This is a genomic window from Gordonia sp. (in: high G+C Gram-positive bacteria), from assembly GCF_047602025.1.
Taxonomy (GTDB): Bacteria; Actinomycetota; Actinomycetes; order Mycobacteriales; family Mycobacteriaceae; genus Gordonia.
In genome coordinates this window covers 1471217-1584906 of record NZ_JASGII010000001.1, presented here as the reverse complement: position 1 = coordinate 1584906, position 113690 = coordinate 1471217, and the positions used below count along the sequence as shown (strand labels likewise).

General features: G+C 70.0%; 105 protein-coding genes, 2 pseudogenes and 1 riboswitch (2 of these 108 running past the window's edge). Of the genes and pseudogenes, 48 read left to right on the top strand and 59 right to left on the bottom strand.

What is annotated here, in order from left to right:
• A protein-coding gene (tkt, locus tag QM728_RS07860; RefSeq protein ID WP_415031471.1) for a transketolase crosses the window boundary here: on the bottom strand, window positions 1–1695 show its 5' portion. It extends 393 nt beyond the left edge of the window; only the first 1695 of its 2088 coding nucleotides appear in the window; it begins with the start codon at window positions 1693–1695; its stop codon lies beyond the left edge, outside the window.
• Between the two features lie 202 nt (window positions 1696–1897).
• On the opposite strand from tkt, the gene QM728_RS07855 reads away from it, so the two are divergent.
• Together QM728_RS07855 and QM728_RS07850 are read left to right on the top strand one after the other, a co-directional pair.
• The gene (locus tag QM728_RS07855) at window positions 1898–2839 is read left to right on the top strand and encodes a heme o synthase (protein WP_415032856.1); all 942 of its coding nucleotides are present in this window, start codon (window positions 1898–1900) and stop codon (window positions 2837–2839) included.
• Window positions 2840–2851: 12 nt separating this feature from the next.
• Window positions 2852–3403, top strand: a complete 552-nt coding sequence (locus QM728_RS07850) for a hypothetical protein (protein WP_415031470.1) — start codon at window positions 2852–2854, stop codon at window positions 3401–3403.
• A 41-nt stretch (window positions 3404–3444) separates the two neighbouring features.
• Here QM728_RS07850 and QM728_RS07845 read toward each other — a convergent pair whose 3' ends face one another.
• The gene (locus tag QM728_RS07845; RefSeq protein ID WP_415031469.1) at window positions 3445–4410 is read right to left on the bottom strand and encodes a quinone oxidoreductase family protein; all 966 of its coding nucleotides are present in this window, start codon (window positions 4408–4410) and stop codon (window positions 3445–3447) included.
• Window positions 4411–4453: 43 nt separating this feature from the next.
• On the opposite strand from QM728_RS07845, the gene QM728_RS07840 reads away from it, so the two are divergent.
• Window positions 4454–4828, top strand: coding sequence for a hypothetical protein (locus tag QM728_RS07840; protein WP_415031468.1), 375 nt, complete (start codon window positions 4454–4456; stop codon window positions 4826–4828).
• A gap of 73 nt (window positions 4829–4901) precedes the next feature.
• Window positions 4902–5873 carry a COX15/CtaA family protein gene (locus QM728_RS07835; protein ID WP_415031467.1) on the top strand — a complete coding sequence of 324 codons (972 nt, stop codon included), beginning with the start codon at window positions 4902–4904 and terminating at the stop codon, window positions 5871–5873.
• A 1-nt stretch (window position 5874) separates the two neighbouring features.
• Here the strand turns inward: QM728_RS07835 and QM728_RS07830 are convergent, their stop codons facing one another.
• From QM728_RS07830 to mptB, 3 genes are read right to left on the bottom strand one after another with little or no spacing between them, the layout of a single operon-like run.
• Window positions 5875–6675 carry an ABC transporter permease gene (locus tag QM728_RS07830; protein ID WP_415031466.1) on the bottom strand — a complete coding sequence of 267 codons (801 nt, stop codon included), beginning with the start codon at window positions 6673–6675 and terminating at the stop codon, window positions 5875–5877.
• Window positions 6672–7586 (bottom strand): ABC transporter ATP-binding protein, encoded by a 915-nt coding sequence (locus QM728_RS07825; RefSeq protein ID WP_415031465.1) that lies wholly within the window; start codon window positions 7584–7586, stop codon window positions 6672–6674. Before QM728_RS07825 ends, QM728_RS07830 begins: the two co-directional genes overlap by 4 nt.
• Before the next feature lie 10 nt (window positions 7587–7596).
• On the bottom strand, window positions 7597–9387 hold the full coding sequence (gene mptB / locus QM728_RS07820; protein WP_415031464.1) for a polyprenol phosphomannose-dependent alpha 1,6 mannosyltransferase MptB: 1791 nt from the start codon (window positions 9385–9387) through the stop codon (window positions 7597–7599).
• Window positions 9388–9486: 99 nt separating this feature from the next.
• Here mptB and QM728_RS07815 point away from each other — a divergent pair, with 99 nt between their 5' ends.
• From QM728_RS07815 to QM728_RS07775, 9 genes are read left to right on the top strand one after another with little or no spacing between them, the layout of a single operon-like run.
• The gene (locus tag QM728_RS07815; protein ID WP_415031463.1) at window positions 9487–10278 is read left to right on the top strand and encodes a helix-turn-helix transcriptional regulator; all 792 of its coding nucleotides are present in this window, start codon (window positions 9487–9489) and stop codon (window positions 10276–10278) included.
• Complete coding sequence (gene sufB, locus QM728_RS07810; RefSeq protein WP_415031462.1) at window positions 10275–11717, top strand: Fe-S cluster assembly protein SufB; 1443 nt, start codon at window positions 10275–10277, stop codon at window positions 11715–11717. Before QM728_RS07815 ends, sufB begins: the two co-directional genes overlap by 4 nt.
• On the top strand, window positions 11717–12883 hold the full coding sequence (sufD, locus tag QM728_RS07805; RefSeq protein WP_415031461.1) for a Fe-S cluster assembly protein SufD: 1167 nt from the start codon (window positions 11717–11719) through the stop codon (window positions 12881–12883). The genes sufB and sufD overlap by 1 nt, the downstream gene beginning before the upstream one ends.
• A gap of 34 nt (window positions 12884–12917) precedes the next feature.
• Window positions 12918–13691 carry a Fe-S cluster assembly ATPase SufC gene (sufC, locus tag QM728_RS07800; RefSeq protein WP_415031460.1) on the top strand — a complete coding sequence of 258 codons (774 nt, stop codon included), beginning with the start codon at window positions 12918–12920 and terminating at the stop codon, window positions 13689–13691.
• Window positions 13692–13698: 7 nt separating this feature from the next.
• Entirely contained in the window at window positions 13699–14985 is a 1287-nt protein-coding gene (locus tag QM728_RS07795; protein ID WP_415031459.1) for a cysteine desulfurase, read from the top strand.
• A 1-nt stretch (window position 14986) separates the two neighbouring features.
• Entirely contained in the window at window positions 14987–15466 is a 480-nt protein-coding gene (sufU, locus tag QM728_RS07790; RefSeq protein WP_415031458.1) for a Fe-S cluster assembly sulfur transfer protein SufU, read from the top strand.
• Entirely contained in the window at window positions 15463–15819 is a 357-nt protein-coding gene (locus QM728_RS07785) for a metal-sulfur cluster assembly factor (protein ID WP_415031457.1), read from the top strand. Before sufU ends, QM728_RS07785 begins: the two co-directional genes overlap by 4 nt.
• Window positions 15820–15829: 10 nt before the next feature.
• On the top strand, window positions 15830–16267 hold the full coding sequence (locus QM728_RS07780) for a lipoprotein LpqH (RefSeq protein ID WP_415031456.1): 438 nt from the start codon (window positions 15830–15832) through the stop codon (window positions 16265–16267).
• Between the two features lie 16 nt (window positions 16268–16283).
• Window positions 16284–16925 carry a DUF4126 domain-containing protein gene (locus tag QM728_RS07775; RefSeq protein WP_415031455.1) on the top strand — a complete coding sequence of 214 codons (642 nt, stop codon included), beginning with the start codon at window positions 16284–16286 and terminating at the stop codon, window positions 16923–16925.
• A gap of 10 nt (window positions 16926–16935) precedes the next feature.
• Here QM728_RS07775 and QM728_RS07770 read toward each other — a convergent pair whose 3' ends face one another.
• Window positions 16936–18195, bottom strand: a complete 1260-nt coding sequence (locus tag QM728_RS07770) for a polysaccharide pyruvyl transferase family protein (RefSeq protein ID WP_415031454.1) — start codon at window positions 18193–18195, stop codon at window positions 16936–16938.
• An 81-nt stretch (window positions 18196–18276) separates the two neighbouring features.
• Here QM728_RS07770 and QM728_RS07765 point away from each other — a divergent pair, with 81 nt between their 5' ends.
• Entirely contained in the window at window positions 18277–19197 is a 921-nt protein-coding gene (locus QM728_RS07765; protein WP_415031453.1) for an AIM24 family protein, read from the top strand.
• Between the two features lie 16 nt (window positions 19198–19213).
• Here QM728_RS07765 and QM728_RS07760 read toward each other — a convergent pair whose 3' ends face one another.
• The gene (locus QM728_RS07760) at window positions 19214–19645 is read right to left on the bottom strand and encodes an META domain-containing protein (RefSeq protein WP_415031452.1); all 432 of its coding nucleotides are present in this window, start codon (window positions 19643–19645) and stop codon (window positions 19214–19216) included.
• Window positions 19646–19744: 99 nt separating this feature from the next.
• Here QM728_RS07760 and secA2 point away from each other — a divergent pair.
• The 8 genes and pseudogenes from secA2 to gcvP all read left to right on the top strand — a co-directional run bounded on the left by secA2 (window position 19745) and on the right by gcvP (window position 28944).
• Window positions 19745–22112, top strand: a pseudogene (gene secA2 / locus QM728_RS07755) (accessory Sec system translocase SecA2).
• A 9-nt stretch (window positions 22113–22121) separates the two neighbouring features.
• A complete protein-coding gene (locus QM728_RS07750) occupies window positions 22122–22775 on the top strand; it encodes a CDP-alcohol phosphatidyltransferase family protein (protein WP_415031451.1) in 654 nt (217 codons plus the stop codon).
• Window positions 22768–23169 carry a glycine cleavage system protein GcvH gene (gene gcvH / locus QM728_RS07745; protein ID WP_415031450.1) on the top strand — a complete coding sequence of 134 codons (402 nt, stop codon included), beginning with the start codon at window positions 22768–22770 and terminating at the stop codon, window positions 23167–23169. Before QM728_RS07750 ends, gcvH begins: the two co-directional genes overlap by 8 nt.
• A gap of 216 nt (window positions 23170–23385) precedes the next feature.
• Window positions 23386–23838, top strand: coding sequence for a glycogen accumulation regulator GarA (gene garA, locus QM728_RS07740; RefSeq protein WP_415031449.1), 453 nt, complete (start codon window positions 23386–23388; stop codon window positions 23836–23838).
• Between the two features lie 38 nt (window positions 23839–23876).
• On the top strand, window positions 23877–24551 hold the full coding sequence (locus QM728_RS07735; RefSeq protein WP_415032855.1) for a MerR family transcriptional regulator: 675 nt from the start codon (window positions 23877–23879) through the stop codon (window positions 24549–24551).
• Window positions 24552–24577: 26 nt separating this feature from the next.
• Entirely contained in the window at window positions 24578–25075 is a 498-nt protein-coding gene (locus QM728_RS07730; protein ID WP_415031448.1) for a bifunctional nuclease family protein, read from the top strand.
• A gap of 187 nt (window positions 25076–25262) precedes the next feature.
• On the top strand, window positions 25263–25841 hold the full coding sequence (locus QM728_RS07725) for a MerR family transcriptional regulator (protein ID WP_415032854.1): 579 nt from the start codon (window positions 25263–25265) through the stop codon (window positions 25839–25841).
• Between the two features lie 26 nt (window positions 25842–25867).
• Window positions 25868–25963: riboswitch (glycine riboswitch) on the top strand.
• A gap of 122 nt (window positions 25964–26085) precedes the next feature.
• Entirely contained in the window at window positions 26086–28944 is a 2859-nt protein-coding gene (gene gcvP / locus QM728_RS07720; RefSeq protein WP_415031447.1) for an aminomethyl-transferring glycine dehydrogenase, read from the top strand.
• A 60-nt stretch (window positions 28945–29004) separates the two neighbouring features.
• Here gcvP and QM728_RS07715 read toward each other — a convergent pair whose 3' ends face one another.
• The 9 genes from QM728_RS07715 to QM728_RS07675 form a co-directional block, all read right to left on the bottom strand.
• Window positions 29005–30192, bottom strand: a complete 1188-nt coding sequence (locus QM728_RS07715) for a hypothetical protein (RefSeq protein WP_415031446.1) — start codon at window positions 30190–30192, stop codon at window positions 29005–29007.
• Complete coding sequence (locus tag QM728_RS07710; RefSeq protein ID WP_415031445.1) at window positions 30176–32365, bottom strand: malate synthase G; 2190 nt, start codon at window positions 32363–32365, stop codon at window positions 30176–30178. Before QM728_RS07710 ends, QM728_RS07715 begins: the two co-directional genes overlap by 17 nt.
• 90 nt (window positions 32366–32455) lie before the next feature.
• Window positions 32456–33361 carry a 3-methyladenine DNA glycosylase gene (locus QM728_RS07705; protein ID WP_415031444.1) on the bottom strand — a complete coding sequence of 302 codons (906 nt, stop codon included), beginning with the start codon at window positions 33359–33361 and terminating at the stop codon, window positions 32456–32458.
• Window positions 33342–34406 (bottom strand): hemolysin family protein, encoded by a 1065-nt coding sequence (locus QM728_RS07700; protein WP_415031443.1) that lies wholly within the window; start codon window positions 34404–34406, stop codon window positions 33342–33344. The genes QM728_RS07705 and QM728_RS07700 overlap by 20 nt, the downstream gene beginning before the upstream one ends.
• Window positions 34403–35818 carry a hemolysin family protein gene (locus QM728_RS07695; RefSeq protein WP_415032853.1) on the bottom strand — a complete coding sequence of 472 codons (1416 nt, stop codon included), beginning with the start codon at window positions 35816–35818 and terminating at the stop codon, window positions 34403–34405. The genes QM728_RS07700 and QM728_RS07695 overlap by 4 nt, the downstream gene beginning before the upstream one ends.
• 14 nt (window positions 35819–35832) lie before the next feature.
• Window positions 35833–37269: a GuaB1 family IMP dehydrogenase-related protein gene (locus QM728_RS07690; protein ID WP_415031442.1), complete on the bottom strand. Its 1437-nt coding sequence runs from the start codon at window positions 37267–37269 to the stop codon at window positions 35833–35835.
• A gap of 3 nt (window positions 37270–37272) precedes the next feature.
• Window positions 37273–38715, bottom strand: a complete 1443-nt coding sequence (gndA, locus tag QM728_RS07685; protein ID WP_415031441.1) for an NADP-dependent phosphogluconate dehydrogenase — start codon at window positions 38713–38715, stop codon at window positions 37273–37275.
• Between the two features lie 10 nt (window positions 38716–38725).
• The gene (locus QM728_RS07680) at window positions 38726–39676 is read right to left on the bottom strand and encodes a M48 family metalloprotease (protein ID WP_415031440.1); all 951 of its coding nucleotides are present in this window, start codon (window positions 39674–39676) and stop codon (window positions 38726–38728) included.
• Window positions 39673–40083, bottom strand: a complete 411-nt coding sequence (locus tag QM728_RS07675) for a BlaI/MecI/CopY family transcriptional regulator (RefSeq protein WP_415032852.1) — start codon at window positions 40081–40083, stop codon at window positions 39673–39675. Before QM728_RS07675 ends, QM728_RS07680 begins: the two co-directional genes overlap by 4 nt.
• Window positions 40084–40382: 299 nt before the next feature.
• Here QM728_RS07675 and QM728_RS07670 point away from each other — a divergent pair, with 299 nt between their 5' ends.
• On the top strand, window positions 40383–40802 hold the full coding sequence (locus tag QM728_RS07670; protein ID WP_415031439.1) for a PaaI family thioesterase: 420 nt from the start codon (window positions 40383–40385) through the stop codon (window positions 40800–40802).
• Between the two features lie 4 nt (window positions 40803–40806).
• On the opposite strand, the gene QM728_RS07665 is transcribed toward QM728_RS07670, so the two are convergent.
• The 3 genes from QM728_RS07665 to QM728_RS07655 are packed head-to-tail and all read right to left on the bottom strand — an operon-like array spanning window position 40807 to window position 43277.
• The gene (locus QM728_RS07665; RefSeq protein ID WP_415031438.1) at window positions 40807–42243 is read right to left on the bottom strand and encodes an NAD(P)/FAD-dependent oxidoreductase; all 1437 of its coding nucleotides are present in this window, start codon (window positions 42241–42243) and stop codon (window positions 40807–40809) included.
• 17 nt (window positions 42244–42260) lie between these two features.
• Window positions 42261–42809 (bottom strand): GNAT family N-acetyltransferase, encoded by a 549-nt coding sequence (locus QM728_RS07660; RefSeq protein ID WP_415031437.1) that lies wholly within the window; start codon window positions 42807–42809, stop codon window positions 42261–42263.
• Between the two features lie 27 nt (window positions 42810–42836).
• Window positions 42837–43277, bottom strand: a complete 441-nt coding sequence (locus QM728_RS07655) for an acyl-CoA thioesterase (RefSeq protein ID WP_415031436.1) — start codon at window positions 43275–43277, stop codon at window positions 42837–42839.
• A gap of 46 nt (window positions 43278–43323) precedes the next feature.
• Here QM728_RS07655 and recC point away from each other — a divergent pair, with 46 nt between their 5' ends.
• Genes recC through QM728_RS07630 form a run of 5 tightly spaced genes read left to right on the top strand, consistent with a single transcriptional unit; the run spans window position 43324 to window position 53631 of the window.
• On the top strand, window positions 43324–46647 hold the full coding sequence (recC, locus tag QM728_RS07650; protein WP_415031435.1) for an exodeoxyribonuclease V subunit gamma: 3324 nt from the start codon (window positions 43324–43326) through the stop codon (window positions 46645–46647).
• Window positions 46644–50015, top strand: a complete 3372-nt coding sequence (locus tag QM728_RS07645) for a UvrD-helicase domain-containing protein (protein ID WP_415031434.1) — start codon at window positions 46644–46646, stop codon at window positions 50013–50015. Before recC ends, QM728_RS07645 begins: the two co-directional genes overlap by 4 nt.
• Window positions 50012–51865, top strand: coding sequence for an exodeoxyribonuclease V subunit alpha (recD, locus tag QM728_RS07640; protein ID WP_415031433.1), 1854 nt, complete (start codon window positions 50012–50014; stop codon window positions 51863–51865). Before QM728_RS07645 ends, recD begins: the two co-directional genes overlap by 4 nt.
• Before the next feature lie 43 nt (window positions 51866–51908).
• A complete protein-coding gene (locus QM728_RS07635) occupies window positions 51909–52595 on the top strand; it encodes a hypothetical protein (RefSeq protein WP_415031432.1) in 687 nt (228 codons plus the stop codon).
• A gap of 16 nt (window positions 52596–52611) precedes the next feature.
• Window positions 52612–53631: a hypothetical protein gene (locus QM728_RS07630; protein WP_415031431.1), complete on the top strand. Its 1020-nt coding sequence runs from the start codon at window positions 52612–52614 to the stop codon at window positions 53629–53631.
• Between the two features lie 7 nt (window positions 53632–53638).
• Here the strand turns inward: QM728_RS07630 and QM728_RS07625 are convergent, their stop codons facing one another.
• Genes QM728_RS07625 through QM728_RS07615 form a run of 3 tightly spaced genes read right to left on the bottom strand, consistent with a single transcriptional unit; the run spans window position 53639 to window position 55861 of the window.
• Window positions 53639–54292, bottom strand: a complete 654-nt coding sequence (locus QM728_RS07625; protein WP_415031430.1) for a hypothetical protein — start codon at window positions 54290–54292, stop codon at window positions 53639–53641.
• Window positions 54289–55422: a M24 family metallopeptidase gene (locus QM728_RS07620; protein ID WP_415031429.1), complete on the bottom strand. Its 1134-nt coding sequence runs from the start codon at window positions 55420–55422 to the stop codon at window positions 54289–54291. The genes QM728_RS07625 and QM728_RS07620 overlap by 4 nt, the downstream gene beginning before the upstream one ends.
• A 10-nt stretch (window positions 55423–55432) precedes the next feature.
• Window positions 55433–55861, bottom strand: a complete 429-nt coding sequence (locus QM728_RS07615) for a pyridoxamine 5'-phosphate oxidase family protein (protein ID WP_415031428.1) — start codon at window positions 55859–55861, stop codon at window positions 55433–55435.
• Between the two features lie 28 nt (window positions 55862–55889).
• Between QM728_RS07615 and QM728_RS07610 the strand changes: the two genes are divergently transcribed.
• Window positions 55890–56651: a decaprenylphospho-beta-D-erythro-pentofuranosid-2-ulose 2-reductase gene (locus QM728_RS07610; protein WP_415031427.1), complete on the top strand. Its 762-nt coding sequence runs from the start codon at window positions 55890–55892 to the stop codon at window positions 56649–56651.
• Here the strand turns inward: QM728_RS07610 and QM728_RS07605 are convergent.
• Entirely contained in the window at window positions 56648–57475 is an 828-nt protein-coding gene (locus tag QM728_RS07605) for an alpha/beta fold hydrolase (protein ID WP_415031426.1), read from the bottom strand. The genes QM728_RS07610 and QM728_RS07605 overlap by 4 nt on opposite strands.
• Window positions 57476–57551: 76 nt before the next feature.
• Here QM728_RS07605 and QM728_RS07600 point away from each other — a divergent pair, with 76 nt between their 5' ends.
• From QM728_RS07600 to QM728_RS07585, 4 genes are read left to right on the top strand one after another with little or no spacing between them, the layout of a single operon-like run.
• Window positions 57552–58031 carry an FxsA family protein gene (locus QM728_RS07600; protein WP_415031425.1) on the top strand — a complete coding sequence of 160 codons (480 nt, stop codon included), beginning with the start codon at window positions 57552–57554 and terminating at the stop codon, window positions 58029–58031.
• 31 nt (window positions 58032–58062) lie between these two features.
• Window positions 58063–59703, top strand: a complete 1641-nt coding sequence (locus QM728_RS07595; protein ID WP_415031424.1) for an amidohydrolase — start codon at window positions 58063–58065, stop codon at window positions 59701–59703.
• Window positions 59700–61322, top strand: a complete 1623-nt coding sequence (gene lnt / locus QM728_RS07590) for an apolipoprotein N-acyltransferase (RefSeq protein ID WP_415031423.1) — start codon at window positions 59700–59702, stop codon at window positions 61320–61322. Before QM728_RS07595 ends, lnt begins: the two co-directional genes overlap by 4 nt.
• Window positions 61315–62091, top strand: a complete 777-nt coding sequence (locus QM728_RS07585; RefSeq protein ID WP_415031422.1) for a polyprenol monophosphomannose synthase — start codon at window positions 61315–61317, stop codon at window positions 62089–62091. Before lnt ends, QM728_RS07585 begins: the two co-directional genes overlap by 8 nt.
• Window positions 62092–62096: 5 nt before the next feature.
• On the opposite strand, the gene QM728_RS07580 is transcribed toward QM728_RS07585, so the two are convergent.
• Window positions 62097–62432, bottom strand: coding sequence for an RNA polymerase-binding protein RbpA (locus QM728_RS07580; RefSeq protein ID WP_415031421.1), 336 nt, complete (start codon window positions 62430–62432; stop codon window positions 62097–62099).
• Window positions 62433–62588: 156 nt separating this feature from the next.
• Here QM728_RS07580 and QM728_RS07575 point away from each other — a divergent pair, with 156 nt between their 5' ends.
• The 3 genes from QM728_RS07575 to QM728_RS07565 are packed head-to-tail and all read left to right on the top strand — an operon-like array spanning window position 62589 to window position 65199.
• Window positions 62589–62933 (top strand): hypothetical protein, encoded by a 345-nt coding sequence (locus QM728_RS07575; protein WP_415031420.1) that lies wholly within the window; start codon window positions 62589–62591, stop codon window positions 62931–62933.
• Window positions 62930–63760, top strand: coding sequence for an adenylate/guanylate cyclase domain-containing protein (locus tag QM728_RS07570; RefSeq protein ID WP_415031419.1), 831 nt, complete (start codon window positions 62930–62932; stop codon window positions 63758–63760). Before QM728_RS07575 ends, QM728_RS07570 begins: the two co-directional genes overlap by 4 nt.
• The gene (locus tag QM728_RS07565; RefSeq protein WP_415031418.1) at window positions 63757–65199 is read left to right on the top strand and encodes a peptide MFS transporter; all 1443 of its coding nucleotides are present in this window, start codon (window positions 63757–63759) and stop codon (window positions 65197–65199) included. Before QM728_RS07570 ends, QM728_RS07565 begins: the two co-directional genes overlap by 4 nt.
• On the opposite strand, the gene QM728_RS07560 is transcribed toward QM728_RS07565, so the two are convergent.
• From QM728_RS07560 to QM728_RS07550, 3 genes are read right to left on the bottom strand one after another with little or no spacing between them, the layout of a single operon-like run.
• The gene (locus tag QM728_RS07560) at window positions 65189–65359 is read right to left on the bottom strand and encodes a hypothetical protein (RefSeq protein WP_415031417.1); all 171 of its coding nucleotides are present in this window, start codon (window positions 65357–65359) and stop codon (window positions 65189–65191) included. The two genes, QM728_RS07565 and QM728_RS07560, sit on opposite strands and share 11 nt — an antisense overlap.
• Window positions 65356–66246 carry an esterase/lipase family protein gene (locus QM728_RS07555; protein ID WP_415031416.1) on the bottom strand — a complete coding sequence of 297 codons (891 nt, stop codon included), beginning with the start codon at window positions 66244–66246 and terminating at the stop codon, window positions 65356–65358. Before QM728_RS07555 ends, QM728_RS07560 begins: the two co-directional genes overlap by 4 nt.
• A complete protein-coding gene (locus QM728_RS07550) occupies window positions 66239–67408 on the bottom strand; it encodes a lipase family protein (protein ID WP_415031415.1) in 1170 nt (389 codons plus the stop codon). The genes QM728_RS07555 and QM728_RS07550 overlap by 8 nt, the downstream gene beginning before the upstream one ends.
• A 145-nt stretch (window positions 67409–67553) precedes the next feature.
• On the opposite strand from QM728_RS07550, the gene QM728_RS07545 reads away from it, so the two are divergent.
• A complete protein-coding gene (locus QM728_RS07545) occupies window positions 67554–68798 on the top strand; it encodes a PucR family transcriptional regulator (protein WP_415031414.1) in 1245 nt (414 codons plus the stop codon).
• Window positions 68799–68811: 13 nt separating this feature from the next.
• Here the strand turns inward: QM728_RS07545 and QM728_RS07540 are convergent, their stop codons facing one another.
• Both QM728_RS07540 and QM728_RS07535 read right to left on the bottom strand, forming a co-directional pair.
• Window positions 68812–69444 carry a hypothetical protein gene (locus tag QM728_RS07540; protein ID WP_415031413.1) on the bottom strand — a complete coding sequence of 211 codons (633 nt, stop codon included), beginning with the start codon at window positions 69442–69444 and terminating at the stop codon, window positions 68812–68814.
• A gap of 61 nt (window positions 69445–69505) precedes the next feature.
• Window positions 69506–70222 (bottom strand): lysostaphin resistance A-like protein, encoded by a 717-nt coding sequence (locus tag QM728_RS07535; RefSeq protein WP_415031412.1) that lies wholly within the window; start codon window positions 70220–70222, stop codon window positions 69506–69508.
• A 49-nt stretch (window positions 70223–70271) separates the two neighbouring features.
• Between QM728_RS07535 and QM728_RS07530 the strand changes: the two genes are divergently transcribed.
• Both QM728_RS07530 and QM728_RS07525 read left to right on the top strand, forming a co-directional pair.
• Complete coding sequence (locus QM728_RS07530; protein WP_415031411.1) at window positions 70272–70550, top strand: hypothetical protein; 279 nt, start codon at window positions 70272–70274, stop codon at window positions 70548–70550.
• An 18-nt stretch (window positions 70551–70568) separates the two neighbouring features.
• Window positions 70569–72047, top strand: coding sequence for a WS/DGAT/MGAT family O-acyltransferase (locus tag QM728_RS07525; RefSeq protein ID WP_415031410.1), 1479 nt, complete (start codon window positions 70569–70571; stop codon window positions 72045–72047).
• On the opposite strand, the gene QM728_RS07520 is transcribed toward QM728_RS07525, so the two are convergent.
• The gene (locus QM728_RS07520; RefSeq protein ID WP_415031409.1) at window positions 72044–73084 is read right to left on the bottom strand and encodes an LLM class F420-dependent oxidoreductase; all 1041 of its coding nucleotides are present in this window, start codon (window positions 73082–73084) and stop codon (window positions 72044–72046) included. The two genes, QM728_RS07525 and QM728_RS07520, sit on opposite strands and share 4 nt — an antisense overlap.
• Window positions 73081–73743 (bottom strand): TetR/AcrR family transcriptional regulator, encoded by a 663-nt coding sequence (locus QM728_RS07515; RefSeq protein ID WP_415031408.1) that lies wholly within the window; start codon window positions 73741–73743, stop codon window positions 73081–73083. Before QM728_RS07515 ends, QM728_RS07520 begins: the two co-directional genes overlap by 4 nt.
• A gap of 58 nt (window positions 73744–73801) precedes the next feature.
• Between QM728_RS07515 and QM728_RS07510 the strand changes: the two genes are divergently transcribed.
• From QM728_RS07510 to QM728_RS07500, 3 genes are read left to right on the top strand one after another with little or no spacing between them, the layout of a single operon-like run.
• The gene (locus QM728_RS07510; protein WP_415031407.1) at window positions 73802–74866 is read left to right on the top strand and encodes a Rieske 2Fe-2S domain-containing protein; all 1065 of its coding nucleotides are present in this window, start codon (window positions 73802–73804) and stop codon (window positions 74864–74866) included.
• A complete protein-coding gene (locus QM728_RS07505; protein ID WP_415031406.1) occupies window positions 74863–75948 on the top strand; it encodes a dihydrodipicolinate reductase in 1086 nt (361 codons plus the stop codon). The genes QM728_RS07510 and QM728_RS07505 overlap by 4 nt, the downstream gene beginning before the upstream one ends.
• Window positions 75948–76952 carry a TIGR03617 family F420-dependent LLM class oxidoreductase gene (locus QM728_RS07500; protein WP_415031405.1) on the top strand — a complete coding sequence of 335 codons (1005 nt, stop codon included), beginning with the start codon at window positions 75948–75950 and terminating at the stop codon, window positions 76950–76952. Before QM728_RS07505 ends, QM728_RS07500 begins: the two co-directional genes overlap by 1 nt.
• A 1-nt stretch (window position 76953) precedes the next feature.
• Here the strand turns inward: QM728_RS07500 and QM728_RS07495 are convergent, their stop codons facing one another.
• Window positions 76954–77439 carry a nuclear transport factor 2 family protein gene (locus QM728_RS07495; RefSeq protein ID WP_415031404.1) on the bottom strand — a complete coding sequence of 162 codons (486 nt, stop codon included), beginning with the start codon at window positions 77437–77439 and terminating at the stop codon, window positions 76954–76956.
• A gap of 8 nt (window positions 77440–77447) precedes the next feature.
• Window positions 77448–78236, bottom strand: coding sequence for an SDR family oxidoreductase (locus QM728_RS07490; protein ID WP_415031403.1), 789 nt, complete (start codon window positions 78234–78236; stop codon window positions 77448–77450).
• Window positions 78237–78333: 97 nt separating this feature from the next.
• Between QM728_RS07490 and QM728_RS07485 the strand changes: the two genes are divergently transcribed.
• Window positions 78334–78873 (top strand): hypothetical protein, encoded by a 540-nt coding sequence (locus tag QM728_RS07485; protein ID WP_415031402.1) that lies wholly within the window; start codon window positions 78334–78336, stop codon window positions 78871–78873.
• On the opposite strand, the gene QM728_RS07480 is transcribed toward QM728_RS07485, so the two are convergent.
• The 4 genes from QM728_RS07480 to QM728_RS07465 form a co-directional block, all read right to left on the bottom strand.
• Complete coding sequence (locus QM728_RS07480) at window positions 78870–79871, bottom strand: NAD-dependent epimerase/dehydratase family protein (RefSeq protein ID WP_415031401.1); 1002 nt, start codon at window positions 79869–79871, stop codon at window positions 78870–78872. The genes QM728_RS07485 and QM728_RS07480 overlap by 4 nt on opposite strands.
• Complete coding sequence (locus QM728_RS07475; protein ID WP_415031400.1) at window positions 79868–80950, bottom strand: zinc-binding dehydrogenase; 1083 nt, start codon at window positions 80948–80950, stop codon at window positions 79868–79870. The genes QM728_RS07480 and QM728_RS07475 overlap by 4 nt, the downstream gene beginning before the upstream one ends.
• Entirely contained in the window at window positions 80943–81458 is a 516-nt protein-coding gene (locus tag QM728_RS07470) for a nuclear transport factor 2 family protein (RefSeq protein ID WP_415031399.1), read from the bottom strand. Before QM728_RS07470 ends, QM728_RS07475 begins: the two co-directional genes overlap by 8 nt.
• 90 nt (window positions 81459–81548) lie before the next feature.
• Window positions 81549–82397 carry an LLM class flavin-dependent oxidoreductase gene (locus tag QM728_RS07465; protein WP_415031398.1) on the bottom strand — a complete coding sequence of 283 codons (849 nt, stop codon included), beginning with the start codon at window positions 82395–82397 and terminating at the stop codon, window positions 81549–81551.
• Window positions 82398–82491: 94 nt separating this feature from the next.
• Between QM728_RS07465 and QM728_RS07460 the strand changes: the two genes are divergently transcribed.
• Complete coding sequence (locus QM728_RS07460) at window positions 82492–83118, top strand: LGFP repeat-containing protein (RefSeq protein ID WP_415031397.1); 627 nt, start codon at window positions 82492–82494, stop codon at window positions 83116–83118.
• 4 nt (window positions 83119–83122) lie between these two features.
• Here QM728_RS07460 and QM728_RS07455 read toward each other — a convergent pair whose 3' ends face one another.
• Window positions 83123–84478: a flavin monoamine oxidase family protein gene (locus QM728_RS07455; protein WP_415031396.1), complete on the bottom strand. Its 1356-nt coding sequence runs from the start codon at window positions 84476–84478 to the stop codon at window positions 83123–83125.
• Window positions 84479–84514: 36 nt separating this feature from the next.
• On the opposite strand from QM728_RS07455, the gene QM728_RS07450 reads away from it, so the two are divergent.
• Window positions 84515–85990 carry an NAD-dependent succinate-semialdehyde dehydrogenase gene (locus QM728_RS07450; RefSeq protein ID WP_415031395.1) on the top strand — a complete coding sequence of 492 codons (1476 nt, stop codon included), beginning with the start codon at window positions 84515–84517 and terminating at the stop codon, window positions 85988–85990.
• 356 nt (window positions 85991–86346) lie between these two features.
• Here the strand turns inward: QM728_RS07450 and QM728_RS07445 are convergent, their stop codons facing one another.
• The 3 genes from QM728_RS07445 to QM728_RS07435 all read right to left on the bottom strand — a co-directional run bounded on the left by QM728_RS07445 (window position 86347) and on the right by QM728_RS07435 (window position 89109).
• Window positions 86347–87966, bottom strand: coding sequence for a cation:proton antiporter (locus QM728_RS07445; RefSeq protein ID WP_415031394.1), 1620 nt, complete (start codon window positions 87964–87966; stop codon window positions 86347–86349).
• Window positions 87967–88091: 125 nt separating this feature from the next.
• The gene (locus QM728_RS07440) at window positions 88092–88223 is read right to left on the bottom strand and encodes an antitoxin MazE-like protein (RefSeq protein WP_415031393.1); all 132 of its coding nucleotides are present in this window, start codon (window positions 88221–88223) and stop codon (window positions 88092–88094) included.
• 13 nt (window positions 88224–88236) lie between these two features.
• Window positions 88237–89109, bottom strand: a complete 873-nt coding sequence (locus QM728_RS07435; RefSeq protein ID WP_415031392.1) for a universal stress protein — start codon at window positions 89107–89109, stop codon at window positions 88237–88239.
• A 190-nt stretch (window positions 89110–89299) separates the two neighbouring features.
• Between QM728_RS07435 and QM728_RS07430 the strand changes: the two genes are divergently transcribed.
• Complete coding sequence (locus QM728_RS07430) at window positions 89300–89620, top strand: GlsB/YeaQ/YmgE family stress response membrane protein (RefSeq protein ID WP_415031391.1); 321 nt, start codon at window positions 89300–89302, stop codon at window positions 89618–89620.
• Window positions 89621–89684: 64 nt separating this feature from the next.
• Here QM728_RS07430 and QM728_RS07425 read toward each other — a convergent pair whose 3' ends face one another.
• A complete protein-coding gene (locus QM728_RS07425; protein ID WP_415031390.1) occupies window positions 89685–91133 on the bottom strand; it encodes an RNB domain-containing ribonuclease in 1449 nt (482 codons plus the stop codon).
• A gap of 129 nt (window positions 91134–91262) precedes the next feature.
• Here QM728_RS07425 and QM728_RS07420 point away from each other — a divergent pair, with 129 nt between their 5' ends.
• Both QM728_RS07420 and QM728_RS07415 read left to right on the top strand, forming a co-directional pair.
• Complete coding sequence (locus tag QM728_RS07420; RefSeq protein ID WP_415031389.1) at window positions 91263–92012, top strand: TetR/AcrR family transcriptional regulator; 750 nt, start codon at window positions 91263–91265, stop codon at window positions 92010–92012.
• Window positions 92012–94366 carry an ATP-binding cassette domain-containing protein gene (locus tag QM728_RS07415; protein WP_415031388.1) on the top strand — a complete coding sequence of 785 codons (2355 nt, stop codon included), beginning with the start codon at window positions 92012–92014 and terminating at the stop codon, window positions 94364–94366. The genes QM728_RS07420 and QM728_RS07415 overlap by 1 nt, the downstream gene beginning before the upstream one ends.
• Before the next feature lie 5 nt (window positions 94367–94371).
• On the opposite strand, the gene QM728_RS07410 is transcribed toward QM728_RS07415, so the two are convergent.
• From QM728_RS07410 to QM728_RS07330, 17 genes and pseudogenes are all read right to left on the bottom strand, one after another.
• Window positions 94372–95865 (bottom strand): flavin-containing monooxygenase, encoded by a 1494-nt coding sequence (locus QM728_RS07410; protein WP_415031387.1) that lies wholly within the window; start codon window positions 95863–95865, stop codon window positions 94372–94374.
• Window positions 95862–96785, bottom strand: a complete 924-nt coding sequence (locus QM728_RS07405) for a ferritin-like domain-containing protein (protein ID WP_415031386.1) — start codon at window positions 96783–96785, stop codon at window positions 95862–95864. Before QM728_RS07405 ends, QM728_RS07410 begins: the two co-directional genes overlap by 4 nt.
• 21 nt (window positions 96786–96806) lie before the next feature.
• Window positions 96807–97655, bottom strand: a complete 849-nt coding sequence (locus QM728_RS07400; RefSeq protein WP_415031385.1) for an SDR family NAD(P)-dependent oxidoreductase — start codon at window positions 97653–97655, stop codon at window positions 96807–96809.
• 63 nt (window positions 97656–97718) lie between these two features.
• Window positions 97719–98526 (bottom strand): annotated as a pseudogene (locus QM728_RS07395) (SDR family oxidoreductase).
• Between the two features lie 10 nt (window positions 98527–98536).
• On the bottom strand, window positions 98537–100795 hold the full coding sequence (locus QM728_RS07390) for a SulP family inorganic anion transporter (protein WP_415031384.1): 2259 nt from the start codon (window positions 100793–100795) through the stop codon (window positions 98537–98539).
• A gap of 193 nt (window positions 100796–100988) precedes the next feature.
• Window positions 100989–103844, bottom strand: coding sequence for a phosphoenolpyruvate carboxylase (ppc, locus tag QM728_RS07385; protein WP_415031383.1), 2856 nt, complete (start codon window positions 103842–103844; stop codon window positions 100989–100991).
• A gap of 66 nt (window positions 103845–103910) precedes the next feature.
• A complete protein-coding gene (secG, locus tag QM728_RS07380; protein WP_415031382.1) occupies window positions 103911–104150 on the bottom strand; it encodes a preprotein translocase subunit SecG in 240 nt (79 codons plus the stop codon).
• A gap of 77 nt (window positions 104151–104227) precedes the next feature.
• Window positions 104228–105019: a triose-phosphate isomerase gene (gene tpiA, locus QM728_RS07375; protein ID WP_415031381.1), complete on the bottom strand. Its 792-nt coding sequence runs from the start codon at window positions 105017–105019 to the stop codon at window positions 104228–104230.
• Complete coding sequence (locus tag QM728_RS07370; RefSeq protein WP_415031380.1) at window positions 105012–106238, bottom strand: phosphoglycerate kinase; 1227 nt, start codon at window positions 106236–106238, stop codon at window positions 105012–105014. The genes tpiA and QM728_RS07370 overlap by 8 nt, the downstream gene beginning before the upstream one ends.
• A 33-nt stretch (window positions 106239–106271) precedes the next feature.
• Window positions 106272–107297, bottom strand: coding sequence for a type I glyceraldehyde-3-phosphate dehydrogenase (gene gap, locus QM728_RS07365; protein WP_415031379.1), 1026 nt, complete (start codon window positions 107295–107297; stop codon window positions 106272–106274).
• Window positions 107298–107436: 139 nt separating this feature from the next.
• Window positions 107437–108420 carry a DNA-binding protein WhiA gene (whiA, locus tag QM728_RS07360; protein ID WP_415031378.1) on the bottom strand — a complete coding sequence of 328 codons (984 nt, stop codon included), beginning with the start codon at window positions 108418–108420 and terminating at the stop codon, window positions 107437–107439.
• Between the two features lie 41 nt (window positions 108421–108461).
• Entirely contained in the window at window positions 108462–109499 is a 1038-nt protein-coding gene (locus tag QM728_RS07355; RefSeq protein WP_415031377.1) for a gluconeogenesis factor YvcK family protein, read from the bottom strand.
• The gene (rapZ, locus tag QM728_RS07350; protein ID WP_415031376.1) at window positions 109496–110383 is read right to left on the bottom strand and encodes an RNase adapter RapZ; all 888 of its coding nucleotides are present in this window, start codon (window positions 110381–110383) and stop codon (window positions 109496–109498) included. Before rapZ ends, QM728_RS07355 begins: the two co-directional genes overlap by 4 nt.
• Window positions 110376–112328, bottom strand: coding sequence for an excinuclease ABC subunit UvrC (uvrC, locus tag QM728_RS07345; protein ID WP_415031375.1), 1953 nt, complete (start codon window positions 112326–112328; stop codon window positions 110376–110378). Before uvrC ends, rapZ begins: the two co-directional genes overlap by 8 nt.
• Before the next feature lie 128 nt (window positions 112329–112456).
• Complete coding sequence (locus QM728_RS07340) at window positions 112457–112663, bottom strand: hypothetical protein (protein ID WP_415031374.1); 207 nt, start codon at window positions 112661–112663, stop codon at window positions 112457–112459.
• A 10-nt stretch (window positions 112664–112673) separates the two neighbouring features.
• Complete coding sequence (locus QM728_RS07335; protein ID WP_415031373.1) at window positions 112674–113234, bottom strand: potassium channel family protein; 561 nt, start codon at window positions 113232–113234, stop codon at window positions 112674–112676.
• Window positions 113231–113690: the 3' portion of a PH domain-containing protein gene (locus QM728_RS07330; RefSeq protein ID WP_415031372.1), read on the bottom strand. 35 nt of this gene lie beyond the right edge of the window; only the last 460 of its 495 coding nucleotides appear in the window; its start codon lies off the right edge, out of view — the gene reads right to left on this strand; its stop codon occupies window positions 113231–113233. The genes QM728_RS07335 and QM728_RS07330 overlap by 4 nt, the downstream gene beginning before the upstream one ends.

Genomic DNA, 113690 nt, shown 5'->3' with positions numbered 1-113690 from the left:
GGCGGCGACGCCCTCGGCGGACGTGCCCTCGAGGACGGGGACGTTCTGGCGGGTCAGCGCCAGGCCCGCGGGGTTCTTGCGGCGGCCGAGGACGGTCGCCCACGCGTGCGCGGTCTCATTGGCGTCGGCGGGGCGGATTACGTCCAGGTGCGGGATCGCGCGCAGCGCGGCGAGGTGTTCGATCGGCTGGTGCGTCGGGCCGTCCTCGCCGAGGCCGATCGAGTCGTGGGTCCACACGTAGACCGGGTCGATCTCCATCAGGGCCGCGAGGCGGACCGCGCCGCGCATGTAGTCGGCGAACTGCAGAAAGGTACCGCCGTAGGCGCGGGTCGGCCCGTGCAGCACGATGCCGGACAGGATCGCGCCCATCGCGTGCTCGCGGATGCCGAAGTGCAGGGTGCGCCCGTACGGCTCGGCGCTCCACGTCGACGTCGAGATGGACGTCGGGCCGAAGGACTTCGCCCCGGCGATGGTCGTGTTGTTGGAACCGGCGAGGTCGGCCGAACCTCCCCACAGCTCGGGCAGGATCGGGCCGAGGGCGCCGAGGACCTTCCCGGAGGCGCTGCGGGTGGCGACGGACTCGCCGGATTTCCACGTCGGCAGGGCGTCGCGCCAGCCGTCGGGCAGCTCGTGGGCGTGCAGGCGGTCGAACAGCGCCTTGTTGTCCGGGTTGGCCTTCGCCCACTTGTCGAAGGCGGCGTCCCACTCCCGGTGCGCCTTCGCGCCGCGCTCGGTGAGTTTGCGCGTGTGGGCGATGACGTCGTCGGCGACGTTGAAGCTGACGTCGGGGTCGAAGCCGAGGATCTTCTTCGTAGCGGCGATCTCGTCGGCGCCGAGCGCGGCACCGTGCGCGGCACCGGTGTTCATCTTGGTCGGTGCGGGGTAGCCGATCACGGTGCGCACGCAGATGAGCGACGGCCGGTCGGTCACGGCCTGGGCCGCGTCGATGGCGGCCTCGATGCCGATGACGTTCTCGCCGCCGTCGACGGTCTGCACGTGCCAGCCGTACGCGCGGTAGCGCGCCGCGACGTCTTCGGTCAGCGCGATGTCGGTGTCGTCCTCGATGGAGATCTGGTTCTCGTCGTAGAAGACGATGAGGTTGCCGAGCTGCTGGGTGCCGGCGAGCGAGCTGGCCTCGCTGGTGACGCCCTCCTCGATGTCGCCGTCGGAGGCGATCACGTAGATGAAGTGGTCGAAGGGGCTGGCGCCCGGCTTGGCGTCGGGGTCGAAGAGGCCGCGCTCGTAGCGCGACGCCATGCTCATGCCGACGGCCGACGCCAGGCCCTGGCCGAGCGGTCCGGTGGTGATCTCGACGCCCTTGGTGTGGCGGTACTCGGGGTGGCCGGGGGTGAGCGAGCCCCAGGTGCGCAGCGCCTCGAGGTCGCCGAGCTCGAGGCCGAAGCCGCCGAGGTACAGCTGCACGTACTGGGTGAGGCTGCTGTGGCCGCAGGAGAGGATGAAGCGGTCGCGGCCGACCCATTCGGTGTCATTCGGGTCGTGCCGCAGAACCCGCTGGTAGAGCGTGTAGGCCAGGGGAGCCAGGCTCATCGCGGTGCCCGGGTGGCCGCTGCCGCACTTCTGCACGGCGTCGGCGGCGAGCAGGCGGGCCGTGTCGACCGCCTTGGAGTCCACCTCGGTCCAGTCGGAGGGGTGGGCGGGCTTGGTGAGCTGGGCGATCTCGTCGGCGTGGACCACGGTGGCGGCTTCTCCTGAACGGGGCGGGGCGGGGGTGACCCCCAGCCTAGTCATGGGCGATTCCGGTCGGGTGGTCTGCCGGGTCTACACTTCGTAGTAGCGCAGCCCCGAGCGTCTGTTCGCCCGGAGATGAAGTCGATAGCGTCGTCGAATAAGCGGAGTGAGCAAGTTGAGTAGTGAGCGCGCGGGCACCGGCAGCCCGGTGGCCGAACACTCGACCGACGCATCACCCGTATCGGTTCCCCGGCGCGTCCGGAACGTCGTGGGCGCCTACATCGCACTGACCAAGCCGCGCGTCATCGAGCTGCTCCTGGTCGCGACGATCCCGGTCATGCTCCAGGCCGACCGCGGCACCGTGAACATCGGCCTGATCGCCGCGACGCTGATCGGCGGCTGGCTGGGCGCGGCCAGCGCCAACACCCTCAACATGGTGGCCGACGCCGACATCGACCAGAAGATGAAGCGCACCCAGCGCCGTCCGCTGGCCCGGCACGCCGTGACGCCGCGCGCCGCACTCGTGTTCGGCATCCTGCTGGGCGCCGCGTCGTTCGTCGTGCTGTGGCGGTTCGCGAACCTGCTGGCCGCCGTCCTGGTGATGATCACCATCGCGTTCTACGTCGGCGTCTACACCCTGATCCTCAAGCGCCGCACCTCGCAGAATGTCGTCTGGGGCGGCGCGGCCGGCTGTATGCCGACCCTCGTCGGCTGGGCCGCGGTCACCGGGTCGCTGAGCTGGCAGCCGGTCGTCCTATTCCTGGTGATCTTCTTCTGGACTCCGCCGCACACCTGGGCGCTCGCCATGCGCTACAAGGAAGACTACGAGGCGGCCGGCGTGCCGATGCTGCCGGTGGTCGCCACCGAGCAGCAGGTCACGCGGCAGATGGTGTTCTACACCGTCGCCACGGTGCTCACCTCGTTCGTCCTGATCCCGGCCGCGGGACTCGTCTATGCGGCCGTCGCTGTGCTGGTCGGCGCGTGGTTCGCCCAGCGCGTCTGGAAGCTCTACCGCGAAACCCTGGCGGGCAAGGAAGTCGTGCCGCTCAAGGTCTTCCTGCAGTCCAACGAGTACCTCGCCGCCCTGTTCTGCGGCCTCGCGATCGACGCGGTGTTCCACCTGCCGACGATCGCCTCATACGTCGCCTGATCGGTTGTCGGCGTGAGCGACTCGCAGATCGTCGTGGTCGACCTCGATGTGTCCGCCGCCGACGCACCAGCGGTGGCCGAGCGGGTGCGCCAGTGGTTGCTCGATGAGCAAATCATCGTCGACGAGGCGGAATCCGATTGGCGGGACGTCGACCGCGCGGGCCCCGGATGGCGAGCGACGACGGAACCGGGAGTCGGCGGCGCAAGCCCGGACGGAATCGGTGCCACCGTCGGTCCGCATGTGCACCTCCCGGCTGAGAACATCGGGTCGTCGGCCCGGTGCCCGGTGTGTGGTGCGCTCGTCGACTCGGGCGCCTGGGTCGAACTCGCGAGCCCCGTGTTCACCGAGTGGATCGAGGGCAGCGGTGTGGATCGCGTTCCCTGTCCCTCGTGCGGCGCGGGCCATCGGACCCACGGGTGGCTCTGGGACGACGGTGAACCCTGGGCGTTGGGCTTCCTGGGACTGACCTTCTGGAATTGGCCCGAACTGAGTGACGACTTCCTCGCCCGGCTGCGCCACAATCTCGACGGCCATGAGACCTGCGTGATCAACGTGCATCTGTGAGCACTTCCTCCCGCAGGGGGAAATACGAATCCGTGCGGGAATCAGACGATCAGCGCGACCGAGCCGGTGGTCGCGCGCGACTCCAGATCCCGGTGTGCCTGCTCGGCTGCGCGCAACGGGTAGGTCGCGCCGACGCGGATGCGCACGGCTCCGTCGGCGACGGCGGAGACGAACCGGCTGGTGCGCAGCGCGAACTCGGCCGGATCGCTGATGAAGTGGGCGAGCGTCGGGCGGGTCACGCTGAGCGAGCCGGCCGGGTTGAGGCGCTGCAGGTCGAACGGTGGGACCGGACCGCTCGCGGCGCCGAACAGCGCGATCGAGCCGCGGACCCGGGTGGCCGCCAGGCTCGCCTCAAAGGTGTCCTTGCCGACGCCGTCATACGCGACCGCGACACCCTCGCCGTCGGTCAGTGCGCGGACCTGATCGGCCAGATCGGGGCCGTAGCGCAGCACGTGTGCGGCACCGGCCTCCCGCGACAGCGCCGCCTTCTCGTCACTGGAGACGGTGGTGATCACCGTCAGGCCCGCCGCGACGGCCAGTTGCGTCAGGATCAGCCCGACGCCGCCGGCACCCGCGTGGACCAGGACGGTGTCGCCGGGCCGCGGGTGGGCGGCGCCGTCGAGGAGGTAGTCGGCGGTCAGGCCCTGCAGCAGCATCGTCGCGGCGACGTCGTCGGGAATCGAGTCGGGCACCCGAACCGCGCGTGCGGCCTCGACGACGACCCGCTCGGCGTAGGAGGCGGGGGAGTCGCACCAAGCCACGCGGTCGCCCACCGCGAGGCCGTCGACGCCGTCGCCCAGCGCCGTGACCACGCCGGCGCCCTCGGAGCCCGGTATGTACGGCGGTCGACTGGGGTACATGCCGCGGCGCAGGTACGTGTCGATGAAGTTCACCCCGGCCGCGCGCACCTCGACCAACACCTGGCCGGGGCCCGGCTCGGGATCCGGCTCGCCGCGCCACGCCAAGACGTCGGGGCCGCCGTGCGCGGTGACGACGATCGCATGCATGTCCCCGTTCTACACCGCCCGCGGCGGCGGTATCATCGACCCCATGAGCGAAGCCGCTGAGACGACTGTCGAGAACGCCGCCCCGCAAGCGCCGGGTGAAGTGGTGAGTTCGATCCGCCGCTACGTGCAGCGCGAGGGCGGCAGCGCCACCGCGATCCTGCAGCCCATCGGCGATGCCGGTGTGCGCATCACGCTCGTCGGCGGTGACGGCGGGCTGCTCGGCGACCGCGTCGTGCGCGACGAGGCGACGGCCAAGGCGGTCGTCGACTCGGTGGAGGGACTGACGGTCTCCGACGAGTGGACCCGCGAGCTGGTCTCGACGGCTACGGTGCAGCCGTCGCACTGGCGCAAGATGGCCGGTTGGGTCGCCCACCAGCGCCGCTTCCCGAAGGCGCGCAACTCCAAGATCCTCGACTGAGTTGATCCTCGACTGAGTTCGAGCGAGGCCCGTCCGACGACGCGCTACGACGTGCCGTAGTACGAGTCGTAGGATGAGTTCCGTGGCCAATCCGATCGCGCGCACCTGGTACCGGCTCGTCGACCTGCTCCCGTTGCCGACGCTCCGCACCCAGCGCCGGCTCGCCCTCGCCGCGCTGCTCGCGCAGGCGCTGATCGCCGTCACCGGCTCGGTCGTGCGGGTGACCGCGTCCGGCCTGGGATGTCCCACCTGGCCCAAGTGCCACGACGACTCGTTGCTGCCGATCCCGTCGGCCGAGGTGCCGTGGTGGCACCAGGCGATCGAATTCGGCAACCGGCAGATCGCGGTGTGGATCGTCGTGACCACCGCGGCCGCGATCGTGTTGGCGGTGACCCGTGCCCGACGCCGGCGCGAGGTGTTGGTCTATGCGTGGATCCTCCCTGCGTCGACCCTGTTCCAGGGCATCCTGGGCGGTATCACCGTGCTCACGGACCTGCGCTGGTGGATTGTCGGCGCCCACCTGTTGGTGTCGACGGCGATGGTGTGGCTCGCCGCCACCCTGTACGTCAAGGTCGGACAACCCGACGACGGCATCCGCGTCGATGCGGCGCCGCCGCAGGCCCGTCGACTCGCCGCCGCATCGGTCGTGGCGTTGGCGCTGGCCCTTGCGGCCGGTGTGACGGTGACCGGTGCGGGCCCGCACGCCGGTGATCGCACCAACCCGGAGGCGATGGACCGCCTGCACGCGAGCATCCCGGTGCTCACGATCGTCCACGCGTCGTTCGTGCTGCTCTACGTCGCGCTGCTGATCGGGGCGGTGCTGGTGATCCGGCGCGGCGTGGTCGACGTGACGGTGGCCGGGCGGCTGCGGATCGTCCTGATCGTCGCACTGGCGCAATCGCTGATCGGGCTCGTGCAATACCTGACGAACGTGCCGGCGCTGCTGGTCGTCCTGCACGTCGCCGGTGCCTGCTCGGTCGTGGCCGAGACGGCAATCCTGTACCAGGTCATGCGGCCGCGCGTCGCGCGCGCCGTCAGCGCCTGAGTCAGTCGAACTTGAACCACTTCACGGCGGCCGCGGTGCCGACGATCGCCCACAGCGCGAGCACGCCCAGGGAGCCGAGTGCCAATGCGCCGTGACCGGCTTGTGCCAGCGCGTCGGCGAGAGCGCCCGACGGCGTCGCCTTGGCGGCCGTGCGCGCCGCGCCGGGCACCTTCGACTCGAGCACGACGAGGCTCGCGATCGCGGCGAGCACGAACCAGATGAGGTTGGCCAGGGCGAGCACGACCTCCGCCTTGCCGGTACCGCCCAGCGCGAGGCCGAGCGCGGCGAACGCCACCGTGCCGAGTACGACTGCGATGGCGGCGAACCCGAGACCCGAAACGGTCGGCCGCCAACCGATCAGCGCGGCGATGCCGCACAGGATGAGCATTTGCAGCGCGACCACCGCGAGGACGGCGATCGACTTGCCGGCGATGATGCCCCAGCGCGGGATGGGCGTCGCGCCCAGGCGCTTGAGCGCGCCGTACCGGCGGTCGAAGCCGACGGCGATCGCCTGCCCGGTGAACGCGGTGGACATGATCGCGACGGCGAGGATCACCGGCAGGAAGGTCTGGGCGCGGGCCGCCGGGGTCTCGCCGCCGGCGCCCACCGGGAAGAGGCACAGCACGATCAGCAGGGTGATCGGGATGAACATGGTGAGCAGGAGTTGCTCGCCGTTGCGCAGCAGCAGGCGCAGTTCGAGCCCGGATTGGGCGGCGAGCATCGAGCGCAGCGGTGCGGGCTCCGGGTTGGGGGTGAAGGTGCCCGGCGCAAACGTGTGGCCGCTGGTGGTGTCGGCGCTCATTGGCGCACCTCCCGTCCGGTGAGGCTGAGGAACACGTCCTGCAGGCTGACGGTGTCCACCCGCAGTTCGGTGATCAGGGTGTTCCGCTCGGCGCACCAGGCGGTCAGCTCGGCGATGTCGGCGGGGGTGGCCGGGCCGGGCAGCGCATAGTCGCCCGGGGTCGACTCGCTGCCACCGAGCTCCGCCACTGGCAGGCCCGGCGCCGCCCGGAATCGGATGCCGCCGGTGTCGCGGGTGGTCAGCTCGGCCGGCGTGCCCGCGGCGACGACCCGCCCGGCGTCGAGGATCACGATGTCGTCGGCGAGTTGCTCGGCCTCGTCGAGCATGTGGGTGGTCAGCAGGACGCTGACGCCGTCGGCCCGCAGCGCGGTGATGAGGTCCCAGACGAGGATCCGCGCGTGGGCGTCGAGCCCGGCGGTCGGCTCGTCGAGGAAGACGAGCTCGGGGCGTCCGACGATGGCACAGGCCAGTGCCAGGCGCTGCTGCTGACCGCCGGACAGCCGGCGGTACGACGTGCCGGCGACGGGGGTCAGACCGAGGACGTCGAGCAGCCAGTCGGGGTGGAGCGGGTGGGCGCTGTAGCTCGCGCACAACCGCAGCATCTCGGCGGCGCGGGCGCCCGGGTAGGACCCGCCGCCCTGCAGCATGACGCCGATGCGGGCGCGCAGGGCGTCGTTGTCGGTGCGCGGGTCGAGGCCCAGCACCCGGACCTCGCCGGCGTCGGGGGCGGTGAACCCCTCGCAGATCTCGACGGTGGTCGTCTTGCCCGCGCCGTTGGGTCCGAGCAGGGCCAACACGGTGCCGCGGCGCAGCGTCAGGTCGATGCCGTCGACGGCGGTCAGCGACCCGAAGGTCTTCTGCAGACCGCTGATCGAGACGGCGGCGTCGGCGTCGGTGGCGGCGGGGGGCACGGCATCCACCCTAGGGGGAGCGGTGGCGCCGCAATCCCGCGGGCAGCCAGCGGGGCCGGTCCTCGAAGAACAGCGCGGTGAGAACCGCCGCGGTCACGATCGCCGCGAGCAGTCCCTGGGCGACCACGATCCCGGTCGTGTTGGAGCTGGTTGGCATGACGACCGTCGCGATGAACGCGGACGAGGCGATGGCGCCGAGGCGGAACCAGCGGTCCGAGGCCCAGGCGGCCAACGGGATGACGGCCCACAGGAGGTACCAGGCCTGGGTGAAGGGGGAGAACAGCACGATCGTTGCCATGGAGATGCCGAGCGCGCCGATCGGGTGGATGCGGCCGGCCAGCGTCGCCAGCAGCCACCGGACGATGAACACGGCGGCGATGAGCTGGGCCAGCGGTCGCACGATGTTCAGGATTGCCTGGGTGTGATCGCCCAGGCCGAGCCAGATCCCGCCGAAGCCGGCGCCCACCGACAGCGCGGTCGGCATCGACATCCACGACCGAACGATGTCGCCGGTCGACAGCGTGCCGGTCCAGCCGAAGCCGAGCCCGGTGCCGACACAGATCCCGACGATGACGACTCCGGCCACCGCGCCGAGCAGTGCCGCGGAGCGCAACAGCGTGAAGAACGACTCCCGCGAGCGCCCCCACCACTCGCGGAGCGGGGCGTGCCGCAGAGCGGGGAGCGTCGCACCCCATCGACGGGCCAGGGCGACGCCGAGGAAGCCCAGCGCGATGATCGACGTCGCCTTGATCATGGCCGACATCGCGATGATCGCCGCACCGGTCAGCAGCAGCCAGCCCGTCTCCGACGGCAGCCAGCGCGAGCGCGGACTGCTCAACCGGGCGGTCGAGTCGACCGCGGCGAGGCCGAGCTCGAGGCCGACGAGCATCATTCCGAGCATCAGCGACTCGTTGTGGATGCCGCCCACCAGGTGCAGGATCACCAGCGGGTTCATCGCGCCCAACCACAGGGCGGCGATGGGGGAGACGCCGCAGCGCCGGGCCAGCCGGGGCAGGGCCCACACGATCATCGCCACGCCGGACAACGCCAGCAGTCGGTGCAGGAACGTCGCGACGGTGATGTTGTCCCCGGTGATGGCGGTGATGTGCTCGCCCAGCCACAGGAACAACGGCCCGTACGGCGCCGGCGTGTCCTTCCAAATGTTGGGCACCGAACCCGCGAGCTCGTAGAGCGGCGTGTCCGGCGGCAGCCCGCGCAGCGGACTCACCGTGTAGGGATCCATGCCGAGATAGGCGATCGCGCTCTGCGCGAGGTACGAGTACACGTCCTTGCTGAGCAGCGGGGGCGCGAAGATGATCGGCGTGATCCACAGCAGCAGCGTGTGATCGGCCTGGCGGCGCGTCATGCGCCGCGCGGGCGGCTTGCCGTGGAACACCTCCACCGACAACCGCCCGACGGCGAAGCGGCCGATCAGCAGCCACGCCACCACGAGGATCAGCGTTCCGGCGATGGACAGGGTGAGTGCGGTGGCGTACATCCGCGACGGCAACGACAGGACGCGCACGCCGGCGACGGGATTCTGGCTCACCGGCAGCTTGTCCCCGGTGCCCAGGGAGCCGATCAGCAACAGGATCGAGCCCATCGCCCCGAAGATCTTGATCCGGTTCAGCCGCTTGTTCTCGGCCGGGCGCAGCGGTCCGACTTCAGGCTCGTCGGCGTGCAGCGCCGCGACCGCGACACCGTAGTCGCCGGGTTCGTCGGCCGACTGATTCGGCGGCTCGGGCTCGGCGGCGGCACGGTGCGGCGTCAGTCCGAGGTAGTCGAGCAAGCGGGAGGACACGGCACAACTCTAGTCGGCGCGATCGGCGAGCCCGGCCGGTAAGGCGACCCTTGCTTGTGAGCCGGAAAGAAATTACGTCACACTGGTGTTGTGAAAAGCATGACCACGCCACGACGCGCCGGTGCCGCCGGCGCCGCAGTTGACGGCGGGCAGGCCCATACCGGCCCCGCCGTCGACGGTCAGACGCGTCAGCTGGTGGTCGAACTGCTGGGCGAGGACGGTCCGCTGACCGCGGGCGATATCGCCGAGCGACTCGGCATCAGTCCGGCCGGCGTCCGGCGCCACCTCGATGCGCTGCTCGACGGCGGCGAGGTCGAGACCGCCCAGACCGACCAGGGCTTCGGCGGCGGCCAGCGCGGCCGCGGCCGTCCGGCCCGGTGGTTCCAGCTCACGGCCGTCGGCCGGGGCAAGCTCCGCCACGCCTACGACGACCTGGCCAGCGCGGCGCTGCGCGCCCTGCGCGCGGCCGGCGGCGAGGAGGCCGTCACCGCCTTCGCCCACGACCGCATCGCCCGGGTCACCGCAGACGTCGCGCCCGCGGCGTCGGTCGACGACGTGCCCGCCACGATCGACGCGATCGCCCAGGCGCTCACTGGCGCCGGATACGCGGCGAACACCCGCGAGGTCGGCGCCGGCATGCAGATCTGCCAGCACCACTGCCCGGTCGCGCACGTCGCGGCCGAGTTCCCCGAGCTCTGCGAGGCCGAGACGCAGCGCTTCACCGAACTGCTCGGCACCCACGTCCAGCGCCTGGCGACCATCGCCAACGGCGACTGCGCCTGCACGACCCACATCCCGCTGCCGTTGCCCGTCCCGACGGTGCAGACAGCCCAGGCAGCATCCACCGAAGGCGCCCAGCCCGCGCCGCAGCAGAAGGAAGGCTCCCGATGACGCTCACCGAGCCGACACCGCCCGCCGCCCCGTTGACCCAGGACGAGACCATTGCGTCGCTGGGCACCTACGGGTACGGCTGGGCCGACTCCGACGAGGCCGGTGCCTCGGCCAAGCGCGGTCTGTCCGACGCCGTCGTCGCCGACATCTCGGCGAAGAAGAACGAGCCGGAGTGGATGCTCGAGCAGCGCCTGAAGGCCCTGCGCATCTTCGACCGCAAGCCGATGCCGCATTGGGGCGCCGACCTCGACGAGATCGACTTCGACAACATCAAGTACTTCGTCCGGTCCACCGAGAAGCAGGCCGAGTCCTGGGAGGACCTGCCCGAGGACATCAAGAACACCTACGACAAGCTCGGCATCCCGGAGGCGGAGAAGCAGCGCCTCGTCGCCGGCGTCGCCGCCCAGTACGAGTCCGAGGTCGTCTACCACCAGATCCGCGAGGACCTGGAGGAGAAGGGTGTCATCTTCCTGGACACCGACTCGGGCCTGCGCGAGCACCCGGAGCTCTTCCAGGAGTACTTCGGCTCGGTCATCCCGGCCGGCGACAACAAGTTCTCCGCGCTGAACACCGCCGTGTGGTCGGGCGGATCGTTCATCTACGTCCCCAAGGGCGTGCACGTCGACATCCCGCTGCAGGCGTACTTCCGCATCAACACCGAGAACATGGGCCAGTTCGAGCGGACGCTGATCATCGTCGACGAGGACGCCTACGTCCACTACGTCGAGGGCTGCACCGCGCCGATCTACAAGTCGGACTCGCTGCACTCGGCGGTCGTCGAGATCATCGTCAAGAAGGGCGGCCGCTGCCGCTACACGACCATCCAGAACTGGTCGAACAACGTCTACAACCTGGTCACCAAGCGGGCCAAGGCCGAGGCCGGCGCCACCATGGAGTGGGTCGACGGCAACATCGGCTCCAAGGTCACCATGAAGTACCCGGCCGTCTGGCTCACCGGTGAGCACGCCAAGGGCGAGGTCCTCTCGGTCGCCTTCGCCGGGGCCGGCCAGCACCAGGACACCGGATCGAAGATGGTCCACCTGGCGCCCAACACGTCGAGCAACATCGTCTCCAAGTCGGTGGCGCGCGGCGGCGGGCGCTCGTCCTACCGCGGCCTGATCAAGATCAACCCGGGTGCCCACGGCAGCCGGTCGACGGTGAAGTGTGACGCCCTGCTGGTCGACCAGATCAGCCGCAGCGACACCTACCCGTACGTCGACATCCGCGAGGACGACGTGACGATGGGCCACGAGGCCACCGTCTCCAAGGTCTCCGACGACCAGCTGTTCTACCTGATGTGCCGCGGTCTGACCGAGGACGAGGCGATGGCGATGGTCGTGCGCGGCTTCGTCGAGCCGATCGCCAAGGAGCTCCCGATGGAGTACGCCCTGGAGCTGAACCGGCTGATCGAGCTGCAGATGGAAGGGGCCGTCGGCTGATGGCGGACACGACTGCGGCACCCGGCATCGTCACCAACAAGGGCGAGCTGTTCACCTCCTACGACGTCGACGCCTTCGAGGTCCCCAACCAGCGCGAGGAGGCGTGGCGGTTCACCCCGTTCCGCCGCCTGCGCGGATTGCCCGACGGCACCGCGCAGCGCACGGCAGCGGCCGGTTTCGCGGCCACCCAGGCCGACGGCGTCACCGTCGAGACCGTGGGCCGCGACGACGCGCGCCTCGGCAAGGGCGGCGCGCCCTTCGACCGGATCGCGGCGCAGGCCTGGTCTTCGTTCGCCGACGCCCACATCGTCACGATCGCGAAGGAAGCGCAGGTCGCCGAGCCCATCGTGCTGACCGTCGACGGTCCCGGCACGGGCGAGACCGCCTTCGAGCACCTGCAGATCCACGCCGAGCCGTTCAGCAAGGCGACGGTCGTGCTCGACCAGCGCGGCAGCGGCACGATCGCGGAGAACGTCGAGTTCGTCGTCGACGACAGCGCCCACCTGACCGTCGTGAACATCCATGACTGGGCAGACGACGCCGTGCACGTCACCGCCCACCACGTCGCCACCGGGCGGGACGCCGTGCTGCGGCACTTCGCCGTCACCCTCGGCGGCGAGACCGTGCGCCTGTCGCCGCGCGTCCAGTACTCCGCACCCGGCGGCGACGTCGAGATGTGGGGCCTGTACTTCGCCGACGCCGGCCAGCACCTCGAGCAGCGCCTGCTCGTCGACCACGCCCAGCCCAACTGCCGCTCCCGGGTCACCTACAAGGGCGCGCTGCAGGGCGACGCCGCCAAGGGCCACGGCCACGAGGCCCACACGGTGTGGATCGGCGACGTGCTGATCCGCCCGGAGGCCGAGGGCACCGACACCTACGAGCTCAATCGCAACCTGGTCCTCACCGACGGCGCCCGCGCCGACTCGGTGCCGAACCTGGAAATCGAGACCGGCGAGATCGTCGGCGCCGGCCACGCCAGCGCCACCGGCCGCTTCGACGACGAGCAATTGTTCTACCTGATGGCCCGCGGCATCCCCGAGGACGCGGCGCGGCGCCTGGTCGTGCGCGGCTTCTTCGGCGAGGTCATCGCCAAGATCCCGGTGCCCGCCATCCGCGAGCGGCTCGAAGCCGCCATCGAAGCCGAACTCGAAACCGCCGGCGTCTGACGCCCGCGCTCCCAGCCCGAGAAAGAAGAAGCGAATGACCACCCTGGAAATCCGCGACCTGCACGCACGCGTCGCCACCACCGATCCCGACGCCGAGCCGATCGAGATCCTCAAGGGCGTCAACCTGACCGTGAAGTCGGGCGAGACGCACGCCATCATGGGCCCCAACGGCTCGGGCAAGTCGACGCTGTCCTACGCGATCGCCGGCCACCCCAAGTACGAGGTCACCAGCGGCACCGTCACCCTCGACGGCGAGGACGTCCTGGCGATGAGCGTCGACGAGCGCGCCCGCGCGGGCATCTTCCTGGCGATGCAGTACCCGGTCGAGGTCCCCGGCGTCTCCATGTCGAACTTCCTGCGCACCGCGGCCACCGCCGTGCGCGGCGAGGCCCCCAAGCTGCGCCACTGGGTCAAGGAGACCAAGGAGGCCATGAAGGACCTGGAGATCGATCCGGCCTTCGCCGAGCGCAGCGTCAACGAGGGCTTCTCCGGCGGTGAGAAGAAGCGCCACGAGATCCTGCAGCTCGACCTGCTCAAGCCGAAGATCGCCGTCCTCGACGAGACCGACTCGGGCCTGGACGTCGACGCCCTGCGCATCGTCTCCGAGGGCGTCAACCGCTACAAGGAGCGCGAGCACGGCGGCGTTCTGCTGATCACGCACTACACGCGGATCCTGAACTACATCAAGCCTGACTTCGTGCACGTCTTCGTCGACGGCCGCATCGTCGAGTCCGGCGGCCCCGAGCTGGCCGACCAGCTGGAGAAGGGCGGCTACGCCGGGTTCACCGGCGCCGCCGCGGGCAAGTAGGGGCGCGGTGAGCATCGCCGAGGGCCGCACCACGACGCCGAGTGGACTCGACGTCGTGACGGTTCGCGCGGATTTCCCGATCCTCGCCCGCCGGGTGCGCGACGGCAAGCCGCTCGCGTACCTGGACTCCGGTGCCACCTCCCAGCGCCCGCTGCAGGTGCTCGACGCCGAGCGCGACTTCCTGCTGAACCACAACGCGGCGGTCCACCGCGGGGCGCACCAGCTGGCCGAGGAGGCCACCGACGCCTACGAGCACGCGCGCGAGACCATCGCCGCCTTCGTCGGCGCCCGCACCGACGAGGTGGTGTTCACCAAGAACGCCACCGAGGCGCTCAACCTCGTCGCGTACACGCTGTCGGACGACCGGTCCGGCGACATGCTCGGCGGCAAGCCGCTCGGTCCCGGCGACACCGTCGTGGTCACCGAACTCGAGCACCACGCGAACCTCGTGCCGTGGCAGGAGGCGTGCCGGCGCACCGGCGCCACACTGCGCTGGTACGGCGTCACCGACGACGGCCGCATCGACCTGGACTCGCTGACCCTGGACGAGACGGTCAAGATCGTCGCCTTCACCCACCAGTCGAACGTCACCGGCGCCGTCGCCGACGTCGAGGAACTCGTCCGCCGGGCCCACGAGGTCGGCGCGCTGGTCGTGCTCGACGCCTGCCAGTCCGTGCCGCACATGGCCGTCGACTTCCACGCACTCGACGTCGACTTCGCGGCGTTCTCCGGCCACAAGATGTTCGGCCCGTCCGGCGTCGGCGTGCTCTACGGCAAGGCGAAGCTGCTCGAGCAGCTGCCGCCGTTCCTCACCGGCGGCTCGATGATCGAGACCGTCACGATGGAGGTCTCGACGTACGCGCCGCCGCCGCAGCGTTTCGAGGCGGGCGTGCCGATGACGTCGCAGGCCGTCGGCCTGGGCGCCGCGGTCGACTACCTGAACCGCCTCGGCATGGACAACGTCGCCGCCCACGAGCACGAGCTGACCGGTGCCGCGCTCGAGCAGCTCGGCGCGATCGACGGACTGCGCATCATCGGTCCCGCCGAGAACGTGAACCGCGGCGGCGCGGTGTCCTTCGTCGTCGACGGGGTGCACGCCCACGACCTGGGGCAGATCCTCGACGACGAGGGCGTCGCCATCCGCGTCGGCCACCACTGCGCGTGGCCGCTGCACCGTCGCCTGGGCATCGCCGCCTCGGCGCGCGCCTCCTTCGCCGCGTACAACACCGTCGACGAGGTGAACCGCCTCGCCGGCGCCATCGTCAAGGCGCAAGAGTTCTTCGGGGGCCGCTGACATGCGGATGGAGCAGATGTACCAGGACGTCATCCTGGACCACTACAAGCACCCGCACGGGCGCGGCCTGCGCGACCCGTACGACGCCGAGGTGCACCACGTGAACCCCACGTGCGGCGACGAGGTCACCCTGCGCGTCGAGCTGTCGGCCGACGGCGACGAGGTCGCCGACATCTCCTACGACGGCCAGGGCTGCTCGATCTCGCAGGCGTCGACGTCGGTCCTTTACGACCAGGTCGTGGGCCAGCCGGTCGACGAGGCACTGAAGATCCTCGACTCGTTCAACGCGATGATGACGTCGCGCGGCACCGACGAGGGCGACGACGAGATCATCGGCGACGGCATCGCCTTCGCCGGCGTGAGCAAGTACCCGGCGCGCGTGAAGTGCGCGTTGCTCGGGTGGATGGCGTTCAAGGACGCACTGAGCCGGGCTGTCGACGACGCGCCCGAGCAGAAGGTTCGAGAAGGGGAGCTGACATGACCGACGCGACGCCGAAGCAGGAGGAGCCGACGACTTCGCTCCCGCAGCTCGACGATGTCGAAGAGGCGATGCGCGACGTCGTCGACCCCGAACTCGGGATCAACGTCGTCGACCTGGGCCTGGTCTACGGCCTGGACGTCACCGACGAGGCCGTCGCCAAGCTCGACATGACCCTGACCTCGGCCGCCTGTCCGCTGCAGGACGTCATCGAAGACCAGACGAAGGCGGCGCTCGTCGCCAGCGGTCTGTGCACCGATGTCGAGATCAACTGGGTGTGGCTGCCGCCGTGGGGCCCGGAGAAGATCACCGACGATGGTCGGGAGCAACTTCGAGCCCTCGGGTTCACCGTCTAGTCTGGCGGCCATGCGCAGAGTTCAGATCACCGCCCTCCTGCTGGGGGCGCTCGCCCTCGTGGCCGCGTGCGGCTCGGGGGAGAAGAAGCCGGTCATCGGCGGCGAGGGGACCGTTATCGTCGACGGCAAGCCGCTCGACCTGCCCAAGGACCGCGTCAGCTGCGAGACCAGTGACGGCCAGGTGTCCATCTCGATCGGCGCCGAGAAGGACACGGCCGGTGCGGGTGTGGTCGTGACCGACGGTCCCAAGCCGGAGCTGCTGACCGTCGGCTTCAGCGGCGTGGGCGGCATGACCATCGGGTACGCCAAGGACGTCGGGAACGGCAGCGGCACCGTGGTGAAGACCGGGAATCGCTACACGATCACCGGCGAGGCCACCGCGATCAACATGGCCCATCCGGAGCAGGCGGGTCGCAAGCGCTTCGAGATCACCGCTCGGTGCCCGTAGGGAACGGGGCACGACGATGATCGAACTGCTCACCGGCTCCGGCCTGGCGATGTCCGCGGGGCTGAACGCCTACATCCCGCTGCTGATCCTCGGCCTCGCCGGCCGCTTCCTCGACTTCGTCCACCTGCCGCACGCCGCGCAGTGGCTCACCAACGGGTGGGTGTTGCTCATCCTCGGCGGACTGCTTTTGGTGGAGGTTGTGGCCGACAAGGTGCCCGTCGTCGACACGGTCAACGACGCCATCCAGACCTTCGTGCGCCCGGCGTCCGGCGGCATCGCCTTCGGCACCGGCGCCGCGTCGCAGACCGCTGTCGTCAGCGATCCCGGCCAGTTCTTCACCAAGGAGGGCTGGGTCACCGTCATCCTGGGCATCCTCACCGCGCTGACCGTGCACGGCGGCAAGGCCGCTATCCGGCCCGCCGCCGACGCGAGTAGTGCGGGATTCGCCGCGCCCGTGCTCAGCACGGTTGAGGACATCGGCAGTGTGGCCATGTCGATCGCCGCACTGCTCGCGCCGATCCTCATCGTGATCGCGCTGCTGATCCTCGTCCTCGGCATGTACTACGGGTGGCGCGGCTATCGCGGCATCAAGGACCGGCGCGACCGCCTCCGACAACGGTGGGGCAGCAAGCCCGCCGACGATCCGCCGCCGCCCTAGCGGTCAGCCCTCAGTCGTAGATGCGCTCGGCCAATGAGCGTTTTGCCGCGACATTCGCCTCTTTCGCGGTCTCCGGGAAACCGCCAGCGGTCGGTCGGTCGGGCACCTGCGCGTCGGCCACGACCGTCCACCGCGACCCGGCGTCGACGAGGGACTGGTGCTTGGTCGCGTAGTAGTCGGGTTTGGCGACGATCGCAGCGCCGCTGTCGCCGGCGGCCGCCGCGATCAGGTGCGGGTGGAACCGCGTGGTGAGCCACGTCTGACCGCGCCCGATCGGCAGGCCGTCGCGCCACGCCGACAGGAACGGGATCACCCGGGCGCCGGCGAGTCGGTCGCCGAGCTTCTCGACGACCGTGTAGTCGCGGCCGGGCATCGCCTCGACGACCGTCACCTTCGCGGCGGGCACCTTCCAATGCTCCAGAGTCGTCGCGGCGAAGTCGGCGAGGGCGTCGATCCCCGTGGCGCCCTCGAAGGCGAAGTCGTCGACGAGGTCGGACTGGATGCAGAGCACGACGCCGTCGTCGGGCAGCGACGGCCCGCCGCGGCGCTTGCGCACCTGATCGACGACGCGGTCGCCGAAGCTGCGCCCCGGCAGGTCGAGCCAGACGTCGTCGCCGGTCTGGGTCACGCCGGGAAGGTCGTCGGCGATCGCGGCGCGCGACGCCGAGTCGCGCACGTCGAAGACGCTGAATCCGCGGGCGGCCTCGATCAGGGCGCCGCGCTCGTCGTCGGCCAGCAACGGCAGCAGGCCCTGACCGGTGGCGAAGACGCCGGCGCTGCTCTTCCCGCCGGCCGCGGACATCGCGGCGACGATCCCGACGTGGTGCGGCCACTGGCGGTTCACGTAGCCGCCGCCGAGCAGGTGCAGCGAGGACGCCTTCAGCAACAGATCGACACCCTCGCCGAGCGCGGGCGCGACACCCAGGTTCGACGCGGCCTCGGCGACCCACTCCCACGGGCGCCGCGGATCGACGGCGGCGTCCTCGCCCTCGCCGGCCGCGACCGATCGGGCATGTTCGGCCAGGCGCCACAGGGTGTCGGTGAAGACCGCACGGGGATGGACGCCGCGCAGGAGCAGTGCGGCCTGACCGGGTGTGTGGCAGTCGAGGACGACCGTGGCCCGCGGCCGCACCCGGCGCAGGTGGGCGAGCCAGATCCGCGCGATCAGCTCGTCGCCGTAGTTCGGGTAGCCCGACGGCGCGACGAGGTAGACGATCTCCTCGCGGCGGACGGCGCGGGCGATGCGGGTGGTAACGCGCGGAGCGGTCATAGGTGTGCATGCTACCGACGCGCCGGCGCGGCTAGGCTGGCCGCAACGGCCGCAGGACACGACACGATCGAGGAGCACCCGATGACGACACCCGCCGGATGGCAGCCGGACCCGACCGGACAGTACGAGGTGCGCTGGTGGGACGGCGCCCAGTGGACCGACCAGGTCGGCAGCGGCGGCCAGGTGTTCTCCGCCCCGATTGGTGCCGCCCCGGCCGGGCAACCGGCCCAGGCGCAGCCGGTTCAGCCGCAACCGGTCCCGCAGCAGGCACCCGCACCGCAGGCCCCGGTGGCCCCGGTGGCCCCGGTGGCCCCGCAGGTGCCGAGCGACCCGTTCGCCGGCATCAGCGGCGAACTCGTCGACGGCCGGTTCAGCGAGAACGAGGATGAGGCCATCGCCAAGCAGAACCAGAAGATGCTGCGCGTGCGTGTCGGCGAGCCCTTTCTGGCGCGGCAGGGCTCGATGGTCGCGTACCAGGGCAACGTCGACTTCGCCTTCGAGGGCGGCGGTGCCGCGCGCTTCCTGAAGAAGGCGCTCACCGGTGAGGGACTGCCGCTGATGCGGGTTGCCGGACAGGGCGACGTGTTCCTGGCCGACCTCGCCAAGGACGTCCACCTGCTCAAACTGGAGAACACGGCGCTGTCGATCAGCGGCAAGCACGTGCTGGCGTTCTCCGCGGGGCTGCAGTGGAACATCGAGCGGGTCAAGGGCGCCGGAATGATCACCGGCGGACTCTTCAACACGCTGCTGCAGGGCACCGGCTGGGTGGCCGTGACGACCGACGGCCCGCCGGTCGTGCTCAACGCCGCCGAGGCGCCGACCTACGCCGACACCGACGCCGTCATCGCGTGGTCCGCCCACCTGCAGACCCAGCTCGTGTCGAGCATGAAGGCCGGTGCGCTCATCGGCCGGGGCTCCGGGGAGGCCGTCCAGGTCGCGTTCAGCGGTCCCGGGTTCGTCATCGTCCAGCCGTCCGAGGGGTTGCAGATCCCCGTCGCGTGACGCCGGAGGAACGCGGCTATCCGGTGTAGCGCGTCTCGCGCAGCACCGCGGTCGTGTTGCGGGTGCGCAGCGTCAGGGTGTTGCCGCGCAGCCGGTAGCGCGGCGCCTGGCGGGTGAAACCATCGGCCCAGCCGTCGGCCATGTTGCGCGGCGGCGGGCACGCCATCATCGTCGAGGCCAGCCGGCTGAAGTGCAGGCGGTCGCCGAGCGCCTTGACCGTGCCGCTCATCTGGTTGCACCCCGCGGTCAACCCGACCCGGCCGTTGGGTAGGAAGGTCATCTTCAGCGGACCGCCGCCGGGGATGCCCGGCGTCACCGACGTCGACGTGAACGACTTGCCGAACAGGCGCGGCGCGGCGTCGGACTGGGCGGCCGGAACCGTGATCACGGCGGCGGCAGCGGCAACGGCGGCGGCGGGGACGAGGAGCTTGGCAGTCACAGAAGTCATGCGTCCAGGCTACCCGCGCCCGCTACTCGGCTACTGGCAGCGACCTGTGCGCTACCGTTGGGGTCGCTGACGCAATCGACTCAGGAGACGGATTACCCGGTGGGCAAGATTTCCAACCAGATGTGGCGGCTCCTCGGAGCCCAAAGCGGTCGCAACCAGTCGAAGTCGGTGGCGCTGATCGAGAAGGCCGCCGACCACGAGAAGTGGGCCGCCGGTCTCGACGACGACGAGTTCGCCGCCGCGGCCCGGGAACTGGAGATCGCCTCCGACCTCGTCGACCGCGCCAAGTTCCTGGCCCTGGTGCGCGAGGCAGCCGACCGGTCGCTGTCGCTGCGCCCCTACGACGTCCAGCTGCAGGGCTCGCTGCGGATGCTCGAGGGCGACGTCGTGGAGATGGCCACCGGTGAGGGCAAGACGCTGTCGGGCGCGATCGCCGCGATCGGCTACGTCCTCATCGGCCACAAGGTGCACGTCATCTCGGTCAACGACTACCTGGCCAACCGCGACGCGGAGTGGATGAAGCCGCTGTTCGACATGTTCGGCATCACCGTCGGCGCCGTCGACGAGTCGTCGACGCCGGCCCATCGCCGCGAGGTCTACGCCGGCGACGTCACCTACGGCTCGGTCAACGAGATCGGCTTCGACGTGCTGCGCGACCAGCTCGCAACCCGCGAAGAGGACCTGATCGCGCCCACCCCGGACGTGGCGATCATCGACGAGGCCGACTCGGTCCTGGTCGACGAGGCGCTCGTGCCGCTGATCCTGGCCGGCAAGGCGACCGGTGAGGCCGCCGACGCGGCCATCGCCGACGTCGTGTCGCGGATGAAGACCAAGCACTACGAGATCGACACCGAGGGGCGCAACGTCAGCCTGACCGACGAGGGCGCCGCCTTCGTCGAGGACGAATTGGGCGTCGACCTCTACAGCGAGGCGCACGTCGGCACCACGCTGGTGCACACCAACATCGCGCTGTACGCCTACTACCTGCTCGAGCGCGACGTCCACTACATCGTCCGCGACGGCCAGGTGAAGCTCATCAACGCCTCCCGCGGCCGCGTCGCCCAGCTGCAGCGCTGGCCCGACGGCGTCCAGGAGGCCGTCGAGCTGAAGGAGAAGCTGGACCGCACCGACTCCGGCGAGGTCATCGACACGATCACCGTGCAGGCGTTGATCGGCCGCTACCCGAAGGTCTGCGGCATGACCGGCACCGCGCTCGCCGCGGGCGAGCAGTTCCGCCAGTTCTACAACCTGTACGTCTCGCAGATCCCGCCGAACACCGAGAACATCCGCAAGGACGAGCCGGACCGCGTCTACGACTCCAAGGCCAACAAGGTCGAGGCGATCGTCGACTACGTCAAGGAGGTCCACGAGACCGGCCAACCGGTCCTCATCGGCACGCACGACGTCGCCGAGTCCGAGGAGCTCGCGTACTTCCTGGAGAAGGCCGGCGTCGACTGTGTCGTGCTCAACGCGAAGAACGACGCCGAGGAGGCGTCGATCATCGCCGAGGCGGGCAAACTCGACGCGGTCACGGTGTCCACGCAGATGGCCGGTCGCGGCACCGACATCCGCCTCGGCGGGGCGAAGGGGAAGGCCAAGGCGCACGACAAGGTCGCCGACCTCGGCGGCCTGTGCGTCATCGGCACCGGCCGGTACGACACCGAGCGCCTCGACAACCAGCTGCGCGGCCGTGCCGGCCGCCAGGGCGACCCCGGCAGCTCGGTCTTCTTCTCCTCCCTGGAGGACCCGCTGGTCACCCGCAACCTGTCGTTCAAGCGCGACCCGGAGTCCAACGAGCCCGACGGCTCGATGGGGCAGCGCGGCATCGAGCTCATCGAGCAGGCGCAGCGCGTCGCCGAGGGCGTCATGCTGGAGCTGCACTCGAACACCTGGCGCTACAACAAGCTCGTCAACCAGCAGCGCGACATCATCGTCGGCCGCCGGATGACGCTGCTCACCACCGACGAGGCGCTCACCAGCCTCAAGGAGCTCGAAGCCCGAGCGGTATCAGAGCCTCGTCGACGGTCGGCTGCCGAAGGTCGACGACGATGACGACGACGCCGACGACTTCAGCGACTTCGGCCCGGTGACCGAGAAGGTCAAGCCCGAGGTCCTCGAGCAGGCGGCGCGCGAGATCATGCTGTACCACCTCGACCGCGCCTGGAGCGATCACCTCGCGTACGTCTCCGACGTCCGGTCGAGCATCCATCTGCGGGCCATCGGCCGCGAGTCGCCGCTCGACGAATTCCACCGGCTGATCCTTGACGAGTTCACCAAGCTCCCGAACGAAGCCGTCGACGAGGCGCGCAAGACGTTCCGCGAGGCGACCATCACCAACGCCGGCGTCGACCTCGACAGCGCCGGCCGGCACCGCTCGACGTCGACGTGGACGTACATGGTGCACGACAACCTCTTCTCCTCCGGCGGCGCCAAGATGCTGCAGGGCATCCTGGGCGTCTTCCGCTAGGCGGCAGCGGTGGCCGAGGCGAGCAGTGACCGCGTGGTCACGGTGCCCAACGCGCTGAGCGTGTTGCGGCTCGCGCTCATCCCGGTCTTCCTCTACGTCCTGCTCGTCGCCAAGGCCGACGGCTGGGCGTTCACGATCCTGGTGCTCTCGGGCGCGTCGGATTGGCTCGACGGCAAGCTGGCGCGCTGGCTCGACCAGTCGTCGTCGCTGGGCGCGTTGCTCGACCCGCTGGCGGATCGGATCTACCTGATCGTGATCCCGGTGGCCTTCGGCATCCGCGGCATCGTCCCGTGGTGGATCATCGGCGTGCTGGTCGCCCGGGACCTGCTGCTCGCGCTGCAGATCCCGCTGTTGCGGTCGCGCGGGCTGGTGGCACTGCCGGTGCTCTACATCGGGAAGGCGGCCACGTTCGCGCTGATGAGCTCGTTCCCGTGGCTCCTGCTCGGCCAGCTCGACAACGCGGTCGGTCGCGCGGTGCTCCCGTTCGGGTGGGCGCTGCTCATCTGGGGGATTGCGCTGTACCTCTGGACGCTGGTCCTGTACTGGTACCAGCTGGTGCTCGTGCTCCGTCGCATGCCGCGGGTCGGGGCGGGCACCCTCGATGTGAACAGCGGGGGCGCACCCGCTAGCGTTGTCGCCGACGAAGGGAAGACAAGTGGCTGATTCGAAGATTCCCGCTGAGCTCCGCTACACGGTGGAGCACGAGTGGTTGCTCAAGGTCGACGAGTCGACCGTGCGACTCGGCATCACCGACTACGCGCAGGACCAACTCGGCAGTGTCGTTTTCGTGCAGCTGCCGGGTGCCGGTGACTCGGTCGCCAGCGGCGACTCGTTCGCCGAGGTCGAGTCGACCAAGAGCGTCTCGGACATCTACAGTCCGCTCGACGGCGAGGTCGTCGCGGTCAACGATGCGCTGGAGGGCTCGCCGGAGCTGGTCAACAGCGATCCCTACGGCGCGGGCTGGCTCGCGGAGCTGCGGGTGGCCGACGGCACCGCCGACGACCTGCTCGCCGGTCTGCTCGACGAGGCCGGCTACCGGGAGCAGATCGGCGAATAGTCCGCTGCCCGCGGAGTTGGTAACGACTTGGGTTCGGCCCGTCACACCGGCCCCAACTCGCGGCGTGGGATGACCGGGGCACCGGTATGATCGGCAGTGCTTGTCACAGCGATCGGTGACGAAGATTTGTGTGCATGGATGTGTTTCGCGGTGCGAGGCCGCTGGCGGTGAACCGCCGCGCCCGAGCCGCCGATGGGGAAGACGACAGGAGAAGTGGTGAGCGACAAAGACAACGGGTTTGAGGCACCGGTCGAAACGACCTCGGTGTTCCGCGAGGAGATCATCAAGGAGCTGGACGCGGCGAGCGCATCGGGCGGCGAGCCCGGCGATCTCGGGGTGGAGCGGCTCGCGCCGGGTACGGCGCTGCTGGTGGTCAAGCGCGGCCCGAATGCCGGCTCGCGCTTCCTGCTGGACCAGGCCGCAACCTCGGCCGGTCGCCACCCGGACAGCGACATCTTCCTCGACGACGTGACGGTCAGCCGTCGGCACGCGGAGTTCCGCGTGGGCGACGGCGACTTCCAGGTCGTCGACGTGGGCAGCCTCAACGGCACGTACGTCAACCGCGAGCCGGTCGACGTCGCAACCCTGGGCAACGGCGACGAGGTGCAGATCGGCAAGTTCCGACTCGTCTTCCTCGCCGGTCCCAAAGACGGCTCCGCCGCGTCGTGACCTCGCCCGCTGCGAAGCCGGGTGACGCCGAGCCGACGATGTCGATCGGCGCGGTGGTCCAGCGGCTGCGCGACGGCTTCCCGGACGTCACCATCTCCAAGGTCCGCTACTTCGAGGACCAGGGACTCGTGTCGCCCGAGCGCACCCCGTCGGGGTACCGCCGCTTCACCGAGGCCGACTACCAGCGGCTCCGGTTCGTGCTCACCGCGCAGCGCGACAAGTATCTGCCGCTGCGGGTGATCCGCGAACAGCTCGACGACATGGACCGCGAGGAGCACGGCGGCGTCACGATGCTGTCGTCGGTGCGCACCGCCGTGGCACCGGCGACCGACTTCGGCGCCCGCGGCGGCCGGATCTCCCGCGAGGAACTGATGGAGCGCACCGGCGCCGACACCGGGTTCATCACCGACCTCATGCGCAACGGCTTGCTCAGCGCCGGTGCCGGCGGCTTCTTCGACGAAGACGCCGTCCGGCTGGTGGAGGCCGCCGCGGCGTTGTCCACCTTCGGTCTCCAGACGCGCCACCTGCGCGCCTTCAAGGTCTCCGCGGACCGGGAGGCCGGCCTGGTCGGTCAGATCGCCAACCCGATCGCCAAGGGCAACGGGCCCGGCGCACGCGACCGCGCCGAGGAGCTCGTCCGGGAGATCGCCGCGCTGTCGGTGACCCTGCACACCCAGCTCGTCAAGGCCGCGGTCCGCGACATCCTCGACTGACCCCGCAGAAGTGTAGATTTGGCCCCATGGGTCAGATGGAGGTCGTCGGCATCCGCGTCGAATCACCGGCCAGTCAGCCGGTCCTGCTCCTGCGCGAGACCGGCGGCGAGCGCTACCTCGCGATTTGGATCGGGCAGAACGAGGCCGCCTCGATCGCGCTGCACCAAAAGGGGATCGAACCGCCGCGCCCGTTGACCCACGACCTGATCGTCGACCTCGTCGAGACCTTCGGCCAGAAGCTGGAACAGGTCCGCATCGTCGACATGCGGGAGGGCACCTTCTACGCCGAGATGGTCTTCGCCGACTCCGTCGTCGTCTCCGCCCGCCCCTCCGACGCGGTCGCCGTGGCGATGCGCACCGGCGCCGAGATCCATGCCGACGAGGAAGTCCTCCTCGAGGCCGGGCTGACCATCCCCGACGAGGACGAGGTCGAGGGGCCGGGGCTCAAGGAGGACGAGGTCGAGCGCTTCAAGGAGTTCCTCGACCAGGTCTCGCCGGACGACTTCAACCTCGGCGAGGAATGACCCGCGCCGAGCGGCCCGAAGGTCACGGTTCGGTCTCTACTTGAACTTTAGGGTTTCGGGCGGGCGAGTCGCGTTGCCCGCGGCGCCGCCGGATGCCTACCGTAATCGCAGACTGCCGGGCGTGACCCGGAACATCGGGCGTATTCTGATGACCAGCGATGGCGAGGAGACAACAGTGGGCGACGACATGACCCCCGGCGACGAGCGGATGGGTGCGCAGGGCTCGCTGGCCGATGTCGCCCCCGGGCTGTTCCCGGGCGACGAGGTGCCCGACGATCTCGTCGGCTACCGGGTGCCCAGCGCCTGCCAGATCGCCGGCATCACCTACCGCCAGCTCGACTACTGGGCCCGCACCGGTCTGGTCGTCCCGTCGATCCGCGGTGCCGCGGGGTCGGGTAGCCAGCGCCTGTACTCGTTCAAGGACATCCTGGTCCTCAAGATCGTCAAGCGACTGCTCGACACCGGCATCTCGCTGCAGAACATCCGCGTCGCCGTCGACCACCTGCGCAAGCGGGGCGTCGAGGATCTGGCCCGCGTGACCCTGTTCTCCGACGGCACCACCGTGTACGAGTGCACGTCCGCCGAGGAGGTCATCGACCTCCTGCAGGGCGGACAGGGCGTGTTCGGCATCGCCGTCTCCGGCGCCATGCGCGAATTGTCCGGCACGATCGCCGACTTCCCGGGCGAGCGCGCCGATGGCGGCGAGTCCGAGGCAGCGCCCGAGGACGAGCTGGCGGCCCGCCGCCGCGCGCGCAAAACCGGCTAGCCGCTCCGGTACACTGCAACTCGCGCCGCTACCCGGTGGGAGAGCGTCACCGAACCCTGGTGACCGCCGAAGGAGCAACACCTCTCCGTCAATCTCTCAGGCACCCGGACCGCAGGGCTGACGGCGTCTCTGGAAAGTGATGGGCCCGGCCCATCCGCCCACGGGGAAAGACCGGCCGCGCCGGTTCAAACTCTCAGGCACCATGACAGAGGGAGAGGACACCCCGCGCAGAGAGCCGCCGCACATGTCCTCCCACACTCCCGCCAGCCCCGTGTTCGCCGACCGCCACATCGGACCGGACGCCGACGAACTGGCGACGATCCTCGACGTCATCGGCGTCGCCTCCCTCGATGAACTGGCCCAGCGGGCCGTGCCGTCGAACATCGCCGACAGCGTCGCGGGCACCGTGCCCGACGGGCTCGCGGTCCTGCCGGAGCCGCTGAGCGAGGAGCAGGCCCTGGCCCGCCTGCGCGAGCTCGCCGACCGCAACACGGTGCGCCGCTCGATGATCGGCCTCGGCTACTACGGCACCCACACGCCGGCCGTGATCCGCCGCAACATCCTGGAGAACCCGGCGTGGTACACCGCCTACACGCCCTACCAGCCGGAGATCAGCCAGGGCCGCCTCGAGGCGCTGCTGAACTTCCAGACGATGGTCGCCGACCTCACCGGCATGGAGGTCGCCAACGCGTCCATGCTCGACGAGGCGACCGCCGCCGCCGAGGCCATGACCCTGATGCTGCGCGCCACCAAGAACAAGTCCCGCCGGCTCATCGTCGACGCCGACCTGTTCCCGCAGACGCGCGCGGTCGTCGAGACGCGCGCCGAGCCCCTCGGCATCGAGATCGTCGAGGCCCGGCTGGACCCCGCGATCGACGGCGTCGGGCTGCCGCCGGGCGACTTCTACGGCGTCATCACCCAGAACCCTGGCGCGTCCGGCCGACTGGTCGACGTCGCCCCGATCGTCGCCGCCGCCCATGAGCGCGACGCGATGGTCGCCGTCGGCGTCGACCTGCTGGCCGCGACACTCATCACCCCGCCCGGCGAGGTCGGTGCCGACGCCTGCTTCGGCACCACGCAGCGCTTCGGCGTCCCGATGGGCTTCGGCGGTCCGCACGCCGGCTATCTGTCGGTGAAGACGGCGCTGACCCGGCAGCTGCCCGGCCGCCTCGTCGGCGTCTCCAAGGACGACGACGGCAACACCGCCTACCGGTTGTCGCTGCAGACCCGCGAGCAGCACATCCGCCGCGAGCGGGCGACCAGCAACATCTGCACCGCGCAGGTCCTGCTCGCCATCATCGCCGCCATGTACGCCAGCTACCACGGCCCCGACGGTCTGCGGGCCATCGCGCGGCGGACCCACGAGCGCGCTGCCGCGATCGCCGCCGGGCTGGGCAGCGCGGTCGTCCACGACTCCTTCTTCGACACCGTCTTGGCGCAGGTCCCCGGCAAGGCGGAGAAGATCGTCGCCGCCGCGCGCGACGCGGGCATCGATCTGCGCCTCGTCGACGACGACCACGTCGCCATCGCGTGTGACGAGACCACGACCGACGACGATGTCGCCGCCGTGCTCAAGGCCTTCGGCGCGTCGGCGAAGAAGGGCGCGGCCGCCGACGTTGAAACGCGTACCTCCGAGTACCTGACGCACCCCGCCTTCCACCGCTACCGCACGGAGACGGCGATGCTGCGCTACCTGCGGTCGCTGTCGGACAAGGACATCGCGCTCGACCGCAGCATGATCCCGCTCGGCTCGTGCACCATGAAGCTCAACGCGACCACCGAGATGGAGCCGATCACCTGGCCCGAGTTCGCGAACCTGCACCCGTTCGCGCCGACCGCCGACACCGCCGGCATCCGTGAGCTGATCGACGACCTGTCCGGCTGGCTCGCCGCCATCACCGGATACGACCGGGTCAGCCTGCAGCCGAACGCGGGTTCGCAGGGCGAGTACGCCGGACTGCTCGCCATCCGCCGCTACCACCTCGCCAAGGGCGACTCCCAGCGCGACATCTGCCTCATCCCGGCCAGCGCGCACGGCACCAACGCGGCGTCGGCGGTGATGGCCGGCATGCGCGTCGTCGTCGTGGCCTGCCGTGAGAACGGCGACGTCGACGTCGACGACCTGCACGCCAAGATCGCCGAGCACGGCCCGCAGCTGGCCGCGACGATGATCACCTATCCGTCGACGCACGGCGTTTTCGAGCACGCCATCGACGACATCTGCGCCGCCGTCCACGACGCCGGCGGTCAGGTCTACATCGACGGCGCCAACCTCAACGCGCTGGTCGGCGTCGCCCGCCCGGGGCGCTTCGGCGGCGACGTCAGCCACCTGAACCTGCACAAGACGTTCTGCATCCCGCACGGCGGCGGCGGCCCCGGCGTCGGTCCGATCGGCGTCCGCGAACACCTCGCGCCCTATCTGCCCGGCCATCCGCTGGCGCCCGAGCTGGGTTCTGACCTCACGATCAGTGCGGCGCCGTACGGCTCGGCGTCGATCCTGCCGATCACCTACGCCTACATCGTGATGATGGGTGCGGCGGGCCTGCGCCGCGCGACGCTCAGCGCGATCGCCTCGGCCAACTACATCGCCCGCCGCCTCGGCGAGCACTACCCGGTGCTCTACACCGGCGACGGCGGCTGGGTCGCCCACGAGTGCATCCTCGACCTGCGCGAGTTGACCAAGGAGACGGGCGTGACGGTCGACGACGTCGCCAAGCGCCTCGCCGACTACGGCTTCCACGCGCCGACGATGAGCTTCCCGGTCGCGGGCACCCTGATGGTCGAGCCGACGGAGAGCGAGAACCTCGCCGAACTGGACGCCTTCTGCGACGCGATGATCGCCATCCGCCGCGAGATCGACCGCGTCGGCGCGGGGGAGTGGCCGGTTGAGGACAACCCGCTGCGCGGTGCGCCGCACACCACCGAGTGCCTCGTCGGCGAGTGGGACCACCCGTACACGCGCGAAGAGGCGGTCTACCCGAGTGGACTGCCGTCGGCCGGTGCGCGCCCCAAGGCGTGGCCCGCGGTGCGCCGCATCGACGGCGCCTTCGGCGACCGCAACCTCGTGTGCAGCTGCCCCCCGATCGACGCCTTCGCCGAGTAGGCGACGATCAACCCGGCCTTGTCACCGGATTCCGATGACAACGCCGGGTTGATCAATGGGTCAGCTGGGGTAGACCAGCTTGTTGATCGACACCGCCGCCGCTGGCTGCGTCTTGAGGACGCGGCGCACCGGCCGGTACACGACGGATGCGTTGCCCTTCGGCAGCGGCCGGCGGGCGGCACGGTAGCCCAGGGCGGTCAGCACCGCGATCTGGGCCGGCTGCTTGGCGAACTCGAGGAAGCTCGCCACCCCGTCGGACTGGGCGGTGCTGACCTGCTCGCCCGACAGCCGCACCACGGGATAGTCGGCGACCGGGGTCGCCCCGCCCGGGCGCGCGGCACGGATCTTGGCGGCCATCTCCGGCGTGGACTTGGTGACCTGGAAGAGCTGCTGCTCGGTGATCGGCACCGCGTGCAGGCCCTTGCGCTGATCGCCCTTGCTCATGGCCGACACCGTCGCGGCGGCCGTGCCGTCGGGAGCCTTGGGCGCCGATGACAGCACGGCGTTGACGCCGCTGGTGACGGCGGTGGTCTTCACCTTGGCGGCGGTGAGCTGACCGGGCGTGCGGGCGATGCCCGCGGCAATCGCCTGCGCCGCCAGCGCAGTGGCGTCGGACGAGGCCCCCGTGGGCATGGCGAGGCGTAGCGAGCCCCACGCGGGCAGCCCGTACTCGGCCAGTGCGTCACTCTGCTGGGTCAGTGCGGGGAGCTTGCCCCACGCGAGCTTTCCGCGCACCTTCGCGGCCAGTGTTCCGGGCAGCGCCAGCACCACCGGTGAGGTGACCAGCGAGTCCGGTGCGCCCTGGGCGTCCTGGGGCTTGCCGACGGCGAGCTCGGCCGCCCAGATGGAGGACTGCGGAATCCAAGCGGCGGGGTAGGCGCCCATCGCCTCGGTGTCCCACTTGCCGCGCAGCGCGCCGACGGTGATCCGTGAATCGCCGGCCCGGACCTGGACGTTCACGCAGTGGTCGCGGACCACCGGGTGGGTGTCGTTGTAGCGCTTGGCGATCTCGCCGAGTGCCTCGGCGATGTCGGGGCTGGCGATGATCGGCACGTCGGCCTTGCCCTCGACGCATTTGCCGGCGGCCTGGTCGGCCTGGTCGCCGATGCGGTCGCGGGCCTCGAACCAGCCGACGCCGAGCCCGAGCACCAGCAGGGTGCTCAAAATGATCGCCAGCAGGGTGCGCGTGCGGCGCCGCGACTTCGGTCGCTGCCCGGTGATGTCCGGGACGTTAGGCAGACGCGCCATTGGCTGCCTTGTACTCGCGACGGCGACGGTGCAGGATCGGCTCGGTGTAGCCGCTGGGCTGCGCCGCACCCTCCAGGATCAGCTCCTTGGCCGCCTGGAACGCGATGCTGGAGTCGAAATCGGGGGCCATCGGCGTGTAGTCCGGGTCGTCGGCGTTCTGCCGGTCGACGACCGGGGCCATCCGCTCCAGCGCCGCGACGATGTCGTCGGCGGAGACGATGCCGTGGCGCATCCAGTTCGCCAGCAGCTGGCTGGAGATGCGCAGCGTGGCGCGGTCCTCCATGAGTGCGACGTCGTGGATGTCGGGCACCTTGGAGCAGCCGACGCCGTGGTCGATCCACCGGACGACGTAGCCCAGGATCGACTGGCAGTTGTTGTCGAGCTCCTCGCGCTTCTCCGCATCCGACCAGTCGGCCTTCGGCGCGAGCGGAATCGTCAGGATGTCGTCGACCGAGGCCGGCTTGCGCTTGGCGAGCTCGTCCTGGACCGCGAACACGTCGACGTCGTGGTAGTGCATCGCGTGCAGCGTCGCCGCCGTCGGCGAGGGCACCCACGCGGTGGTGGCGCCGGCCTTGGGCTGGCCGATCTTCGTCGCGACCATGTCGGCCATCAGATCGGTCATCGCCCACATGCCCTTGCCGATCTGGGCCTTGTGCTGCAAACCGGCGGCCAGGCCGACGTCGACGTTGTTGTCTTCGTAGGACTTGATCCACTGCTGCGACTTCATCTCGCCCTTGCGGATCATCGGGCCGGCCTCCATCGAGGTGTGGATCTCGTCGCCGGTGCGGTCCAGGAAGCCGGTGTTGATGAACACCACACGGTCCTGTGCGGCCTTGATCGCGGCCTTGAGGTTGACCGTCGTGCGGCGCTCCTCGTCCATGATGCCGACCTTGAGGGTGTTGCGGGGCAGGCCGATGACGTCCTCGACGGCGCCGAACAGGTCGCTGGTGAAGGCGACCTCGTCGGGGCCGTGCATCTTCGGCTTCACGATGTAGATCGAGCCGCTGCGCGAGTTCTGCAGGCCCTCGGCGGAGAGGCCGTGCTTGCCGATGAGGGAGGTGACCAGCGCGTCGAGGATGCCCTCGGGGACCTCGTTGCCGTCGGCGTCGAGCACCGCCGGGTTGGTCATCAGGTGGCCGACGTTGCGGACGAACAGCAGCGAACGCCCGTGCAGCTCCAGGTCGGAGCCGTCGGGGGCGGTGTAGACGCGGTTAGGGTTGAGCGTGCGGGTGAAGGTTTTGCCGCCCTTGGCCACTTCCTCGGCGAGGTCGCCGCGGTTCAGGCCCAGCCAGTTGCGGTAGCCGACGACCTTGTCCTCGGCGTCGACGGCGGCGACCGAGTCCTCGAAGTCCATGATCGTGGTGATCGCGGACTCGAGCTCGACGTCGGAGATGCCGGCCTTGTCGGTGGAGCCGACCGGGGACTTCGGGTCGAAGAGGATGTCGACGTGCAGGCCGTTGTGGCGCAGCAGGATCGACTCGGGCGCCAGGGCGTCGCCGCGGTAGCCGACGAAGGCGGTCGGGTCGGCGAAGGTGGTCACCTCGGTGTCGCCACCCAGGACGACGTTCACCTTGTCGCCGTCGATCACGTAGCGGGTGGCGTCGGCGTGGCTGCCCTGCTCGAGCGGCACTGCGGTGTCGAGGAACTTCTTGGCGTAGGCGATCACCTTGTCGCCGCGCACCTTGTTGTACGACTTGCCCTTCTCGGCCCCGCCGTCGGAGGGGATGACGTCGGTGCCGTAGAGCGCGTCGTAGAGCGACCCCCAGCGGGCGTTCGCGGCGTTGAGCGCGAAGCGGGCGTTGAGGATGGGGACGACCAACTGCGGGCCGGCGGTCTCGGAGATCTCCGCATCGACGTTCGCGGTCCCGATCTCGAAGTCCTCGGGCGGGGTGACCAGGTAGCCGATGTCGGTGAGGAACTTCTTGTAGGCGTCGAAGTCGACCTTGCCGTTCTCGGCGGGGTGGTCGCGGTGCCACTGGTCGATCTGGCCCTGCAGGTCGTCGCGGACGGCGAGCAGCTCCCGGTTGCGGGGCGCGAAATCGCCGACGACCTTCGCCGCACCCGCCCAGAACGCGTCTTGGTCTACGCCGGTGCCGGGCAGCGCCTCGGTGTTGATGAAGTCGTAGAGCACCGGGGAGACCTGGAGTCCGTGGACGGTGACGCGGTCAGACATGTCAGCCTTTCGGGAGAGCGATCCGGACAGATAAGCGCAGATAGACAGCGCGACGAGCCGGGATACATGCTACTCCCTCGCCTCCCCGGGCTACTCGGCGGTAGCCGGACGTTCGAGCGGATCGAGCACACCCGTCAACGACTCGACGGCGCCGAGCAACCGCTCGCGCACGAGCCCGCCGGCGGCGGCGAGGTCCCGCTGGTGGGCGACATACTCCGCCCGCCCGTCGGCCGTCTCCACGCGGATCGGTTCGTACCCGAGGCCGGTCAGGTCGTAGGGGCTGGCGCGCATGTCGATCTCGCGCGCCCGGTAGGCGAGTTCGAAGGCGTCGGCGACCAGGTCCGAGGCGACCAGCGGGCTCAGCTTGGCGCCGATCCGGTAGAGGTCCATCGTGGCGTGCAGGCACCCCGGCTGCTCGTGGCGGAGCTGGTCGGCGCGGGTCAGCACGGTCGCGTTGCGGTCGTGGGCCGCGTCGGTGAAGAAGCGGAAGGCGTCGAAATGGGTGCAGACGAGCTGGTTGGCCTCGACGACCGCGTCGGTTCCCGCCGGGCCGAGCCGCAGTGGCAGCCGGTGCCGAGGCGCGTCGGAGCGGTAGACCATCGCCCACTCGTGCAAGCCGTAGCAGCCGTAGCGGGGCGCTCGCGCGGCCGTGGCCGCCAGGAGCGCCCGCGTGGCCAACAGGGTGCGACGGCGCTTGCCGAGGTAGTCGCGGCCGACGGTCGCGCCGCCGCTCACCGTCGTGTAGCCCCGGGTCGACGCATAGGGGTGCTCGCCGTCGGGCGGGTCGGCCAGTACGACGCCGAATCCCGGGTGCCAGCGGCGCAGCTGCGCGGGCCGATACGGGTAGTACGTGAACAGGAAGTCGACGACGGGGTGCGCCGCGCCGCGACGACGGCCGGAGAGATAGCCGCCGATCAGCGCGTCGACCCGGGCCCGGTGGCACTGCGCGGCCAGGGTCCACTGTGCGGCGGTGAGTTCAGAGCCGGTTGGTGTCATCGGCGACGGTGCCCAACAGGTCCTCGACGAGGTCGGCCAGCGCGGCCAGTCCGATGGTCGCCCCGGCGGCGTCGACGACGGCGGCCAGGTGTGAGCTCGTGCGGCGCATGTCGGTCATGGCGTCGTCGAGCTCGGTGGCGGCGGCGATCGTCGGCAGCGGGCGGATCTGGTCGGTACCGATGATCGTCCCGGGCCCCCGGTCGTCGTCGACGATCGCGCCGAGGACGTCCTTGAGGTGGAGGTAGCCGGAGAAGGAGCAGTCGGCGGCGCGCACGGGGAAGCGCGAGTAGCCGGTCGCGGCGACCGCTTCTTCGACCGCGGCGAGGGTCGGGCCGTCGCGACCGGGAGCGGCGTCGACCCAGCGCACCTCGGTCATCGGGATCATCACGTCGCCGACGGTGCGCCCGACGCTGGCCAGCGCCCGCGTCAACCGCTCGTGCTCCTCGTCGTCGAGCAGGCCCTCGTCGCGGGACTCGCTGATCATCACGGCCAACTCGGTCTGCGACACCGTCGAGTCGAGTTCGTCGCGCGGGGTCACCCGGAGCAACCGGAGCGAGAGGTTGGCGAGCAGGTTGTAGAAGCCGAGGATCGGGCGGGTCAGGCGGACGAACAGCAGGTGTGCCGGGACGAGCAGCATCGCGGCGCGCTCCGGTCCCGCCAGGGCGATGTTCTTCGGCACCATCTCGCCGAGCAGGATGTGCAGGACCACCACGAGCATCAGGGCGACGGTGAAGCTGATTGGGTGCAGCAGGCTGTGCGGGATCGAGGCCCAGTCCAGGGGGCGCTCGAGCAGGTGCGCGATCGCCGGTTCGCCGACGCGGCCGAGCAGGATCGAGCAGATCGTGATGCCCAGCTGGGCGCCGGCGAGCATCACGGTGAGCCGTTCGGACGCGCGCATCACGGTGCGGGCACGCGAATAGCCGTCTTCGGCCAGGGCCTCGAGCCGGTCGCGGCGCGCCGAGATGAGGGAGAACTCCGCGGCCACGAAGAACGCGTTCGCGGCAAGGAGGAGGATCGTCAGTCCGACGGCGGCCCAGTCGTTCACGAGGCCACCTCTTCGGTCGCGTCGCCGGCGGCCAGCGGCTGCAGCGACACCAGGTCGATCCGCCGGCCGTCCATCGCGGTGACGCGGGCGCGCCAGTGCTGCAGCGGCGGCGAGTACCGGGTCGTCGGGCGGTCGCCGGAGCCGTCCTCGTCCTCGTCCTCGCCGGACCGGGGCCGCGACACGAGTTCGACCTCGTCGCCGACGGCGGGGATGCGGCCGAGGTGGAACATGACCAGGCCGCCGAGGGTGTCGTAGGCGCCTTCCTCGGCGCGCAGGCCCGTGGCGTCGTCCAACTCGTCGAGCCGGAGCAGGCCCGAGCACACGAAGCCGTCACCGTCGGCGGTGACCTCCTCGTTCTCGTCGTCGTGCTCATCGGTGACCGAGCCGACGATCTCCTCGATGACGTCTTCGGTGGTGACGATGCCGGCGGTCCCGCCGTACTCGTCGATGACGACGCACACCTCGAGCCCGCCGGCGGCGAGCTGCTCGACGACCGCGTCGCCGTCGAGGCTGGCCGGAACCGTGGCGACCGGCCAGACGATGGTGTCCAGGCGGGTGGTGCGCAGCTCGTCGTGCGGCACCGAGAAGGCCTGCTTGATGTGGACGATGCCGACGAGGTTGTCCAAGTCCCCCTCGTGACAGACCGGGAAACGGCTGTGGCCGGTGTCGGCGGCGACGCGGACCAGGTCGTCGACGGTGTCCTCGGGGCCGAGGGTCGTGACGCGCACGCGCGGGGTCATCAGGTCCTCGGCGGTGAGTTCGCCGAAGCGCAGCGACCGGTCGACTAGGACCGCGGTATCGGCGTCGATCGCACCGTGCCGCGCCGAGTTCCGCACCAGCGAGGCGAGTTCCTGGGGCGAGCGCGCCGACGCGAGTTCCTCGGCCGGCTCGATGCCCAGCCGGCGGACCATCCAGTTGGCGGCACCATTGAGCCCGTTGATCGCCAAGCGGAACACCGCGGAGAACGCGACCATCGGCGGCGCGGTGAGTCGCGCGGTGGCCAGCGGGCGCGCTATCGCCAGGTTCTTGGGGATGAGCTCGCCGAGCACCATCGACAGCGATGTGGCCAGGACCAGCGCCAGGCCGGCCGAGAGCCACCCGTCCCAGCTGTCGGGCACGTGCAGCCGGCGCAGGACCGGGTCGATGAACCGCGCCAGGACGGGCTCGGCGAGGTAACCGGTGATCAGCGTGGTGATCGTGATGCCCAGCTGGGCGCCGGAGAGCTGGAACGACAGGCTTCGATGGGCGCGCTCGACCTGGCGCGAGCGCAGGTCGCCGTGCGTCGCAACGTCCTCGGCGATGGTCGAGCGCTCCAGCGCCGTCAAGGAGAATTCCGCGGCGACGAAGACGGCCGTGCCGACGGTGAGGGCGATGAAGCCGATGACGGCGGCCGTCGTCGCGGCGATGCCCAACCAGTCCACCGCGGTCACCATCCGCCCGGCAACGGGCGGCCCTCGGCGAAACCGGCCGCCGACTGCACGCCCAGGACGACCTTGTCGTGCAGCTGCGGCAGGCTGCGCGCCCCGGTGTAGGTCGCGGTCGAGCGGACGCCCGAGCAGATCTGGTCGATGAGGTCCTCGACGCCGGGACGCGCCGGGTCGACCCGGATGCGCGAGGAGGAGATGCCCTCCTCGAAGAGCGACTTGCGGGCGCGGTCATAGGCGCCGTCGTCGGCGGAGCGGGCGGCGACGGCGCGTTTGGACGCCATGCCGAAGCCCTCCTTGAACATGCCGTCGGCGTCGACCAGGAGCTCGCCGGGCGCCTCGTACGTCCCGGCGAACCAGGAGCCGATCATCACGTTCGACGCACCCGCGGCAATGGCGAGTGCCACGTCGCGCGGGTGACGGACACCGCCGTCGGCCCAGACGTGAGCGCCGAGCTCGCGGGCCGCGGCGGCGCACTCGACGACGGCCGAGAACTGTGGTCGGCCCACGCCGGTGACCATCCGCGTCGTGCACATGGCGCCCGGGCCGACGCCGACCTTGACGATGTCGGCGCCCGCCTCGACGAGGTCGCGGGTGGCGCCGGCGGCCACGACGTTGCCGGCGACGAGGGGCAGGCCCAGCTCGGCACGGGCGACGGCGCGCAGGGCGGTGATCATCTTCTCCTGGTGGCCGTGCGCGGTGTCGACCACGAGGACGTCTGCGCCCGCCTCGGCGAGCTGCTCGGCGCGCCCGACGACGTCGCCGTTGATCCCGACCGCCGCGGCCACCCGCAGGCGGCCCGCATCGTCGACGGCGGGGGAGTAGAGCCCGGCGCGCAGCGCGCCCACGCGGGTGAGGACGCCGATGAGACGGCCGTCGGGGCCGGTGAGCACGGCCAGCTCGGCGTGCTGCTCGACGAGGGCGTCGAAGACGTCGCGGGGCGCGGTGCCGGCGGCGAGCCGCAGGAAGCCCGGATCGAGCACCGTCGCCACCCGGCTGAAGCGGTCGACGCCTGTGAAGGAGTCCTCGGTGACGACGCCCAGCGGTACACCGTCGTCGTCGACCACGACGGCCGCCCCGTGTGCGCGCTTGGTGAGCAGTGCCTGGGCTTCGGCGACCGACTTGTCCGGCGCGAGGAGCACCGGCGTCTCGGCGACCAGGTCGCGCGACTTCACGTAGGCGATCTGCTCGGCGGCGGCGGGAATCGGCAGGTCCTGGGGCAAGACGGCGATGCCGCCGCGCCGCGCGACCGTTTCCGCCATGCGGCGGCCCGCGACGGCGGTCATGTTCGCCACGACGATGGGGATGGTCGTGCCGGAGCCGTCGACGGTGGTCATGTCGACGTCGAACCGGGAGGCGACGTCAGACCGGTTCGGGATGATGAAGACGTCGTCGTAGGTGAGGTCGTACTCCGGCCGGTTCCCGCTGTGAAAGCGCATCGATCAAGCGGTGACTTCGGAGCGGTCTCCGCTCCAGAGGGTGTGGAAGCTGCCCTCGGCGTCGACGCGGCGGTAGGTGTGCGCGCCGAAGTAGTCCCGCAGCCCCTGCGTCAGGGCGGCCGGCAGGCGGTCGGCGCGCAGCGCGTCGTAGTACGACAGCGACGAGCCGAAGGCCGGCACCGGGATGCCCATGCTGGCGGCCGTGGCGACGACCCGACGCCACGAGTCGATGCCCGACTCGACGGCGTCGCGGAAGTAGGGGGCCAGCAGCAGCGACGGCAATTCCGGGTTCTCCGCGTACGCCTCGCGGATGCGGTTGAGGAATTGCGCGCGGATGATGCAGCCGCCGCGCCAGATGGTGGCGAGGGCGCCGGGGTCGACGTTCCAGTCGTACTCCTTGCTGCCCGCGGCGATCTGGTCGAAGCCCTGTGCGTAGGCGACGACCTTGGAGGCGTACAGCGCGTTCTTGATGTCGTCGACGAAGGTGGCGGCGTCGGTGGGGGCGGCCGCGACCTGGCCGGCGGCCAGGCCGTGGGCGGCGTCGCGCTGCGCGCGCGAGCTGGACAGCGCGCGGGCGAAGACGGCCTCGGCGATACCCGTGACCGGGATGCCCAGGTCGAGGGCGGACTTGACGGTCCAGCGGCCGGTGCCCTTCTGCCCGGCCTCGTCGACGATGACGTCGACCAGCGGCTTGCCGGTTTTGGCGTCGACCTGGTCGAGAACCTCGGCGGTGATCTCGATCAGGTAGCTGGCAAGCTCGGTGGAGTTCCACTCCTTGAACACCTTGGCGATGTCGGCGACCGGCATGTCGAGGGCCTTGCGCAGGAGGTCGTAGGCCTCGCCGATGAGCTGCATGTCGGCGTACTCGATGCCGTTGTGGACCATCTTCACGAAGTGCCCGCTGCCGTCGGGCCCGATGTGGGTGCAGCAGGGCTCGCCGTCGACCTGCGCCGCGACCTTCTCCAGCATGGGGCCGACGGCCCGGTACGACTCCGCGGGTCCGCCGGGCATGATCGCCGGGCCGAGCAGCGCGCCCTCCTCGCCGCCGGAGATCCCGGCGCCGATGAACAGCAGGCCGCGCTCGGCCAGGCTCTTCTCGCGCCGGATGGTGTCGGTGTAGAGCGCGTTGCCGCCGTCGATGATGATGTCGCCCGGTTCGAAGACCGTCGCGAGCTCCTCGATGACGGCGTCGGTCGCATCGCCCGCCTGGACCATGATCAAGGCGCGGCGCGGGCGCTCGAGGGCGGCGGCGAACTCGGCCATCGTCTCGGTCCGCACGAAGTCGCCGTCGCCGCCGTGGTCCGCGAGCAAGGCGTCGGTCTTGGCGATCGAGCGGTTGTGCACGGCGACGGTGTAACCGTTGCGGGCGAAGTTGCGGGCGATGTTGGAGCCCATCACGGCGAGGCCGGTGACTCCGATCTGGGCGGTGGCGGAAGGCGCAGTCATACCGGTCAGCTTAGCCGCCGAAGAATCGGGACAGCTCGACGAGCCACGGGATGGCTACGGCGAGTGTCGGAATCACCAGGATCGCCGCGGCCGCGGCATACGCGGCGGCAGCGGCGCGGCGCGAGTTCGGCACCGCGAGGCGGTGGATCCGCGCGACGGTCGTGGCACCGCCGGCGGCCATGGCACCGGTCGGAGCAGTCGCATCGGAGACGGCGACGAGGGCGCGCGCCAGGGTGGTCGGGCTGGTGGTGCGCACCGCCTGGTCGTCGGCGAGCGCTTCGGCGAGCAGCTCGACCGAGCCGAGGGCCGACGAGCTGCGCACGAAGCGCGGGAACGCCGCCTGCAGGGCGATGAAGGCCTCGATGACGAGGTCGTGCCGGGCGCGCAGGTGCGCCCGTTCATGGGCGAGCACGGCGCGCAGCTCGTCGTCGGAGAGGCGCTGGACCGCACCGTCGGTCACGACGACGCGTCGGCGACGGCCCGGCAGGCAATACGCGAGCGGCTGGTCGACGGCGAGGCGGCGGACGTAGCGGGCGCGCAGCGGATGCCGTTGCGCGACGACCGGCTCGTCGAGGGTGGCGATCAGGTCGACGAGTTGCCGGTGCGCGGCGCGGCGTTCCCGGGTGCGGAACGCGACGCGCAGCGCGGTGACGACCAGCCGAGCGCCGACGAGCAGGGTGGCGGCCAGCGCGAGCACGCTGAACAGCCAGAGCGGCCACCCGAGTCGGGCGATCTGTTCGTGGACGCTCGCAGTCGGGCTGCCGGCCGGTCCGGGGCGCAGCAGGTTGGCGGCGATCGCAAGGCCGGCGCTGAAGGCCGACAGCACGGCGGCGAGGGCGATGGCCTGCCACAGCGTCATCGCGGCCCGGGGTGCGCGCATCGGCCACTGTGCTCGTGCGAGCCACTCGGGCACGGGGCCGATGAGCAGCAGGCACAGGAGGCCGAACGCGACGGCGGTCACGCCGGATCGTCGGGTTTCTCGGCGGATGCCTGGGCGGCGGCCAGATCGTCGAGCGCGGCGCGCAGCGCGGCAGCTTCGTCGGCGCCCACCTGGCCGACGAAGGAGACAAGTGCGGCCTCGCGCGAACCGGGAGCGTCGGCGGAGTCGAGGACGTCGACCATCAGACTCGCGACGAGGTCCTCACGGTGGTGTGCGGCCTGGTACTTGTGGGCCCGGTCGTCGCGGATCTGGGTGACCAGGCCCTTCTTGGCGAGGCGCTGCAGCACGGTCATCACGGTGGTGTAGGCGAGGTTGCGCGAGCGGTTGAGCGACTCGTGCACCTGTCGAACCGTCTGCGGGGCAGGGGAATCCCAGAGCGTGTCCATGACCGCCCGTTCGAGATCGCCCAATCCATTCACCTTCTTCATCTTACCGATTCGCGATTGGGTGGCGCGGGCCGGCGAGGCCGGGTTGCCGCGGACGGGGGAGATGCGTGCGTCGAGGGTGGTGGTCACGTGGCGCTCCTGGGGTCGTGAGAACTTGATTCGCACTCGGTGTTTGACAACAAGGTAAGGCTAGCCTACATTAATCGGTACGCGGATCGAGCGAGTGTCCTGAGGGCTGCAGAGACCCCCGATCCACGGCAGGGCGGGCCCCACGTTGTAGGAGAACGTGGGGCCCGCCGCTGTTTGTGGGGATGGATCCACCGGGGGTCTAACCTGGCCCTATGAGCGACGACGCGACTACGCCGGACCTGTCCAGCCCGAAGGGGCTCGACGCGAATCTGGGCATGACGATTTCCGAGGCCACGGCCGACGGGGTGGTCGCCCAGATCGAGATCGGGCCGACCCACCACCAGCCCTTCGGCATCGTCCACGGCGGCGTCTATTGCGCGATGGCCGAGAGCGTTGCCAGCATCTCCGGGTTTCTGTGGCTCACCGAGACGGGCATCGGCGGCACCGCCGTGGGCGTGAACAACAGCACCGACTTCATCAAGTCCGTGAGCAGCGGCACGATCGTCGCCCGGTCCACCCCGGTCCACCGGGGCAAGCGCCAACAACTGTGGCAGGTGGACATGACGCTGCCCGACGGGACGCTGCTCGCCCAGGGGCGGGTGCGACTCCAGAACGTGCCGCTGCCGTCGTAGCGGCTCAGGCGCCCTTCTTGGCGGCGGCTTTGCGGCGGCGGTCGCGCGCCTTCTTCTCCTGGGCTTCCTCGGCTTCGCGGCGCTCGAGCGCGGACAGGGCGCCCATTGCGGTGCGGGCGTAGACCTGCTGCTCGGTGACCGCCAGCTGGGTGCGGCCGCGCGTGGTGAACGCGAAGAACCAGTTGATGAAGGTGTTCAACCGGTTGCGGAAGCCGACGAGGTACACCAGGTGCAGGGCCAGCCAGCCCAGCCAGGCGAAGTAGCCCTCGGTCTCGAACTTCTTCTTGGTGAAGGGGAGCGGCACCTGCATCACGGCGGCGTACCGCGAGATGGTGGCCATCGAACCCTTGTCGAAGTACGAGAACGGCTTACGCTGGTCGGGGGTCTGGCCGCGCAGGCCCGCCTTGATGGCATCAGCGGCGTAGCGACCGCCCTGGATGGCTCCCTGGGCGACACCGGGCACGCCCTCGACGGCCATCATGTCGCCGACGACGAACACGTTCGGGTTGTCCGGGACGGTGAGGTCGGCACCGACCTTCACCCGGCCGGCGCGGTCGAGCTCGACCCCGGTCTGGTCGGCGAGGATCTTGCCCAGCGAGCTGGCCTGCACGCCGGCCGACCACACCTTGCACTGCGCCTCGATCCGTCGGACGTTGCCGTCGGAGTCCTTGACCTCGAGGCCGTCGTAGTCGAGGTCGGTGACCATCGAGTTGAGCTGGACCTCGACGCCCAACTTTTCGAGCCGTTTCTGCGCCTTCGCCGACAGGTTCGGCCCGTAGGGGGCGAGAACGGCGGGCGCGGCGTCGAGCAGGATGACGCGCGCCTGCGTCGGGTCGATGTGCCGGAACGAGCCCTTGAGCGTGCGGTCGGCCATCTCCGCGATCTGACCGGCCATCTCGACGCCGGTGGCGCCGGCACCGATGACGACGAAGGTGAGCAGCTTCTCGCGCTCGGCGGGATCGTCGGACAACTCGGCCTGCTCGAAGGCGCCGAGGATGCGGCCGCGCAGCTCGAGGGCGTGGTCGATGGTCTTCATGCCGGGCGCGTACTCGGCGAACTGGTCGTTGCCGAAGTAGGACTGGTCGGCGCCGGCCGCGATGATCAGGCTGTCGTACGGGGTCACCGTGACGCGCTCGAGCAGCCGCGACGTCACCGTCTGGGCCTTGACGTCGATCTCGAAGACGTCGCCCAGCAGCACGGTCGCGTTCTGCTGATCGCGCAGGATGATGCGCGTCGCGGGGGCGATCTCGCCCTCGGACACGATGCCCGTCGCCACCTGGTACAGCATCGGCTGGAACAGGTGGTGGGTCGTCCGCGCGACGACGGTCACGTCGACGTCGGAGCGCTTGAGCCGCTGGGCGGCGAACAGCCCGCCGAATCCGGAGCCGATGATGACGACGCGGTGGCGAGCGGGGGTGGCTGGTGTCTCACTCGTGGTCACAGGCCAACCCTATCGTCTCAGGCTCCGGGGAGCGCGGCGGGAGACCCATGCCGTCGGCCGGTGCCCGCGCGCAGGATCTCGTACTCCACGACGTCAGGCGACGACGATTCGGCGGCCGGGCGCATCCCGATCTTGGTCAGGACGCGGCGCGACGCGATGTTGGCCGGTGCGACGCCGGCGAACACGCGCTCGGCGCGGTGGGTGGTGAGGGCCAAGTCGACGATCGCCGCGGCGGCCTCGGTGGCCATTCCGCGGCCCCACATCCGGCGCTGCAGCCGGTACGACAGCTCCACCTCGGTCCGCGGGCTGTGCCGGGGCCGCCGCAGCGACACCCAGCCGACGAATTCGCCGGTCGACTTGTCGATCAGCGTCCACACGCCGGTGCCGTGCGCGGCGTGCTCGGCGCGCGCCCGCGGGATGGTCCAGTCCGCGACGCGGGACCGCGGCGTGGGCGCCCCGCCGTTCACGAAGCGCATCACCTCGGGATCGGAGTCCAGGTGGACCAGCGAGTCGACGTCCTCGGGGAGCACGGGCCGCAGCCACAGCCTCGCGGTGTCGACGATCATGCATCCCAGTTTAGGGGCGCGACGGGCCTACTTCCCGGTGCCACTCCGGCGGCGGAAGGGCACCGGCTCGCCCTTGTGCTCGTCGAGGATCGGGCGGACGTCGTCGGGGATGGGCGTGGGCCGGCCCTCACGGGTCATGATGACGACGGTCGTCTCGGCGATCGCGCACACGGCGCCGGCCGCGTCGAGGAGTTGGTACCCGAATTCGAACGACGACCGGCCGATGTCGCTGATCGAACATGCGATCCGCACCGGGTCGGTCGAATAGTGCAGGATCGCGCGGTATTCGATCTCCTGGCGAGCGACGAGCAGGTGGATTCCCTTGCGGGCGTCGCCGAACCAACTGTTGAAGCACTCGACGCGCGCCTGCTCGAACAGTCGCGCGATTTGCACGTTGTTGATGTGCCCCAGGGCATCCATGTCGCCCCAGCGGAGCGCGATCTCGAAGACGTCGTCGGTAGCGGTCACGCAACGCAGCCTATCGGTGTCGGGCGCCGCGGTTAGTATCGCCGTGATGCTGACAGTCCACCGCGCCGAACGAGCCGACACCCTGGCCGAGGTGCTCGCCGCGACGCTGGGCACATCGCTGCGCGATCCGATGGAGACCGAGGTGGTCGCCGTTGCCGCGCACGGCGTCGAGCGGTGGTTGGCGCAGCAACTGGCCACGAGCCTGGGCGCCGGGCCGGGCGGCGACGGGATCGCCGCGAACATCGACTTCCTCGACGCCGAGCAGCTCCTCGCGCGGGTGGTCGAGCCGCTGAGCGTCCCGCGCGGCGTCGACGCCGCCGCGTGGCGGGCGGACAACCTGCTCTGGCCGGTCCTGGCGGCGCTCGACGCCTGCGCCGACGACCCGGCCCTGACGATGCTGGCCCGGCACATGGACGCGGCCGGCGACGACGCGTGGCGCGGCCGCAAACTCGCGACCGCCACGACGATCGCCCGGATGTTCGCGTCCTACGGACGCCAGCGCCCGCAGATGGTCGCGGCGTGGGCCCGCGGCGACGACGTCAGCGGTGCCGTCGTCGACGGTGAGCCGGGGCCGCTCGACCGCGACCAGCTGTGGCAACCGCTGCTGTGGCGCCAGGTGCGCGAACAGATCGCGGGCCCCCACCCCGCGGAGATCCTCGACGAGATCGTCGCGGACATCGGCGGCGACCCCGCCGCAGTCGCGCTTCCCGAGCGGGTCAGCATCTTCGGGCCGACGCGCATCCCGCAGATGCTGCGCGAGTTGCTCGACGCCGTGGCCCGCCACCGCGACGTCGCGCTGTACCTGGCCCACCCGAGCCCACGGCTGTGGGCTTCGGGAGCGGGCACCGCTGCGGCCCCGACACCGCGACGCCTGCGCACGCCGCGGCCGATCGCGATGCCACTGCTGGCCAGCCTGTCCCGCGACGTGCAGGAGCTGCAGGAGACCCTTGGCGCGACCATCGGCCGCGACGAATACCACCCCGATACCGCGGAAGCGCCGTCGACGCTGTTGGGTGCGCTGCAGCGCGCGCTGCGCGATGACGCCGCGGCGCGCGTCGCGGGACTCGTCGCCGATTCGTCGCTCGAACTGCACGCCTGCCACGGTCGGGAACGGCAGGTGGAGGTCCTGCGTGAACGCCTCCTGCACCTGTTCGCCGACGACCCCACGCTCGAGCCGCGGGACGTGCTCATCATGTGCCCGGACATCGAGGAGTTCGCGCCGCTGATCACCGGCGCGTTCGGCCACGAGGGCGCGCAGCACCCGGCGTCGGTCCTGCGGGTCCGGTTGGCCGATCGCGGCCTGCTGGCCACCAATGACGTCCTCGACGTCGTCCTGCGAGTCATCGCCCTCGGCGTCGGCCGGGTGACGGCCAGCGAGCTGCTCGATCTCGCGGCACTCGAACCGGTTCGTCGCCGGTTCGGCTTCACCGACGACGATCTGGACAACCTCGGCAGTTGGGTGGTCCGCGCGAACATCCGGTGGGGCATCGACGCCGCCCAGCGCAGCCGATTCGAGATGTCGGGTTTTCCGCAGGGCACCGCCGACGCGGGGCTGGACCGTCTGTTGCTGTCGGTGGCCGCCGACGAGGCGGATGGGCGGTGGCTGGGCACGGCGCTGCCGGTGGGCGGCATCGACTCCAGCGACACGGAGGTCCTCGGCCGGTTCGCCGAACTCGTCGAGCGCCTGCGGCTGCTCGTCCGGGAGTTCGGCGGACCACAGTCGGCGCGGGCCTGGGCCGGCGTGCTCACCGACGTTGTGGACCGGCTCACCGACGTCGACCGGGATTCGGAATGGCAGCGGGGCCAGGCGCTGCGGTTGGTGCGCGAGTCGTTGGCCGGCGATCACGAGCTGAGCCCGTCCGACGTGCGCGACCTGGTGGAGAACCTAGTCGCGGCGACCCCGACGCGGTCGAACTTCTGCACCGGCGAGCTGACCGTCTGCTCGATGGTGCCGATGCGGTCGGTGCCGCACCGGGTGATCGTCCTGCTCGGGATGGATGCCGAGGCCTTCCCGCGAACCCAGTCGGTCGACGGCGACGACATCCTCGCCGTCGAACCGCTGGTGGGCGAGCGTTCGCCGCGCGACGAGGACCGCCAGGCCTTCCTCGACGCCATCACGGCGGCGCGGGAGAACCTGATCGTCTGCTACACCGGCGCGGATCCGATCACCGGTGCGTCGGTTCCCCCGTCGGTCGTGGTGAGTGAGCTGCAGGACGCCATCGTCGACCTCGCCGGGCCGGCGACCGCGGCCGCGACGGTGCGGTCGCACCCGCTGCACGCGTTCGACGCGGCGAACTTCCTCACCCCCGAGCCGTTCTCCTTCGACCGCTCGCTGGTGCCGGGGGCGGTCGCGCTGGCCGAGCTGACCGCCGCACGGCGCGAAGGAGCCGCATGGCCGACGATGGCCGGCGCCCTGCCGCCGACGACCGGCACCGGGGATATCGACCTCGCCGATCTGACCGCGTTCATCGTGAACCCCGCCGACGGCTTCCTGCGCCAACGTCTGGGGGTGGCGTTGCCGCGCACCGACGACGGCGCTCCGGACCAGCTGTCGGTGGCGCTGGATCCGCTGGAGAAGTGGGGCGTCGGCGACCGAATGCTCACCGCGCTGTTGGCGGGGGCCGATCCCGCCGACGCCCGCGCGGCCGAGTTCCGGCGCGGAACGCTCCCGCCCTTCCAACTCGGGATGGCCGCGCTGACCCCGATCTCGACCAAGGCGCACAACCTCGCCGAGCGGGCGCGGGCCGAACGCGTCGGGGCGGCGCGGACCGTCGACATCCGGGTCGAACTGCCCGACGGCCGCCGGCTCTACGGGACGGTGCCGAACGTGTACGACAACGGACTGGTGTCCGTCACCAACTCGACGCTGAAGGGCAAGCAGCGCCTGGAGACCTGGATCGCACTGCTGGCCCTGACCGCCGGCACGGCCGACGGCGCACCGGGAGCCTGCGTGATCGGCGCGTGGGGGCAGGGCACCACGCTGCGGCGCTATGCGCCCGTCGCCGACGCCGCATCGCTGCTGGGCGCGCTGGTGGCGCTGCGCGACGCCGGGCTGTCGCAGCCGTTCGCTCTGCCGTTGGACGCGGCCGAACACGCCGTCGAGGTCTACGGCCGCACCGGCAACCCCGACCAGGCGATGAACCGTGCCCGCGGCCGGTACGAGCACGACAGGTTCGTGCAGAACAAGGCGGTGTCGCTGCTGCTCACCGGCGATCCGGCGGCCGCCGTCACCTTCGACGACTGCGCCCGCTCCGCGCCCGCCACCGTGCCGACCGACGCGCCGTGGGCCCACGAGCCCGGCTTGCCGGCCTTCCTGCGGGCGGCACTGATCGTCTTCGGCCCCATGCTCGGGCAAGAGGCGCAGCGATGACCGCCCCCGCCTTCCGGCTCGGCGACCCGCTGCCCACGGGCACGCTCGTCTTGGAAGCGAGCGCCGGCACCGGCAAGACCTACGCGATCGCCGCGCTCGCGGTCCGGTTCATCGCCGAGGGCACCCCGATCTCCCGGTTGCTGATGGCCACCTTCTCCAACGCCGCATCCACCGAGTTGCGGGACCGGACACGGTCGCGGCTGCGGGAGTGCGCCGACGCGCTCGCCGATGCCGCCGCGGCATCGACGTCGCCGGATCCCCTCGTCGCACTCCTCGCGTCGGGGACCGCCGCCGAGGTGGAGCTGCGGCGCACGCGCCTGCTGGCGGCCCTGTCGGACTTCGACGCGGCGACCATGGCCACGACGCACACGTTCTGCAACCGGATGCTGACCGTGCTCGGCTTCCTCGGCGAGCGCGACCAGCACTACACGCTGGTCGAGGACGTCGACGACCTCGCCCGCGAGGTCGGCCGCGACCTGTACCTCGCCCGGTTCGCCGGCAGCCCCGACGGGGATTACACGTTCGCCGACGCCGAGGAAATCGCCCGGGCCGTGCTGCGCAACCCGACGACCGCGCTGTCGCCGGTGGGCCAGTCGTCGGGGCCCGGTGCGACGTGGGTCGGATTCGCCAACGCCGTCCGCAAACGGGTCGAGACCCGCAAGCGCTGGTCGCGCCTGCGCACCTACGACGACCTGCAGGTCCGCCTGTACGAGATCATCAAGGACGAGGAGGCGGGCGCGGCGGCCTGCGCTCGGATCCGCGGCCGCTACGACGTCGTCCTGGTCGACGAGTTCCAGGACACCGACCCCGAGCAGTGGCACATCCTGCAGCGGTGTTTCCACGGCCACCGACCGATGGTGCTGGTCGGGGACCCGAAGCAGTCCATCTACGCCTTCCGCGGCGCGGAGGTGCTCAGCTACCTCGAAGCCGCCGCCGATGCGGACGAGGAGCGCAACCTCACCGTCAACTGGCGCTCGGACGGCCCCCTCGTCGATGCGCTGGGAGCAGTCCACGTCGGCGCCGAACTGGGCAACGACCAGATCGTGGTGCACCCCGTCGAGGCGCACCACGCCGAGTCGCGGATCGGCGCACCGCCGCTGCGGATCCGCTGCTTCGACCGGCGCGACTTCACGAAGCACACGCAGGACGGCACCACGCCGCTCGTGCCGGGCGTGCGCGAACGGGTCATCGCCGACGTCGCCGACGACATCGCGGCCACCTTGGCGTCGGGGGCGCAGATCGTCGTCGACGGTTCCGATGGCCCGGTCCGACGACCCGTCGAGCCGGGCGACTTCGCCGTGCTGCTGCGGACCAACAGCACGATCGAACCGCTGCAGCGCGCGCTAGGCGCCTACGGCATCGCCACCGTCGTCACCGGGGGGCAGAGCGTCTTCGCCACCGATGCGGCGCGGTACTGGTGGTATCTGCTCCAGGCGCTCGACCGGCCGTCGGACGCGCGTCGGGTGCGACTGGCCGCGGTGACACCGCTGGTCGGCGTCACACCGCTCGAACTCGACGCGGCGGGCGAGGCCGGCGTCGGCAGTCTCGCCGCCGACCTGGCCCGCTGGGCGCGGATCTTCGACACCGGCGGGGCGGCGGCCATGACGTCGCAGATCCTGGCTGACCGCGACGTCGCCGGCCGCGTGTTGGGCCTGGCCGACGGGGAGCGGCTGCTCACCGATCTCGTGCAGGTCGCGTCGCTGATGGGCGAGGAGGCGGCGCTGACCGGCAGCGGACTGAGCGGCCTGGCGACTTGGCTGGGTGAGTATGTCGCCGACGCGAAGCGCGCCCAGCGCCGCGCCAACCAGACGCGCCGCCTCGACCGCGACACGGCCGCGGTCCAGTTGATGACGGTGCACGCCAGCAAGGGGCTCGAGTTCCCGATCGTGTACGTGCCCTTCGGCTGGGACGGTGCGCGCAAGGTCAAACCCGAGACGTTCAGCTTCCACGACGAGGCGGGCCGGAGGTATCTCGACGTCGGCGGACCCGGCGCCGACGGTCACGGTGCGCGCAAGGCGTTGGCCGACGCCGAGGAGGACGGCGAGGACCTGCGGCTGCTCTACGTGGCCCTGACGCGGGCCCGCTCCCAGGTCGTCGTGTGGTGGGCACCGAGCACGACGACCGCCGGCGGCGCCCTCCACCGCGTCCTCTTCAGTGCGGCGGCGCGGACGAAGGCGACGGACTCCGGGCAGCGCAGCCCCATACCCAATCGGATCCCGTTGACCGACGACGAGACCGAGGAAGGGGTGCTGCGCGAGGTCGCGGGGCTGCACGACGGCATCGTCGTCGAGCATGCCGGTCGCCACGGCGACGTGCCGCATTGGCACGCGCCGGCGCCGGGCCCGGCCGGTGGGGAACTGGCGGCCGCGCGGTTCGACCGGCAGATCGACGACACCTACCGCCGCACGTCGTACTCGGCTATCGTCCGGGCCGCACACGACGCGGCGCACGCAGGCGCCCAGGGTGAACAGCCCGCCGTGTCGAGCGAACCCGACGATGCCGTGGTGCGCGACGGCGAGCTGCAAGACGAACCGGTGACGGCCGACGAGCCCGACACCGTCCCGGTCGAGGGCGAGGCGGCGGGCATGCCGTCGCTGATGAACGGGCTCCCGTTCGGCGCGCGCTTCGGCACGCTGGTCCACGAGGTGCTGGAGAACGTCGACACCGACGCGCAGGACCGGCACGCACACATCCGGCAGCTGTGCGCCGAAGGCGCGGCGCGCAGTGCCTTCGACATCGACGTCGACCAGTTGGCCGATGCGCTGGAGGGGGTGCTCACCACGCCGCTCGGCTTCGGCGACCTGTGGGGCGTGCGGCCGGGCGATCGACTCAGCGAGATGGACTTCGAGTTGCCGCTCGCCGACGTCGACGGCGGGTTCACCCTGGCCGCCGTGGCCGACCTGATGCGCCGGCACCTGCCCGCCGACGATCCGCTGCTGCCCTATGCCGACGAGGTCGCCGAGGTCTCCGGCGATCGGTTCCACGGCTACCTCACCGGCAGCATCGACTCGGTGCTGCGGATCGACGGCGGTGCGGACGCCCGGTACGTCGTCGTCGACTACAAGACCAACCGCATCCGCCCCGGCGACCTGGTCGCCGAGGTGTTCTCGACCGAGGCCATGGCCGGGGAGATGATGTCGTCGCACTATCCGCTGCAGGCGCTGCTGTACTCGGTGGCGCTGCACCGGTACCTGCGATGGCGCCAACCCGACTACGACCCGGCGCGACACCTCGGACCGGTCCAGTACCACTTCGTGCGCGGGATGGTCGGGCCGGCCACGCCCGACGGCTGCGGCGTCTTCACCTGGGACGTGCCGGCCGGTCTCGTCGTCGACATGTCCGACCTGTTGGCGGGGGGCGCTCGATGACCGAACCCGTCGCCGCCCCGGCCCTCGACCCGTCCGCGGCCGACGCCGCCGTGGGCGAGGACGGCTTCCTACGGCCGTTCAACGAGGCCGGGGTGCTGACGTCGGCGGATATCCGCGTCGCCCAGCGGTTGGTGAAGCTGTCCGGGGAGACCGCCGCGGACGAGGTGCTGCTGGCCGCGGCGCTCGCGGTGCGCGCGGTGCGCACCGGATCGATCTGCGTCGCACTCGACGACGTCACCGAGTTGGACCCCGATCCGGAACAGCCGCTGCCGTGGCCGTCGAGCGCTGCCGTGGTCGCGGCCCTGCGCGCGAGCGGCCTGGTGGTCGGCGGCGGCCAGGGGCCGCTGCGTCCGCTGGCACTCGTGGATTCCGACGACGGGCCGCTGGTCTACCTGCGCAAGTACTTCGAGCAGGAACAGCTGATCCGCGGCGTCCTCGACCACCGCGCGTCGTCGCGGCCGACGGTGGACCTCACGGCGGCGCGGGCGGCGATCGACGGGGTGTTCGAGGCCGTGCCCGCGGCCGACGGCGAAGTCCACTACGACCGGCAGCGCGCGGCGGCGGCGATGGCGCTGACGTCGTGGACGACCATTCTCGTCGGCGGGCCGGGCACCGGGAAGACGCACACCGTCGCCCGGATCCTGGGTGCGCTCGAACGGGTCGTCGACGGGGATCTGCGGATCGGACTGTGCGCCCCGACGGGCCGTGCCGCCGCCCAGCTGCAGGCCTCGATCAACCGCTACGACGGGTTGTCGTCGACGCCGGTCGCCCACACCGTCCACGCACTGCTCGGGATCTGGCGCGACGGCACCGTGCGGCACGGCCCCAACAACCGGCTGCCGTACGACGTGGTCGTCGTCGACGAGACGTCGATGTTGTCGGTGACCGCGATGAGCCAGCTGCTGCGGGCGGTGCGCGACGACACGCGCCTCGTGCTCGTCGGCGACCCGCACCAGCTGGTGTCGGTCGAGGCGGGCGCGGTCCTGACGGACCTGACCGACCGTGCGCTGCGCTCGACGGCGCAGCGGCCGGTCGGTTTCGACGAGTTGGCGGACTTCGCCTCGTCGGACTTCGTCGACGAGGAAAAGGCGCAGCTCGGCGACGGAGTCATCACCTTGCGGCGGGGCTACCGATATGGGACGGCGATTGGCGATGTGGCCGCCGCGGTCAACGCCGGAGACGCCGACCGGGTGCTCGAGCTTATCGAGGCCGACGGCGGCAAGCACGTCGAGCTGGTGGATCCCGAAGACGTCGACGAGGTCCGGCGCGACACCGTGTCGTGGCTGGCGAAGCTGCGGACGGCGGGGCTGGCCGGCGATGCGGCGACCGCGGTGCACGAACTGGAGTCCTACCGGTTGCTCTGCGCGCACCGCGACGGCCGGTTCGGTGTCGGCTGGTGGTCCCGGACGATCGACGGATGGCGCGATGTGGGGCGCCGGGGCCAGTGGACGATCGGCGAGCCGCTGCTGGTGACGTCCACGGACAAGCGGATCGGCATCTACAACGGCGACACGGGCGTCGTTATCAGCGACGGCGACGGCGGCGTCGCGGTCGCCTTCGACAAGTACGGGGACATCGTCACGCTGCACCCGTCACAGCTGGCCGACGCGATGCCCGCGACTGCGATGACCATCCACCGCAGCCAGGGCAGCCAGTTCGACGTGGTCACCGTCGTGCTGCCGAACGCCGAGTCGGCGCTGCTCACGCGCGAGTTGCTCTACACGGCGATCACGCGTGCCCGCCGGCGCGTCCGGATCATCGGTACGCCCGAGTGGTTGCGCGCTGCCGTCGATCGTCGGGTCGCACGCGCGAGTGGCCTGCGCGGCGAGGTTGAGGAGTACCGACCATAGGCGGTGCTAGCGTCGTGGGGACCCGTTCTCTGAAGGGGAGGCGATGACGTACTACGGCGGCGGGACGCCCGGACCGGAAGGTCACGGGCGGCATCGGAATCCGTACACCGGTTCCGAGGATCCGCAAACGACCGCTTACGGCCCGTCCACCCAGGCCTATTCGGCGGGGCAGCAGTACCCCGGGGCGCAGGAGGACTACGGGTACGGCTACGAGGAGCCCGACGTCGAACCGGAGCCCGAGGGCAAGCCGCCGCGCCACCCGGCGATTCTGGCGTCGCTCGTCGGCGTCACGGTGTTCCTCGCGACGTCGTTGATCGCGATCACGCTCTGGGCGTTGAACGACAGCAAGTCCAAGCGCGAGCAGAACTACGCCGAAGGCCCGTCGACCACGACCGTCACCGTGACCGAATCGGTGACCGAGACGACCACGACCACCGTCCGACCGTCGCGCACCCGGCCGTCGACGGCCTACGAGTCCGAGGACCCCGACGATCCCGATACCGATTCGGTCGAGTCGGCGACGACCGGCTGGTACGCCCAGTACGGCTCGTTCACCAGCCTGGAGAGCGCCAAAGCGCTGGCGCAGGAGGTCAACGCCTCGGTGTATCGCGGCGAGGAGTTCGGCCAGCCCGGCCAGTACATCGTCGCGCAGCGGGAGTACTCCAAGAGCGGTGCGCGCGAGGCGTGTGACATGTCCGAGAAGGCATGCGTCGTCAAAGAAGTCGAGTGACCGTAGGCTGAGGCCCATGGCGAGAGCGGACAAGGCAACACGGACCGCGGCGAAGTTGCTCGACGCCCACGTCGCGTTCGAGGTGCGCCGGATCCTCGATGCCGATGATTTCGAACGCACCGTCACCGACGAGGTCGACCATTTCCTCGCTCTTGCCGACCGGCTGACGCTCGGCGAGGCGATCTCCGCCGAACCCGTCAAAGCGGTGGCACAGAAGTACGCGGTGCAGATTCCCGTCGAGGGCGCCATTCCCGAGCTCGTCGGCGAGATCGCCCGATCGTTGTACCGGAACAGCGTCGGCGGCGAGTACCGCCTGGTGGACATCGTCGACGACCGTCACTTCGACGAACTGGCCACCGGGGTCAGCGAGCTCGGCGTCACCGGGCGGGTGTTGCGCCGAGTGTTGGAGGGGCCGGCGGCAGTCGACACCGCGGTCGAGGTCGTCTCGCGTGCCGTCGACTCGGTCCTCGACGATCCGGCCGCCGCCGACGAGGCCACCGACGTCCTCGGCTGGTTGCGCGACCGCGGCGCGTGGGGTTTGCGGACCGCGGCGAAGCCGATCCGGCCGGTCATCGACACCGCCGTCGAGCAGGCCACCCGAGCCGGAGCGTCCTTCGTGCTGCACAGCACCGAGGATGACGCGGACGAGATGCTCCTGGACTCGGTGCGCGAGGTATGGCGAACGCACAAGGATGAGTCGCTCGCCGCGTACCGCGACCTGGTGACCGAGGACGACGTCGACGACATCGTCGTGCTGGTCTTCGAGTTCTGGCGCGAATTCCGGAACACCGAGTTCCTGCGCACCCTCATCGACGAGTCGATCGACTACGTCTTCGCCAAGTACGGGGACACCCCGCTCAGCGAGTTGCTCGCCGAGGTCGGCGTGCATCGCGAGGACCTCCTCGAGGAGGCGATGCGCTTCGGACCGCCCGTTCTCGAGCGCCTGCACGAGACGGGATTCCTCGAAGCAGTCGTGCGTCGACGGCTGGCCGCCTTCTACGGCTCGGCGGACTTCCGGGCCGCGTTGAAGGGGTAAACGCGCGTCACGAGAGCTGGCTGCGATAGAACTCCGTGCGCGAGAGCTTGAAACCGTAGTTCTGCGGTCCGGTGCAGTAGAGCGCCTCGGTGGACGAATAGCAGGTGATCTGCGCGCCCGAGACCGACATCGCGACGGATTCGCCGTAGTTCAGCGCCGGCCCGGGGTCGCGCCAGGTGCCCTGCAGGATCGTTGAGCACGGCGGCTTGTCGTAGTTGAACCAGCCGACGATCCGCACCGGCTTCTCGGCGCCGTCGTACAGCCCGCAGCGCGACTCCTCGGGAGAATCGCTCGGCCCGTCATGAATCTCGCAGATGAATTCGGAACCGGCGAAGCAGGCAATGTTCCCACTGGGCACCGAGAACGAGTACGTCGCGACCGAAGAGGGCTGGGCAAGCTGGAACCGTGACGCGTCGACCGGCGCGTAGGCGCCCGCGCCGTCGGGCGGAATCGCCCCCTGCTCCGGCGTGGGGGTGGGCGCGGTGGTGGTCGGTTCGGCGGCGCCAGTCGGCGTCGGCATGAGCGTGGTGGTCACCGTCGTGGTCTGTCGGGCGCGCTGATCGGGCGATGCGTCGCCGAGGCTGATCCGATCACACCCGGTCAGGGCGAGGGCGGCCAGCGGCAGGAGGGCCGCGAGCGTCAGGCTCCGAGTGGTCGTCATTTCTGGTTCCCTCCGGCGGGTAGTCGGGTCAGTGCGTGGCTCTGCTTGTTGACCGATTCGCAGCCGTCGTCGGTGACGATGACGATGTCCTCGATCCGCGCGCCCCACTCGCCGTCGAAATAGACGCCCGGCTCGACGCTGAACGCCATCCCCGGCTGCAGCACGAGGTCGTTGCCGGCGACGATGTATGGCTCCTCGTGGACCGACAGCCCGATCCCGTGACCGGTGCGGTGGATGAACTTGTCGGCCAGCCCGGCGGCGGCCAGGCGGTCGCGGGCCGCGGCATCGATCGACTCCGCGGTCGCGCCCGGCCGTACCGCGTCGACGGCGGCCCGCTGTGCGGCTTCGAGCTCGTCGAACGCCGTCACGACCGCCGTCGGCTGGTCGGCGAAGCAATAGGTCCGCGTGCAGTCGGAGTTGTAGCCCGGGGCGACGGGGCCGCCGATGTCGATGACGACGACGTCGGACTCGGTGATCACGCGGTCGGAGTGCTCGTGGTGCGGATCAGCGCCGTTGGGGCCGGATCCGACGATGACGAAGGCCGCCGCGGTGTGCCCCTCGGCGAGGATGGCGGCCGCGATGTCGGCCGCCACGGCGGCCTCGGTGCGGCCCGGCCGCAACCATTCGCCCATGCGTGCGTGGACCCGGTCGATGGCCGCGCCGGCGCGGCGCAGCACCTCGATCTCTTCGGCGTCCTTGATCATGCGCAGATCCCGCAGGATGTCGGTCGCCAGTCGCGGGGCGGTTCCTGTCGCGGCCATGAGCGGAACGAGGTGCCCGGCGGACATCGAATCGGACACCGCGACGACGGGATCGGCCGGCAACGTGGCCAGCGCCAGCGCATACGGATCCTCGCCGTCGACCCACGGGGCGAACGCCACGCCCAACTCGCCCGCGGCGGACTCGGCGAAGGACGCCAGTTCGAGTCGCGGCGTCACCAGCACCGGATCGCCGACGGCGGGAATGACCAGCGCACTGAGCCGCTCAAACGTCTGTGCGTCGGACCCGATCAGGTACTCCAGGTCGGGACCGGGCGTGATGACCAGTGCCGACACCTCCGCCGACGCCGCGAGCTGCGCCGCGCGGGCCAGTCGACGCGCGTAGACGGCGGTTGGGAAGCGGGATGCCATGGGCCCAACCCTAGTCGCGGGTGGGCGCGGGGCGGCCGAGCAAAACGGCCGAACCCATCACACGATCGACGGGGATCTCGATGACCACGCGCCGCGGATTCGGCTGCGGCTGGCGATAGCGCTGCCCGTAGCGGCGCTCGGCGTCGCGAATCCGCTCGGGATCGCGCGACACCCGGACCGGTCCCTCGAGCGTCAGCCACCGCGGACCGTCGACGTGTGTCACCGCGGCGCGGGGCCCGCGCTCGGCGTTGCGGACCTTCTGGCTGCCGTCGAAGGTGATGACGCGCACAAGCTCGTCATCCGGGTCGTAGGTGAAGCCGACGGCGACGACGTGCGGCGAACCGTCGGCCCGCGTCGTGGCCAGCGTCGCGAGGTGTCGCTCGGTCAGGAAGGTCAGGGCGTCGTCGGTCAGGTCATCGGGTCCACTCACGCGGTCCACGGTAGTCGTGGATGGGATACTGGCGGCCATGACAAGTCCCGAGCCCGGATCGATCCTGCTCTTCGGCGGCCGCAGCGAGATCGGCATGGCGATGGCCACGCGGATGGCGGCGGGGCGCCCGGTCGTCCTGGCCGCGCGACGGTCCACGGATCTCGCCGACCAGGTCGCCGCGCTGAAGGCCGCCGGGGCCGCCGACGTCGCCTGTGTCGAGTTCGACGCCGACGACACGGACTCGCACCCGGCCCTCGTCGAGGAGCTGGTGGCCCGCGGCCCGGTCGAGGCCGCCATCGTCGCCTTCGGCATCCTCGGCGACGCGGCGCGCGCCGAGACCGACGTGGCCCACGCGCTCGACATCGCCCGTGTCGACTACCTCGCCCAGGTGTCGATCCTGACGTTGCTCGCCAATGGGTTGCGCGAACAGGGGAGCGGCACGATCGTCGCCTTCTCGTCGATCGCCGGTCAGCGGGTCCGCCGCGCCAACTACGTCTACGGGTCGACGAAGGCCGGGCTCGACGGCTTCGCGTCGGGTCTGGCCGACGCGCTGCACGGGTCGGGCGTGCGGGTGCTGTTGGTCCGGTCGGGCTTCGTCATCGGCCAGATGACCAAGGAGCTGATGGACAGCGGCGTCGACCCCGCACCGATGTCGCGAACGGCCGACCAGGTTGCCGAGGCGGTCGTGCGCGCGTACGACCGCGGCAAGGAGGTCGTGTGGGTGCCGTGGGCGATCCGGCCGACGGCCTTCGTCTTCCGGCTGCTGCCGCGCTCGATCTGGCGGCGGATGCCGCGCTAGGAGCCGATTCGCTCCAGGATCGCCGCCGTGATCTCGTCCGGGCGCTCTTCGGGCAACCAGTGCGAGGCCCCGTTGATCTCGACGAAGGTGAACGGGCCGTCGACGAACTTGGCCGAGTCGGCGGCTTGGGCGCGGCCCAGGGCCGCATCGCGGTCGCTCCACACCACCGTCGTCGGGACAGCGACCCGGCCGACGAAGGTCGGCGGGGCGAAGGGGAGCGCGCGGTACCAGGCGAGGCCGCCGGGAAGGGCGCCGTAGTCGACGATGTCGCGACGGAAGGAATCGACCATCTCGTCGGTCATGCCGAAGCCCTTCATGCCGCGCCGCGACTGTTTGGTGTCGGCGGACAGGATGCGCTCGGGCAGCGCCGGAGTCTGGAAGGCGAACATGTACCAGGACCGCAGCACCTGCCCCTTGACGGCCGATCGCAGGAACGCCGCCGGATGGCCGACGGACACCGCGGTCAGCGACTTGACCTTGTCCGGGTGCTTCGCGGCCACCGCCCACGCGACGATGGCGCCCCAGTCGTGGCCGACGAGCTCGACGGGTTGCCCGATCTCGTCGATCAGCGCGGCCACGTCGTCGGCCAGCCGGGGCACCGTGTACTGCTTGCGGCCCCGCGGCCGGGCACCGGGCGAATAGCCGCGCTGGTCCGGCGCGATCGTGCGAAAGCCGCGATCGTGCAGCCCTGCGGCCACTTTCTCCCAGGCGGCAGCGCGCTGCGGGAAACCGTGCAGGAGCACGACCGGCTTGCCGTCGGCCGGACCGGAATCGATGACGTCGAACGTCAGGCCGTCGTTGCTGAACTGCGTGATAGCGGGCATGGTCACCCAACGTAGCGGTGTTGGGAGCAAAATGGGGCCGTCGCGCGTTGAGTGGGCAGAGGGAAGGACACCATCCATGAGGATTCGCTGGATCCTGCTGCTGTACGTCGCGATTGAGATCGCGGCGATCGTCGGACTCGCCAAGTGGCTCGGCCTCGGCTGGGCGCTGCTCATCACGCTGCTCACCGCGCTCGCCGGTTACGCGTTCCTCGCCTCGCGCGGCCGCCGGGTGATCAGCGATCTGCGCCGCGCGGCTCGCAACGAGATCAAGCCGACCGAGCCGCTGCCGGACACCGCGCTGCTCGGCCTGTCGTCGGTGCTCGTCATCGTCCCGGGCATCGTGTCCACCGTGCTCGGCGTCGTTCTGATGGCTGCGCCGACCCGTCGGGCGGTGCGCCCCGCGGTCACCGCATACGGCGCGAAGCGTTTCGCCGGCCTGGTCTCCGCGCTGAGCGCCAACACCGTGTATCTCGGCGGTGACGTGATCGACGGCGAGGTCGTCGACGGATCCGTCGCGGTGCCGTCGCAGCAGCGCGAGCTGCCGCCCGGTCACTGAACCGCCGCGCGCGCACGGCAGACTGTTCGGCATGTCGACGCAACTGCTCGTGGGCGGCAGCATCCACACGCCGGCCAACCCGGATGCGACCGCGATGGCGGTCACCGACGGGACCGTGGTGTGGGTCGGCTATGACGAGGTCGGGCGGCGCCTGCACCCCGATGCCCAGATCATCGACCTGGACGGCCGATTCGTCGGCCCCGGCTTCGTCGACTCCCACGTCCACCTCACCGCGACCGGTCTCGCGCAGACCGGACTCGATCTTTCCGGTGCGACCAGCCGCGACGACGTCCTCGCCCGATTGGCCAGGCATGCGGCGGAACTGCCCGCCGACGCGCTCGTGTGGGCCCGCGGATGGGACGACTCGACGTGGATCGGGGTCGACGGCGCCGGGCCGCCGACGGTGGCCGAGATCGACGCCGCCACCGGCGGTCGACCCGCCTACGTCGTGCGGATCGACGAACACTCGGCACTGGCGTCGACGGCCCTGCGCGGCCGCGTCGCCGACCTCGCCGGCCGAACCGGGTACTCCGCCTCCGGCCCGTTGACCGGCGCCGCGCACCACGGCGTGCGGCGGGCGGCGCAAGACGCGCTCAGTCCCGCCCAGCGACAGGAGGCGCGCGCGGGTGCCCTGCGGGCGATCGCCGCCCTCGGCGTCGTCTCGGTCCACGAGAACGGCGGCCCCGACATCGCCGGCCTCGACGATTTTCCCGGTGTCCGCGACACCGACACCGGGGTCGAGATCATCGGTTATTGGGGCGAAGCGGTGACCACCACCGACGAGGCCCGCGACCTGCTCGCGACGACGGGCGCCCACGGTTTGGCCGGCGACCTGTTCGTCGACGGCGCACTCGGCTCGCGCACCGCCTGGCTCGGGCAGCCCTATGCCGACGACCCGACCACCACCGGCAACGCCTACCTCGACGGTGAGGCGGTTTACGCCCACCTGCGCGCCCTCACCGAGCTGCGCCGCCAGGCGGGATTCCACGTCATCGGCGACGCGGCGATGACCGCGGTGGTCGAGGCGCTGGAGCGCCTCGCCGACGAGGTCGGCACGCCCGCCCTGGCAGCGTGCGCGCATCGCGTCGAACACGCCGAGATGGTGACGCCCGAGCAAGCGGCGGTCCTGGCGCGCTGCGGGGTGATCGCCTCCATGCAGCCGGCGTTCGACGCGAAATGGGGCGGACCCGGACAGCTGTACGAGCAGCGCCTCGGCCGGTCGCGGGCGGCGAAGATGAACGACTTCGCGGCGCTGGCCAAGGCGGGCGTCGCCCTGGCCTTCTCCTCCGACTCTCCGGTCACCCCGGTGTCGCCGTGGACGGCCGTCGCGGCCGCCGTCGGCCACCACCGCAGCGAATCCGCGGTCTCCGCACGCGCGGCCTACGGGGCGTGCACCCGCGGCGGATGGCGGGCGGCGGCCCGCAACGACGGCCTCACCGGAGTCCTCGTGCCGGGTGCACCGGCCAGCTACGCCGTGTTCGACGCCGACAAACTCGTCGTCGCGGGATCCGACGACAAGGTCCAGCGGTGGTCCACCGATCCGCGCTCGCGCGTACCGGCGCTGCCGGCCGTCGCACCCGGTGCACCGATTCCCGACTGCGTGCGGACCGTGCACCGCGGCGCGGTCCTGCACGACACCGGCGCCCTGGTCGAAACGGCGGACATGGCATGACCGCGTTGATTCGCCCGGGCGCCGCCGTCGGTGCGGGGCTGCTCATGTGGGCCGCATTCCCGCCGGGCAACCTGTGGTTCCTGGCCGTGGTGTCCCTCGGCATCCTCGCCGTGCTCCTCGGCACCGGCGAGCCGCGCCTGCGCGACGGTGCGCTGTACGGCCTGCTGTACGGCCTCGGCTTCTACGTCCCGCTGCTGCCGTGGATCGGCGAGTACGTCGGCCCGCTGCCCTGGCTGGCGCTCGCGGCGTTCCTGGCCGGCTACACGGCGTTGTTCGGCGTCATCGCGACGGCTTGCATGCGCCTGCCGCTGCCGCCGCTGTGGTTCGCCACCGGGTGGGTCCTCGTCGAGACCCTCCGATCGATGTTCCCCTTCGGCGGCTTCCCGTGGGGACGCACCGCCTTCAGCCAGGTCGACGGGCCGCTGCTGCCGTTGGCCTCGCTGGTCGGCGCGAGCGGACTGTCCTTCGGCGTCGCCCTGTTCGGTGCCGCCGTCGCCTGGGTCTTCGTGCTCGGCGCACAGGCGTGGCGCCGCGGTCCCAAACCCGCCCAGGAGGAGCATCGCGCACTCTCGATCGGCGTCGTCACCGCGGTCGTGACCGTTCTGCTCGCGCTGGCGGCGCCGCTGTTGGCGATCATCGTGACCCCGTCGACGCAGGACCGGGTGCTCTCGCCGTCGACGACTCGTGTCGCCGTCATCCAGGGCAACGTCCCCCGACTCGGCCTGGCGTTCAACGCCCAACGGCGGGAGGTGCTGGACTTCCACGTGCGGCAAACCCTCGCGCTGGCCGCGGAGGTCGACGCCGGGCGGACCCCGCCACCGGATTTCGTCGTGTGGCCGGAGAACGCGTCGGACATCTCGCCGCTGGACAATCCGGATGCGGCACAGCAGATCGACATCGCGGCGCGCGCCGTCAAGGTGCCGATCGTGTTCGGGACGATCCTGGAGAACTCCGACGGGAAGCCGACCAACACGGTGCTGGTGTGGGATCCCGAGCGCGGGGTCGTCGATCGCTACGACAAGCACATCATCCAGCCGTTCGGCGAATACCTGCCGTGGCGGTCGTTCTTCCGCCTTTTCTCCGAGTACGCCGACATGGCGGGCACCTTCGTCCCGGGTGACGGGCCGTCGGTGGTGCGCGTGCCGACGCGGACCGGGCCGGTCATCGCGGGTGTGGCCACCTGCTGGGAGGTCGCGTTCGACCGCGCCGCGCAGGCCTCCGTGGACCAGGGGGCGCAGCTGCTGTTCGTGCCGACGAACAACGCGACGTTCGGCCGCACCGCGATGACCTACCAGCAACTCGCGATGTCGCAGGTCCGGGCCGTCGAGTTCGGGCGCACCGTGCTCGTCGCGGCGACGTCGGGCGTCAGCGCCATCGTCTCGCCGGACGGTGCGGTGGTGTCGCGCACCCGGATCTTCACGCCCGCCACCCTGTCCGACTACGTGCCGCTGCGCACCGACCGCACCGTCGCGGCCCGCCTGGGCGCCACGCCGACGGTGGTGTTGTGCCTCGTCGGACTGACGGCCTTTTTGGCGGCCCTGGCCACGCGTACTAGATTCAGTCCGAACGCCCTGCGCGCGGCGCGCGCGGGAGCTGAGGCAAAGGAGCTCGATGAGTAGCGGTGCAACCGGGTCGGCAGCGGTGGTCGGCCCCACCGGGGAGAACGCCCTGGTCGTGATTCCCACCTACAACGAGCGCGAGAACCTGCCGATCGTCGTCGACCGCCTGCTGAAGGCGCTGCCCGGCGTGCACGTGCTCGTCGTCGACGACTCGAGCCCGGACGGGACCGGTGACGTCGCCGACAAGCTGGCCAAGGCCGACAAGGCCAAGCGCATCCACGTCTTGCACCGCACCGACAAGGATGGGCTCGGCAAGGCCTACCTCGCCGGGTTCACCTGGGGCCTGGCCCGCGACTACGCGGTGTTGGTCGAGATGGACGCCGACGGCTCCCACGCGCCCGAACAGCTCCACCGGCTGTTCGACGCCGTCAACGACGGTGCCGATCTGGCTATCGGGTCGCGCTACGTGCGCGGCGGCTCGACGGTCAATTGGCCCAAGCGGCGCGAGATCCTGTCCCGCGGTGCGAACACCTATGCGCGACTGGCGCTCGGGTCGTCGGTCCGCGACATCACGGCGGGCTTCCGCGCGTACCGCCGCGCGGTGTTGGAGAGTTTCGACTTCGACGCGATCGATTCGGCCGGCTACTGCTTCCAGATCGATCTGGCGTGGCGTGCCATCCAGGGTGGATTCGTCGTCACGGAGGTGCCGATCACGTTCACCGAACGGGCGATCGGGGAGTCCAAGATGGACGGCGGCGTCATCACCGAGGCGTTCCTACAGGTCGCCAAGTGGGGGATGGACAGCCGCCTCGGCCGCAAGCCTCAGTAAGGGTCCTAGCCGCGGCGGCGCTGCTTGAGGATGTCGAGGCGCTCGTTGAGCAGCACTTCGAGCTCGTCCTCGCTGCGGCGCTCCAGGAGCATGTCCCAGTGGGTGCGCGGCGGCTTCGCCTTCTTCTCCTCCGGCGCGGCGCCCTCGAGCAGGGTGCCCTCCATGCCGTTCTTGCACGGCCACTTCGACGGGATCTCTGCGTCGTCGGCGAACGGGACGTCGAAGATCTCACCATTGTCGGTCTTGTACTGCACGATGCGGCGCGGGGCCAGATCGTGGTCCCGATCGGTCTCGTAGCTGACCGCGCCGAGACGGCTTCCGCGAAGAACTCGATCTGCCATGGTGATACCTCCAGCTGTGGTGACGTGGCCCGCTCGCCAAGGCGCAGGCCGCGGTCTCGTAGCCAGTCTACGCGAGCGCGGGCCCGCTCCTCGAACGCCGACACCCCGAGCCGCGCAGCGACCCGGCCGTGGGGCCATCGGGTAGCGTTTTCAACTATGAGCACCGACGCCGTGAACCGGCCCGGCCGCCTGGTGTCGTGCGCCTGGTGCGGTCGGGAAATCGCCGATTCCGGCGTCGGCCGCAAGCGCAAGTACTGCCAGCAGTCGTGCCGGCAGCGCGCCTATGAACAGCGAACGCTGACCGCGGGGACGAGTATTCCCGACGACGCGGTGATCCTGCGGCCCGACGAGGTCCGCGAGCTGGCCGACCGGCTCTTCGAGTTGCGCTGCGCCGCCGAGGACCTGCGCACGGCGCTGCGCGAGGACGCCGACGCCGCGACGCTGGCCGACATCGCCGAGTCGGTGGTGGAGCTCGCCGTCGCGGCAGAGCGCGTGCGATGACGCCGGCCGACCCGCCCAAGAAGAAGGCGAGAAAGCCGAAGGCCGCGGCCGACGGTTCGGTCGCCAAGCGCGCCGCTGAGTTGCTGGCCAAGACCGACGCCAGCGAGAGCGCCGTCTCGCTCGCCCGCGCGGCCCGCAGCCTGATCCCCGAGCCCAGCACGGTGGTCGGCGAGGGAAGTCCCAGCGATCGGGTTGCCCGCCTCATCGCCCAGGCCCGCGGCGAGCAGCCGAGCGCCATGCGCGAGATCGGATTGGCGGCGGTCGAGGGTTGGCAGACATTGACCCGTCGACGGCGCCGGGCGCCGGAGGTTCGTGCCGCCGACGATGCGCCGGTGGCCGCGACCATCATGTTCACCGACCTGGTGAACTTCTCGACCTGGGCGCTGCGGGCCGGTGACGACCACGTTCTGGAGTTGATCCGCGCTGTCGACGGGGCGACCGAACGGGTCGTCAGCCGCCGCGGCGGCCAGGTGGTGAAGAACCTCGGCGACGGAACCATGGCCGTCTTCGACGATGCAGAGAATGCGATCCTGGCGGCGTTCGAGACGATCACGGCGGTCACCGCGATCGAGGTGGACGGCTATCGGCCCCAACTGCGGGCGGGCCTGCACACGGGCACCCCGCGCGCCGTCGGCGACGACTTCCTCGGCGTCGACGTGAACATCGCCGCCCGGGTCGGCGCGGCGGCCGGTGGCGGCGAGGTCTTCATCAGCGACGCCGTGGTCGAGGAGATCGACGCCGAGAAGTTCGTGCTGCGCCGCAAGCGGTTCCGCGCGAAGGGCGTGCCGAAGGAACTCGGCGTCCAGTCCGTCATCCCCAGGCTGTGACCGCCCCCGCCCGAGACCGTCGGTTCCTCGGACACCCGACGGGTTTGGCCGCGCTGTTCACCGTCGAAACGTGGGAACGCTTCTCGTTCTACGGGATGCAGGCCATCCTCGCGTACTACCTGTACTACTCGGCCGCGGACGGTGGGCTGGGACTGCCGCGCGACTCCGCGATGAGCGTGGTCGGCGCCTACGGGGCACTCGTGTACCTGTCGTCGGTGGTGGGCGCCTGGCTCGCCGACCGCGTGCTGGGGGCGGAGCGAACACTGCTGCGCGGCGCGATCGTCATCATGGCCGGTCACGTGTCACTGGCGCTGATCCCCGGGGTGTGGGGCGTGGGCGTCGGCCTGGTGCTGGTGGCCCTCGGCAGCGGCGCCCTCAAGACGAGTTCGACGGTTATGGTCGGCGAGTTGTACGCCCCGGAGGACCGGCGGCGCGACGCCGGCTTCTCGCTGTACTACATGGGCGTCAATATCGGCGGCTTCCTCGGTCCGCTCGCGACCGGGGCCGCGCAACAGCGTCACGGATTCCATCTCGGCTTCGCCCTGGCCGCGATCGGCATGGCCGTCGGGCTCGGTTGTTACGCGGCGTTGCGCCGGCGTCTGGGCGGCGTTGGCCTCGCGGTGCCGCATCCGTTGCCCGCCGCGCGGCGCCGGCAATACCTGGCGGGAGCCGTCGCCGTCGCCGTCGCGGTGGCCATCGCCGCGGGCCTGGGCCTGCTGCGCCCGTCAAATCTGGCCGCAGTCGCCGCGGTGGTGACCGCGCTCGTCGCGGCGACCTACTTCAGCCACATCCTGCGCAGCCCGCACGTCGACGCCGACGAGCGACGCAGGGTGGTCGCGTTCATCCCGCTGTTCGTCGCGTCCGCGGTGTTCTGGTCCCTCTACCAGCAGCAATTCACGACGGTCGCGGTCTACGCGTCGGAGCGGCTGAACCGCTCGGTGTTCGGCGCGGTCATGCCCGCCGCCTGGGTGCAGTCGATCAATCCGGTCTGCATCATCGTGTTCGCGGGCGTCTTCGCCGCGCTCTGGACGGCACTAGGGGACCGGCAGCCGAGCGCACCGGCGAAGTTCGCCCTGGGGACCGCACTGATGGGCGTGGCGTTTCTTTGTTTCCTGCCGCTGGCCGGCGGCGGTCCGAACAGCGCGCCGCTGCTCGCGCTCGCCGGGATCCTGCTGCTGTTCAGTTTCGCCGAACTGATGCTGTCGCCGGTGGGACTGTCGCTCGCGACGCGCGTGGCGCCGCGGGCCTTCCACTCCCAACTCGTCGCGCTCTTCTTCCTGTCCGTGGCGCTGGGCACGGCGCTGTCGGGGGTGCTCGCCGGTTGGTACGACCCGCAGCGCGAGACGCCCTACTTCCTGGGCCTCGGCGCGGCGTCCCTGGTGGTCGCCGGCGTGCTCGCCGCCCTGGTTCCCTGGATCGACTCCCGGATCAGAAGCTGAAGAACCACGGGTTGGCGGTGCAGACCAGCTTCGGGTAGCGAGCCGGGTTCAGGGCGCGCAGCGCGATCGAGATGGCCCGCGGGGAGTACGCCATCGACAGGTGGTCGGAGGTGTCCTGCCCGCAACCGTCCTGCAGGGTGATGTTCTTGACCCCCTTCACCCGCAGGAAGTCGACTCGTACGGCGTGACGACCTCGTCGTAGCGGCTGCCGACGACCGTGTACTGCACGCTTGGATAGGTCGCGATGTAGTGGTTGAGGCGCATGACGAACGGCGACTCGACCATCTGGTCGATCGGCCCCTGGCCGTACAGCCACGAGTAGAAGCCGGTGGTGTCCAGGCCGGCCTTGCGCATCTGGGTGCCGATCCACGCGATGCCCAGCAGCGTTGTGCCGTGGTTGGGGGCGCCGAAGGTGATGAGCCGGTCGATCTTGTTCTTCTCCGGCGCGTGCAGCGAGGCCGCTTTGCCGAACTTCATCCACTGCCGGGCGACGAGGCCGCCCTGCGAGTGGGCCACGATGTCGACCTTCTGCGCACCGGTGGCCTTGAGCACGCGATCGATGTACTTGCCGACCTGGACGGCAGAGCGGCCGATATCGGCCGTGCCCGTGATCGAGGGGAGCGCGACCCCGAAGCCGCCGCGGTCGAGGAAAGTGGTGCGCCCGTAGTAGGGCGTGAAGACGCAGTACCCGGCCTTCTTCAGCGCGGGCGCGAACGAGGCCCAGGTGTTGTAGCCGTTCTCGAAGGTGCCGTGCAGGAGCACCACCGGGTTCTGCCCCTCCTTGGGCTTGCACCGGAAATTGTTGGCGCCGGGCGGGGCGACGTCGGGATGGACGATCGAGTAGGCGTAGGCCGACCAGAAGCCGCCCTGGCGAGGCCCGACGCCGACCGTGTTCGGAACCGGCGGGAGGGGACGGCCCACATGGTCCATGCTGCCCGCGGCGGGATTCGGCGCCGGTGCCGCGGCCGCTGTCGCGCTGCCCGCAAGAGTGAGGACCGCTGCCGCGGTCGCCGCGGTGATCCGGGCGGTGTTCCGGTGCTCAGTCACTTGTTGTCCCACCAATCTCCGCGACTTGTGCGCGGCTCGTCGTGTGTTCGGAACGGCGATCGGCCAACCAGCGCAGGGCGCCGGGGGCCGTCGCGAACTCCAGGGGCAAGTGCCGCCCGAAGGGCACCAGCCGGTAGGTCAGTCGTGCGCCCAGCGCGCGGTATCGGCCGACCAGGGCGGTGATGTCCGGCGCGGAGATCACCTCGTCGCGCAGCCCCTGCACGATGTAGAGCGGCATCGAGGGGGTCGTCGCGCCCGGCCGGACGTCGGCGAGGACGGCGGCCAGCGCGGGCTCGGCGAGGAAGGCGTCGAGCCCGCGGTTCAGGTGGCGGCGGATGTCGCGGCGCATCATCCGACCGAGCATCACCAGCGTCGTGTGCCGCGCCGCCGCATCGAGGAGGTCCCCGAAGCGACGGTCCACGTGACGGTCGATCACCGGGATCAATTGCGGGTACGCGCGGCGCAGCCCGGCGATGAACACGGTCGGGAAGCCGGCGAACCAGCCGCCGTTCAGCTTGAGGAAGGTGGCCCGGGGGTCGCCGACCGGGGCGCCTGCCGCGGCCCCGACGATCGGCAGCTCCGGCGCGTATGCGGCGGCGGTCTCGGCGGCCCACAGCGTGGCCAACCCGCCCCCTGAGTAGCCCCACAGAGCGACGGGGGTGGCCTCGGGCAGGCCGAGCGGCGCGAAGGACAGCGCTGCCCGGGCGGCGTCGAGTGCCCGGTAGCCGGGCTCGCGGGCCGCGCCGAACTGTCCCCGCAGTCCGCCGTGGTCGGCGATCGACACGGTCCAGCCCCGGGACGCCGCCACGAGGGCGAGCGGCAGTTCGAGTTGGCTGAGCGAGCCCGCGGCCCGCGCACCGCGGCGGAATGCATAGGAGGGGAGGCAGCGGGTGGAGACGCCGTCGATCGCCGCCTGAAACGCCAACAGACCGCCGCCGGAACCGCGCGGTGCGAGCACCGTGGTCACCGCGAGGTCCGGCGCGCCGTCGATGTCGGTCGTCCGATACGAGAGTTGCCACGCGGTGACACCGATCGCGATCATCCCGAGCGCGGCGAGTTCGACCCGTCGCGAGCCGACGATCGTGCCCGGGGCGAGCTCGTCGAGGTCGGCGGGCCGCGCGTAGAACGGATCGTCCTCCGGGAGCGGAAGCGGGCTCGGCATGGCAATCAGCGTAGGGGGACGCGGAGCGTCGGGTCACTACACGCGGCGGAGAGAAAACCGCGCCATCTTTGTCTCCAGCGACAAGGGATTGTCCAGAATCGTCGCCGATTGCCCGTGCGGGGTAGGTTCACGGCACAATGCCTGCATGACTGACGCACAACGGGGCCCGTCGCTGGTGGCGCGGCTGCGGACGCGCTGGCCGGAGATCTCCCAGCAGATGCTGGCCGACGGCCTGGGCACGACCGCGCCGGCCGGACTGCCGGCCGAACACTTCACCGACGAGGTGCTGCCCGCGATCCAGTTGTCCGGCCATGCGGTACTGGAAGCGATCGCGTCGGATCGGGAACTGACCTACGACGAGGTTCACGCCTTCGCGGGCCCGGTCGCCGAACACCACGCCGAGGACCGGCTGCCGCTGCAGGTCTTGCTGGCCGGGATCCACGGTTCGGCGCAGGTGCTGCTCGCCACCGCGGCGGAGATGGCCACACCCGATGAGATGGACCAGCTCATCGTCGTCGGCAAACGCCTGCTGACCGTGCTGGGCCACATCAACCTGTCCGTCGTCTCCAGCTACACGGAGGTCGAACAGTCCATCTACCGACCCGAACGCGAGGCGCGGCGCGAACTGTGTGCGGCACTGGTTCACGGCCGCCCGTACGACGCGCTGGCGGCCCGCGCCGACACCGCGATCGCCGATGCCTACCTCGTCGTCACCGTGCGCGTCTTCGGCAAGCCGGAGGACGCGACGACGGCCACCCTGGTGGCGCGCCGCCGGATGCGCGTCATCCAGGGCCTCTTCGACGAGATCACGTCGTCGACGACCCCGTTGTTGTTCGACGGGGCGCAGGGCGTCGCGCTGCTCGCCGATCCGGTGGCGGACGAGGCCAAGACCGCGCAGGCGTTGGTCGACGACCTCGCTCGCGACCTGACCGAGCGGATCGGGGTGCCGGTCTATCTCGGCGTGATCGGCGGCGTCGCACCCGACGACGTGCCGGGGGCGGCCGTGGCCGCGGCCGAGCTGACTGAACTTGCCCGCGCACTCGAGCGCGCGCCCGGCGCCTACCGGCTCGACGACCTGCTTGTCGAATACCAGGTGACCCGCCCGAGCGCGGCGCGCGACCGACTGGCGCAGCAGGTGGCGCCGCTCCGCGATCAGCCGCACCTGCTCGAAGCGCTACACGCCCACCTGCGGCACGGGGCCAATCGGAAGGCGGCGGCCGATCAGGTGCACGTCCACCCGAACACGCTGAGCTACCGGCTGCGGCGCGTGCACGAGCTCACCGGCCACGACCCGTCTGATCCGTATGAATCACGCGTCTTGGCCGCCGCGCTCACGGTCGCACGGGTGCCCGACGCCCGGGCCTCGATGCCCGACGTCGGGCCGCTCTGAGCGCAGGCCGGGATTAGGACGCCGCCTGGGCCTCGTGTGCCTCGTGCTCGCGGATCTTCCGGCCGCGGATCTTGTATTTGATGATGAAGAACACGATGATCAGGCCGATCACGCCGCCGATGATCGCGCCGATCAGGGAGGCGCCCTGGAAGCCGATGATGTCGCCGAGCTTCGTCTGCGCCGAGCGGATCGAGGCGGACTTGTCCGGGTTGGCGCGGTTGACCGCGAGGGTCAGGAGGTTGGGGACGGCGGTCACGACGCCGATCGCCAGGAACACCAGGGCGATCGTGTGCTTGAGCTTGTCCCACGAGGCGACGGCCATCGCCAGGCACACGATGGGCACGAGGGTGCAGATCACGCCGATGGCGAGACCGTAGATCACGCCCTTGGTGAGGCCCGAGTCCTTGCCGACGATGCCCTCGACCTGATCGGCCCACCAGCGCGGGGCGACCGAGGCGAGGACGAAGTACAGGACGATGAGGAGCGCGACGCCGATCAGGGCGAGGAGAGCGCGCTTGATGGCGCTGCTCAGCAGCTCGCCGAAGCTCTTGCCCTTCGGCTTCTCGACATGGCCGTGGTCGTCGGCGGGGGCGGGCACGCCGGAGTCGGTCGTGGCGGGGACGTTCGTGGTGTCGTCGTGGGTCATGCGGATACTCTGACACACCCGCGACCCGATTGTGAATCAACCCTCCGCGAAGTTTGCGATGTCAAAGGCGCCAGGCCAGCGCGACGCCGAGGGCACCGGCGGCGTTGATCGCCCAGTGCAGGGCGATCGACGGCAGCAGGCTGTCGGTCTTGTAGCGCAACCAACCGAAGATGAAGCCCGCCGCGGTCGTCGCGACGACCGACAGCACGACGCCGGCAATCTGTGCGACGGACGCGTTGTGGAAGAGGTCACGCAGCCCCTGGTTGTCCTCGGACAGGTGGACCGAGGACGTGATGTGCCACAGCCCGAAGAGCACCGCGCCGACGCTCAGCGCGACCGGCACCGACCAGGTCCGCATCAGGGCTCCCTGCAGCACGCCGCGGAACAGCAGCTCCTCGGGCAGCACCGTCTGCAGCGGGATCACGACGAAGGCCGCGAAGGCCGCGGTGCTCAGCGAGCGGAACCGGTCGTCGTGGAAGAACTGGCTCCGCAACGGCGGGATCAAGACCCCGACGCCCACGACGAGGACCGCGCCCAGGATGACTAGTCCGGCCCAGGGCAGGCCGGCCCGCAGCTGGGGGAGGGTTACGCCGAGGTCGTGCCAGTGCAGGCCGCTGATCAGGGCCGCGGCCCCGAGCAGCACCGCCGTCGTCGGGATGACGAGGAAGATCGCGCGCCCGTGCCCGTAGTAGGCGATGAGGTTGGCGCTGGCGATGACGAACACGATCGTCGCGATCAGCGCCGGGTGCAGGCGGTCGAGCGCGGTGAGTTGCGTCATCCCGCGATCGTATCGGCCGACGGGCCGCGGTGGCAGACTTGACGGTGCCATGGGGACATTCGACGACGCCGAGCTGGAGCGGTACTACCGGCGCATCGAGGCCCGGACCGAAACCCCCGCTGCACCGGAGCCGACGGACCCGGCCACGCGGGGCGCTGCTGCCGCGACGGAGGAGTGCCCGACGCCCGACAAGGAGGGGCACGCCACCGAGGACGCGGCGTGGCTCGGCGTCGCGGTCATCCGCGCCGGCCGCTTGCGCACCCCGGAACTCGACGTCTACCGGTGCCGCTGCGGGCTCTGGCATATCACCAGTACCGGGGTCCGCTGAGGATTAGGCTGTGGCGCCATGGAGCGCCTGAGTGGGCTGGACGCCAGTTTCCTCTACCTGGAAACGCCCGAGCAGATGATGCACGTGTGCGCGATCTTCGTGCTCGACCCGACCACAATCCCCGGCGGCTACTCCTTTCCCAAGTTCCGCGACGCGCTCGACGTGGCGATCGCCGACATCCCGCAGTTCACCCAGAAGGTCCGCAAGGTGCCCTTCGAACTGGCCCATCCGGTGTGGGTCCACGACAGCCACTTCGACATCAACCGGCACATCCACCGCGTCGCGCTGCCCGGCGACGGCGGCTACGACGAGATGATCGAGCTGTGCGACCACCTGGCCTCGCTGCCGGTGAACCGGCACCACCCGCTGTGGGAGATGTGGGTCATCGAGGGGTACCGCGACGCCGGTCGCGGACCCGAGGGCGGCAAGGCGGGCGACCCGGCGAACGAGCAGGACAAGCTGGTCGTCTTCGTCAAGATGCACCACGCCACCGTCGACGGGGCCTCGGGCGCCAGCATCGTGTCGCACCTGTGCGCGCTGGAGCCCGATGCGCGACCGGTCGCCGCGGCCATGGGCGGAGCGTCGGCCGGCCCCAAGGACACCCGCGAGCCGGGCACCCTCGAGATGCTGGGCCGCGGCGTCGTCGCCGGCGTGCTGCACCCGCTCAGCCTGCCGCGGATCGTGCAGCCGTCGGTGGACGTCGTGGTCAAGACCGTCGAGCGGATTCGCAAGGGCACCGCGATGGCGCCGCCGTTCCGCGCACCGCGCACACCGTTCAACAACAACATCACCGGCGGTCGCGCGATCGGCCTGGCCGACATGCTGCTGGACGACTTCAAGGAGATCCGGCGGGTGAGCGGGGCGACCGTGAACGACGTCGTGCTCACCGTCGCCGGGGGAGCGCTGCGGTCCTATCTCGCCGAGCGTGACGAGCTGCCCGACTCGCCGCTGCTCGCCACGGTCCCCGTCTCGGTGCGCGAGGAGACCCAGCGCGCCGGCGGGATGAACAAGGTGTCGGCGATGTTCGCGCGGTTGGGCACCGACATCGACGACCCCTGGGAGCGGCTGCGCTCGATGGAGAGCGCGAACCGCAACGCGAAGGACCACCAGAAGGCGATCCCCGCCGACGCCCTGCAGGACTGGGCCGAGTTCGCCCCGCCCCGCACGTTCGGCCTGGCCATGCGCACGTATGCCGCGCTGCGCGTCTCCGAGCGCGGTCCGGTCGTGCACAACCTGGTCATCTCCAACGTGCCGGGGCCGCAGCTGCCGCTGTACTTCATGGGTGCGAAAATCGACGCGCTCTACCCGCTCGGCCCGATCTTCCACGGCGCCGGGCTGAACGTCACGGTGTTGTCCAACAACGGCGTCGTCCACGTCGGCGTGATCGCCTGCCCGGAGGCCGTGCCCGATCCGGAACGGCTGGTGGAGTACTTCCCGCGGGAGCTCGCCCGGCTCAAGGCGAGCGCGGAGGAGGCCGGCGGCGCCGGATCGGCCTAGGCGTTCAGGACGACGTCGGCGAGCTGCTCGATGTGCTCGACCGTCTTGGCGGTGACCAGCATCGTGGTCACGCCGGCGGCCTCCCATTCGCGCACCTTGGTGCGCACGTAGTCGACGTCGCCGACGATGGCCGAGTCGTCGACCACGGCGTCGGGGATGATCTGCGCGGCCTCGTCCTTGCGGTCGCTGCGGAACAGCTTGGTGACCTCGTCGACGACGTCGGAGTAGCCCATCCGGCGGTAGACCTCGGCGTGGAAGTTGGTGTCCTCGCTGCCCATGCCGCCCATGTAGAGCGCCAAGAACGGCTTGATCCCGGCCATGGCGGCGTCGCGGTCGTCGGTGATGACGATCTGTGCGGTGGCGCAGATCTCGAAGGTCTCGCGGGTGCGGCGCGCGCCGGGGCGCGCGAAGCCCTCGTCGAGCCACTCGTTGTACATGTCGGCCAGGCGCGGCGTGTAGAAGATCGGCAGCCAACCGTCGGCGATCTCGGCGGTCAGCGCGATGTTCTTCGGGCCCTCGGCGCCGAGGAAGACCGGGATGTCCGAGCGCAGCGGGTGGACGATCGGCTTGAGCGGCTTGCCCAGGCCGGTGGTCCCCTCACCCGTCAGCGGCAGCGGGTAGTGCGGACCGTCGTTGGTCACCGGCGCCTCGCGCGCCCAGACCTGGCGCATGATGTCGACGTACTCGCGGGTGCGGGCGAGGGGCTTCGGGAAGCGCTGGCCGTACCAGCCCTCGACGACCTGCGGCCCGGACACGCCCAGGCCGACGATGTGCCGTCCGCCGGACAGGTGGTCGAGCGTCAGCGCGGCCATCGCGCACGCGGTTGGCGTGCGCGCCGACAGCTGCAGCACCGAGGTGCCCAGGCGCACCTTCTCGGTCTCCTTGCCCCACCAGGCCAGCGGTGTGTAGGCGTCCGAGCCCCACGCCTCGGCGGTGAAGATGGCGTCGAAGCCGGCGGCCTCGGCCGCACGTGCGAGCTCGCCGTGGTTGGTTTCGGGGCCCTTGCCCCAGTACCCGAGTTGCAGACCAAGTTTCATAGGGGCAACGTACCTCTCCCGTCGTCGACGGTTGCCGCCGAGTCGGTGCACAGCAGCGCGACGATGGCGTCGATGAGGCCCAGGCGCGCGTCGTCGAGGTTTCCGTAGGTGCCCAGCATCCGCTCCGACGTGAGCCCGCGCATGGCGGCCGGGATGAGGGCGGCCATCTGGCGGACGCGGGCCGGGTCGACGTCGAGATCGGTGAAGGCGCGCGCGCAGGCGGCGTCCCAGCCCGGCTTCCACGAGGCGAACTCGGCGGCGGTGAGGGGATATTCCCGCTCGAGTTCGTCGAGGTCGCGGGGGAGGGCCGCGCGCAACGTCTCGATGGCCAGCGATTCCGGGGTGCGCAAGCCGACCAGCGTGGTGTCGATGAGCGCGGTGACGCGCTCGCGCAGCGTCCCGCCCGGCTTGGCGTTGGCGGGCAGATCGCCGCGCAGTTCGGCGGTCCGGCGCAGCACCGCGGCCCACAGGCCGTCGATGTCGCCGAACTGGTACTGGATCGCCCCCCAGGTGACTCCGATGTCGCGGGCGATCCGGTTGCCGGACACCGCGGTCGGGTCGCCGGTGGCCAGCGAGGCGATGGCGGCGCTGATCATGTTCTCCCGGGTGGCCAAGCCGCGCTTGTTGGCGCGGCGCCGGGGAGTCGTCGTATCCGCCATGGCGCCATCGTAGGCGAAACACGACATTTTCATAGAGGGTTCTTGTATTCTTCCGCGCATGGCCCGCACACCCCTGTCGATGGAACCGACCGGTTGGTTCCAGGTGGCCTGGTCGCCGGAGATCGCCGTCGGCCAGGTCCACACGATGACCTACTTCAGCCGCGAGATGGTGGCCTGGCGCTCCGCGTCGGGGAAGGTGTCGGTGTTCGACGCCTACTGCGAGCACCTCGGCGCCCACCTCGGCCATGGCGGCCGCGTCGACGGCGAGAACCTCGTGTGCCCCTTCCACGGGTGGGAGTGGAACCAGCAGGGGCGCAATGTCTGCATCCCCTATGAGAAGCACCCGAATCGGGGCCGCCGGATCCGCAGTTACCCGACCGTCGAGCGCAACCAGGCGATCTGGATCTGGTTCGACGCGGCGGGCGGCGAGCCGTACTTCGAGGTGCCGGACATGTGGGCGGACTTCGGCGACGACGCCGACGAGAACGACTATTACCCGCCGATCCCGGCGGCCACGATCTTCCGCCCGGGCCTGGAGATCCACCCGCAGTACATCATGGAGAACGGCGTCGACTTCGCCCACTTCAAATTCGTGCACGGCACCCCGTTCATGCCCGAGTTCACCCGGCACGACTTCGCCGGGCCGGTGTCGCACGTCGACTTCACCATTGCCTTCGAGGAGGGTGCGACGCTCGAGGGCGCCGCGAGCGGCGTCGAGTCGATCAACGCGGGCCTTGGCTGCTCGGTGACCCGGAGCTGGGGGATGCTCGAGAACCGCACCATGCCCGCCGTCACACCGGTCGACGACCACACCTCCGACGTCCGGTTCACGGTGTGGATCGGCCGCAAAGAGGACGAGCGCGGCCCCGAGTTCGACGGCGTGATGACCGAGTACGGCAAGACCATGGCCGGCTTCGTCATCGAGCAGTTCGAGGCCGACATCGAGATCTGGGCGCATCAGCGGTATTCCGACCCGCCCGCGCTGTCCAAGAAGGAATACGCGGGCTTCACCGCCCTCCGCGAGTGGGCCCGCCAGTTCTACCCCGACGGCGGCGCCGTCGACACCGACCCTGCGCGCCCGACCAGTGGCGCGATTGTGACCCCGGCGAAGGGAACCGCATGAGCACGTCCGACAAGATCCGCCTCTTCCAGGTGGCTACCGGCAATCTCGGCAGCGAGATGATCGGCCGCATCCAGGCGCACCCGGACATCGAGCTGGTCGGATTGCACTGCTACACCGCCGACAAGATCGGGCGCGACGCCGGCGAGATCGTCGGCGGCGACCCGATCGGGGTGAGGGCCACCGGCACCGTCGAGGAGATCATCGCCGCCAAGCCGGACGTGCTCACCTTCCACGGCGTATTCCCCGACGAGGACCTGTACGTGAAGGTGCTCGAAGCGGGGATCAACGTGGTCACCACCGCCGACTGGATCACCGGCTACCACCGCGACGCCAACCACCCGCACCCGTCGGGGCGCAAGGTCAGCGAGGTCATCGCCGACGCGTGCGAGCGCGGCGGGGCAACGTTCTACGGCACCGGCATGAACCCCGGTTTGAACCAGATTCTGGCCATCGCGAACTCGGCCGACGTCGCCGACATCGAGAACGTCACCGTCACCGAGTCGGTCGACGTGTCCTGCCACCACTCGGTCGACACCTGGCAGGCCGTCGGTTACGGACGGCCCGTCGACGACCCGACGATCCCGGAGTCGCTGCACAAATACACCGCCGTCTTCGCGGACTCGGTGTACCTGATGGCGGACGCCTTCGACCTCGAACTGGACGAGGTGAAGTTCGACTACGAGTTGGGCGCGTGCACCGAGGACGTCGACCTGGGGTGGTACTTCCTGCCCAAGGGCTCCCTCGGCGCCAACTACATCAAGTACCAGGGCATGGTCGACGGGGTGGCGCGCGTCGAGTCGCACCTGGAGTGGCAGATGACGCCGCACACCGATCCGTCGTGGAAGATCCGCGGCTGCTACATCACCCAGATCACCGGCGACCCGATGATCTACAACAAGCACATGGTGTTCCCCGCCAAGGGCGTCGACCTGTCCAACCCGGACAACTTCGCCTCGATCGGCATGACGGTGACCGGCATGCCCGCGCTGAACGCGCTGAAGGCCGTGGTCGCCGCCCCGCCCGGAATCGTCACCAGCAACGACCTCCCGCTGCGCGCCTTCGCGGGTCGGTTCAAGGTCTAGTGCGCGTCCACCTGCAACTCGACGGCTCCCTGCCGCGCGCCGCGGCGCATGCGCGGGAGCTGGCCGACCTCGGTGCCGACGGCACGTTCACCTTCGAGGGGCCCCACGACGTGTTCCTGCCGCTGGTCGCCGCCGCGCAGACGCCGCTGGACCTGATGACCAACGTCGCGATCGCCGGCCCGCGCAGCCCGATCCACCTCGCGCACGCCGCCTACGACCTGCAGGCCTACTCGCAGGGCCGCTTCCGGCTCGGCCTGGGGTCGCAGATCCGGCCACACATCGAGAAGCGCTACGGCTCCGTCTGGCATCCGCCGGCGAAGTTCCTCGGCGAGACGGTGCGCGCGGTCAAAGCCGTGTTCGCGGCGTGGGAGGGCGAGGAGCCGCTCGCGTTCCGCGGCGAGTTCCACACCCACACGCTGATGCCGCCCAACTTCAACCCCGGGCCCAACCCCTCCGGCCCGCCACCGGTCCTGATGGGCGCGCTGGGCCCGGTGATGACGCGCACGGCGGCACAGGTCGCCGATGGACTCTTGGTGATGCCGTTCAACAGCGCGCGGCACTTCGCCGACCGCACCGTGCCGGCCATCGACGAGGGACTGCGCCGCTCCGGCCGCTCCCGCGGGACGTTTACCGTGATCCCGCAGGCGATGGTCGCCGTCGGGCGCGACGAGACGGAACTGCGCGCCGCCGTCAACGGCGTCGCGTTCCTGATCGCCTTCTACGGGTCGACGCCGGCCTACGTGCCGGTGTTGGAGGCCGAGGGCTGGGGCGCGGTCCACGGCGAACTCAACCGGCTCTCCAAGGTCGGCGACATCCCGGGGATGCGCGCGCTGATCACCGACGAGATGGTGGCGCGCATCGGCGTCGTCGGCAGCCCCGTCGACTGCGCGACGACCATCCGAGAGCGGTTCGGCGACTACGCCGACGAGGTGTGCTGCTACTTCCCGGCCTATCAGCCGGCCGAGGCGGCGGTCGCCGATTTGGTCGCCGCGCTGCACCGCTGAGTCAGTCGCCCGTCGCCCACCGGTTGGCGATCAGCTGCATGCCGCTCGAGCCCATCGGCGTGATGGCCTCGTAGAGGCGGTAGTACTCGGTGTGGCCGATGTACCAGCGGCCGTCGAGCTTCACGTAGCGGTCCGAGTAGTACGACGTCCCGGTGATGACGGTGTCGAAGTCGGGTGCGATGACGATGTCCGACATGGACCAGCTGCCGGTGGCGGCGGGGCCGTCGACCTCGATCTCCGGGTTGCCGAAGGTGTGCGCCGACACGATGGTGCCGGTCAGCGAGGACCGCATGTAGTCGACGATCGCGTCGCGGCCGTCGAAGTGCAGCGGCTCGCCCTGGCTCACCGTGCCATACCGGGCGGTCGCGTCGGGCGCGAGCGTCGCGCCGAACTCGTCCCACAGCCGGTTGTCCAGGCACCGGCCGTAGCGGTACTTGAGCGTGGTGATCTCGTGGATGTCGGACAGGGTGGCCGGGTCGGTGGTCATCGCGGGCCTCACAGGTCGGGAAGGGGGAGTTCGAAGTTGGGGGCCAACAGGCCGCCGTCCACCTCCAGCACCTTGCCGGTCAGGTAGGCGCCGGCGGGCGAGGCCAGGTAGAGCGCCGCGGCGGCGACCTCCTCCGGTCGGCCGAGGCGCTGCAGGGGGGTGGCCGATTCGATGGCGCCCCGCATGGTGTCGTCGGCGGCCACCACCTCGAGCGCCGACGTGACGATCGAGCCGGGTGCGATGGCGTTGACGCGCACCTTGGGGTTCAGGTCGAGCGCGGCCAGGCGGGTGTAGTGCGCGAGCGCGGCCTTCGCGGTGCCGTACATGCCGAAGCCGCGCCCGGGCAGGCGGCCGACGGCCGACGTGATGTTGATGACCGAGCCGCCGTCGTCGTTGCCGAGGAGGTGGGGCGCCGCGGCGACCAGGATTTCGTGACCGACGGTGACGTTGAAGTTGAAGGCACGGTCGAGGTCCTTGCCGCGGGTGTCGAGCAGCGGTTTGGGAAACGCGCCGCCCACGTTGTTGACCAGGACGTCGAGGCGGCCGAACTCGGCGATCGCCGCGTCGACGAGCAGATTCGGCTCGGCCTTCGACAGGTCGGCCGGCACGGCCACCGCGCGCCGCCCGGTCGCCCGGATCTGGTCGGCGACGGTGTCGAGCTCGTCGGCGGTGCGCGAGGAGATGACGACGTCGGCGCCGGCTTCGGCGAATCCGAGGGCGATGGCCGCGCCGAGGCCGCGTCCGGCGCCGGTCACGATGGCGGTTTTCCCGTCGAGGCGGAAGAGGTCGAGGATCACGCCTCCCAGTAAACAAGACAGGTGTCCAGTTCGGGCGGGTTCGCGCCGATTGCGTCGGCACCGCTCACCGGCCGGGCGGACATATTAGGCTTTGCGCATGGCTACGAACCTGGAAGTGATCGCCGGCGACGAGTGCGAGTGCCCGTGCCACCGCGATCCGTCGATCCATCACGTCATGGCATGTTGCGCCGACTGCGCCGAGTGCCGGACGCGGGTGCGGACCGCCGCGCTCGCCACTCACAAGCCCGCACGGTGCGGCGGCTTCCGGATCGGCCGGCTGGCATTGCGCGTCGACGCGGTCGTCTGTCTGCTCGCCGGTGTGGCCCTGGTCGTCGCGGGCTTCACCCGCGGCTTCATGCCGGTGGCGCTGCACGTCGTGGTGGGCGTGCTACTGGCCCTGTGGGGGATCGGCCTGTGGGTCGCGCCGTCGCGCCGGCCGCTGCGCGCGGTGCTCGCCGTCGTGTTGGCCGTCAACGTCGTCGCCGCCATCGCGCTGGTGGTGGTCGGGCTGGTGGCCTCGTCGGACGGCGACCTCAAGCCGATCGCGATGGTCGCCGCCGTCGTCGTCATCGCGATCTCCGCGTGGGAGTGGGTCGGCCTGCGGCGCACCCAGGGATCGGCGCCACTCGAGGGCTAAGCGGCCGTGCGACGCTTGCTCTGCAGATAGAACCGCGCGGCCTCGACGATCGATTCGGTCGTCGGACGCGGTTCCCACCCGAGCTCGCGGACCGCTTTGCCGTGGTCCATCCGGGGCATCACATACATCAGACGCACCGACGTCGGCGTCAGATACGGGTCTTCCCGCTTGAGTCGTGCGACGAGGTCCGCCAGGAGCGCCATGCGGGTCAGCTTGCCGCGCGATACCGCTTTGCGCGGCGGTTCGACGCCGACCGCGTCGCAGGCCGTCTGGAAGATCTCTTTCGGGGCCATGAATCGCTCGGCGATGATGTAGCGCTCGCCCACGCGCCCGCGTTCGGCCGCCAGCGTCATCGCCCGTGCGGCATCGGTGATCCCGACGACCTCGGCGCCGACGCCGTCGAGGTAGAAGGGCATCTTGCCGCGGACCGCCGCCTTGACCATGCCGCCGTGTGGCGTCGGCAGGTAGTCGCCTGAGCCGTAGGTGTTGGCCACGCACATCGCGACGGCGGGCAGCCCCCGCTCGCGCGCATAGTCCATGACTAGGTCCTCCGCCGCGACGCGGGTCCGCGCGTACTCCCCGCCTTTGCGGAGCCAGTTGTTGCGCAGTTCCTCGGTGGCCAACCCGGATTTCGGGATGCCGATCGTCACCACCGAACTGGTGAACACGAACTTCTCGAGGTCGGCCGCCGCGGCGACGTCGAGCACGCCGCGCAGGCCGTCGACGTTGGTCCGCCACATGGGAGCGGGATCGCGCAGCCAGGGCCGCGCGTCGACGACGCAGTAGTAGACGACGTCGCAGCCGTCCATCGCGGTGCGGATCGAGTCGAGATCGAAGATGTCGCCAACGACCCGCTCGACGCCGTCGAGTCCGTCGATGCCGCGGGTATCGCTCGTCTCGCGCACGAGGGCGCGTACCGGTTTGCCCTGTGCGGCCAGGTCCCGCACGACGTGGGACCCGAGGAATCCGCTCGCGCCGATCACCAGACTCTTGTTCACGTTGAACCTCCCGTGCCGTCGGGTTTGAAGACGATTCGCGGCGGCGCACCGGGTCGTTGAGAGCGCTCAAACGCTGCCTGCAAGCCATCGAAGCCGACAGTCTCGCCGATCAGCGGTGAGGTATCGATCTCTCTGGACGCGACGAGGTCACACATCTCAAACCAGTCGTCCGGACCGGGACCGCCACCGAACTGAATGCTGATTCCCTTGATGTGGGCGGTCTCGGTGGGGATTGTGTCGGAGTCCGTGCCGCCGGCGCTGAAGATCCGTGTTCCGATGGGACAATGGTCGATGACGCCGGCCAGGACGTCGGTCGCACCCGAGCTTTCGAAGACCACGCAGTCGGCCTTTCCCGCAAGCTCGATCCGATCGTGCACTTCGGCCGCGTTCCCCCAAGCGGCCCGACGCCACTCTGCGAACGTGTCGGCGACGCGTGGATCTACGAGTGCGGTGGCACCCAGGCGACGCGCCAGTTCGCGCCGTGCTGGGTCGAAGTCGGCCGCGACTATGGTCGCGGCACCGCGGTGCTTCAATGCGGCGACGACGGAGAGGCCGATTGCGCCGAGGCCGATGACCAAGGGCACCGCGTTCGGCGCGGATCCGAGGCGGGTGTAGTACCAACCGACGGCCATCGCGTCGGTGAGTGCGATCTGTTCGGGTGGAATGCTTTCGGGGACGTGCTTGGCGAACCCTTCGCTGACGAGGAAGTACTCGCCGAAGGCCCCCGGTGCATCCGGAGCCATGCCGATGATACGTAACCCGGTGACTCCGACCAGGGCGGGGACAGCGGTGATCCGTGCTCCCACAGGCCACCGCCGCTGCGTGTCAGGGCCGTAGTCCACGATCTCTCCGCAGAACTCGTGTCCCATGACCACGTCGTGGTTTGGCGCGTCGACTCGCATGCCGGATCGATCGGCTGCCGACACCTCCGGATGGTCCATATAGTGATGATCGGAGGCACAAATCGCGCAGGCCAGGGTCCGCACCAGGATCTGGCCCGGGCCGGGTACCGGGCGTGGGATCGAGCGGAGGCCGAGTTCACCCCGCTTGAGGCTGAGGGCCCGCATCATCTCAGCCATGGTCCTCCACGCGTAGGACCGCATACGAGGGATCGGTGCGGTCCCGGGTGCCCGTGGGCGCGAAACCCGCGCCGTCCACAGTGCGTGTCTCGTCCAGCGCATGAAGATAGCGGCGGTGCTTGATTCGCCAAACGTCGTCGCGACGCTCCCACTGGTCGACATAGCGACCGTGCGACACGGTGTCCACCGGATCACCCTCGGCAGTCCGGTGACGGAGCCGGGCCATGACGTACGCCTCGCTGCCCGCACGATCGCCCTCGACGTTGACAAGCACGGAACCGAGATGATGGACGTGGGTCTCCATCGCCGGATGTACCTGCCCGATGAAGTCGATGAACCCGTATCCGGTCCCGCTGAACATTTCGCCATAGTCCGCGGTGGCATCAGGGTGAAAGAGCGAGCGCCCCAATTCAAGGTCGATGCGATCCATCGCCCGGCAGTAGCACGCCAGTGCGTCGTAGATCGCTTGCTTTGCCAGCAAGACGTGCACTTGGTCGTCATTCGCCATCGACGGCAGCTCCGTTCTGGGCGGTGCGGTCCCCCGGGCACAGACTAGACAGCTGTCTGGACTATTGTCGCGGTTCCGTGGAATCCGACCTCAGAGACGGGCCGAGACGATGGCCTCAAAGGTCTCTGTCGATGCCCGGTAGGGGGCCGTCTCCCGGGGCCAGGCGACGAGGAAATCGGTAAACCCGATCTCGCTGGTGCGCCCCACCACTTCGTCGTAGGCGGTGAGGCCGTCCAGCGGGTCGAGCGGGCTCATGGCGCCGGAGACGTACCGGCGGTAGTCGGGCTTGGTGTCGCCCAGGGTCTCCTCGAGGACCTCGGTGCTGCGCTTCAGGCTGGCGATCCAGGTCGTGAAATCGTCGGTCGTCGCACCCGTGGTGATCCAGCCGTCGCCGTGCCGGGCAGCGAACCGCACCGAGCGCGGCCCGGTGCCGGCGAGGAGCAGAGGCACCCGGTCGCGCACCGATCCCGCGGCCAGGCGCATGTCGTGGCAGCGGTAGTAGTCGCCCGCGAAGTCGAGGTGGTCGGTGCCGAGTGCGAGGTCGAGCAGCGTCGCGAACTCCTGGAATCGGTCGACGCGCTCTTTCGTGGTCAACGGTTCCTGACCGAGGACGCCGTCGTCGGGCGAACCACCGACGCCGAGTCCGGCCAGGAAGCGGGAACCGGACACGTCGATGAGCGTCTCGATCTCGCGAGACAGCGCCACCGGGTGGCGGAAGTTGGGGGAGATGACGAAGGAGCCCAGGCCGATCCGCTCGGTCACCATCGCCGCGGCGGTCAGCGTCGGCAGGCAGGAGAACCATTGGGCGTCGGGCAGGCCGCCCCAGACCAGATGGTCGAACGTCCACGCATGGTCGAAACCCATCGCCTCGGCCCGGCGCCATTTCGCCGCCGCGTCGGCCCACGGCTGGTCGGGCAGGAGGAAGACGCCGGTGCGCATGGGGTCATCCTAGGCGGCTCGCCTGCGCAAATGCGGCGCCTGAGGCAGGGGAGCGGGCTATGTTGTTCTGCGAAGACCGACGAGAGGAACAACCATGCGGACCATCCTGAACCGCCGCACCGCCGCGATCGCGGCCGGACTCGCCGCCACCGGCCTGATCGCCACGGCCTGCGCCACGGAGGACACCGCGACGACGGACTCGCCGGCCGCCGGGTACGAGTCGTCGAGCGCGTACGCGCCGTCCTCGTCATCGGCGTCGGCCTCCGCGGTGCCGGCCCGACCGGTTCGGCTGCGGGGCGCCGACGGCACGCCGGTGATCCTGACCGGGCCCATCGCCGCCAAGTACTCCGCGGCGACGGCGGCACAGAAGCAGGACCTCGGCAGGCCGTTGACCGGCGACCACAACTCCGGCAAACGGGCGAACGGCACCCAGTTCCAGCAGTTCACCGGCGGGGTTATCACCGCGCGGGACGCGGGGGCGCCGGCGTACATCACCTGGGGTCTGATCCGCGACGCGTGGAACGTCGAGCGCGCGCCGGACGGCACCCCGTCCGACGACGGCAAGAACGGCTCGGCCGGACCGCTCGGTGCGGCGACCAGCGACGAGGTGACCACGGGCGACATCAAGGCGTCGACGTTCGAGCACGGCAAGATCACCTACAACACGCAGACGCGCAAGGTGACGGTGACCGTCAACGGGAAGGTCGTGCCGACCAACTAGCGGTCTATCGGCGCGCGCCCAGGACCTCGCGGGCGGTCGCGCGACCCGATCGCACGGCGCCCTCCATGTAGCCGTTCCACTCGGTGGCGTATTCGGCGCCGGCCCAGTGGATCGGTCCGACGGGTTCGCGCAGGGCCGTCCCGAAGCCGGTCCACACGCCCGGGGCGAAATGTGCGCCGTAGCAGCCGCGACTGAATTCTTCGGCGGTCCAGTCCTTTTCGACATAGGCCTGCGGCGACGCAGCTTCCGGACCGAAGTACCGGACGAAGCAGTCGAGGACGGCGCCGCGGCGCTCGTCGTCGCCGAGGCGCTGCCAGCGCAATGCCTCCGAACCCTCGACGAAGCCGAGTAGCGCGCCGATCTCGCCGCCCGGCGGGGAGACGTCGAAGGTGATCTTTACCGGGCCCCGGTCAGACACGGCCTGACCGTTGAGGTCGCTGTCGCGCCAGAACGGCGTCGGATACGACGCGAAGCATTTCGCCACCGAGCCCGCCGGCACGCGCTGGGTCAGCTGGTCGCGCCAGGCGGGCAACAGCGGGTCGTAGCGGATCCGGCCGGCCAGTGTGGGCGGCACGGCGATGATCGCGCGGTCGGCGGTGAAACTCTGACCGTCGCGCGCGGTGACCGTGACGGCGCCGTCGTGCACGGAGACGCTGTCGACCGGTGTATTCAACCGGATGTCGAGGTCGTCGGCCAGGCGTTCGGCGACCAACACGGAGCCGCCGACCACCCGGTCCTGCTGGGCGCCCCGATCGACGGAGACGAGGGTCTCCAGATCGCCGTTGCTGGCCGAGTAGAACAGCGCGTGCAGCAACGAGAGGTCGGCGGCGTCAGCGGCATAGACGGCTTCGGCGGAGATGCGGAAATACGCCCGCCCGGCCGCGGTGCGCAGGTTGCGCCGGATCCAGGTCTCGTAGGTCTGGCCGTCGAGGATCACGGCCTCGGGGTGCTCCCACGGGCGGGTGGTGTCGATGGAGCCCGAGAGCCGCTTGAAGCGAGCGAGCCCCTGGAAGAGGTCGACGAGTGCGAACGGGTTGAGCTTGGGGATGGCACCCTTCTTCCCCGCCATCCGGGATTGTTTGCCGACGAGGTCGACGAGGAGCTTGCCCTCGTCGTTCCAGGTGCGGAAGGTCGCCAGCCCGAGCTGCTTGACGAGGTCGTACATCTCCTGGTGGCCCTCGCCGATCCACGTGCCGCCGAGCTCGATCGGGTGACCGCTGATCTCGCCGCCCTCCAGGCGGCCGCCGACCCGGTCGCGGGCCTCGAGAACGGTGACCGTCGCACCGGCGTCGCGCAACGTGTGAGCGGCACTGAGGCCGGCCAGACCCGCTCCCACGACGATCACATTCGGTCCGCTCATGCTCCCAGGCTAGGCCGGAGGGGGATAATCGTCAGTGTGACCACGACACCAGCAGCACCGCCGCTGCCCGCCGGCGTTCCCGACGGTGTGTGGATCGCGGGCACCGGTCGCCCGGCGTCGGGCGGCGGCACGTTCGAGGTCGTCAACCCGGCCACCGGCGACGTGCTGCACCGGGTCGCCGATGCCACCGTGGCCGATGCCGATGCGGCGATGACCGCGGCCGCGGCGGCCGCGGGGGAGTGGGCCGCTACCCCGCCACGCCAACGCGCTGAAATCCTGCGCCGTGCCTACGAGGCGGTCACCGCACGCGCCGAGGACTTCGCCCTCGTCATGACCCTCGAAATGGGCAAGACGCTCGCCGAAAGCCGCGGCGAGGTCGCTTACGGCGCCGAGTTCCTGCGCTGGTTCGCCGAGGAGGCCGTCCGGATCGGCGGACGCACTACGACCGCGCCCGCGGGCACCGGTGAGATCCTGGTGACCAAGGAGCCGGTCGGGATGTGCCTGGCCGTGACGCCGTGGAACTTCCCACTCGCCATGGGCACGCGGAAGATCGGTCCCGCGCTGGCCGCCGGCTGCACGATGATCGTCAAACCGTCCGAGGACACGCCGCTCACCATGTTGCTGCTGGCGCAGGTGTTCGCCGATGCGGGCCTGCCCGACGGGGTGCTCAGCGTGCTGCCCACCACCGCGTCGAAAGAAGTCGTCGCCGCGATCATGGCCGACCAGCGTCTGCGCAAAGTCTCGTTCACCGGCTCGACCGGCGTCGGCAGGTCGCTGGTCGAGCAGTCGGCCGAACAACTGCTGCGCACGTCGATGGAACTCGGGGGCAACGCACCCTTCATCGTCTTCGACGACGCCGACCTCGATGCGGCACTCGACGGCGCGATGGCGGCCAAGATGCGCAACGGCGGCGAGGCGTGCACCGCGGCGAATCGGATCTACGTGCACAACTCCGCGCGCCACGACTTCACCCGGCGACTCGTCGAACGCGTCGCCGCCATGACCGTCGGGCCGGGCTGGGCAGACGGTGTGGACCTCGGGGCGATCATCAACGAGCGACAACTGTCGACGATCGAGTCCCTCGTCGACGACGCCGTCAGCGGCGGGGCGCGCGTGCTGGTTGGCGGTCGGCGCGACGATGGGCCTGGCTTCTTCTACCAACCCACCGTTATCGATTCGTTACCGGCAGGTGCGCGGATCCGGACGGAGGAAATCTTCGGTCCGGTTGCGGCCGTCGTCGGCTTCGACACCGAGGACGAGGCGATCGACCTGGCCAACGGCACGCCGTACGGATTGGCGTCGTATTTCTACACGACGTCGTTGGCGCGGACGCAGCGCGTTGCCAGCCGGATCGAAGCCGGCATGGTCGGCGTGAACCGGGGAGTCATCTCGGACGCCGCCGCGCCGTTCGGCGGGATCAAGCATTCGGGCTTCGGTTCCGAGGGCGGCAGCGAGGGCATCGAGGAATACCTCAACACCAAGTACATCGCATTGCCGCCCAACGGCGGGTAATACGTCACAGTGACGTAATAACCGAGGGTGGCTGGAAGCGGAAAGTGCGCCAATTATGTTGCACTGCAACATTTTTGGTCTGAATCGAGCCTTGTTGGGTATGCCGAGCTGTTGTGCGCACGGTCTTGTCAAGCCGCCATTGCACTTCGTCGAGTGGGCGGTGAAAGTCGCCGAGTGGGCGGTCAATCCCGACCGAGTGGGCGGGCAACAATCCGACCGACTGGGCGGCGAACAATGGCCGGTGCGAACGTGGCCGCTCATCTGCGCAGGTCGACATTGTGCCGATAAGATACATTATGTCAACTTATAGGGAAGGCGACGGGCAGAGAATGCGAGTACTCCGGCACCCACCCGCCCTACCGGGCATCCGACTTAGGGGAATCCGGCAGTGGCGGCTCCGGATCTCCAAGGCCCGCCGCCTGATCGGCGAGCTCCAAGCCGGCACCGGCGTAGATGTTGAAAGCCGTGTCGACGCCGTGGTCCTTGGCCCACTGCACTTCGTCGTCGTATCGCGCGACGGTGGCCACCTGGCCGGTGAACCCGGACTCGCGCAGACACTCCAGCGCTGTCACATTCGCGCCGTGACGGTGCATCGCGAGCAATGCAGTGTGGACTGAATCCGAGTGGTGAAGTCTCTTCCAGAAGTCGAGGTCGGTGGCATCGCCCTCGATCACGCGGTACCCCTCCCCTCGCAGGGTCTGCGCGCGCGGGCCGTCGTAGTCGACGCCGACCACCCGCAAGCCGTGGTGCTGTGTGAGTCGCTGATACGCGGCCAGGCCCACGCGACCCATTCCCAGAATGACGACTTCGGCGTCGCCGGCGTCCTGCGGCCGTTCCTCCGGGATCAGTTTCTGGTCGTCCTGTACGGGTAGCCGTGCCGCGATCTTCTCCACCATGAGGTGCCCTCGCCCGTTGACCAGTGCAGACACCACGAAACTCAACGCGACGGCGATTGAAATCTCCACCAGCCAGACTTTGTCGAGCATCCCGGCGGTCACACCGACAGAGACGACGATCAGGCCGAACTCGGAGAAGTTCATGAGGCTCAAGCCGGACAGGATCGCCGATCGATACCGCATCCTCATCAGAGTGAGCAGACCCATCCAGAGCACTCCCTTGAGCGGGAGCAGCAGGAGCATGAGGAGTGCTACCTCGACCGTCGGCAGGTCGGGCAGCCCCGTCAACCCGATCGACACGAAGAAGCCGACCAGCAGCAGTTCCTTCAGATGGAAGAGTGAACGGGCGAGCTCCGACGACGCCGGATGCGACGCGAGAAGCACGCCGACGATGAGCGCGCCGAGATCGCCCTTGAGACCGACCGCGGAGAACCACGCGTAACCGGCGACGAGCGCCATCGTGATGCCGAACAGTGCCTGCATCTCACCGTGGCCGAGCCGGCTCCACACTCGACGCATCACCCGAGTCAGCGGCCACAGCAGCACGAGGCTGAACGCCCACAAGCTCGGGAGGTGACCGCCGGTGACCGTCAGAAAGACAACGGCGACGATGTCCTGCATCACCAGAATGCCGATCGCGACGCGGCCATACAGCGAGTTCGTTTCGCCCCGCTCCTCGAGCACCTTGACCACGAAGACAGTGCTGGAGAACGACAGCGCGAAAGCGAGCAGCAGAATCGTTTCGGGGTCCTGGCCGGTCAGCATCGGGATGCCGACCAGCGCCGCGGTCCAGAGAAACGCGAACCCGAGCACCATGCTCAGCACCAAGTGGAGCGACGTCGCGAGCCACACCTCGCGTCTGAGCAGGATCCGCACGTTGAGTTTGAGGCCGATCGCGAAGAGCAGAAGCGTGACGCCGAGGTCGGCCACGACTTCCAGCTGCCGCAGATGCTCGACATGAAGCGCGTTGATGACGAACCCCGCAGCAAGGAACCCGACCAGCGGAGGGAGCCGGATCGCCATCGCGAAACCACCCAGCCCGAAGGTGATCAGCAGGTAGATGGCTACGGTTGTGGTCATCGCCCAATTCTCGCGGTACAGCCGGAACGTCTGCAATTCGACGGGCTACGAAGACGCGGCATTGACAGCCGGACGGGGCTTCCGGGCGTAGACGCCGCCGGCGACAGTCCAGACCTCTCCCCTGATCACTCCTCGTCCCACGGTGCGGTGACGGCTTCGATGAAAGCTTGATCGTCGGCGCGTGCGTCCGCCGCGGCAATCAGTCGGGCTTGACGGTCGGCCTCAGCGGCGAGGTCTTCGCCGCGGACGTCGGTCAATGGTCGTCGATCGTCAGCCGGCTTTCGGGACAACCATGACCGCGCACGGCGCCGCGTGCAGGACGGCTTGACTGGTCGATCCCAGCAGCATCCCGGCGAAGCCGCCGTGACCGCGGGTGCCGACCACGACGAGCTGACCGTCGGTGGCCGCCCCCAGGATCTCCTCCGCCGACTCGGCGCCGGTGACGACTGTCTCGACGGCTACCTTCGGATACGCGGCGCGCCCCTCGGCCAATTCGGAGTCCAAGAAGGCCGACGCGGCACGGGCGATGCGGCCCATGTCCTCCTCGTAGAGCCCCTGGGAGATCACGCCGTCCCCATAGGTGTGGACCGCGACGAGCTTCGCCCCCAGGTCGTTCGCGGCCTGGAACGCCAGGTCCACCGCCGCCGCCGACAGTTCCGAACCGTCGACGCCGACCACCACCGGCCCCGTCGTCGACGGGCTCTCGGGCACGACGACAACCGGGCACTCGGCGTGGGCGGCCAGGTGCGAGCTCACCGAACCGAGCAGCAGCGCCTCCACCCGGCCCCGACCGCGACGGCCGACGACGAGCGTGTGGGCGGTCGCGGTGAGCTCCTGCAGCACCGCGGCGGGCCGACCGTCGAGCACCGCGGTGTCCACGGCCACGCCCGGAGCGGCCTCCCCCGCCACGTTCTTGGCGATGTCGAGCGCCTCCTCCGCGAACGCCCGCGATGCATCGGTGTACGCGGCGGCGGTGTTGACCACCTCGCCGAAGTGCGGTGCCGTCGGAAGCTCGACCACCGAGACGATCTGCAGGTCCCGCTTTTGCCGTGCCGCCGCGGTCGCTGCCCAGCGCACTCCGTCCAGGCCGTTTGCCGAACCGTCGACCGCCGCGACAACCGCCGTCTTCGCATCAATGGACACCGTCATCAACCTCTTTCGCACCCCGTCTGGGCTTCACGGTCCACAGTATCCGCCGCCGTGGTCGGCGCGCGGCCGGTGTCGGTTCCCTGTGAATCGGCCAAAGCCGATTTTTACCCGGGCAAAGGCACCCTAACGGCGTTACGGTAGACACGACCCCCGAACACGGGGTGCGTCTAACAAGGAGTATCAAGTGATCTATTCCGCGACCGTGGCCGAGGCCACCGAGGTTCTCGCGCGTTCGAGCTCGCTCACCAGCGTTCCCTGGTACGGCTACATCATCATCGGCGCCATCGCCGGTTGGCTGGCCGGCAAGCTCGTCAAGGGCAACGACGCCGGACTGCTGATCAACATCGTCATCGGCATCGTGGGTGCCCTGCTCGGCGGCTTCCTGCTGAGCTTCTTCCTGGACACCGCCAACGGTGGCTGGATCTTCACGCTGTTCACCGCACTGCTCGGCTCGGTGATCCTGCTGTTCCTGCTGAGCTTCGTCAAGGGTGTCGCGCGCAAGTAGCGCCCCGAAGCTGAAACCGCCCGCCCGGTGCCAACCGGGCGGGCGGTTTTATTTGTGCTCAGTGCTATCGGTGCTCGACGGCGGCGAACGCAACCGCACCCGAGTCGGCGTCGGCTTTGACCACCTCGGCCACACATTCGCTGCCGACAGCCGGCGCCGGTTTGCAGGGCGCGATGATGGCCGGCTCGGCGATGAAGATCTCCCCCGGCGCCTTCTCGTGGGCCGGGCGCATCACGGTGGCGTCGAAGCGAGCACCGATCTGGTCGGCCAGGACCACGGCCTCGGCCAAGTCGATGCTGCGGCGCGATGCCCTCGACGACAACGAATCGGCGGCGCTCATGATCTCGCCCAGCTCGGGTAACGCCGCGGTGACCCACTCGTCGACGTCGCGACCGGCGGTGACCGCCAAACACACCTCGGTGGCGAACCGGTCACCGAGTCGCCGCAGCGGCGCGGTGACATGTGCGTACAGCCCGCCCACCCCGGCGTGGATCAGTTCCTCATCGGTGACCTGCGTCGACGGGTCGATGGCGCGGTACCCGGCGCCGCGCATCAACCGCGCGCCCTGGGTCATGAGCGCCAATGTCGACGGCTCGTCGGGTGCCAGGCCGGCCAGGAACTGTCCGGGGCTGGCGCCTTCGGGCCACGGGACCCGCAGATTCTCGGCGACGCGACGCAGTTCGCCGACAGCATCGGCGGTGGCCGCCGGAAGGGTGCGGAAGAAGCCGATTCCGGCGCCCCGCATGATCTGCCCGGCGCACATCCCGATCAGCAGGGAGACCTGCGCGTTCCAGAGATCGGCCGGGGTGCGCGGTGCCAGCCGCAGCGTCCATTTGCGGGGATGGCGCAGGTTGTCGTTGGGCACCACCTCCTGATCGGGGAGCTCCAACTGGACGGCCCCACGATCCAGGGACCACCGCTGGCGCACCTCGCCGAAAGCCGGCAGCGCGGCGATCGCCGGATGCAAGGTGCCGGCCGCCGCGTCGGCGGCCACCCCCTGATAGTCGAGCCGCTCCCGCGACCGCACGACGGCCCGTTCGACGCCGGTCTGCACCACGTCGCCGTTCGCCGCCACCCGCACGGTCCACAGCACCGCGGGACGGTCGATGCCGGGCAGCAGCGATCCGGAGTTCTCGGAAATGATCCGCGGATGGAGCGGGACGTTGCCGTCCGGGAAGTACAGGGTCTCGCCGCGACGTCGGGTCTCGGTGTCCAGCGCGCCACCCGGTTCCACGATGGCCGCCACATCGGCGATGGCGTAATGGACCAGGAAACCGCCGGGATTGTCGTCGGCGGGATCGTCGACCAGCCGCACCGCCTGGTCGAGGTCCAGGGAGCCGGGCGGATCTATGGTGACCAGTTCCAGGTCTCGGCGATCCGCCCGCTGCCCGGCGAACCGGTCGTGTGCGAGCTTCGCCTCGTCCCACGCGTCGTCGGGAAAACGTTCGGTCACCCCGAGCTCGGTGCGCAGCCTGTCGAAGTCGAGGGCGGGCGCCCGCAATCGGAGCTTCATCAAACGTCCCCCCTCCCCTGCGTCGGTCGCGGCCGAATGCCGTTCCCGCCTTGTTCACGTATGCTATACGTTATTTAGTAACCGTACGGTATACGGTATATTGTCGCGGGATGAGGAAGGACGACAGTCATGGACACCATCGATCTGTTGTGGCGCAACGAGGTGCCGTCGAACAAGCGCGGCCGACCGCCCAAGTACTCCCCCGACGACGTCGTCGACGCGGCGATCGCCGTCGCCGATCGCACGGGATCGTCGTTCTCCCTGCGGGACGTGGCGGCGCAGCTCGGCACCCCCGTGATGTCGCTCTACTCCTACGTCGAGAGCCGGGAGCAGCTCCTCGAGCTCATGGCCGACGTGGTCCGCGCGGAAATGGCGCTCTCCTCCCCCGCCGGTGACTGGCGTAGCAGTCTTGTCGCGATCGCCGACGACAACCTCGCACTGTTCCGAGCACACCCCTGGCTCGCCGACCTCGAATCGGAACGGGCGACCCTGGGGCCGGGCACCCTCGCCAAGTACGAACACGAACTTGAAGCAGTCGAGGCCTTCGACCTCGACGACGTCGAGAAGGATGCGATCCTGACCCTCCTGCACGACTTCGCGCGCGCCAGTGCGCGTGCGCAGAACCATGCCCGGCAGGAGCGCGCCGAGGAAGACCCGCAGGAATGGTGGGAGCGCGAGGGCGCGAAGCTCGCGGTCCTCGGCATCGAGGCCCGCTTCCCCCTCGCCTCGCGGGTGGGTGCCGCCGCGGGCGAGGCCCAGGGCGCCGCCAACAACGCCGACACCGCGTACCGATTCGGGCTCCAGACGATCCTCGACGGCGTCGCCGCCCGACTCGCCGCCACCGCCACGACCACCGCCGACGAAGAGGGCCGCCACTGATGACCATCACCGAATGCCACCCCGCCGACTCCCACGACGTCATCCGCGTCGTCGGCGCCCGGGTGAACAACCTGCGCGACGTCAGCGTCGACCTGCCCAAGCGACGACTCACCGTGTTCACCGGGGTGTCCGGCTCCGGCAAGAGCTCCCTGGTGTTCGGCACCGTCGCCGCCGAGTCCCAGCGCCTGGTGAACGAGACCTACAGCGCCTTCGTCCAGGGCTTCATGCCGTCGCTGGCCCGTCCCGACGTCGACGTCCTCGACGGCCTCACGACCGCCATCATCGTCGACCAGGAGCGCATCGGCGGCAATCCGCGCTCGACCGTCGGCACCATCACCGACGTCAACGCCATGCTGCGAATCCTGTTCAGCCGCCTGTCGACCCCGCACATCGGGGCGTCCAACGCCTTCTCCTTCAACGTGCCGTCCGTCGAGGGCAGCGGGCAGGCCGAGACCGCCAGCGGCAAGAAGACCTCGAAGACGTTCAACGTCCTCGGCGGCATGTGCCCGCGCTGCGAGGGCATGGGCACCGTCGCCGAGATGGACGTGCGGGAGCTGTACGACGACACCAAATCCTTGAACGACGGCGCGCTGACCATCCCGGGGTTCACCCCCGACGGCTGGTACGGCCGCACTTACGCCAAGAGCGGCTACTTCGATCCGGACAAGCCGATCAAGGACTTCACCGACGACGAGCTGGCCGACCTGCTGCACAAGGAACCGACTCGCATCAAGGTGGACGGCATCAACGTCACGTACGAGGGGCTGATGCCGCGGATCCAGAAGTCCATGTTGTCGAAGGACATCGACTCGGTCCAACCCCACATCCGCGCCTTCCTGCAGCGGGCCGTCACCCAGTCGACGTGCCCGGAATGCGACGGCACCCGCCTCGCGCAGCCCGCCCGCACCGCGACCATCGACGGGGTCAGCATCGCCGACGTCTGCCGCTACCAGATCACCGACGTCGCGACCTGGCTGCGCACCGTCGACGAGCCCTCCGTCGCCCCGCTCATGGAGAACCTGCGCGCCGCCGTCGACTCCTTCGTCGAGATCGGGCTCGGCTACCTCAACCTGGAGCGCCCCACCGGAACCCTCTCCGGCGGCGAGGCCCAGCGGATCAAGATGATTCGGCACCTCGGCTCATCGCTCACCGACATCACCTACGTCTTCGACGAGCCGACCGTCGGGCTCCACCCGCACGACATCGCCCGCATGAACGACCTGCTGATCCGGCTGCGGGACAAGGGCAACACGGTGCTGGTCGTCGAGCACAAACCGGAGGTGATCGCTATTGCCGACCACGTCATCGACCTGGGTCCGCGGGCCGGTTCGGCGGGCGGCCAGATCTGCTACGAGGGCGATGTGGCCGGGCTCGAGTCCGCCGACACCCTCACCGGGCGGCACCTGCACGACCGGGCGGCGCTCAAGGAGTCGGTGCGGGCGCCGTCGGGCTCCCTGCCGATCCGCGGCGCACACGAGAACAACCTGCGGGGCGTGGACGTCGACATCCCGCTGGGCATGCTCGTCGCCATCACCGGTGTCGCCGGCTCGGGCAAGAGCTCGCTGATCCACGGCTCGGTGTCGGGGCGCGAGGAGGTCGTCGCCATCGACCAGACGGCCATCCGCGGTTCACGGCGCAGCAATCCCGCCACGTACACCGGGCTGCTCGACCCGATCCGCAAGGCGTTCGCGAAGGCGAACGGGGTGAAACCGGCGTTGTTCAGCGCGAATTCCGAAGGCGCCTGCCCCGCCTGCAAGGGTGCCGGGGTCATCTACACGGACCTGGTGACGATGGCCGGTGTGGCCACCCCCTGCGAGGACTGCGGCGGCAAGCGGTTCAGCCCCGACGTCCTCGACTACCACCTGGGCGGCAAAGACATCAGCGAGGTGCTGGCGATGCCCGTCGACCAGGCGCGGGCCTTCTTCACCGACGGCGACGCCCGCACGCCGGCCGCGGCCAAGATCCTCGACCGCCTGGTCGACGTGGGCCTGGGCTACATCACCCTGGGCCAGCCGCTCACCACCCTGTCCGGGGGCGAGCGGCAACGACTGAAGCTGGCCACCGCGATGGCCGACAAGGCCGACGTCTACGTGCTGGACGAGCCGACCACGGGCCTGCACCTCGCCGACGTCCAGCAGTTGCTGGGCATGCTGGACCGACTCGTCGACGCCGGGAAGTCGGTGATCGTGATCGAACACCACCAGGGCGTCATGGCGCACGCCGACTGGATCATCGACCTCGGTCCGGGCGCCGGTCACGACGGCGGGCAGATCGTCTTCGAGGGCACGCCCCGCGACATGGTCGCGGCAGCGGACACGCTGACCGGCAAACACCTCGCCGACTATGTCGGGTGAGACCGCTAGACCGTTGCCGCGCTCAGCGCCGGTTCGTCGACCAGGATGCGGAAGTCGCGCAGGTCGACCCTGCGCATCTGGTTGACGAACTGCGTGGCGAATCCGGGGAACATGGTGGCGTTGTAGCCGTCGGAGGTCAGGTACCAGCTCTGGCAGCCCGAATTCCAGGTGGTGCGCCGCAGCCGCTTCTGGATGTCGGCGTTGAACGCCTCCTGTGCCTCCCGGCGGACGTCGAGGGCTTTCCACCCACCGCGCTCGACCATGCCGATCGCCTCGGTGATGAATTCGATCTGCGCCTCGAGGTACACCAGCGCCGAGTTGTGGCCGGGGCCCGAGTTGGGGCCGAAGGTGAAGTACAGGTTCGGGTAGCCGGACACGGCGACGCTGCGGTACGCCTGGGCTCCCCCGCTCCACTCGTCGGCGAGCACGCGTCCGTCGACGCCGGTCACCGGATACGGCGTGCCCTGCTTGGCGACGGCGAACCCGGTCGCGTAGACGATGCAGTCGACCTGGTGCTCGATGCCCTCCACGGTGCGCACCCCCTTCGGTGCGATCCGGGCGATCGGCCACGTCACGAGTTTGGCGTTCTTCGCCTGCAGCGCCGGGTAGTAGTCGCTGGTCATCAGCAGGCGCTTGCATCCGGCGGAGAAGTCCGGCGTGAGCTGTCGGCGCAGCCACGGATCGCGCACCTGCAGGCGCAGGTGCAGCCTGGCGATGGCCTCCACGACGCGGGTCAGCGGCGTGTCCCAGACGACGCCGAGCGCCATCGTCTCGTGTCCGCCGTACCAGAGGGCGCGGGCGAGCCGTTGGGCGCCGGGGACGCGGCGGTAGACGCCCTTCGCGAACTCACCGGTCTCCAGGTTCACCCGCGGCAGCACCCAGCCGGGCGTGCGTTGGAAGACCTTGACCGACGCGGCCCGTTTGACCAGCTCGGGGACGATCTGGACCGCGCTCGCTCCGGTCCCGATGACGGCGACCTTCTTGCCGGTGAAGTCGTAGTCGTGGTCCCAGGCGGCGCTGTGGATCGCCGTACCGGCAAAGTCGGCCACGCCGGGGATGTCGGGCAGCGCCGGCGTCGACAGCGGGCCGGAGGCGACGATGACCGAGCGGGCGCGCACCGGCTCCTGCTCGGCGAAGGTGAGGGTCCACTCCCCCGTCGGGACGTCGTACGTCAGACCGGTGACCGTGCGGCCGAATTCGATGCGGTCGATGACGCCGTGGTCCGCGGCGACCTTGTCGATGTAGTCCAGGATCTCGGCGCTGCCGGAGTACGTCTGCGACCACTCGGGGTTGCGCGCGAAGCTGTACGAGTAGAGCTGCGACGGGATGTCGCAGGCCGCGCCCGGGTAGGTGTTGTCGCGCCAGGTGCCGCCGATGCGGGTGTCGCGCTCGAAGACGGTGACATCCTCGACACCGGCTTGCCGCAGGCGGATGGCGGCGCCGATCCCAGCGAAACCGGCGCCGATGACGGCGACCGCGAGGGGCCCGTCGGTGCTCATGCGACCGGCTCGTACGTGAGCTCGGTCGACCAGGTGGGCGTTTTGTGGACCAGGCCGAACGGGATCTTCTCGGTGACCTTGACCAGGCCGTCGGCCAGCAGGTGGTACGGGACGGCGTTGCGGTTGACCACCCAGCCGCCGTGGCGCGAGATCAACTGGAACATCGGCAGCCGACGGACGTACTTGCTGCGCTCGCCGACCGAGCGGTACCGCTCGATGGCCTTGTAGAGCTTCTGCTCGTCGACTCCCATCGCCACGATGTTGTCGCGCATCTTGTTGAGCAGCGGCAGGTAGCTCAGCGTGCCGATCAGCAGCGACGGGTTGACCCAACCGCCGATGAAGTCGGCGGCCAGTTTGCGGGCCCCGGCGTGGCCGAGGATGTCCATCACCTCGTAGTCGACGGCCAGGTGACGCGACTCGTCGTTGTTGATGTTCCGGAAGACCTCCTGCGCGACCGGGTCCTTCACCTCGTCGGTGATGAACTTGATCAGCGCGCCGTCCAGGGCGACCTCCAACATCGGGATGACCGTGCCCAGGAACGACAGCGACATTCCGTCCGCGTGTTTGTCGAGCCAGTTGATGACCAGCTGGACGTTGACGTTGGGCGACGGGATCTCGTCGCCGTCGAGCATGCCCCACCGGCGCATCAGCGCCAGCTCGGCGTTGGCGTGCTTCTGCTCCTCGGCGTGGAAGTGCTCGTAGATGCTCTTGAGTGTGGGGGTCGGCGCCTTCTTGGCCATGGCGGCGAACCCGCGGGCGCCCACGTTCTCGATCCACATCAGGTCGGAGAGGAAGGGCTTGAGCTTGGCGTGCAGCTCGGGCTCGATCAGCTCGGCGCCGGGGGCTTCCCAGTCGATGTCGGCCAGCGCCCACTGCTTCGCCTTGATCACGCGCAGCGTGTTGTCCAGATCCAGGGCCATGATCGTCCTTCGGTTGTGGGTTTACTGCGGCAGCACACGGTTGAGCAGCCCCGCGCCCCATGCGTACTGGGCGGGGAAATGTCGTTTCAGGTGCCACACGACGTTGGCATCGAACTGCGGCACGACGTAGAGCTTGCCGAGGTCGTTGGCGTCGAGGGTCTCGCGCGCGACCGCGTCAGGCGACACACCGGTCCACTTCATCAGGCGGTCGGCCAATCCGCGCGCACCGGCGGTGATGCGGCCGTCCTTGGCGACGTTGGTCTTGACGAACGTCGGGCAGAGGACGGTGACGGCCACCGGCGTGCCGCTGAGTTCGGCGGCCAGCGTCTCCGACAGCGACATGACTCCCGCCTTGGAGACGTTGTAGGGGCCCATCACCGGTGCAGCAGCGAACCCGGCGGCGGAGGCGACGTTGATGATGCCGCCGTGGCCCGCCTCGCGGACCAGCGGCGCGAAGATCTCACAGCCGTGGACGACGCCCCACAGGTTGATGCCCAGGGCCCAGTCCCAGTCGTCGAATCCGATCTCGCCGACCTGGTGGCCGCCGATGCCGACGCCGGCGTTGTTGATGACGAGCGTCGGCGGACCGTCGAAGAGTTTGCGGGCGGTCGTCGCCAGGGCCTGCACCTGGGAGCGGTCGGCGACGTCGCACGTGTGCGGGTCGGCGCGCCCGCCGGACGCCCTGATCAGGTCGACTGTCTCGGCGGCCCGCTCCCCGTCGATGTCGGCGCAGAGGACGTGCCCGCCCCGGCGCGCCAATTCGAGGGCGAACGCCCGGCCGATGCCGCTGCCGGCACCCGTGACGACCGCCTTCGCGTCATGACTCCGGCGGCGGCGCAGAAGCCGTATCCGAGCGGCATCGAGGACCATGCGGATCAGTCTATGCCATTGGTCAATGGCAACGTCGACCTTGGCCCGCGCTCCGCGCCGAGCTCAGCGCTTGAGGCCGTGGCGGCGCGCCACCATCGACGTGACCACGCCGCGCGGCACCAAGCGCCGCAGGGTGAACACCAGCGGAGCGTTGGAGCCGACGGCGTAGAACTCGCGCGGCTTGTCGGCTTCGATCGCCTTGACGATGGTGTTGGCGACCTTGGCGGGCGGGATCCCGGCCTGTTCGTTCGCGTCGAGGTGGGCGATCATCGTGTCGTAGTCGTCGCGGTACCGAGTCGTCGGCGATGTAGTGGGTGCGCCGCTCCCCGATCCCCGTCGCGATCGACCCGGGTTCGACGTGCGCGACCCATACGCCGAACGGTGAGAGCTCCTGCCGCGCCGACAGGGCGAAGCCCTTGAGCGCGGCCTTGGCGGCGCTGTAGGACCCGCGGTGGGCCAACGGGAAGCTCGCCAGCATCGACCCGACGGTGATGATCCGGCCGTAGCCCTGGGCACGCATGTGCGGCAGCAGGCGCTGGGTGAGCTGCACCGCCCCGAACACGTTGGTCTGGAACAACCGGTCCACGGCGTCGTCGGGCAGCTCCTCGAGCGGCCCCGACTGGCTCTCCCCCGCGTTGTGCACGACGATGTCGACATCGCCAACGGCGTCGGCACAAGCCTGGATCGAGGCACGATCGGCCAGGTCGAGCGCCGCGTATTCGACGCCGGGGACGCGATCGGCGTCGGCGATCTTCGCCGGGTTCCGGCTCGTGCCGATGACCCGGTAGCCCCGATCGACCAGTTCCCGCGCGACGGCCAGCCCGATCCCCGACGATGCGCCGGTGACCAGCGCGGTGCGTTTGCCTGTCATAGCGGGCAGGCTACTCGGCGGCCGCCGCATCCTTGGCGCTGACCGCCGCGGTCAGGTTCAGATCGTGGTCGTGGAGCTGCTGGATCGTGCTGCCGTGCCCCGTGATCGACGAGATCGAACTGGTGCCGATCTCGATGACCTTCGCGGTGCCGATGTCGAAGAAGATCCCGGCCACGGCCACCTCCCGGTCCTGCTGTGCCCGCAGGATCGTCGGGTGCGAGCGCAGGCGCTCGACCTGGACCGCGACGTTAACCATGGCCAGCTGGTCGACCTCCGGGTAACCGGCCTCGCGCGCCGCCTCCCCGACGGGGTGGCCCGCCCGGAAGCGGCCCACGCTCTGCTGGCCGTGGGCCAACCAGCGGTCGATGCTCGGCAGGCCCGCCTGGCCGGACAGGAGCCCGGCCATCGCACCGCAGGCGGAGTGGCCGCAGACGACGATCGTCTCGACGTTCAACACCTCGACGGCGAACTCGAGGGCCGCATCGACGGAGATGCCGTCGTGCTCGGGCACCAGGTTGCCGACGTTGCGGACCGTGAACAGGTCGCCCGGCCCGCTGCCGGTGATGACGTTCGGCACGATGCGCGAATCGACGCAGGTGAGGAAGAAGGCTTCCGGGTCCTGGCCGGTGCGCAGTTCGTTGAGGTGCGGGCGCAACAGGTGCGCGTGGCCCCGGTTGTAGTTGGCGATTCCGCTGGCCAGCGACGAATCCTCGGAACTGCGCCAGGGTGCGAAGATGTCGTCGAGGGTGGCCCGACCCAGGCTGCGCTGCGGCGGCTGGGTGGCCGCGGTGCTCATCTTGGCCTCGCCGATCTCGATGAAGTGGACGGTGCCGCCGGTGGCCCGGTGCTGGCGCGCCCAGTCGTCGATGGTCTCGAAAGCCGCGTGGTCGAGGAAGTCGACGGTCATCTCGACGGTCACCGGGACGCCGGCCGGGATCTTGTTCAGGCTGGCCGACAGCTTCGGCAGCGAAAGGAAGGTCGCCGACCCGTCGATCTTCACCTCCCACTGGTCGGAGTCGGGCACCTGGTCGACCTCGACGGCGACCCGGATCACGCGCCAGATCAACAGCACCGCCGCGACCGCGAGGCCCAGGAGCACGCCCTCGAGGAGGTTGAGGAAGATCACGCCGAGGACGGTGACGACGTAGACCAGCAGATCGCCGGTGCGGTGGGCCAGCTTCACGTGCGAGATCTTCACGAGCTGCGTGCCGATCACCACCAGGAGGCCGGCGAGCGCGGCGAGCGGGATCTTCTCCACCAGGGAGACCAGCGACGCGGAGAAGACCAGGATCCACACGCCGTGCAGGATCGCGGAGGCGCGGGTGCGGGCGCCGGCGAGGACGTTCGTCGAGCTGCGGACGATGACGCCGGTGATGGGCAGGCCGCCGACGAGGCCGGAGAGCACGTTCGCCGAGCCCTGGCCGATCATCTCGCGGTCGAAGTTGGTGCGGGCGCCGGTGTGCATCTTGTCCACGGCGACCGCCGACAGCAGGCTCTCGACGCTGGCGATCAAGCAGATGGTGATGACGGCCAGCACCAGCGCACCCCAGTTGCCGCTTGGCAGCTCGGGCAGGCCGATCGAGTCGAACAACGAGCCGTCGATGTTGACGCGCTTGATGTCGTCGGGACCGGCCAGCGAGACGACCGTCGCGATGATGATGGCCACCAGGGCGGCCGGCACGACGCGGACCTTCGCGGGCAGATAGTTCCAGCCGAACATGATGGCGACGACCAGGGCGCCCAGTGCCGCCGCCCACAGGTGCAGGTGCGCGATCTGGCCGGGCAGTTCGATGAGGTTCTTCCACGCCGTGCTGTGCGAGGTGCCGCCCAGCAGGACGTGCATCTGCTGCAGGGCGATGGTGATGCCGATTCCGGCGAGCATCGCGTGGACGACCACGGGTGCGACGGCCAGGGCGGCGCGCGCGACCCGGCTCAGGCCGATCAGGATCTGCAGGATGCCGGCCGCGGCGACGATGCCGCACGTCACCTTGAAGCCGAACGTGTCGATCGACTCCGCGACGACGACGGTGAGGCCCGCCGCCGGGCCGCTGACCTGCACCGCGGAGCCGCCGAGGGCGCCGGCGACGATGCCGCCGATAACGGCGGCGATCAGTCCGGCCGCCACCGGCGCGCCGGACGCGATGGCGATGCCGAGCGAGAGCGGCAGCGCGACCAGGAACACGACGACGGAGGCCGGCAGGTCGTAGCGGGCGGCGTCGCGCAAACGCGTCGCCAGGGGCGGTGTGGCGGTTGGGGCTGAGGTGGCCATGGTCTCCCTGAACGTCTGTGGTGCACGCGGCACTTCCCGGAACTACGGCGGCGCGACGCTGCACCGACGGCCTGGGTATTACGTTTCCACAGTAATACTAAAGACTTAGTAAAGCCCAAGAGAAGCGTCGGGCGCGTCGGGTAATACCCCTCACAGCCGCACCACGGCAGTGGGCTGCGCCGCAGTCCGCCGCTTAACCGCTGTTGCGCAGCGCGGTGGCCAGGCCGTTCATCGTGAGCAGGATGCCGCGGCGCACCTCCCGACTGTCCTCGCCGGCGCGATAGCGCTTGAGGAATTCGACCTGCAGCAGGTTGAGCGGCTCCAGATACGGGTACCGGTTGTAGACCGAGCGCTTGAGCGCCGGGTTGTCGGCGAGCAGGTCGTCGGACTCGGTGATCGCCGCGTGCATCGCGATGGTCAACTCGTGCTCGGCGACGATACGGCCGAAGACCCGCTCGCGCAGCTCGGGATCGGGCACGAGCTGTGAGTACCGGTGCGCCACGCCCATGTCGGATTTCGCCAGCACCTGGGCCATGTTCGACATCACGCTCGTGAAGAAGGGCCACCGGCGGTTGTAGTCGCGCAGCGTCTCAAGACGCTCGGCGTCGTCCCCGATCCACTCGGCGAAGGCCGTGCCGGTCCCATACCAACCGGGCAACATCACCCGCGACTGGCTCCACGACAGCACCCACGGGATGGCGCGCAGATCGGAGATCTCCTTGGTCTGCTTGCGGGCCGCGGGACGACTGCCAATGTTGAGCTCGCCGATCTCCGACAGCGGCGTCGAGGTCGTGAAGTACTCGACGAAACCCGGCGTCCGGTGCACGAGGTCGCCGTAGGCGGTGCGGGCGCGCGCGGCGAGGTCGTCGAGGATCTCGTAGGCGTGCTCGGAGTCGTCCCCCAGGCCCTCGACGTCGAGCAGCGACGACTCGATCGTGGCGGCGAGGATCGTCTCGAGGTTGCGGTGGGCCGAGACCGGTTCGGCGTACTTGGCGGCGATGATCTCGCCCTGTTCGGTGATGCGCAGCGAGCCCTGCACGGCGCCGGGCGGCTGCGCCAGGATCGCCTCGTAGCTCGGGCCGCCGCCGCGGCCCACGGTGCCGCCCCGACCGTGGAACAACCGCAGCCGCACCTTGGCCTTCTTCGCGGCCTCGACCAGGTCCAGCTCGGCGCGATACAGCGCCCAGTTCGCGGCGAGGTAGCCGCCGTCCTTGTTCGAGTCGGAATAGCCGAGCATGACTTCCTGCATGCCGCCCTGACCGTCGACGATCTGCCGGTACAGCGGGACGTCGAGCGCGGCGAGGATCGTCGCGGCTCCCTGCTGCAGGTCCTCGATGGTCTCGAAGAGCGGCACGACGCGCAGCCGGCAACTCGCCCGCTCTCCCCCGCCGGCGTCGTACAGGCCGGCCTCCTTGAGGAGGATCAGTGCTTCGAGCATGTCGCTGACCGACGTGCACATGCTGATCACATAGTTGGGCACGGCCTCGGGGCCGAAGGTGGCGACCGCGGTGGCCGCCGCGCGCACGATGGCCAGTTCCTTGTCGGCGAGTTCACCGAGCTCGGCCCCCGGCCCGGCGAGCGGTCGGCGCGAGCGCAGGTCGGCGGTCAGGAGTTCGACGCGCGCCGGCTCGTCCAGCGAGGCGTAGTCCGGATGGACGCCGGCCCAGGCCAGCAGCTCGCCGACCACCGTCTCGTGCACCTCGGAGTTCTGCCGCATGTCCAGGCCGGACAGGTTGAAGCCGAACGCGAGGGCGCTCTCCCGGACGCGCAGCAGGTGGTCGTCGGCGATCTCGTCGTCGCCGTTCGCGCGCAACGCCGCGTCGAGGACGTCGAGGTCGGCGCGGAAGGCCTCCTTGTCCCGGTAGCCGTCAGCGGCGGTCGGACCGCCCGCCTCGGCCGGCACCAGGTACGGCAGCGACCCGCCTTCGTCGCCGAGGCGGTCGAGCGCGGTGGCGGACAGTCGTGCCCGGATCACGCGGAGCGCGCGCCGGAAGGGTTCGTCCGGGGTGCCGACGGTGGCCTGGTCGGCCAGTGCCGCCAACTCCGGCGTCACCGTCACCAGGCGCTCGGACATGCTTAGCTCGCGGTAGAGCTCTTCCAACTGTTCCAGGTGGTGGGCGAAGGCGAGTCGCGCCGCGGACGACGTCGCGGTCGTCATCACGTCACCGGTGACGAAGGGGTTGCCGTCCCGGTCGCCACCGATCCACGAGCCCATCCGGATCATCGGCGCGTGTGCCAGCCCCGCCTTCGGGTACGCCGCGCACAGCGCCGCCCGGGTCTCGGTGTTGATCCGGGGAACGACGTCGAAGAAGGTGGCGTCGTAGTAGCGCAGGCCGGCGGCGATCTCGTCGCGGATGGACAGTCGCTCGAGCCGGATGAGGGCGGTCTGCCACATGGTGAGGATCTGGCGTCGGATCGCCGCGAGCGTCGCCGCGTCCTCGGCCGGCGTCAGCTCGGTGCGACGGCGCAGCCGCATCAGTTCGGTGATCCGGTTCTGGGCCTCGAAGATGGTGCGCCGCCGCGTCTCGGTCGGGTGCGCGGTGATGACGGGCACGACCGTGCAGTCGGCCAGCTCGGCTCCGACGCGCGCGTCGGTGAGTTTCGCGTCGGCGAGCTTGGCGTAGGTGGCCGCCAAGCTGCTGTTCTGCGGCCGGTCGCCGGCGCGCAGATGAATCTCCCGGCGGCGTTCGCGGTGCAAGTCCTCGGCGAGGTTCGCCAAGAGGCCGAAGAGGGAGAATGCGCGGGCCACCGGCAGGAGTTCGTCGGCCGGCTGGCCGTCGTAGCGCTCCGCGAGCCGGTCGCGGTCCATCTCGCTCTCGCGGATGTCGAAGGCGGCCTGGCGGGAACCCTCGACGAGGTTGAAGGTGGAGCTGCCGGAGTGTTCGCGGATGATGTCGCCGAGCATCCCGCCCAACAGGCGGATGTCCTCGCGCAGCGGCTCGGTCAGCGCCCGATCGGTCTTGTCGACCTCCAGCCGATCGACGACGGAGGTGTCGGGCCGCCACAGCGGCGACTGAACGGGAACGACGGGAGCGGGGTCGGCGGCCATGGCTCCGAGTATCCCCGAGCGGGGGCCGGACGGCACGGCGAGTCGGCGGTGGGCCCGCCGCGGCGACTATTTCTGGGCGAACCTGATGTAGAGCTCCATGCCCACGATGAGCAGGAACCACAGGCCGCCGACGGCGATGGTCAGGCGGTCGAGGTTGCGCTCGACGACGCTGGAGCCGGACAGGCTGGACTGCACGCCGCCGCCGAACAGCGATGACAGGCCGCCGCCCTTGCCGCGGTGCAGCAAGACCAGGACCACCAGCAAGAGGCTGGTGATGGCGATACCGATCTGAAGCGCGAGTTGCACGGTCGTCTGGTCCTTCTACTACGGGAGTCGAGTGGCCGCCGGGGCCATCGAAGAGTGTACGCGAACGAGCGGGGCGGTTACGGGAGCGGGCCGCCGGCGGCGATCGCCGACAGCGTTGCGAACTCCTCCGCCTTGAGCGAGGCACCGCCGACGAGGGCTCCGTCGACGTCGGTCTGTGCGATGAGGTCGCCGATGTTCTTGGCGTTGACCGAGCCGCCGTACAGCACGCGGATCTCTTCGGCGACGGCCTCGTCGGCCAGTTCGGCGATGGTGGCGCGCACCGCGGCGCACACCTCCTGGGCATCGTCGGCGCTGGCGACGCGGCCGGTGCCGATGGCCCACACCGGCTCGTACGCGATGACCGTCTTGGCGATCTCCGCCGCCGACAGACCGGCCAACGACCCCTTGAGCTGGGCGACGTTGAAGGCGATGTGCTCCCCCGCCTCCCGGACCTCGAGGCCCTCGCCGATGCAGACGATCGGGGTGAGCTGGTGGCGCAGCGCGGCCTTGGTCTTGGCGAGCACGACCTCGTCGGTCTCGTTGTGGTACGTGCGGCGCTCGGAGTGCCCGACGACGACGTATGTGCAGCCCAGCTTGGTCAGGAACGCGCCGCTGATCTCGCCGGTGTAGGCACCAGAGTCGTGCTCGGACAGGTCCTGGGCGCCGTAGGTGAGCAGCAGTTTGTCGCCGTCGACGATGGTCTGCACGCTGCGGATGTCGGTGAACGGCGGGATCACCGTCACGTCGACCTTGTCGTAGTACTTGTTCGGCAGGCGGAAGTCGATGTTCTGCACCAGGGCGATCGCCTCGAGGTGCGTCATGTTCATCTTCCAGTTGCCGGCGATCAGCGGCTTGCGACCATCAGACATTGTTCGGCGCCTCCAGGACGGTCAACCCGGGCAGTTCCTTGCCCTCGAGGTACTCCAGCGACGCACCGCCACCGGTGGAGATGTGCGAGAAGTCCTCGTCCGGGATGCCCAGGGCGCGGACCGCGGCGGCCGAATCGCCACCGCCGACCACGGTGAACGCGCCGTCGGCGGTCGTCGCGGCGATGGCCTCGGCGACACCCTTGGTGCCGGCGGCGAACTTCTTGAACTCGAACACGCCCGACGGGCCGTTCCAGAACACCGTCTTGGCCGCCGACAGCGCCGCGGCGAATCGCTTCACCGACTCCGGGCCGATGTCCAGGCCCATCCAACCGTCCGGGATCTGGTCGGCGGGGACGGTCTTCGACTCGGCGTCGGCGGCGAACTTGTCAGCCACGACGACGTCGACGGGGAGGCGGATCACGTCGGCGAACCGTTCGAGCAGGCTCTTGCAGACGTCGATCTGGTCCTCTTGCAGCAGCGAGGTGCCGACCCCGAAGCCCTGGGCGGCGATAAACGTGAACGCCATGCCGCCGCCGATGACCAGGGTGTCCACCTTCGGTGCCAGCGCTTCGATGACGCCGAGCTTGTCGGAGACCTTCGATCCGCCGAGCACGACCGCGTACGGCCGCGCCGGGTCCTCGGTGAGCTTGGACAGCACCTGCACCTCGGTGTGCACCAGGTCGCCGGCATAGTGCGGCAGCAACTTGGCGACGTCGTAGACCGATGCCTGCTTGCGGTGCACCACGCCGAAGCCGTCGGAGACGAACGCTCCGTTCACCCCGGTCAGCTCGGCGAGGTCCTTGGCGAGGGCTTCGCGCTCGGCGTCGTCCTTGCTGGTCTCGCGCGGGTCGAACCGGATGTTCTCCAGCAGGAGGACGTCACCGTCGGTCAGTCCCTCGGCACGGGCCAGAGCGTCCGAGCCGACGACATCGGCGGCGAGCTGGACGTTGCGGCCCAACTCCTCCCCCAGTCGCTTGGCCACCGGGGCGAGCGAGAGCTTCGGATCCGGCTCCCCCTTGGGGCGACCCAGATGGGCGGTGACGATGACCCCCGCACCCGCCTCGGCGAGCTTGCGGATGGTCGGCGCCGACGCCACGATGCGGCCCGGGTCGGTGATGTTGCCGTCGTCATCGAGCGGGACATTGAGATCCGAGCGCACCAGCACGATGCGTCCGGACACCCCGGTCTCCAACAGGTCGGCGAGAGAGGGCACGGCCATGCGAGGACTCCTCGGAGTTCGGTGGGACTGGGATCAGGCCGACAGCGACTTGCTGACCAGGCCGATCAGGTCGACGAGGCGGTTCGAGTAGCCCCACTCGTTGTCGTACCAGGACACGACCTTCGCCTGGTCATCGATGACCTTGGTGAGGCCGCCGTCGACGAGCGAGCTGTGCGGGTCGGTGACGATGTCGCTGGAGACGATCGGCGCGTCGTAGTACTTGAGGATGCCCTTGAGCGGGCCCTCGGCGGCCGCCTTCAGCGCGGCGTTGATCTCCTCGGCGGAGGCCTTCTTGGCCAGGTGCGCGGTGAGGTCGGTGACCGAGCCGGTCGGGATCGGCACGCGCAGCGCGTAACCGTCGAGCTTGCCCTTGAGCTCCGGGAGCACCAGGCCGATCGCCTTAGCGGCACCGGTCGACGTCGGGACGACGTTGATGGCGGCGGCGCGGGCGCGGCGCAGGTCCTTGTGCGGGCCGTCCTGCAGGTTCTGGTCCTGCGTGTAGGCGTGGACCGTGGTCATCAGGCCCTTGACGATGCCGAACTCGTCGTTGAGGACCTTGGCCATCGGGCCGAGGCAGTTCGTGGTGCACGAGGCGTTGGAGATGATGTTCTGGCTGCCGTCGTACTTGTCGTCGTTGACGCCCATCACGATGGTGATGTCCTCGTCGGAGGCCGGCGCGGAGATGATGACCTTCTTGGCGCCGGCGTCGAGGTGGCCCTGGGCCTTGTCGCGCGCGGTGAAGATGCCGGTGGACTCGACGACGACGTCGACGCCCAGGTCGCCCCACGGAATGGCCGCCGGGCCCTCCTTGACCTCGAGGGCCTTGATCTTCTTGTCGCCGACGACGATGGTGTCCTCGCCCTCCAGGCGGACGTCCTCGGGCAGGCGGCCCAGGATCGAGTCGAACTTCAGCAGGTGGGCCAGCGTGGCGTTGTCGGTCAGGTCGTTGACCGCGACGATCTCAATATCGGTGGTGCCGAGCGCCTTCTGGGCCTCGACGGCGCGGAAGAAGTTGCGGCCGATCCGGCCGAATCCGTTGACGCCTACGCGAACAGTCACGTGCTTTCTCCTTTGTGGTTGGCACGCGGCGGTGATGGGCGCGCGCCGAGGGTATGACGGGTCCTACGGGTGTGGCCCTCAGCCTAGTCGGTGCGCCACGGCCGGGCGAAACAGGCCCGCCCGGGCGTCGGCGGCGTTCTCAGGCCTCGTCGAGCAGTTCGGAGGTGACCACCGATTCGGTGTCCGGGATCCCCTCCGTGCGGGCCTTCTTGTCGGCCATCGACAGCAGGCGGCGGATGCGGCCGGCGACCGCGTCCTTGGTCATCGGCGGGTCGGCAAGCTTGCCCAACTCCTCCAGGGAAGCCTGACGGTGCGTCACGCGCAACCGGCCGGCCGCGATCAGGTGGTCGGGCACCTCGTCGCCCAGGATCTCCAGCGCCCGCTCCACGCGGGCGGCCGCGGCGACGGCCGCACGGGCCGAGCGACGCAGGTTGGCGTCGTCGAAGTTGGCCAGCCGGTTCGCGGTCGCGCGAACCTCCCGGCGCATCCGGCGCTCCTCCCACTCCAGACGGGTGTCCTGGGCGCCCATCCGGGTGAGCAGCGCGCCGATGGCCTCCCCGTCGCGGATGACGACGCGGTCGGCCCCGCGCACCTCGCGCGCCTTGGCGGCCACGCCCAGCCGGCGGGCCGCGCCGACCAGGGCGAGTGCGGCCTCGGGGCCGGGACAGCTGACCTCCAGCGCCGACGAGCGGCCCGGCTCGGTGAGCGAGCCGTGGGCGAGGAAGGCGCCGCGCCAGGCGGCTTCCGAGTCGGCGATGCTGCCGCCGACGACCTGCGCGGGGAGGCCGCGCACCGGGCGGCCGCGCAGGTCGAGCAGGCCGGTCTGGCGGGCCAGTGCCTCGCCGTCCTTGACGACGCGCACGATGTAGCGCGAGCCCTTGCGGATACCGCCGCTGCGCAGGATGTGGACGTCGGAGGCATAGCCGTAGAGGTCGTGGATCTCGCGCCGCAGCCGGCGGGCGACATTGCCGGTGTCCAACTCCGCCTCGACGACGACGCGACCGGCGACGATGTGCAGGCCGCCGGCGAAGCGCAGCAGCGCCGCGACCTCGGCCTTGCGGCAGCTGACCTGGGTCACGGCAAGACGACTCAACTCGTCCTTCACCGCAGCTGTCATCGCCACCGCTGACGTTCCTCCACTCACGACATGTACCTCGAGACCAACTATGCCAATCCCCGGCCCTGCGGACGCTGCCCGGCCGGATCGCGATCCGTACGGGCGAGCGCGGCAACCGCGTCGGCGACCCGGCGCGGGTCGTGGACGTGCTTGCCGGGCACCGCAAGGTCTCCGACGTGCAACTCCGCGCCGAACAGCGCCGCTGCCCGTGCGAGGTGGTCGCGCTCCCGCCCGGCCGGAACCGACCGCTCGTCGACGAGGACGTCGTCGATCCGGAGCTTGTCGGCATGCGCGTGCAGCACGTGGAGGTGGCGCTCGACCGAGAAGCCGGGCGTCTCCCCCGGCTCCGGGGCGAGATTGACTATGAGCATCCTACGTGCAGATGTTGAAATCAGCGCGTTGAGCTGATCGGGCACCAAAACATGCGGGATCACGCTCGAGAACCACGACCCGGGACCCAGCACGACGAGGTCTGCCTCCGCGATCGCCGTGCAGGCGTCCTTGCTCGCCGGCGGCGCGTCGGGCAGCAGCCGCACCCGCCGCACCTTGCCGGGCGTGGTGGCCACCGCGACCTGGCCCTGGATACAGCGGCTGAGCCGGGGATCGGCCTCCAGCCCGGTGACGTCGGCCTCGATGGTGAGCGGCACGGTCGACATCGGCAGCACCGTGCCGGTGATCTGGAACAACTCCCCCAGCTTCTTGAGCGCCTGCACCGAATCACCCAGCATCTCGGTGAGCCCGAGCAGCAGTAGGTTGCCGATCGGGTGCCCGGCGAGTGCGCCGTGCCCGCCGAATCGGTGCTGCAACAGGTCGCCCCAGAGTTGCGCGTCGGCCGGGCTGCGCCCGTCCTTCTCGGTGTCGGCCAGGGCGGCCGGGGCGACGAGCAGCGCGGCGAGCGCCATCCGCAGGTCGCCCGGCGGGATGAGATCGAGTTCGCTGCGCAACCGCCCCGAGGAGCCGCCGTCGTCGGCCACGGTGACCACCGCGGTGATCTCGGGGCTGAGGAAGCGCATGGCGGTGAGCGTGGCGTACAGCCCGTGGCCGCCGCCGAGCGCGACGATCTTCCGGTTCCCGGCGCCGCTCATTCGCGCCCCAGATCACGGTGCATGACCCGGATCTCGAACTTGGGACCGTCGCCCTCGTCCTGGGCCTCGCCGAGTCGGCGCGCCAATTCCTCGGCCATGGCGACGCTGCGGTGCTTGCCGCCCGTGCAGCCGATGCCCACGCTCATGTACCGCTTGCCCTCACGCAGGTAGCCGTCCGCGACGAGCCGGATGATGTCGACGTAGAGCCGGGCGAACTCGTCGGCCCCCTCCTGGCCGAGCACGTAGTCCCGCACGGCTTCGTCCTGTCCGGTGTGCTCGCGCAACTCCGGCAGCCAGAACGGGTTCGGCAGGAAGCGCACGTCGGTCACCAGGTCCGAGTCGATCGGCAGGCCGTACTTGAAGCCGAAGGACTGGATCGACACCGACAGGCTCGCCGGCTGTTCGGTGTCCTGCGCGGCGTTGGTGAGGGTTTCGCGGAGTTTGGCGACCGGCAGCGACGTGGTGTCGATGACCAGGTCGGACTGCTCCTTCACGCCGACGAGGTAGTCGCGTTCGCGGCCGATTGCCTCGATGAGGGTGTCGTCGGTCTGGAGCGGATGGCGGCGGCGCACCTGCTCGAAGCGGCGGACGAGTACCTCGTCGCTGGCGTCGAGGAAGACCTGCCACACCGTCGTGCCGGCCGCCTCGAGATCGGCGCGCAACTGCGCCAGCTCCGGTGCCAGGTGATCGTCGGTGCCGCGCACCACCATGGCGATCCGCGACGTCGCCTCGCCGCCCGTGCGCGCGAGTTCGACGAGTTTGCCGATCAACGACACCGGGACGTTGTCGGCGACATACCAGCCCTCGTCCTCGAACACGTCCGCGGCCGCCGAACGGCCGGCACCGGACATGCCCGCGATGAAGACAACCGTGCTCTCAGCCATCGTCCTCCTGTCTACCCATTACCAGTGCATCGTGAACGGTCTTTGCGGTAGTTGGACCGATTCCGGGGACCGCGGCGATGTCGTCGACGCTCGCGGCGCGCAGGTTGGCCACCGAGCCGAAGGCGGTGACGAGCGCGGTGCGGCGCGTCGGGCCGAGACCGGGCACCGCGTCGAGCGCCGAGCTCGTCATCCGTTTGCTGCGTTTGCTGCGGTGGAAGGAGATCGCGAACCGGTGCGCCTCGTCGCGCACCCGCTGCAGGAGGAACAGGCCCTCGCTGGTGCGCGGCATGATGATCGGCTCGTCGTCGCCGGGCGCCCAGATCTCCTCCATCCGCTTCGCCAGGCCGACGACCGTCACGTCGGTGATGCCGAGTTCGTCGAGCACCGCCGCCGCGGCGTGCGTCTGCGGGGCTCCGCCGTCGACGACGAACAGGTTGGGCGGGTAGGCGAAGCGCTTCGGCTTGCCGGTCTCGGCGTCGATGCGCTCATCGCCGTCGGGCTCCGCGCGGTGCCGGAGGAATCGACGACGCGTCACCTCCGCGATGGACGCCACGTCGTCGGACCGCCCGTCGCCGGCCGCCTCTTTGATCGAGTAGTGCCGGTAGTCGGATTTGCGGGGCAGCCCGTCCTCGAACACCACGAGCGAAGCGACCACGTCGGTGCCCTGGACATGGGAGATGTCGACGCACTCGATGCGCAGCGGCGCCGAGTCCATCCCGAGGTACTCCTGGATCTCGGTGAGGGCCGCCGATCGCGAGGTGAGATCCCCGGCCCGGCGGAGCTTGTGCTGGGCCAGCGCCTCGGATGCATTCCGCTCGACGGTCTCGAGGAGATCGCGCTTGTCCCCGCGCTGCGGCACCCGGAGATCCACCCGCGAACCACGCAGGTCGGACAACCAGTCGGCCAGTTCACCGGCGTCGTCGGGCAAGTCGGGCACCAACACCTCGCGCGGCACCGATTCCCCCAACTCCCGGCTTGCCGACATCGTCACGGTGGCGTCCTGGTCTACCTGGGCGCCGTAGAACTGGGTCAGGAACTGCTCGACCTGGGCGCCGAGCGTGTCGTCGTCGGGGCGCTCGACGACCCAACCGCGCTGGCCGCGCACGCGACCGTCGCGGACCTGGAACACCTGGACCGAGGTCTCCAGTTCGTCGCCGACCATCGCCACGACGTCAGCGTCGGTCCCGTCGCCGAGGACGACCGTCTGCTTCTCCATGGCCCGGCGCAGCGCCGTCGCGTCGTCGCGCAGTCGCGCCGCGCGCTCGAAGTCGAGGTCTTCGGAGGCCTGCCGCATCTGTTTCTCGACGTCGGCGATCATCCGGTCGGTGCGTCCGGCGAGGAAATCGCAGAAGTCGTCGACGATCTCGCGGTGTTCGGCCGCGCTGACCCGGCCGGTACAGGGCGCCGAGCACTTGTCGATGTAGCCGAGCAGGCACGGACGGCCCATCTGACTGTGCCGTTTGAAGACGCCGTTGGAGCAGGTGCGCGCCGGGAACACCCGGGTCAGGAGGTCGAGGGTCTCCCGGATCGCCCAGGCGTGCGAGTACGGGCCGAAGTACCGCACCCCCTTGCGGCGCGGACCCCGGTAGACGAACAGGCGCGGGTATTCCTCGTTCAGGGTGACCGCGAGCATCGGGTAGGACTTGTCGTCGCGGTAGCGGACGTTGAACCGCGGATCGAATTCTTTGATCCAGTTGTATTCGAGCTGGAGCGCCTCGACCTCGGTCGTCACGACGGTCCACTCGACCGAGGCCGCGGTCGTCACCATCTGGTGCGTCCGCGGGTGCAGCGACGCGACGTCCGCGAAGTACGACGTCAAGCGGGACCGCAGGTTCTTGGCCTTGCCGACGTAGATGACACGGCCGTGCGGATCCCGAAACTTGTAGACCCCCGGCTCAGTCGGTATCGACCCGGGCGCGGGTCGGTAGGTCGAGGGATCGGGCACGACTCCAGATTAGTCGCCGTGGCTGACAGTGGTCCGGGGAGGATGTACCGACCATCACGATGGTGTTTGCGTCGGATTCCGACATGAACACCATCCTGATGCTGCCAATCCGGTTGTGGTCCGTTTCGTCAGCGCCGCCGCGTCCAGAGTCCGGTGGACCGGTTGCAGTACAGGCGGCCGTCGACCGACCGATGGCCGTACTCGTTGGTGTAGCAGGAGCCACCCTCCTGCTGGTAGGACGATCGGCCGCCGCCGAAGCTGCCGGTATCCGGCCACGGCCAGGGCAGGGCGAGGGCCACGGCGACCGCCAGGACGGCGGGAGCAACACGATTCATGGCCACCACGCTAGTCGTCGAGATCGCCCGTCGCGGAACCCTCGGGCGCGGCGGCCTCGGCGGCCCGGGCCGAGCGCACCCGGTCGCTCACCAACTGCGCGGCGAAGTGGACGCCGGCGCCGAGGATGAGCAGCGAGGACACCATCTGCGCCGAGACAGCGATCCGGGCACCCTGGCTCTCGGCGAAGATGTCGCCGAAGCCCGTCGTCGTGAAGATCGTGAGGCAGTAGTACAGCGCGTCGACGCGGGTGAGCTTGTCGCTGAAGCTGCCCGGGTGATAGTTGGACAGCAGGTAGTACGTGGCCGAGAACGCCGCGATGTAGAGCCCGACGATCGCGGTGAGCAAGTCGGCCGCGGCCAACGACGGATAGACGTTCAGGCGGAATCGTCGGATCGCGCCGGCACAGAACACGACGAGCAGCACGCCGCCGGCGATCAGGCCGATCGCGTTCCAGTGGCTCTGGTGGTCGATCGGCAGGAGGAAGTACGCCGCCAGCAACACGCTCGTGGCCACGACCGGGCGCAGGACCGCCCCGTTGAACCACTCACTGCGATCCGGTCGGGCGGTCATCGCGGCGCCGCCCCGTAGCGCTCCTGCAACTCGCGCACCCGCTCCATCGCCGCCACAGCCGACTCGCCGTCGCCGATGCGGATGGCCATCACGGGGACGTGTTCGTCCAACGGGAATTCCAGCCAGGCCGACGAACCGCGATCCGGGTAGCTGATGCCCACGACCTGGTCCCAACCGAAGACACGTTCGCCGATCAGGTTCCGCACCGCGACGCCCCGTTCCCCGACGCGGACGCGCGACCGGGTCAGCAACAGGATCCCGCCGGCCACCACGACGCCGACGAGCATCAGGGCCCACTGATCGGCGAGGCCGACGTTGCGCACGCCGTTGTCGCCGAAGTTGTGGGTGTGGCCGAGAACTGTGAGCTGCGACTTGGTCAGCAGGTACGCGAAGACACCGTGGATGATCAGCGCCGCGATGGCCGCGACCCAGGCCCAGATGACAATCCGGTGCGGC

Bases quoted from the DNA above. Each gene is read 5' to 3' on its own strand.
- sufC (WP_415031460.1), top strand. From the start codon at position 12,918: ATGACCACCCTGGAAATCCGCGACCTGCACGCACGCGTCGCCACCACC.
- QM728_RS07415 (WP_415031388.1), top strand. From the start codon at position 92,012: ATGACCATCACCGAATGCCACCCCGCCGACTCCCACGACGTCATCCGC.
- sufU (WP_415031458.1), top strand. From the start codon at position 14,987: ATGCGGATGGAGCAGATGTACCAGGACGTCATCCTGGACCACTACAAG.
- QM728_RS07815 (WP_415031463.1), top strand. From the start codon at position 9,487: ATGACCACGCCACGACGCGCCGGTGCCGCCGGCGCCGCAGTTGACGGC.
- QM728_RS07570 (WP_415031419.1), top strand. From the start codon at position 62,930: ATGACGCCGGCCGACCCGCCCAAGAAGAAGGCGAGAAAGCCGAAGGCC.
- QM728_RS07505 (WP_415031406.1), top strand. From the start codon at position 74,863: ATGAGCACGTCCGACAAGATCCGCCTCTTCCAGGTGGCTACCGGCAAT.
- QM728_RS07510 (WP_415031407.1), top strand. From the start codon at position 73,802: ATGGCCCGCACACCCCTGTCGATGGAACCGACCGGTTGGTTCCAGGTG.
- lnt (WP_415031423.1), top strand. From the start codon at position 59,700: ATGACCGCGTTGATTCGCCCGGGCGCCGCCGTCGGTGCGGGGCTGCTC.
- QM728_RS07405 (WP_415031386.1), bottom strand. From the start codon at position 96,785: ATGGCCCTGGATCTGGACAACACGCTGCGCGTGATCAAGGCGAAGCAG.
- QM728_RS07780 (WP_415031456.1), top strand. From the start codon at position 15,830: ATGCGCAGAGTTCAGATCACCGCCCTCCTGCTGGGGGCGCTCGCCCTC.
- QM728_RS07690 (WP_415031442.1), bottom strand. From the start codon at position 37,269: ATGCGCTTTCACAGCGGGAACCGGCCGGAGTACGACCTCACCTACGAC.
- QM728_RS07785 (WP_415031457.1), top strand. From the start codon at position 15,463: ATGACCGACGCGACGCCGAAGCAGGAGGAGCCGACGACTTCGCTCCCG.
- QM728_RS07675 (WP_415032852.1), bottom strand. From the start codon at position 40,083: ATGAAGAAGGTGAATGGATTGGGCGATCTCGAACGGGCGGTCATGGAC.
- QM728_RS07550 (WP_415031415.1), bottom strand. From the start codon at position 67,408: ATGCCGAGCCCGCTTCCGCTCCCGGAGGACGATCCGTTCTACGCGCGG.
- QM728_RS07340 (WP_415031374.1), bottom strand. From the start codon at position 112,663: ATGAATCGTGTTGCTCCCGCCGTCCTGGCGGTCGCCGTGGCCCTCGCC.
- gcvP (WP_415031447.1), top strand. From the start codon at position 26,086: ATGTCCTCCCACACTCCCGCCAGCCCCGTGTTCGCCGACCGCCACATC.
- QM728_RS07605 (WP_415031426.1), bottom strand. From the start codon at position 57,475: ATGCCCGCTATCACGCAGTTCAGCAACGACGGCCTGACGTTCGACGTC.
- QM728_RS07355 (WP_415031377.1), bottom strand. From the start codon at position 109,499: ATGAGCGGCGCCGGGAACCGGAAGATCGTCGCGCTCGGCGGCGGCCAC.
- QM728_RS07400 (WP_415031385.1), bottom strand. From the start codon at position 97,655: ATGGTCCTCGATGCCGCTCGGATACGGCTTCTGCGCCGCCGCCGGAGT.
- QM728_RS07595 (WP_415031424.1), top strand. From the start codon at position 58,063: ATGTCGACGCAACTGCTCGTGGGCGGCAGCATCCACACGCCGGCCAAC.
- QM728_RS07635 (WP_415031432.1), top strand. From the start codon at position 51,909: ATGACGTACTACGGCGGCGGGACGCCCGGACCGGAAGGTCACGGGCGG.
- ppc (WP_415031383.1), bottom strand. From the start codon at position 103,844: ATGGCCGCCGACCCCGCTCCCGTCGTTCCCGTTCAGTCGCCGCTGTGG.
- QM728_RS07760 (WP_415031452.1), bottom strand. From the start codon at position 19,645: ATGACTTCTGTGACTGCCAAGCTCCTCGTCCCCGCCGCCGCCGTTGCC.
- QM728_RS07585 (WP_415031422.1), top strand. From the start codon at position 61,315: ATGAGTAGCGGTGCAACCGGGTCGGCAGCGGTGGTCGGCCCCACCGGG.
- QM728_RS07470 (WP_415031399.1), bottom strand. From the start codon at position 81,458: ATGGCGAATGACGACCAAGTGCACGTCTTGCTGGCAAAGCAAGCGATC.
- QM728_RS07730 (WP_415031448.1), top strand. From the start codon at position 24,578: ATGGGTCAGATGGAGGTCGTCGGCATCCGCGTCGAATCACCGGCCAGT.
- QM728_RS07515 (WP_415031408.1), bottom strand. From the start codon at position 73,743: ATGGCGGATACGACGACTCCCCGGCGCCGCGCCAACAAGCGCGGCTTG.
- QM728_RS07830 (WP_415031466.1), bottom strand. From the start codon at position 6,675: ATGAGCGCCGACACCACCAGCGGCCACACGTTTGCGCCGGGCACCTTC.
- QM728_RS07495 (WP_415031404.1), bottom strand. From the start codon at position 77,439: ATGACCACCGACCCGGCCACCCTGTCCGACATCCACGAGATCACCACG.
- QM728_RS07545 (WP_415031414.1), top strand. From the start codon at position 67,554: ATGACTGACGCACAACGGGGCCCGTCGCTGGTGGCGCGGCTGCGGACG.
- sufB (WP_415031462.1), top strand. From the start codon at position 10,275: ATGACGCTCACCGAGCCGACACCGCCCGCCGCCCCGTTGACCCAGGAC.
- gndA (WP_415031441.1), bottom strand. From the start codon at position 38,715: ATGACTGCGCCTTCCGCCACCGCCCAGATCGGAGTCACCGGCCTCGCC.
- QM728_RS07465 (WP_415031398.1), bottom strand. From the start codon at position 82,397: ATGCGCACCGGCGTCTTCCTCCTGCCCGACCAGCCGTGGGCCGACGCG.
- recC (WP_415031435.1), top strand. From the start codon at position 43,324: ATGCTGACAGTCCACCGCGCCGAACGAGCCGACACCCTGGCCGAGGTG.
- QM728_RS07620 (WP_415031429.1), bottom strand. From the start codon at position 55,422: ATGGCATCCCGCTTCCCAACCGCCGTCTACGCGCGTCGACTGGCCCGC.
- QM728_RS07845 (WP_415031469.1), bottom strand. From the start codon at position 4,410: ATGCATGCGATCGTCGTCACCGCGCACGGCGGCCCCGACGTCTTGGCG.
- QM728_RS07390 (WP_415031384.1), bottom strand. From the start codon at position 100,795: ATGGCCACCTCAGCCCCAACCGCCACACCGCCCCTGGCGACGCGTTTG.
- QM728_RS07710 (WP_415031445.1), bottom strand. From the start codon at position 32,365: ATGTCTGACCGCGTCACCGTCCACGGACTCCAGGTCTCCCCGGTGCTC.
- QM728_RS07445 (WP_415031394.1), bottom strand. From the start codon at position 87,966: ATGACCACAACCGTAGCCATCTACCTGCTGATCACCTTCGGGCTGGGT.
- QM728_RS07540 (WP_415031413.1), bottom strand. From the start codon at position 69,444: ATGACCCACGACGACACCACGAACGTCCCCGCCACGACCGACTCCGGC.
- QM728_RS07735 (WP_415032855.1), top strand. From the start codon at position 23,877: ATGTCGATCGGCGCGGTGGTCCAGCGGCTGCGCGACGGCTTCCCGGAC.
- tpiA (WP_415031381.1), bottom strand. From the start codon at position 105,019: ATGTCTGATGGTCGCAAGCCGCTGATCGCCGGCAACTGGAAGATGAAC.
- QM728_RS07725 (WP_415032854.1), top strand. From the start codon at position 25,263: ATGACCCCCGGCGACGAGCGGATGGGTGCGCAGGGCTCGCTGGCCGAT.
- QM728_RS07625 (WP_415031430.1), bottom strand. From the start codon at position 54,292: ATGACGACCACTCGGAGCCTGACGCTCGCGGCCCTCCTGCCGCTGGCC.
- QM728_RS07835 (WP_415031467.1), top strand. From the start codon at position 4,902: ATGAGTTCCGTGGCCAATCCGATCGCGCGCACCTGGTACCGGCTCGTC.
- rapZ (WP_415031376.1), bottom strand. From the start codon at position 110,383: ATGGCTGAGAGCACGGTTGTCTTCATCGCGGGCATGTCCGGTGCCGGC.
- QM728_RS07460 (WP_415031397.1), top strand. From the start codon at position 82,492: ATGCGGACCATCCTGAACCGCCGCACCGCCGCGATCGCGGCCGGACTC.
- QM728_RS07420 (WP_415031389.1), top strand. From the start codon at position 91,263: ATGGACACCATCGATCTGTTGTGGCGCAACGAGGTGCCGTCGAACAAG.
- QM728_RS07410 (WP_415031387.1), bottom strand. From the start codon at position 95,865: ATGAGCACCGACGGGCCCCTCGCGGTCGCCGTCATCGGCGCCGGTTTC.
- recD (WP_415031433.1), top strand. From the start codon at position 50,012: ATGACCGAACCCGTCGCCGCCCCGGCCCTCGACCCGTCCGCGGCCGAC.
- QM728_RS07485 (WP_415031402.1), top strand. From the start codon at position 78,334: ATGGCTACGAACCTGGAAGTGATCGCCGGCGACGAGTGCGAGTGCCCG.
- QM728_RS07610 (WP_415031427.1), top strand. From the start codon at position 55,890: ATGACAAGTCCCGAGCCCGGATCGATCCTGCTCTTCGGCGGCCGCAGC.
- QM728_RS07765 (WP_415031453.1), top strand. From the start codon at position 18,277: ATGACGACACCCGCCGGATGGCAGCCGGACCCGACCGGACAGTACGAG.
- QM728_RS07520 (WP_415031409.1), bottom strand. From the start codon at position 73,084: ATGAAACTTGGTCTGCAACTCGGGTACTGGGGCAAGGGCCCCGAAACC.
- QM728_RS07370 (WP_415031380.1), bottom strand. From the start codon at position 106,238: ATGGCCGTGCCCTCTCTCGCCGACCTGTTGGAGACCGGGGTGTCCGGA.
- QM728_RS07840 (WP_415031468.1), top strand. From the start codon at position 4,454: ATGAGCGAAGCCGCTGAGACGACTGTCGAGAACGCCGCCCCGCAAGCG.
- QM728_RS07670 (WP_415031439.1), top strand. From the start codon at position 40,383: ATGAGCGACGACGCGACTACGCCGGACCTGTCCAGCCCGAAGGGGCTC.
- QM728_RS07580 (WP_415031421.1), bottom strand. From the start codon at position 62,432: ATGGCAGATCGAGTTCTTCGCGGAAGCCGTCTCGGCGCGGTCAGCTAC.
- QM728_RS07660 (WP_415031437.1), bottom strand. From the start codon at position 42,809: ATGATCGTCGACACCGCGAGGCTGTGGCTGCGGCCCGTGCTCCCCGAG.
- QM728_RS07475 (WP_415031400.1), bottom strand. From the start codon at position 80,950: ATGGCTGAGATGATGCGGGCCCTCAGCCTCAAGCGGGGTGAACTCGGC.
- QM728_RS07600 (WP_415031425.1), top strand. From the start codon at position 57,552: ATGAGGATTCGCTGGATCCTGCTGCTGTACGTCGCGATTGAGATCGCG.
- QM728_RS07575 (WP_415031420.1), top strand. From the start codon at position 62,589: ATGAGCACCGACGCCGTGAACCGGCCCGGCCGCCTGGTGTCGTGCGCC.
- QM728_RS07425 (WP_415031390.1), bottom strand. From the start codon at position 91,133: ATGAAGCTCCGATTGCGGGCGCCCGCCCTCGACTTCGACAGGCTGCGC.
- sufD (WP_415031461.1), top strand. From the start codon at position 11,717: ATGGCGGACACGACTGCGGCACCCGGCATCGTCACCAACAAGGGCGAG.
- QM728_RS07705 (WP_415031444.1), bottom strand. From the start codon at position 33,361: ATGACACCAACCGGCTCTGAACTCACCGCCGCACAGTGGACCCTGGCC.
- QM728_RS07530 (WP_415031411.1), top strand. From the start codon at position 70,272: ATGGGGACATTCGACGACGCCGAGCTGGAGCGGTACTACCGGCGCATC.
- QM728_RS07770 (WP_415031454.1), bottom strand. From the start codon at position 18,195: ATGACCGCTCCGCGCGTTACCACCCGCATCGCCCGCGCCGTCCGCCGC.
- QM728_RS07535 (WP_415031412.1), bottom strand. From the start codon at position 70,222: ATGACGCAACTCACCGCGCTCGACCGCCTGCACCCGGCGCTGATCGCG.
- QM728_RS07525 (WP_415031410.1), top strand. From the start codon at position 70,569: ATGGAGCGCCTGAGTGGGCTGGACGCCAGTTTCCTCTACCTGGAAACG.
- QM728_RS07775 (WP_415031455.1), top strand. From the start codon at position 16,284: ATGATCGAACTGCTCACCGGCTCCGGCCTGGCGATGTCCGCGGGGCTG.
- QM728_RS07455 (WP_415031396.1), bottom strand. From the start codon at position 84,478: ATGAGCGGACCGAATGTGATCGTCGTGGGAGCGGGTCTGGCCGGCCTC.
- QM728_RS07630 (WP_415031431.1), top strand. From the start codon at position 52,612: ATGGCGAGAGCGGACAAGGCAACACGGACCGCGGCGAAGTTGCTCGAC.
- QM728_RS07715 (WP_415031446.1), bottom strand. From the start codon at position 30,192: ATGGCGCGTCTGCCTAACGTCCCGGACATCACCGGGCAGCGACCGAAG.
- QM728_RS07645 (WP_415031434.1), top strand. From the start codon at position 46,644: ATGACCGCCCCCGCCTTCCGGCTCGGCGACCCGCTGCCCACGGGCACG.
- QM728_RS07335 (WP_415031373.1), bottom strand. From the start codon at position 113,234: ATGACCGCCCGACCGGATCGCAGTGAGTGGTTCAACGGGGCGGTCCTG.